We start from the raw sequence: 115343 nt of genomic DNA, 5'->3' as shown, positions 1-115343 counted from the left end.
GCTGATTATCAATATCCTCTTCCGATACTCCCGCCTCTTCTACTGCTTCAAACGCCAGCAGCAGCAGTTTCTCTGTCGTCACGCTTAAATTCTCGTTATTGTCTTCCGCATAGTGGCGAAGTCTTTCTTTTAGCGCGTCATCGATCTTAACGTTTAATACCGCTGTAGCCATGTTTGTCACTTCCCTTCGGAATAAGTACTTTATTTAATACACGAAGTTAACAATGTTATCCAGATATATATTTTTTTGAATTATGGTAGAAAATAGACATCCGAATATAAAATGGCAGTCTATTATTACAGGTTTATGACAGTAATATTTCAAAGCGATGAAATATATATTACACGATATAAGCTTAATCTTATTGTGGAATAACGCTAAAGGAAGGGTAAAAAACAGGGAAGAAGGTATGAGTCCAGAAATGGGTGGGGGCCCTGCCAGCTACATCCCGGCACACACGTCGTCTGCCCTGGCTGCTTCCTTCCGGACCTGACCTGGTGAACAGAGTAGCGTTGCGGGAGAACCAACAGAGCCCCCATTGAGAGCGTTGATAACCAACGCGCTGGCGCATTATCCCTATGCTAACGCCCAATTGCAAGCTGCCAGGAACCGGATGCTGGTTTCTTGCGCAAACAGGCGCAGCAATCATCACGATCTTCGTTTACCATGGCTCTCCAGAACATCCCCACAGGTGAAGGTATGGACGAGCACGACTCCTTTCCACAGCGCGTATGGCAAATCGTGGCTTCAATCCCTGAAGGCTATGTTACCACCTATGGTGAAGTCGCACGCCTGGCCGGTTCTCCGCGCGCGGCGCGACAGGTCGGCGGCGTTTTGAAACGGCTACCGGAAGGAAGCACGTTGCCCTGGCATCGGGTGGTGAATCGACATGGCGCCATCTCGCTCACCGGACCGGATCTCCAGCGTCAGCGTCAGGCGTTACTTTCAGAAGGGGTGCAGGTATCAGGGTCAGGGCAAATCGATTTGCAGAAGTACCGCTGGGTGTATTGATCCCCCTCTCCCGGAGGAGAGGGGGAACACAATCATTACATCTGAGTTGGTGGGGTTGGCAGGGACGGCTGATTGGTCTGCGGCGCGACCGGCACTTCGGTCTGCTGCACAGGCACAAGGTTCAGGTCGACTTTTGTTCCACCGTTGTTGATCGCTTCCTGGACCGTATCGGTGATAAACACCAGCTTACCGTTGATCGTTACCGCTGCACTCAGCAGGATACGGGCATTAGGCTGCACGTCCGATGGGTTATACGGTAATACGAAGCTAAACGGCGCCTGCTTACCTTCAGTACGGACGGCGCGCTGGGCCACAACCTTCGATGGCGCGTCGGCCAGGGAAGCATCAGACAGCGTCACCGTTAATACCGCATCCGGCGGTAACGCGACTTTCTGTTTAATCCAGATGGTACCGGAAACGTTAGGCTGCTGAATGGATTGCTGTGAAAGGGTATTAATCCCGTTCGGATCGGCTGCTGGTACAGGCACCTGGGCGCTCTTACCGGCACAGGCGGACAACGCCACCGCAATAGCTACACCACTTAGCATGGGCACGAGTTTCATTGAAGTCTCCTTATCATCAATGCACCAGCGGGATCGATCCCATCCGATGTCGTTTCAATCACATAACGTATACAAGTGTGGCACAAATCACTGATTAATGCCTGAAATCGTCCCGATATTCAGATTATTCTACCCATCGGACCACTTTCATTTCTGCGTTATACTCTGCCTATCTTTCGCTACGGCGTTTATTGAGGACAACTATGAGTCAGGCACTGAACAATCTGCTGACATTATTGAATCTGGAAAAAATTGAGGAAGGACTCTTTCGCGGACAGAGCGAAGATTTAGGCTTACGCCAGGTCTTCGGCGGGCAAGTCGTTGGACAAGCGCTGTACGCAGCAAAGGAGACTGTCCCGGCAGACCGTCTGGTGCACTCATTCCACAGCTACTTCTTACGCCCCGGCGACAGCGCAAAACCGATCGTCTATGACGTTGAAGTCCTGAGAGATGGCAACAGCTTCAGCGCGCGCCGCGTCGCGGCTATCCAGAACGGTAAGCCGATCTTTTACATGACGGCCTCTTTCCAGGCTCCAGAACCCGGCTACGAGCACCAGAAAGTGATGCCCCCGGCGCCGTCGCCAGACGAGCTCAAATCAGAGACCGATATCGCCCGTGCGCTGGCGCATCTGCTTCCGCCACAGGTCAAAGAGAAGTTTCTCTGCGATAAGCCGCTTGAGATCCGCCCCGTCGAGTTCCACAACCCGATGAAAGGCCACACCGCGGAACCGAAGCGCCAGGTCTGGATCCGGGCTAACGGTACGGTGTCTGAGGACTTCCACGTGCATCAGTATCTGCTGGGCTATGCGTCAGATTTCAACTTCCTGCCGGTGGCGCTGCAGCCGCACGGCGTCGGGTTTCTCGAAAAAGGGATGCAGGTCGCGACGATCGACCACTCCATGTGGTTCCACCGTCCGTTCAACATGAACGAGTGGCTACTCTACAGCGTGGAGAGTACGTCGGCATCAAGCGCTCGCGGCTTTGTGCGTGGAGAGTTTTATACGCAGGATGGCGTGCTGGTCGCCTCGACGGTGCAGGAAGGGGTGATGCGTAATAGAGGTTGATGTTGCCCTCACCCTGGCCCTCTCCCACGGGGAGAGGGTATACACACTAAAAACGGCAACCGAAGTTGCCGTTTTGCTTTTACCTTAGGCGTTATACGCATTCTCGCCGTGGCTGTTGACGTCCAGACCTTCGCGTTCCTGCTCTTCCGGTACGCGCAGCCCAACCGTCATGTCCGCCAGTTTGTAGCCAATGAAAGCGACAACGGCAGACCACACCACGGTGACAGCAATACTTTCCAGCTGCACCAGCACCTGATGGGCCATGGTGACGCCTTCTGCGTAGCCCACGCCACCCAGCGATTTCGCTGCGAAGATACCGGTCATGATACAGCCGACAATGCCGCACACGCCGTGCACGCCAAACACATCGCAAGGGTCATCAACGCGCAGAATACGCTTCAGCGCCGTCACGCCCCACAGCCCCGCCAGACCCGACACCAGGCCGACCAGCAGCGCGCCACCCACACCAACATAACCACACGCTGGAGTGATACCGACCAGACCGGCAATCGCCCCCGAACAGGCACCCAGCAGAGAAGGTTTACCGCGCACCGCCCACTCGCCAAAGACCCAGGAGAGGATTGCACCCGCCGTGGCCACAACGGTGTTCACGAAGGCCAGCGCGGCGATTTCGTTCGCGGCACTTGCTGAGCCGGCGTTGAAGCCAAACCAGCCAAAGTAGAGGATCGCGGTACCGGTAAAGACCATCGGCAGGTTGTGCGGTTTGAATGCTTCTTTACCAAAGCCCACGCGTTTGCCAATCAGGTATGCGCCAACCAGGCCCGCTACCGCGGCGTTAATGTGCACAACGGTACCGCCCGCGAAGTCCAGCGCGCCGTGTGTTGCCAGCAGACCGCCACCCCAGACCATGTGCGCAATCGGCACATAGGAGAGCGTCAGCCAGACCACCACGAAAATCAGGACCGCTGAGAAACGAATACGTTCGGCGAGCGCGCCCACAATCAGCCCGACGGTAATACAGGCGAACGAGCCCTGGAAAGCAACGTGAATATACTGGTAGAAGCTGCCCATCAGCGCGGTCAGCTCAATATTTTTCAGCATCACCCAGTCGAAGTTACCAAAGAACGCGTTGCCGGTACCGAAAGCCAGCGAGTAACCGTAAACCACCCACAGCACGCAGACCAGCGCGAACGTTACGGCAACCTGCGTCAGCATGGAGAGAACGTTTTTGCCACGGATCAGACCGCCGTAGAACAGCGCAATGCCCGGAATGGACATGAACAGCACCAGCGCGGTGCTGATCATCATAAAGGCGTTATCGGCTTTGTCTGCCACCGCAGGTGCAGCAGCCAGCGCCAGGCCCGGCAGCAGTGCCAGCGAACCCAGACCCGTTTTAAGTGTTGCTATCTTCATTTTCTCGATCCCTATCACTGTGTGCCAGGCGTTAATTACAGTGCCGCTTCGTCAGATTCGCCGGTACGGATGCGAATGACGCGCTGCAGTTCGGCAACGAAAATTTTGCCGTCGCCAATTTTGCCGGTGTAGGCCGCTTTGCTAATGACATCAATGACTTCATCAAGCTGATCGTCAGCAATCGCGACATCAATTTTTACTTTTGGCAGAAAGTTAACGCTGTATTCCGCCCCGCGATAAAGCTCGGCATGACCCTTCTGACGACCAAAGCCTTTCACTTCGGTGACAGTCAGTCCCTGAATACCCATTGAAGAGAGCGCTTCACGCACGTCTTCGAGTTTGAATGGTTTGATTACAACCGTAACCAGCTTCATAGATCCCCTCCAGTCAGAATTCGGTAATGGCCGCAGCTAACGTAGAAGGTATTGCAAGGGGTGTGCCAGAAATGAAAACCAGAGGGAATAGCGGTGCGATGAGCGTTACGCGCGCCTGCTAAACGCACCGGTGAAAAAAAACGCACCATGCCGGTGCAGGGTGCGTTTCAGTTTTGCACCAACAGGAATGACTGTTAGCGCGTCGCCTCATTTTAGTGCATCAGGCGCTAAGCGACTCTTCATCGCGCACGCTGGCCGCCAGCTCTTCGCCCGCCAGCTGCAGCTGATACATCTGCCAGTAGCGCCCTTTTGCTTCCAGCAGTTCGCGGTGCGTACCGCGCTCAACGGCCTGTCCGCGATGCAGCACCAGAATGGTGTCCGCGTCAACGATGGTCGAAAGTCGGTGAGCAATCACCACCAGCGTCGTATGGTCGCGGACGGCGGCCAGCGCCTGCTGGATGGCCTGCTCGGTGCCGGAGTCAATGCTGGCCGTGGCTTCATCCAGAATCAGTATCTGCGGCGTTTCAATGAGCACCCGCGCCAGCGCCAGGAGCTGCTTTTGTCCTACGGAGAGATTGTTCCCCTGCTCGCCGAGTTTCGTATTGATCCCGTCGCTAAACCCGCGCGCCAGGGCTGCCAGCTGCACTTTCTCCAGCACCTCCCAGACCTGCTCCTGAGAGTAGTCTCGCCCCAGGGTCACGTTGGCGTAGAAGGTATCGGCCAGCACGACCGGATCCTGCTGCACCATCGCAACGCCTTTGCGTAACACACCGTGACTGAGAGCCGCGAGCGGGCGTCCGTCGAGACGGATTTGCCCCCGGCTGACCGGGTAATACCCCATTAACAGGCTGGCGAGCGTGCTCTTACCGCTGCCGGTATGCCCCACCAGCGCCACGAACCCGCGTGAAGGAACATCAAGCGTGATGTCCTGCAGCACCAGCTGGTCGTCGCGATAGGCAAAGGAGACGTTATCAAAGGCAATGGCCCCGCTTTGCAAAGGACGCTCGTCGTCGCCGTAGGTCTGACGCGGCCTGTCCATCAGCTCGAACACGCGCTCCCCTGCCACCACGGCCTGTTGGAGCATCGACTGTTGTGTCGTCAGCTCAATCAGGGGTTCGTTAAGGCGGCCAAGGTAGCTGATAAAGGCGTATAAAACGCCAACCTCAATGGTTCCTCGTGTGGTCAGGCCAAAGAGCATCAGCAGCCCGCAAAGCACCAGCGCGGAGAAGAGGCTCAGCAGCGGGCGTAACAGGAACCCATCAAGCCGCAGGGTCTGCATGCGCGCCATGTAGTGCGAACGGCTGGCTTCGCCCATCCGCTCGCCAAAACGCGCCTGCTGGCGGAACTGCTGGATGACGCTCATGCCGTTGATCACTTCGTTGAAGCCATCATTGATGTCGGCCAGGTAGGTGCGCACCCGACGGACAATCGGCGTGCTGTAGCGTTGATAGATAACCATCACGATCAGCACCGCCGGGAAGATAGTGATTGCCACCAGCGCCATGCGCCAGTCGAGGCTGAACATCGCCACCAGCATCGCGCCAATCAGCGCTGCGCTGCGCAACACGGTTGCCACCACGGTGACGTACAGATCGCGGATCACCTCCGTATCGTTGGTCACCCGCGAAATCACCTGCCCGACCGGCTGAGTATCAAACTCGCTGAGCGGCTGGCGAAGCGCGGCGTCCATCACGTCCGTACGCAGCTGCTGTACAACGCCCACGGCTGCACGGTTGAACAGCAGAGACTGGGCATAGTGCAGCCCTGCCGCAGTCAGCTGTAACCCAACGTAGGCCACGCCTAAGCCCGCCACCAGCCCCAGCGGCAGGTAGCTTTTAGCGACCATATTGTCGATGAAGTAGCTGATGAGCAGCGGGCCGCTCACCTCGGCAATCGCCGCAATCCAGAGTAAAAGCACGGCCACGGAGAGCGGTTTACGCCACGGCGAGCCGTAGGCCAGCAGACGCTTAAGCGTCGGCCACATCGTTCCGAGCTTACGCATGGGTGGCCTCCTCTGCGTGTTCCGGCGCATCGTCCAGCGCCGCTTCAAGCTGCTGATAGCGATACATATCGCGATACCAACCCGGCTGCTCCGCAAGCGTTTCATGCTGCCCGCGCTGGGCAACGTGCCCGTGCTGCAATACCAGTATTTCGCTGGCTTCGGTAAGCGCTGACAAACGATGGGCGCTGATAATCACCGTGCGTCCGTCGCCCCACTGGCGCAGGTTATGCAGGATCTGGTGCTCGGTACGGCCATCCACGGCGGAAAGCGCATCGTCCAGGATCAGGATTTCCGCATTGAGCAATAGCGCGCGGGCAATGGAGATACGCTGTTTTTGCCCGCCGGACAGCATGACGCCCCGCTCCCCGACTTCCGTATCGTAGCCCTGCGGCAGACGCAAAATATCATCATGTACGCTGGCTAACCGCGCCACATGCTCTATCTCTTCCTGCGTTGCCGACGGACGTCCGAGGGCAATGTTGTTCGCCACGGTGTCCGAAAAGAGAAACGGCGTCTGGCTCACCACCGCCAGACGGCCTCGCCACTCATCCAGCACCAGCCGGGTCAGGGGAATATCATGGAAGCGAATATCACCCTGCGTGACGTCAAAGTGGCGCTGGAGCAAAGAGAGCACGGTACTTTTGCCGGCGCCCGTCGGGCCGCAGATGCCGAGCATCTGGCCTGGCTGAAGCGTAAAGCTAACGTTCTCCAGTACCGGATGTTCCGTTTGCGGATAGACAAACTGACGGACGTCGACTTTCATGACGCCGCGCCCTTCCGGTACCGCTTCGCTCCCGTCATTGACCACTGGCGCTTCGGCCAGCATGGCGCGAATGCGGCTATAGGCGGCGCTGCCGCGCTCCACGATGTTAAACATCCAGGCCAGCGCCAGCATCGGCCAGATCATGAGCCCCAGATACATCGCAAAGCTGGTCAGTTGCCCCAGGGTCAACGCGCCCTGCACCACCATCCAGCTTCCGCCGCCAATCGCCAGCAGGTTTGCCATGCCAATCGCGATATAAATCGTCGGGTCAAAACGGGCGTCAATACGCGCGACGCGCATGTTCTTCGCTCCCGTGTCCGCGGCATCGGCCGCAAACAGCGCGGATTGTCGGTCTTCCAGACCAAACGCTTTAATCATACGGATGCTGGTCATGCTCTCCTGCGTGCGGTCGTTCAGGGAAGAAAACGCCGCCTGGGCAAGCTTAAAGCGTTCGTGCAGCTGTTCGCCGTAGCGATTGATCGCCAGCGCCATCAGCGGCATCGGCAGCAGGGCAAGCAGGGTCAACTGCCAGCTGATCTGCGTGGACATGACGATCAGCACCGCGCAGCCCATCACCAGCGAGTCCACCAGCGTCAGCACCCCTTCCCCGGCGGCAAAGACCACGCGATCGACGTCGTTAGTGGCGCGCGCGATAAGATCACCGGTGCGATGGCGCAGATAAAATTCGGGATGCTGCCGGCTCAGCTGGCGGTAAAAATCCTCACGCAGCTCAACGGCCAACTGATAGGACGCGCCAAACAGCAGCACGCGCCAAACGTAGCGCAGCAGATAAACAATGACGGCCGTCAGCACCAGCGTGCCAACCCACATCAACACCCGTGCGGTGGTGTAATGCTGTTCGGTGACGCCATCCACGACGTATCCCACCACTTTCGGCGGGATCAGCTGCAAAATGGCAATGATAATAAGCAGGAATACGGCGCCGAGATAGCGTTGCCACTCCCGACGAAAGTACCAGCTTAATTGGGCAAATAATCGCACGCGGTTTGTTCCTGAAGGTATTTTACGAAGTTATTCAATAGGTAACGCTGTGGTGTATTTAATCTGTTCCATGGCGAAGCTTGAGGTTACGTCCGATAACCCCGGTACGCTGTTCACCAGTCGCTTGTAGAAATCATCATAGCGCTTCATGTCTGCGACCTGAACGCGCATCAGGTAGTCGTACTCGCCGGCCATACGCCAGAAGCCGAGCACCTCTGGCATTTCGGACACCTGCGTGACAAAGCGGCTATACCACTCGCTGCTGTGATGCTGAGTTTTTATCAGGACAAACGCCGTTAATCCAAGCCCCAGTTTTTCGGGATCCAATAACGCGACGCGTCCCAGCAGAATACCGTCATCCTCAAGCTTCTTGAGGCGCTTCCAGCACGGCGTGGTGGTCAGATTAACGGCATCTGCCAGCGCCTGCAAAGAGAGGGTACAGTCACTTTGCAGTAATGACAGGAGCTTGCGGTCAATTTTATCTAGCATAGCCACCTCACAGAGAAAATTTTTCTCCCTTCATTCTATTTTAAAGGCCAGATAGCAACAATTTTTTCTGTGCTTTTCGCTATCCTAGGCACAAAATGACAAACGGATAACTACGATGAATAGCACTTGGGTTAAACATGCGATCAGCGAAATCAATGCCGACTATCAGCGCTCGGCAGATACGCACCTGATTCGCCTTTCCCTGCCGGGATTTGACGGTATTCAGCTCTATCTGAAAGATGAAAGCACCCATCCTACCGGCAGCCTGAAGCATCGTCTGGCGCGCTCACTGTTTTTATACGGTTTATGTAACGGCTGGATTAAAGAAGGCACCACTATCATTGAATCCTCATCCGGTTCAACGGCGGTGTCCGAAGCCTATTTTGCTCGCCTGCTGGGCCTGCCGTTTATCGCGGTGATGCCTTCCTGCACTGCCAGACGCAAAATCGAACAGATCGAATTTTACGGCGGTCGCTGCCACTTTGTGGAAAGCGCATGCGAAATCTACGCCGCTTCCGAAATGCTGGCCCGCGAGCTCAACGGCCACTATATGGACCAGTTTACCTTCGCCGAGCGCGCGACGGACTGGCGCGGCAATAACAACATTGCCGACAGTATCTTCCGCCAGATGACCCACGAGCCGCACCCGGTTCCGTCGTACATTGTAATGAGCGCCGGGACGGGCGGCACGTCAGCCACTATTGGACGTTACATTCGCTGCCAGGGCTATGATACCCAGCTGATGGTGGTTGATCCGCAGAACTCCGTGTTCCTCGACTACTGGCAAAACCGCGATGCCGGTCTGCGCAGCCCGGTAGGCAGCAAAATTGAAGGGATTGGCCGCCCGCGCGTGGAACCATCGTTCATCCCGGACGTAGTGGATGAGATGATGCGCGTGCCGGATGCCGCAAGCGTGGCAACGGCGCACTGGCTGGAAACGCAGCTGGGCCGCAAAGTCGGCGCGTCGACGGGCACAAATATGTGGGGCGCACTGCAGCTTGCCGCACGCATGCGCGAAGAGGGCCGCACCGGCTCTATCGTCACCCTGCTGTGCGACAGCGGCGAGCGCTACCTGGAAACCTACTATAATGCGGAGTGGGTGCAGGCCAACATCGGCGATATCGCCCCGTGGAAAGCCCGGATTGCAGAGCTGCTGAAATAAAAAAAGCCAGACCGAGGTCTGGCTTGCTGGAAGGGTCTCACTATTCGGGGGAATATGGGAGGTTGTTGTTGTCCAGCCAATGCGTCAAAAAATGAGACACCGCTTCGTTACCGCAGTGCCCAATAACCGGCAGATGGGGAAGTTCTGCTTTTAGCTGCGCCATCGCATTCCCCATAATCAGACCGCGGCCGACGCTGCCCAGCATCTCCCGGTCGTTCATGGCATCGCCAAACGCCATACAGTCCTGCAGCGTTAAGCCCAGGTGGTCGCTCAGTACCGCCAGGGCAGAACCTTTGTTACAGCCCACAGGTAAAACCTCCAGACAATCCACCGCCGAGAAGGTCAGGTGCGCCCGATTACCCAGCGCCTCATTCAGTTGAATGCGTAAGCGGCAGAGATCGTCGTGATCGCCGCAGAAGCAGATCTTGGTCACCGCATGGGCGGGGATCCGACGCAGATCGACAAGCTGATATTTAAAACCGCTGTAGACATGCGCATGCAGCAGTTCCGGAATTTCACGCCCGGTAAACCAGCCCCGATCGTTAAAGACGTGGATGCTGGCCTGCGTGTCCCAGGTGCTGTGCAGCACGATATCCGCCACTTCCGGGTTGAGATCCTGACGGTGCAGCACATCGCCTTCTACAGAATGAATTCGCGTCCCGTTGCCCGTTATCAGAAAGGCGTCGAGGGAAAATGCGCCCAGCAGATGACGCATTTCCAGCACATGACGCCCGGTAGCAAACGTCAGGGTGACATCACGCTCGCGCAGACGCTTCAGCGTGTTCAGGGTTTTCTCCCCCAAACGGTGATCCGGCATTAACAGCGTACCGTCCATATCAAATGCAGCGAGCCGAGCCATGTTTACTCCCGAAATGTGATGCGATTAACTTGTGCATCAGTATCGTGTGAGATATACGGAAGTAATAGTGAATAGATGATAATTATTGTTCCGGGTTTCTCATGCGCCAGCTTAATCGACTTAATCAGTATCACCGCCTCTGGCAGCCGTCCGAGGGTACGACCCAGCAGGTCACCATCAGCGAGCTGGCGGCCCGCTGTTTTTGTAGCGAGCGGCATGTTCGAACGCTGCTGCGTCAGGCCCAGGAAGCGGGCTGGCTGAGCTGGCGAGCGCAGTCTGGTCGCGGTAAACGAGGTGAACTGACGTTCCATGTCACCCCGGAGTCGCTGCGCAATGCGATGATGGAAGAGGCGTTAAAGCGTGGACAGCAGCACAACGCGCTTGAGCTGGCCCAGCTTGCACCAGACGCGCTGCGGTCATTGCTGCATCCGTTTCTGGGCGGACAGTGGCAAAACGACACGCCGACGCTGCGCATCCCCTATTACCGCTCTCTGGACCCGCTTCATCCGGGTTTTCTGCCCGGTCGGGCGGAACAGCATCTGGCCGGACAGATTTTTTCCGGGCTGACGCGCTTTCACGGCAGCTCCAGTGAACCCACGGGCGATCTCGCCCATCACTGGGAGGTGTCGGAGGACGGCCTGCGCTGGCACTTTTATATTCGATCCACCCTGCACTGGCATAACGGCGATAAGGTCGAGACCGGACAGCTTCAGCAGAGCCTGACCGCGCTTTTTGCCCTGCCCGCCCTGCGCAAGCTGTTCCAGAGCGTCTTACGCGTTGACGTCACTCACCCTCAGTGTCTGACATTTACCTTGCACCAGCCGGATTACTGGCTGGCACACCGCCTGGCCACCTACTGCAGCCGTCTTGCCCATCCCGAACAGCCCATGACGGGCAGCGGGCCCTTCAGACTCAGCGTGTATGAACCCGACCTGGTTCGTCTGGAGAGCCATGAACAGTACCATCTCAGCCATCCGCTGCTTAAGGCTATCGAATACTGGATCACGCCGACGCTGTTTGACTCTGGGCTGGGTACCAGCTGTCGTCATCCGGTGCAGATTGCCATTGGCGAGCCGGATGAACTTGAGAGCCTGCGCCTGGTCACCAACAGCACCAGTCTGGGCTTTTGTTATCTCACCCTGAAGCAAAGCCCGCGCCTGAGTGAAATGCAGGCGCGGCGGCTCATCAATATCATTCATCTCTCATCGCTTCTGCATACGCTTGGGCTAAACGAAGGGCTGATTAACCCAACGGAGGAGCTACTGCCCGGCTGGGCGATCCCCCAGTGGCCGGATTTAACGCATGTCCCTCTGCCGAAGAAATTAACCCTGATTTACCATTTGCCGGTTGAGTTACACACGATGGCCCGACAGCTCAAACAGTACCTTGCACAACTGGGCTGCGCGCTTACGGTTATCTTTTACGATGCGAAAACCTGGGATGGATGCCAGCAACTGGCGGACGCGGACATGATGATGGGCGACAGGCTGATTGGCGAAGCCCCGGAATACACGCTTGAGCAGTGGCTGCGCTGTGATCCTCTCTGGCCACACCTGCTGAGCGCGCCTCAATACGCTCATCTGCAGGCCACCCTGGATGCGGTACAGACTCAGGCCGATGAACAGGATCGACATGCTGGCCTGAAAGCCATTTTTAGCCAGCTTATGGAAAACGCGGTCATTACACCGCTGTTTAACTACCAGTATCAAATCAGCGCCCCGCCGGGGGTCAACGGCATTCGCCTTAATACCCGCGGCTGGTTTGATTTTACCGAAGCCTGGCTGCCCGCCCCCAAATCGTGAAGAAGCTGGTCGCCGTCGTGGTCAGGCGGTAACATAACGTTTTTACGTAACTGTCGAGATGATTTATGAAACGTGCCGTCGTCGTGTTCAGCGGAGGACAAGACTCTACTACCTGCCTGGTCCAGGCCCTTCATCAGTATGATGAAGTTCACTGTGTCACTTTCGATTATGGTCAGCGTCATCGCGCTGAAATCGACGTCGCCCGTGAACTGGCCCTGAAACTGGGCGCACGCGCGCACAAGGTACTGGATGTTACGCTGTTAAATGAGCTGGCCGTGAGCAGCCTCACCCGCGACAGCATTCCCGTCCCGGACTACGAACCCGATGCTAGCGGCATTCCGAACACCTTCGTGCCGGGCCGTAATATCCTCTTCCTGACCCTGACGGCGATTTACGCCTACCAGGTAAAAGCCGAAGCGGTGATAACCGGCGTATGTGAGACAGACTTCTCCGGTTACCCGGACTGTCGCGACGAGTTTGTGAAAGCGTTAAACCACGCCGTCAATCTGGGGATGGCGAAAGAGACGCGCTTTGAAACCCCTCTAATGTGGCTGGATAAAGCAGAAACCTGGGCGCTGGCGGACTACTGGGGCAAGCTGGATTTGGTTCGCAGCGAAACCCTCACCTGCTATAACGGCATCAAAGGCGACGGCTGCGGCCAGTGCGCCGCCTGTAACCTGCGCGCTAACGGGCTGAATCATTATCTTGCCGATAAAGTCGGCGTGATTGCCGCGATGCAGAAAAAAACCGGGCTTAAGTAGGGCTATTTAACCGTGCTGTCGAACAGTTTTACGCCGGCAGCACGCGTGACTTTCATCAGCGTGGTCAGCGTTGGGTTGCCGTTGTCAGACAAGGTTCGGTATAGCTGCTGACGGGAAAGACCTGCTTTGGTAGAAATTTCTCCGATACCGCCTCGCGCTTCGATGACCTGACGGAGTGCAATGAGATAGGCAGGGATCCCCTGGTCTTCATAGATCTCTTCCAGGGCTGTTTGCAGATAACGCTGAGCGTTGGAAGGATTCTCTCGCAGCATTTTCACAACAGCATCATGGTGGCTAACAGAGCTCGAATATTTTCGTTCAGCGGCGCTCATTGGAATGTCCTTTTGTTTGATGATCTTTCCAGTAATCTATTGCCAGTTTGATATCTGCTTTTTGGCTCTTTTTGTCACCACCGATCAGTAACAATAAAACCTGCCGATTCTCTACTGAAAAATAGATTCTGTAGCCGGGGCCACTATCGACTCGCATCTCCCAAACACCTTCCCTGAGATACCTGTAATCGCCAAAATTACGTTTTATCGCACGGTTAATCCGCATAAGGATCCGGAAAACCATATCCGGATCCTTTCGATTCATTCTGGCTACCCACTCCTCAAACGGCACTTTTCCGTCACGGGTTCGGTAACGTTCAACAACGTAGTCCCTGTCCATTATTCTATCCCTGAAAAGTTCCTTTGTCTTTTATAAAAGACAAAATTTCTAAGCGATCATCAGCTCCAGCTTTTCCCGCAACTCCCCTTCCAGCGGCAGCGCCTTCTGGGTTTTCAGATCGATACAGACAAACGTAATCAGCGCATCAGCCACTACCTGTCCTTCCGGGTCGAGCGTCACCACCTGGCTTAACACTCCGCTTTTGCCACTGAGCTGCTGTACCTGACTGGTCACGGTGAGCACATCACCCAGTACGGCCGGACGGCGGTAGTTGATGTTGATATTGACGACCACGAACGCGATGTTGTGCGCGGTCAGCCACTGAAAGCTTTCGCTATTTTCGAGCCCGTCCCAGCGCGCTTCTTCAAGAAACTCAAGATAGCGGGCATTGTTCACGTGCTGGTAAACGTCGAGGTGAAAACCGCGTACTTTGATTTTTGTCTGCATAGCGCAATAGCCTTTACTGTTATTGTAGGATTAGAGGTCATAACTGGTATGACCTCTTTATCCTGGCAAATTATCGCTGCAGTGCAAGTAAATGTGGGATTACAACGTCAGGTGTGAGAGGTTGCGCTCAACCAGCGCGCTGCCCATACCCGGAACCTGTTTGAGATCGTCGACAGTTTTGAAAGGACCGTACTCTTCGCGGTAGCTGACGATAGCCTGCGCTTTTTTCAGGCCAACGCCATTCATCGCGCGGGCCAGGTCTTCTGCAGAGGCCGAATTGATACTCACCCGCGTACCGTCATCATCCGCGTTTTTACCGGCGTCAGTCGCTTTGGTTTGCCCCTGCACCGGCGCGGCTGCGTCGGTCTTGCTCTGTATCGTCTGTGGTTTGGCGGCAGGTGTCGCCGCCAGCGCGCCAGCGCTCATCCCGGTGGTGGCAATAGCCAGCGTAATTAACAGTGCTTTGATTCCACGTTTCATGCTGTTAGCTCCTTGTTTGTTGACAGCCACGTCACGATAGCCGTCGAAGAAAACAGGCACAAACAGCAGATTGCAGAAATGGAAAAGGCCGCGAAAGCGGCCTTTAGTTTTTGCAGAGCGTTACGAAATTCTGCGAGCAGATACGTAATTATTGCTGCTGAGTTATCACATCACCCAGCTTAATTTTGGCTTCTTTACGCAGGTTGCTCATCATGGCTTCGAAAGCAATCTGGGCATTGTTCTGGGTAATGCCCTGAACCATCGCTTTCTTCTGCGCTTCTGGCAGGGTGCCGGCTTTCACTTCATCCAGCGCCAGCAGAATGACGTTACCCTTCATATCGGTGGTGGTGCCGAAGCTTGGTTTATCTTTTGCCGGCAGGTTCAGACCAAACGCCGCCTGACTGACAGGATCCTGACCGGTACGGCTCAGCGTTTTCGCCTCACCGAAGCTCAGGCCCGCCGCTTTCAGCGCGTCCTCTTTGCCTGCTTTTAGATCAACCAGAATCTTCTCAGCATCCAGTTTCGCCTGCTGTTCCGCTTTGTTGTGCTTAACCTGAGCGACGACCAGATCCTTCACTTCCGCCAGCGATTTGACCGCTTCAGGCTTGTGCTCGCTGACGCGCAGAACGAACGCACGATCGCCGTCGACGGTAATGATGTCAGAGTTGCTGCCTGGCGTGCCGTTTTCGCCGACCAGACCACCGTTAAAGATGGCATCAGAAACCGGTTTGAAATTCAGCTCTTCCGGCAGGTTGTCACGACCAAACCAACCCGTCTCAACCGCTTTCACTCCAGCCGCCTGCTCTGCACCCGCCAGCGACTCATTGTCGTTGCTGGCTGCATCGCTCACTTTCTGCTGCAGCGCGTAGTAGGCATCCAGCGCTTTTTCCTGCTTCACTTTCGCCGCGATATCATCATGAACCTCAGCCAGCGGCTTGGTTTTTGCAGCGATGATGTCGTCCAGACGGACAACCAGGAAACCCACGGAGGATTTGATGGCGCCTGACAGCTGGCCTTTGTCTTTCAGACCGGCATTTTTCAGCTCATCCGGCGTGGTTGCCTCTTCCAGCCAGCCCATATCACCGCCGTTTTTCGCAGAGATAATGTCGGTGGATTTTGCTTTCGCGACGGTCGCGAAATCAGCGCCTTTGTTCAGCTCATCCAGTACCGCTTTGGCATCAGCCTCGGTTTTGGTCTGAATCACGCTGTAGCGGTTACGCTGCGGCTGAGTGAACTGATCCTGATGCTGGTCGTAGTAAGACTGGATTTCCGCGTCAGACGCGCTTTCCTGCAGCGCAGCCGCATCCAGCTTGATATAGCTCACGCGGAACTGTTCCGGAGAAACAAAAGTATTCTTGTTCTGCTCGTACCAGGCTTTAACGTCAGCGTCGCTTACCTGCTGTTTTGCCGCCAGGGCAATCACATCAATCGTGGCTTCACGTACAACGCGTTGCTGCGCCACCAGCGCGGCCAGTTCATCCGTTTCACCTTTGAGCATGAAATCAGTGCCCACAACGGCATTGATGAGCTGCTGGGTGGTCAGTTGATTACGCAGCGCCTGAGCGTATTGATCGGCAGTCATGCCCATCTGATTGACGATGCTGTTGTAGCGCGCGTTGTCGAATTTACCGTTAGACTGGAAGGCTTGCGTGGAGAAGATGGCTTTTTTCACCTGCTCATCGCTGATGCCAAGGCCCAGTTTTTTGGCATACTGATCCAGCAGCGCTTCGTCGATAAGACGGTTCAGGGTCTGTTGGCGCAGGGTCTTCATGTACCCTTCGTTCGCTGCCAGTTCAGAGAATTGGTCGCCCAGCTGTTGCTGCATACGGTTACGTTCACCGGCAAAAGCATTCTCGAACTGACCACGGCTGATTTCCTGGCCATTCACTTTTGCGGCATAGTTCGCGCCACCGCCAATAAGGTAACTGCTCACGCCGGTCAATATGAACGACACGATAATGATACCGAAAATAATCTTGAGCACGAGACTGTTAGCAGCCGTGCGTAAGCTGTCCATCATGGTGTAACAACACTCCGCTGTAGGTGACTGGTTACCTGACGCTGACGGAAAATCCTGCCCGTCGCGCGTAAGGTCGTATTGTGACAAGAAAACGGGGCGATTGTCAGCCCACAACTCGCATAAACTCGCACAAATCAGGTCTGGACAAACAAAAAAGGCACATCAGAAGATGCGCCCTTGTACTATACGGCTTCCCTGAGACGGGAAAGCAATCAGTTTACTGCGTCTTTCAGCGCTTTACCTGCACGGAAACCCGGCACTTTAGCGGCAGCAATGGTGATCTCTTTACCGGTCTGAGGGTTGCGGCCAGTACGGGCAGCACGCTCTTTAACAGCAAAAGTACCGAAGCCTACCAGTGCAACGTCGTCCCCAGCCTGCAGAGATTCAGTAACAGAAGCAATTAATGCATCTAACGCACGTCCAGCTGCAGCTTTAGAAATATCAGCACCAGCAGCAATTTTGTCAATCAGTTGAGATTTATTCACTGTTCTCTTCCTCTCTTTATAATTTATATCGCGCCTGAATCCTTCACAACGCGACCGCGCAGCAGTTATATCAGGCCTGCCATGACCTTACAACACCCGTTGTTGATGGCTGACCTAATCAGCAATCTAAATTAGCTATACAAAAAAAGGCTGGCAAGTGCGAAATGACTTACCAGCCTTGTTTTTATTGACGCTCTTTGCGCGAGGTCACTATTTTGCGGTTACAACCTGCATTCCGGACGGTTCATTCTGCAATGCGAGACTAAGAACTTCCTCAATTCGCTTCACAGGATGGATCTGCAGATCGGCAATCACGTTGTCCGGAATCTCTTCCAGATCGCGTTTGTTTTCGTAAGGGATCAATACAGTTTTGATCCCACCGCGATGTGCCGCCAGCAGTTTTTCTTTTAAGCCGCCAATCGGCAGAACCTGACCACGCAGCGTAATCTCGCCGGTCATCGCCACATCGGCGCGTACCGGGTTACCTGTCAGACAAGAAACCAGAGCGGTACACATGGCAATACCCGCGCTTGGGCCATCTTTCGGCGTCGCCCCTTCAGGTACGTGCACGTGGATGTCGCGTTTTTCGTAGAAATCCGGGTTAATCCCCAGTTTTTCCGCACGCGCGCGCACCACGGTCAGTGCCGCCTGAATGGATTCCTGCATCACTTCACCCAGAGAACCGGTGTAGGTCAGCTTGCCTTTACCCGGTACACAGGCGGTTTCGATGGTCAGCAGATCGCCGCCCACTTCCGTCCATGCCAGGCCGGTCACCTGACCAACGCGGTTTTCGTTGTCCGCGCGACCGTAGTCGAAACGCTGAACGCCGAGATAGGCATGCAGGTTGTCGCCGTTAATCACAATGTGCTTCAGGCTCTTATCCAGCAGCAGCTGTTTCACCGCTTTACGGCACAGTTTAGAGATTTCACGCTCAAGGCTACGCACGCCCGCTTCACGGGTGTAGTAGCGGATGATGCCAATAATCGCGCTGTCCTCTACGGTCAGCTCGTTGGCTTTCAGCGCGTTACGCTCAATCTGTTTCGGCAGCAGGTGCTGCTTAGCAATGTTCAGCTTCTCATCTTCGGTGTAACCGGAGAGACGGATCACTTCCATACGGTCCAGCAGCGGAGCCGGAATGTTCATGGAGTTCGACGTCGCCACAAACATGACGTCGCTCAGGTCGTAATCCACTTCCAGGTAGTGATCGCTGAACGCCACGTTCTGTTCTGGATCAAGCACTTCCAACAGCGCAGACGCAGGGTCGCCACGCATGTCCGACGACATTTTGTCGATCTCATCGAGCAGGAACAGCGGGTTTTTAACGCCCACTTTCGCCATCTTCTGGATCAGTTTACCCGGCATAGAACCGATGTAGGTACGGCGGTGACCGCGGATTTCCGCCTCATCGCGTACGCCACCCAGCGCCATACGGATATACTTACGTCCGGTCGCTTTGGCGATGGACTGACCCAGAGAGGTTTTACCCACCCCCGGCGGTCCAACCAGGCACAGAATTGGGCCCTTAATTTTGTTCACACGGCTTTGTACCGCGAGGTACTCAAGAATGCGGTCTTTCACGCGTTCCAGGCCGTAGTGGTCGGTATCGAGGATTTCCTGCGCCTGACGCAGGTCTTTTTTGACCTTGCTGCGGGCGTTCCACGGAACCTGCACCATCCACTCAATGTAGCCGCGGACAACGGTCGCTTCAGCCGACATCGGAGACATCATTTTCAGCTTCTGCAGTTCAGCTTCCGCTTTCTCTTTTGCCTCTTTCGGCATCTTCGCCGCGTCGATCTTGCGCTTCAGCGCTTCGTTTTCGTCCGGCGCGTCGTCCATCTCACCGAGTTCTTTCTGAATGGCTTTCATTTGCTCATTCAGATAGTACTCACGCTGAGATTTCTCCATCTGCTTTTTCACGCGGTTGCGAATACGCTTCTCAACCTGCAGCAGATCGATTTCAGACTCCATCATCGCCATCAGGTATTCCAGACGTTCGTTAACGTCGGACATTTCCAGCACGGACTGTTTGTCAGCCAGCTTCAGCGGCATATGGGCAGCGATGGTGTCCGCCAGACGTGCAGGATCGTCGATGCTGTTCAGCGACGTCAGCACTTCTGGTGGGATTTTCTTGTTCAGCTTGATATAGCCTTCAAACTGGCTAATCGCGGTGCGAACCAGCACTTCCTGTTCGCGCTCATCAAGTTCAGGCGAATCAAGGTACTCTGCCTTCGCAGAGAAGTGTTCGCCGTCGTCTGACAGAGTGGTAATACGCGCACGCTGCAGGCCTTCTACCAGCACCTTGACGGTGCCGTCAGGCAGCTTCAGCATCTGCAAAATAGAGGCCACGGTCCCGACGGTGAAAAGATCGTTTACACCCGGCTCATCCGTTGATGCTTCTTTCTGCGCCACCAGCATGATTTTTTTATCATGATCCATAGCGGCTTCGAGGCAACGGATAGATTTTTCCCGCCCTACAAATAAGGGTATGACCATGTGCGGATAAACCACCACATCGCGCAACGGCAATACGGGGATTTCAATGCGTTCAGAACGCTCAGGATTCATAGAGCTCTCTCTTAGTTAGTGTCCGCCAGGTAAGCTGGTCATGTCACTGTGCTTCACATAACCATTAACATGTATCCAGTATATGGGGATGTTTCCCACACATTCAACGCTATGAATAAGGAAAAAGTAAAGGGGAGATAAAATCCCCCCTTTTTGATTAACTGCTTGTATGATTTGGTGAATTATTCGCCAGATGCCTGCTGCGCTTCCGGTTTACCGTAAATCAGCAGCGGCTTGGTTTGACCGCTAATGACGGACTCGTCAATCACCACTTTCTCAACGTCTTCCATCGACGGCAGATCGTACATGGTGTCGAGCAGCGCCGCTTCAACGATAGAACGCAGGCCGCGCGCGCCGGTTTTGCGAATCATTGCTTTTTTGGCAATGGCATCCAGCGCTTCGTCACGGAATTCCAGGTCAACGCCTTCCAGATTGAACAGCGCCTGATACTGCTTGGTCAGCGCATTTTTCGGCTCTTTCAGGATCTGGATCAGCGCGTCTTCACTCAGTTCATTCAGCGTTGCCACAACCGGCAGACGGCCGATGAATTCAGGGATCAGACCAAATTTGATCAGATCTTCTGGTTCAACCTGTGACAGGAGCTCGCCTTCGTTCGGTTTTTCGGACGTTGATTTCACCGTTGCGCCAAAACCAATGCCGGAGCCGGTTTCAACACGGTGGGAGATGACTTTATCCAGACCGGCAAACGCACCACCACAGATGAACAGGATCTTGGAGGTATCAACCTGCAGGAACTCCTGCTGCGGATGCTTACGGCCTCCCTGCGGCGGAACGGCAGCAACCGTACCTTCGATCAGCTTCAGCAGTGCCTGCTGTACGCCTTCACCCGATACGTCGCGGGTGATGGACGGGTTGTCTGATTTACGCGAGATCTTGTCGATCTCATCGATGTAAACAATCCCACGCTGGGCTTTCTGCACGTCGTAATCGCATTTCTGCAGCAGTTTCTGGATGATGTTTTCGACGTCCTCACCCACATAACCGGCTTCGGTCAGGGTGGTGGCATCCGCCATGGTGAACGGAACATCCAGCAGGCGTGCCAGGGTTTCAGCCAGCAGCGTTTTACCGGAACCGGTTGGGCCGATAAGCAGAATGTTACTTTTACCCAGTTCTACGCCATTGCTGGTATCGCCGTTACGCAGACGTTTGTAGTGGTTATATACCGCTACTGCCAGCACTTTCTTGGCCTGTTCCTGACCGATGACATAGTCGTCAAGGTGATGACGAATCTCATGCGGCGTTGGCAGCGCACTACGTTCGCGGTGTGGCGCGACTTCTTTAATCTCTTCGCGAATGATGTCGTTACATAAATCGACACATTCGTCGCAGATATACACGGACGGCCCGGCAATCAGTTTACGCACTTCATGCTGGCTTTTGCCGCAAAAAGAGCAGTACAGCAGTTTGCCCGAACCATCTTTGCGTTTATCTGTCATGAGTCCAAACCTCTTTTTAAGTTCTTTGTGCCGCACATGACGACGCAAATGCCATTCTAAGACGCAAGCTGCTCTCAGGCAGAGTGCCGCCTTACCTTAGTATAGCGGCACACTCGCGTCGCGGGCATCAATTACGATGGGTCAACACGGAGTCGACTAAGCCGTACTCAACTGCCTCTGGAGCAGAGAGGAAGCGATCGCGCTCGGTATCGCGCTCGATCTGCTCGAGTGGTTGACCCGTATGCTGCGCCATAAGTTCATTCATGCGCGCTTTTACTTTCAGAATTTCGCGGGCGTGGATTTCAATATCCGTCGCCTGCCCCTGGTAACCGCCCAGCGGCTGGTGAATCATCACGCGGGAATTAGGCAAGCAGAAACGCTTACCTTTAGCCCCTGCTGTTAACAGGAACGCGCCCATAGATGCAGCCTGACCCATACAGATAGTGCTTACATCTGGCTTGATGAATTGCATGGTGTCATAAATGGACATACCTGCTGTAATCACGCCACCCGGGGAGTTAATGTACAGGTAAATGTCTTTTTCCGGGTTTTCCGCTTCCAGAAACAGCATCTGCGCCACGATCAGGTTAGCCATGTGGTCTTCCACCTGGCCTGTCAGAAAGATAACGCGTTCCTTGAGCAGACGGGAATAGATATCAAAAGACCGCTCACCACGTGAGGTCTGTTCAATAACCATTGGCACCAGAGCCATATGGGGTGCAAAGTTATCTCGTTCGCCACTGTATGACATTTCCGTCTCCTGGATCAAAATTGAAAACACCTGCTGTACTGATTGTAACCTTACGGACGGATTATCAGCCAGTCTCATTCATCGTGATTACGTACTTATGGGGTTCACAGTGCCCTATTTCAAGCATAACAACCTTTTGTTGTTACGCTAACACCGAAAGGGCGTTTTAGCACTCTTCCTGGGCTAAAGCTGCGATAAAAAAAACCCGCTGCCGCAAGGCAACGGGTTTTCTGTTCAAACTTTAAACCGTTGGGGCGAAATTACGCCTGCTGGTTCATCAGTTCGTTGAAAGAGGTCGCTTTTTCGGTCACTTTCGCTTTCGCCAGTACCGCTTCAACAGCCTGCTCTTCCAGGGCAACATTGCGCATGTTGTCCATCAGCTCTTTGTTCTTACCGTAGAACTCGATCACTTCTGATGGATCTTCGTATGCAGAAGCCATCTCTTCGATCAGGCCTTTCACACGCTCTTCGTCAGCTTTCAGCTCGTGGGTACGAATCACTTCGCCCAGCAGCAGGCCAACAACAACGCGGCGTTTAGCTTGCTCTTCGAACAGCTCGCGCGGCAGTTCCATCGCTTGCTGCTGGTTGCCACCGAAACGCTGTGCAGCCTGACGGCGCAGCACGTCGATTTCGCTGTCGATCAGGGCAGCTGGAACGTCGATTTCGTTGGCTTTAACCAGACCGTCGATCGCCTGAGATTTAACACGGTTACGCACAGCGCCGTTCAGCTCGCGCTCCATGTTTTTACGGACTTCGGTACGCAGGCCCGCAACAGAACCATCTTCCACGCCGAAACGCTTGATGAATTCTTCAGTCAGTTCTGGCAGTTCGCGCTCTTCAACTTTCTTCAGGTTGATGACGAACTTGGCTGCTTTCCCTTTCAGGTTTTCAGCGTGGTACTCTTCAGGGAAGGTCACGTCGATGGTGAACTCTTCGCCCGCTTTGTGGCCTTTGATACCGTCTTCGAAGCCTGGGATCATACGACCCTGGCCCATTGCCAGTACGAAGTCAGACGCTTTGCCGCCTTCGAACTCTTCGCCATCTACAGAACCGGTGAAGTCGATAGTTACACGGTCTTCCGCGTCAACAGCGCCTTCTTTCTCTTTCCAGTTCGCCTGCTGCTTGCGCAGGGTATCCAGCATGCCGTCAACGTCTTCGTCAGTCACGGAAACAACTGGTTTTTCAACTTCGATAGATTCCAGACCCTTCAGCTCAACTTCCGGGTACACTTCGAACTCGACGGAGTAGGTGAAGTCTTCGCCCAGCTTGTATTCGCCTGGAACGTAGTTCGGCGCGCCGGCCGGATTGATTTTTTCTTTGATGATCGCATCGATAAAGTTGCGGCTCATCAGTTCACCCAGCACATCCTGACGCACGGAAGCGCCATAACGCTGAGCAACAACATTCATTGGTACTTTGCCCTTACGGAAGCCGTCAATACGTACTTTTTTTGCTACGTTGACCAGCTCGCTTTTCACAGCAGTTTCGATGCTGTCAGCAGCGATAGTAATCGTTACACGGCGGCCAAGGCCTTGAGTGGTTTCAACTGAAACTTGCATCTTGTTACCTCAAAAAAATCACAGTGCTCGGTCAACTCTGAATCTGTCTGTTATACCGGGATGCTCTCTTAGTGCAGATTCACATTCCCTGTCGCCAGAATCATCCCGAAGACATTCAATAAGACGCGGCATTATAGCGGCATCACTTAGGTGAGTCGAGAACGGTTGGGGCATGTTGCTGCGGCTTTTTTCACACTTTAAGGCTATTTTTAGCCTTAAAATCGCTCCATCCGCTCAAAACTCAGACAAAACAAAACGGCCCGGAGGCCGTTTTGAGGAAATCTGTTAGCAACATACTGGAAAAGCTCCAGCCGTTGCAAATCCGATTTATCAGGCGATGGTGCCTGCACCGCGACAAGGCGGTGACGCAAAAACCGTATCCTGCAAACCTTCCCATTCCTTAATGGTGTAAGTGTGCAATGCCAGAGCATGTACGGTTGTGGAGAGTTCTTCCGTCAAGGTGCTGTAGATCAAGCGGTGTCGGTTCAGGAAACGTTCTCCCGTGAAGCGATCGCTAACCAGAACCACTTTGAAGTGGCTTTCAGAACCTGCCGGCACGTTATGACGATAGCTTTCGTCGACGACTTCGAGGAACACAGGGTTGAACGCTGCCCTTAATTTATCTTCTATCTGCTCACGTATCATCATGAAATTACTCCTCCGACAACGCCAGGATGTCACCCATCCCTTTAAATGTTAGCCGCTTTTACCGTTTCCATTACATCAAGACAACAAATATTTAGCTTTCATCTGATTTTCTCATTCAAAGGAATGAAGTTCACTGTGAGACTCATACCTTTTGTCATTCACCGGAGAAGAAAAAGGGTGCGCTGGTCAGTTTTCAGACAACACGATGAATTTACATGCGTTGACCACTTCCCCTGACCGTTGGCGATGTTATGATGGCGGCAATTTTTCTCTCTCTATGCTTACGATTCGTGAGAACCTTAAAATGTTAAAAAAACTCTTCTTCCCATTGGTAGCCCTTTTTATGCTGGCAGGCTGTGCTACCCCGCCTACCACCATTGATGTCTCACCAAAAATTACCCTGCCTCAGCAGGACCCAAGCCTGATGGGCGTCACCGTGAGCATTAACGGTGCCGATCAGCGTCAGGATCAGGCGCTGGCAAAAGTGACCCGCGATAACCAGCAGGTTACGCTCACCGCGTCCCGCGACCTGCGCTTCCTGCTTCAGGAAGTGCTGGAGAAACAGATGACGGCTCGCGGCTATATGATTGGCCCAAGCGGCGCGGTCGATCTGCAGATCATCGTGAACAACCTGTACGCTGACGTTTCCCAGGGGAACGTGCGCTACAACATCGCGACCAAAGCCGATATCGCCATTATTGCCACCGCGAAGAATGGCAACAAGATGACCAAAAACTACCGCGCCAGCTACTCCGTTGAAGGTGCTTTCCAGGCCTCTAACCAGAACATTGCTAACGCAGTGAACAGCGTGCTGACCGATACCATCGCCGATATGGCGCAGGACACCAGCATTCACGACTTCATCAAGCAAAACGCGCGTTAATCCTGCTAACTGACCCGGTATATCGCCGGGTCAGTTTTATAAAAACATGTCCAGTCACTACTTACGCATTTTCCAGCAACCGAAATCAGCCATTCTGCTGATCCTCGGCTTTGCCTCGGGTTTACCCCTCGCGCTCACTTCCGGCACGCTACAGGCGTGGATGACTGTTGAGAACATCGATCTTAAAACCATTGGCTTCTTCTCGCTTGTCGGTCAGGCCTATGTCTTTAAGTTCCTGTGGTCGCCGGTCATGGATCGCTACACCCCGCCTTTCCTGGGGCGGCGTCGCGGCTGGTTAGTGATGACCCAGATCCTGCTGCTGCTGGCCATTGCGGCGATGGGTTTTCTTGAGCCCACCACGCAGCTGCGCTGGATGGCCGCGCTCGCGGTGGTGATTGCCTTCTGTTCCGCTTCGCAGGATATCGTGTTTGACGCCTGGAAGACGGACGTGTTACCTGCGGAAGAGCGCGGTGCCGGTGCGGCAATCAGCGTGCTGGGCTATCGCCTCGGGATGCTGGTCTCAGGCGGACTGGCGCTGTGGCTGGCCGACCGTTACCTCGGCTGGCAGGGCATGTACTGGCTGATGGCGGCCCTGCTTATCCCCTGCATTATCGCTACCCTATTCGCACCCGAACCGAGTGATATCATCCCGGTCCCCCGCTCGCTGGAGCAAGCTGTCGCCGAACCGCTGCGCGACTTCTTTGGCCGCAACAACGCCTGGCTGATCCTGTTGCTTATCGTCCTTTATAAGCTGGGCGATGCCTTTGCGATGAGCCTGACCACCACCTTCCTGATCCGGGGCGTCGGTTTTGATGCCGGTGAAGTGGGCGTGGTGAATAAAACGCTGGGGCTGTTTGCGACCATCGTCGGCGCGCTCTACGGCGGCGTATTGATGCAGCGCCTGACGCTGTTCCGCGCGCTGCTGATCTTCGGCATTTTGCAAGGCGCCTCAAATGCAGGCTACTGGCTGCTGTCGGTTACCGATAAACATACGATCAGCATGGCCGCCGCGGTGTTCTTTGAAAATCTCTGTGGCGGTATGGGGACAGCGGCATTTGTCGCCCTGCTGATGACCCTGTGCAACAAGTCGTTTTCCGCCACGCAGTTTGCTCTGCTCTCGGCGCTCTCCGCCGTTGGCCGCGTCTACGTGGGTCCGATTGCCGGCTGGTTTGTTGAAGCTCACGGGTGGCCTACGTTTTATCTCTTCTCGGTCGTGGCTGCCGTGCCGGGGATTTTATTGCTGCTTGTCTGCCGCCAGACGCTGGAATATACCCAGCGGACAGAACACTTTATGCCGCGAACTGAATATCATCGCGCCTACCGTTTTGCCTTACGTCTGTTAATGGTGGGCTGCGCTGCGCTGGCGCTCTGGCTTGTGGTGCTCATTATTAATGCCAGCACGTCACTGGCGCTTCCTCTCGAAGCCCTTCTGCTGGACGCTGGCGCCCTGCTGGCCGTCGCTGGGATCCTGCTCGGGGGTCTGCTCGATTTCATGGCGTTGCGTAAAACGCAGATGACCTGAAGAGAAATGCGAAAGGTTATTTCCCGTTGTAATCACTAACCGAAATTATAACGGCGAAATAGCCGACAACTGGTAAAAAAAATATTTGTTGTTTTGTGCGGGATAGGATTTGGAAATTATTAGCTCCTTTTCCAAAACGCTATTTTTCATTAAACGATTCAGCAGAGGAGAGTTTGATTTTTCGTTTTTTAGATGTCTTTTTATTGATAATTAATTGTTAATTTTTTGTTTATTTTCAACAATGGTTATACCAATTGCCCCTTTTAAGGTATGCTTGGGGGTCCTTTCGTTATAAAGCCCACGCCATGCGGCTTCGGTCATAAAGACCGACATAATTTGCAACACTTGTGACACGTGCGGCAGAACCCGGTAACACCTTCCTGACACAGGCCTAATGATGTTTACAGTAATGTAACCTTCCCGTAAAATGCCCCCACACTTTAAACGCCACCAGACTCCGTGGAATTGAGGTCGTTAAATGAGACTCGGGAAATACAATAAAAGTTTGGGATGGTTGTCATTATTCGCGGGCACTGTATTACTCAGTGGCTGCGATTCTGCACTACTAGACCCCAAAGGACAGATTGGACTGGAACAACGTTCACTGATATTGACGGCTTTTGGCCTGATGTTGATTGTGGTTATTCCTGCCATTTTGATGGCTGTTGGTTTCGCCTGGAAGTATCGTGCGAGCAATAAAGATGCGAAGTATAGCCCCAACTGGTCACACTCCAATAAAGTGGAAGCTGTGGTCTGGACGGTACCTATTCTGATCATCCTGTTCCTTGCCGTACTGACCTGGAAAACCACTCACGCACTTGAGCCAAGCAAACCGCTGGTTCACGATGAGAAACCTATTACCATTGAAGTGGTCTCCATGGACTGGAAATGGTTCTTCATCTATCCAGAGCAGGGTATTGCTACCGTGAATGAAATCGCCTTCCCGGCGAACACTCCGGTTCAGTTCAAAGTGACCTCCAACTCCGTAATGAACTCCTTCTTCATCCCACGTCTGGGTAGCCAGATTTACGCGATGGCCGGTATGCAGACTAACCTGCACCTGATCGCGAATGAAGCAGGCACCTATGATGGTATCTCCGCCAGCTATAGCGGCCCGGGCTTCTCAGGTATGAAGTTCAAAGCTATTGCAACGCCAGACCGTGCCGCTTTCGACCAGTGGGTTGAAAAAGCGAAGCAGTCTCCAAACACCATGTCTGACATGGCGGCGTTCGAAAAAGTGGCTGCACCAAGCGAATATAACAAGGTGGAGTACTTCTCTAACGTGAAACCTGATTTGTTCAAAGACGTTATTGGCAAATTTATGGATCACGGCAAGAGCATGGACATGACCCAGCCTGAAGGCGAGCACAGCGCGCACGAAGGTATGGAAGGCATGGACATGAGCCACGCGGAAACCGCTCACTAAGGGGCCGAGGAAGAAAATGTTCGGAAAATTGACACTGGATGCAGTGCCCTACCATGAACCGATTATCGTGGTTACGGTGGCTGCAATTATCATTGGTGGCGCGGCCTTACTGGCCTTAATCACTTACTTCGGTAAGTGGAGCTACCTGTGGAACGAGTGGCTGACTTCGGTTGACCACAAAAAACTCGGTATCATGTACTGCATCGTCGGTATCGTCATGTTAATTCGTGGCTTTGCGGATGCGATCATGATGCGTAGCCAGCAGGCACTCGCTTCTGCGGGCGAAGCCGGCTTCCTGCCGCCGCACCACTACGATCAGATCTTTACCGCCCACGGCGTTATCATGATCTTCTTCGTGGCGATGCCGCTGGTTATCGGTCTGATGAACGTTGTCGTTCCGCTGCAAATCGGCGCGCGCGACGTTGCGTTCCCGTTCCTGAACAACCTGAGCTTCTGGTTCACGGTTGTCGGCGTAATCCTGGTTAACCTGTCACTGGGCGTGGGCGAATTCGCACAGACCGGCTGGCTGGCTTACCCACCGCTGTCAGGAATTGAGTACAGCCCGGGCGTTGGCGTCGACTACTGGATTTGGGCGCTTCAGCTCTCCGGTGTCGGTACTACCCTGACCGGTATCAACTTCTTTGTGACCATTATCAAGATGCGTGCCCCTGGCATGACCATGTTCAAGATGCCGGTATTTACCTGGGCATCTCTGTGCGCCAACATCCTGATTATTGCCTCCTTCCCAATTCTGACTGTCACCATCGCGCTGCTGACCCTGGACCGCTACCTGGGCACCCATTTCTTCACGAATGATATGGGCGGCAACATGATGATGTACATCAACCTGATTTGGGCCTGGGGTCACCCGGAAGTGTACATTCTGGTTCTGCCTGTTTTCGGCGTGTTCTCCGAAATCGCGGCAACCTTCTCGCGTAAACGTCTGTTTGGTTACACCTCTCTGGTGTGGGCAACCGTGTGTATTACCGTTCTGTCGTTCATCGTTTGGCTGCACCACTTCTTCACCATGGGTGCTGGCGCGAACGTAAACGCCTTCTTCGGTATTACCACCATGATTATCGCAATCCCTACCGGGGTTAAGATCTTCAACTGGCTGTTCACCATGTACCAGGGCCGTATCGTGTTCCACTCAGCAATGCTGTGGACCATCGGCTTCATCGTCACCTTCTCCGTAGGTGGGATGACCGGCGTACTGCTGGCTGTACCGGGTGCTGACTTCGTTCTGCACAACAGTCTGTTCCTGATTGCGCACTTCCATAACGTTATCATCGGTGGCGTGGTCTTCGGCTGCTTCGCTGGCGTAACCTACTGGTGGCCAAAAGCGTTCGGCTTCACGCTGAACGAAAAATGGGGTAAACGCGCGTTCTGGTTCTGGATCATCGGCTTCTTCGTGGCATTTATGCCGCTGTACGTGCTGGGCTTCATGGGTATGACCCGTCGTCTGAGCCAGCAGATCGATCCGCAGTTCCACCCAATGCTGATGGTTGCAGCGGGCGGCGCCGTGCTGATTGCCTGTGGTATCGCTTCTCAGCTGATTCAGTTCTACGTGTCTATTCGCGACCGCGACCAGAACCGTGACCTGACCGGTGACCCATGGGGTGGCCGTACGCTGGAGTGGGCGACCTCTTCTCCACCTCCTTTCTATAACTTTGCCATTGTGCCGCAGGTTCATGAGCGCGACGCATTCTGGGAAATGAAAGAAAAAGGTGAAGCATACAAGCAACCTGCTCATTACGAAGAGATCCACATGCCGAAAAACAGCGGTGCGGGCATTGTCATTGCCGCCTTCGCAACGGTATTTGGTTTCGCAATGATCTGGCACATCTGGTGGATGGCGATTGTTGGCTTCGCCGGCATCGTAATCAGCTGGATTGTGAAGAGCTTTGACGAGGACGTGGACTACTACGTACCAGTCCGTGAAGTTGAGAAGCTGGAAAATCAGCATTTCGACGAGATTTCTAAAGCGGGGCTGAAAAATGGCAACTGATACTCTGGCGCACTCGACTGCCCACGCGCATGAACATGCGCACCACGATACAGGACCGACCAAAGTCTTCGGTTTCTGGATCTACCTGATGAGCGACTGCATTCTGTTCTGCTGTCTGTTCGCGACCTATGCCGTTCTGGTGAACGGCACGGCGGGCGGCCCGGCTGGCAAGGATATCTTTGAACTGCCGTTCGTTCTGGTTGAAACCGCACTGCTGTTATTCAGCTCCATCACCTACGGCATGGCGGCTATCGCCATGTACAAAAACAACAAGAGCCAGGTAGTTTCCTGGCTGGCGTTGACCTGGTTGTTTGGTGCTGGGTTTATCGGGATGGAAATCTATGAATTCCATCACCTGATCATGGAAGGCTTCGGTCCGGATCGCAGTGGCTTCCTGTCCGCGTTCTTCGCGCTGGTAGGCACCCACGGTCTGCACGTAACCTCTGGTCTGATCTGGATGGCGGTACTGATGTTCCAGGTATCCCGTCGCGGCCTGACCAGCACTAACCGTACCCGTATCATGTGCCTGAGTCTGTTCTGGCACTTCCTGGACGTGGTGTGGATCTGTGTGTTCTCTGTTGTATATCTGATGGGGGCGATGTAATGAGTCATTCAAACGATCATGGCGCTTCCCACGGTAGCGTAAAAACCTACATGACAGGTTTCATCCTGTCGATCATCCTGACGGTGATCCCGTTCTGGATGGTGATGAGCGGCTCTGCGTCTAAACCGGTTATTCTGGGTGCAATCCTGGTGACCGCGGTGATTCAGATTCTGGTGCATCTGGTTTGCTTCCTGCACATGAACACCAAGTCCGATGAAGGCTGGAACATGACGGCCTTCATCTTTACCGTGATTATCATCGCTATCCTGGTAGTCGGTTCCATCTGGATTATGTGGAACCTCAACTACAACATGATGGTTCACTAAGAGCGGCGAGTATGTTTAAGCAATACCTGCAAGTAACGAAACCAGGCATCATCTTTGGCAACCTGATCTCCGTGATCGGAGGGTTCCTGCTGGCCTCCAAAGGCAGCATTGATTACACCCTCTTTATTTACACGCTGGTCGGTGTGTCACTGGTTGTTGCGTCCGGTTGTGTATTTAACAACTACATCGACATGGATATCGACAAGAAGATGGAAAGGACCAAAAATCGGGTGCTGGTGAAAGGCCTGATCGCCCCTTCCGTCTCGCTGGTGTACGCCACCTTGCTGGGTATTGCTGGCTTTATGCTGCTGTGGTTTGGTGCTAACCCGCTGGCCTGCTGGCTGGGGGTGATGGGGTTCGTGGTTTATGTGGGCGTTTACAGCCTGTATATGAAGCGTCACTCCGTCTACGGCACGCTGATTGGTTCTCTCTCCGGCGCTGCGCCGCCGGTGATTGGCTACTGCGCGGTCACGAACGAGTTCGACAGCGGTGCGCTGATTCTGCTGGCTATCTTTAGCCTGTGGCAGATGCCGCACTCTTATGCCATCGCGATTTTCCGCTTCAAGGATTATCAGGCAGCGAACATCCCGGTTCTGCCGGTCGTGAAAGGCATTTCCGTTGCTAAAAACCACATAACGCTCTACATCATCGCCTTTGCTGTTGCAACGCTGATGCTCTCTCTGGGCGGTTACGCTGGATACAAATATCTGGCGGTAGCGGCTGCGGTGAGCGTCTGGTGGCTCGGTATGGCGCTGCGCGGTTACAAAGTGGAAGATGACAAAGTCTGGGCGCGCAAACTGTTTGTGTTCTCGATTGTCGCCATCACCTCTCTGTCCGTTATGATGTCCGTGGACTTCATGGTGCCGGATTCACACAACCTGCTGACTTACGTCTGGTAAGCCACAACAGGTGAATAAAGGGTGCTTCGGCACCCTTTTTTATTCACCGAATCTATTAATAACGCATGTAATATTTGTTAAATAACCCTTTATTTACCCCGCCCCTTCCCCGCACTACACTATGGCCTGCTTTTGAACTGAGGTGGTAATGAACGATTATAAAATGACGCCAGGCGAGCTTCGCGCGACCTGGGGCTTAGGGACTGTCTTCTCGCTACGGATGCTTGGCATGTTTATGGTCCTGCCTGTTCTGACCACGTACGGTATGGCGCTGCAGGGAGCCAGCGAGGCGCTGATTGGCCTGGCCATTGGCATTTACGGTCTGGCGCAGGCGGTATTCCAGATCCCATTTGGCCTGCTCTCTGACCGGGTGGGTCGAAAGCCGCTGATCGTCGGCGGGCTGCTGGTCTTTGTCCTCGGTAGCGTCATTGCCGCCCTCTCCCACTCCATCTGGGGCATTATTCTCGGCCGCGCCCTGCAGGGCTCTGGCGCGATTGCCGCCGCGGTGATGGCGCTGCTCTCAGACTTAACCCGCGAGCAGAACCGTACTAAAGCGATGGCCTTCATCGGCGTGAGCTTTGGCGTCACCTTTGCGATTGCGATGGTGTTGGGCCCCATTATTACCCATGCGCTTGGCCTGCACGCCCTGTTCTGGATGATTGCCGTGCTGGCGACCCTCGGTATTGCCTTAACCCTGTGGGTGGTGCCGGACAGCAAAAACCACGTCCTCAACCGTGAATCGGGGATGGTAAAAGGCTGCTTCAGCAAAGTGATTGTTGAACCACGCCTGCTGAAGCTCAATTTTGGCATTATGTGTCTGCACATCCTGCTGATGTCGACCTTTGTCGCCCTGCCTGGCCAGCTTGCCGCTGCGGGCTTCCCGGCGGCAGAGCACTGGAAAATTTATCTGGTCACGATGCTGATTTCGTTTGTCTCCGTCGTGCCGTTTATCATCTACGCCGAAGTGAAGCGCAAAATGAAGCGCGTCTTCGTGGGCTGCGTGGCAGTCCTGCTGATTGCCGAGATCGTGCTCTGGGGTTCCGGCCCGCACTTCTGGGAACTGATTGCCGGCGTCCAGCTCTTCTTCCTGGCCTTTAACCTGATGGAAGCCCTGCTCCCGTCGCTGATTAGCAAAGAATCCCCCGCCGGTTACAAAGGCACGGCAATGGGCATTTACTCCACCAGCCAGTTTCTCGGCGTGGCGATCGGCGGCTCGCTTGGCGGCTGGGTGGACGGGCTGTTTGATTCGCAAACCGTGTTTCTTGCAGGCGCGCTGCTGGCGACAGTCTGGCTGCTGGTTGCCAGCACCATGAAAGAGCCGCGCTACGTGAGCAGCCTGCGGGTAGAAATCCCGGATGATGTGGAAATTAGCGATGCGCTGAAGCAGCGTCTGGAAGCAAAAGAGGGCGTGACCGAGGTGCTTATTGTTCCGGAAGAACGCAGCGCTTACGTCAAAATAGACAGTAAAATGACCAACCGCTTTGAGGTCGAACAGGCGCTCAAAGCCTGAAAAAAAGCCCGGTTAAACCGGGCTTTTTTATGTTAATCGCGGAAGTTTTTAAACTGGAATGGTTGTCCCAGATCGCCGCCGCGCACCAGCGCCATCACGGACTGCAGGTCATCGCGGGACTTGCCGGTGACGCGAATTTCTTCACCCTGGATCTGCGCCTGCACCTTCAGCTTGCTGTCTTTGATGAGCTTAACGATCTTCTTCTGCACCGCGCTCTCAATGCCCTGCTTCAGCTTGGCTTCAACAAACCAGTTTTTACCGCTGTGCACAAACTCTTCGGGAACATCCAGAGACGTCCCTTCAATGCCGCGTTTTAACAGCTTGGCGCGCAGAATGTCGAGCAGCTGATTCACCTGGAAATCAGACTCGCTCAGCACCTTAATAGTCTTATTTGCATCGTTCAGCTCAAACGACGCCTCAACGCCACGAAAATCGAAACGTGACTCAACTTCGCGGGTTGCGTTCTCTACGCCGTTGCGAACTTCCTGGATATCAACTTCGGAAACAATATCGAAAGATGGCATCTTTTCTTCTCCCTTCACTTTTGTTGCGTTGCATAATACCCGCTACGAGGCATAACTCAACAGAAGCTTAGCTGTATAATTAAGCTGTAACACCTGGCGCAGTTGCAGGTGAGGAGGAACAATGAAAATTACAGTGCTCGGATGCGGAGCGCTTGGCCAGTTGTGGCTGACCGCGCTGTGCAAGCACGGACATGAGGTTCAGGGCTGGCTGCGCGTGCCCCAGCCCTATTGCAGCGTGAATCTGATTGGTGAAGACGGAAGCATCTTTAACGAATCGCTTACCGCCAACGATCCAGATTTCCTGGCGCAAAGCGACCTTTTGCTGGTGACGCTCAAGGCGTGGCAGGTCTCAGACGCGGTGAAAACACTGGCCGCGCAGCTCCCCCCCACTTCCCCCATACTGCTGCTGCACAATGGCATGGGGACGCTCGATGAGCTGAAAAGCGTCCCGCAGCCCCTGCTGATGGCGACGACCACACACGCCGCCCGCCGCGACGGAAATATCATCGTGCATGTCGCCAGCGGCGTAACGCACATCGGCCCCGCCAGAACGCAGGATGGGGACTACAGTTATCTTGCCGATGTTCTGCAGAAGGTGTTGCCGGACGTGGCCTGGCATAACCATATTCGTCCTCAGCTCTGGCGCAAGCTGGCCGTAAACTGCGTGATTAATCCGCTGACGGCGCTGTGGGACTGTCCGAACGGGGAGCTAAAAAATCATCCGCAGGACGTTGCGACGCTGTGTGCGGAAGTCGCGGCGGTCGTTGAGCGGGAAGGCCTGCATACCTCAGCGGACGATTTACGCTGTTATGTTGAGCAGGTTATTGAGAGTACTGCAGAAAACATCTCCTCGATGTTGCAGGACGTTCGGGCATTACGCCACACGGAGATCGACTACATTACCGGCTATCTGCTAAAACGCGCCCGCGCGCACGGTATCGCCGTGCCGGAAAACGCCCGTCTGTATGACCTGGTTAAACGTAAGGAGAGTGAATATGAGCGCGTCGGCACTGATCTGCCTCGCCCCTGGTAGCGAAGAGACAGAAGCGGTCACCACCATTGATTTAATGGTGCGCGGCGGCATCACCGTGACAACCGCCAGCGTCGCCAGCGACGGTAATCTGGCCGTCACCTGCTCGCGCGGGGTGAAGCTCCTCGCGGATGCCCCGCTTGTGCAAGTGGCGGACGGGGATTACGACATCATCGTCCTGCCGGGTGGCCTGAAGGGTGCGGAGTATTTTCGCGACAGCCCGCTGCTGGTCGAGACCGTGCGTCAGTTCCACTTATCAGGTCGGATCGTCGCAGCCATCTGCGCCGCCGCCGGCACGGTTCTGGTTCCGCATGACATCTTCCCCATCGGCAACATGACCGGCTTCCCGGGGCTGAAAGAGACCATTCCGGAAGACCAGTGGGTGGATAAACGCGTGGTCTGGGATCCGCGCGTCAACCTGCTGACCAGCCAGGGGCCAGGTACCGCGATTGATTTTGGCTTAAAGATTATTGACCTGCTGGTCGGGCGTGAAAAAGCGTACGAAGTGGCGTCATCGCTGGTGATGCCGGCGGGAATTTATAATTATTACGAATAAAAAAGCCGGGTGGCGGCTACGCCTTACCCGGCCTACACGTGCTCATCTTTTCTCCCTCTCCCCGTGGGAGAGGGTCGGGGTGAGGGCATCACGCCACACTCCCCCGCAAGAAACTACGGGCGATACACCTTCACATTGGCAAAGCCCTGCTCGCGCAGATACAGCGCCTGCAGGCGGCTCATCACCCCACGCTCGCACCACAGCAGATATGTTTTGCTCTTGTCGAGATCGCCAAATTTCGTGCTCAGCTTGTAGAACGGCAGAGAAACCACCTCAACGCCTTCGACGTTCAGCGGGCTGGCGTCCTGTTCATCGATAGAACGAATATCCACAATCACATCGCTGGCACCAAAACCGCTCACGGTTTCAACTTCAACGACTTCCTGCTCGGTCTGCTGGGCAATCTCACGGATATCAATGTTGGAGGCTTCCTCCACCACTTTGTCCAGGATGGCAAAATCGAAGTTCTCTTCTTCCGCTTCGATCTTCGCCTTCACCGCTTTGACGGTCGGGCTTTTTGAGATCACGCCGCAGTATTCCGGCATGGTGCGGGCAAAATCTTCGGTGCCGATTTCGCGCGCCAGATCGATGATGTGCTCTTTGTCGTGGGAGATCAGCGGACGCAGGATCAGGGTATCAGACACGTTGTCGATCAGACGCAGGTTGGTCAGCGTCTGGCTGGAGACCTGGCCCAGCGCTTCGCCGGTGACCAGCGCCTGCACGCCGTAGCGCTCGGCCACTTTAGAGGCCGCGCGCACCATCATGCGCTTCAGGATGACGCCCATCTGGCCGTCGTCCACTTTCTCAAGGATTTCGCCAACCACAGGTTCGAAGTTGATCGCCACAAAACGCACGCGATGGGAGCTGCCGAAGCGGTTCCACAGGTAATGCGCCACCTGACGAACGCCGATTTCGTGCGCCGCGCCGCCCAGGTTGAAGAAGCAGTAATGCACGCGGCAGCCGCGACGCATCAGCATATAGCTGGAGACGCCGGAGTCGAAGCCGCCGGAGATCAGAGACAGAACATCTTCCTGAGTCCCGATCGGGAAGCCGCCGATACCTTCATAGCGCCCTTTCACCAGCAGCAGGCGATCGTTTTCGATCTCCAGATTGACGGTCACGTCCGGGTTGGTCAGACGTACGCGCGCAGACTCGACGTGCTGGTTCAGACCGCCGCCAACATAACGTTCCACTTCAATGGAGCTAAACTCGTGCTTACCGCGACGCTTCACGCGTACGCAAAAGGTTTTGCCTTCGATCTGGTCGCGGTACTGGACCAGCGCTTTCTCGAAGATGTCGTGCATATCGCTGAACGGGACGTCTTCCACTTCCAGAATATGGTGGATCCCCGGAATACGGGTCAGGGCGTCGCGAATATCCTGACGTTTGTTTTCGTCTTTCGCACGGACCTCAACGTGGTCCCAGTGGCGCACCACGGCGAGGGTCTCGTCGTAGTGCTTTAATACGTTACGAATGTTCCCGGTGAGAATTTTAATAAAGCGCAAACGCACAGATTGGCTTTTGATGGTGATTTCAGGGAACAATTTAATGATAAACTTCATGGCGGCAATGTTTCTTAGGCAAGCGTATTAAGGCTTGTAATGGAAAAGAGTACAGCAGCCCACACCCGTGGCTGCATCCAGGCGCGCAAGTATACCACCATCGCGCCGCTCCTGTGCACATTGCGCGTTATTTGATAATTGCCCTGAGTCCGTTACCATGTCGGGGCGAAGAATATAAGAGTCAATTCACTATGCCGAAGAAGAACGACGCACCGGCCAGTTTCGAAACTGCGCTGAGTGAACTGGAGCAAATTGTCACCCGCCTTGAGAGCGGCGATCTCCCGCTGGAAGAGGCGCTCAATGAATTCGAGCGCGGCGTGCAGCTGGCGCGTCAGGGGCAGCTCAAACTGCAGCAGGCCGAACAGCGCGTGCAGATCCTGCTTTCCGACAGCGAAGACGCGAAAACCACGCCATTCACACCGGACGCCGAGTAAATGGATTTTGCCAACGAGCTTCAGGCGCGCGTCGTGCGCGCCAACGACGCCCTGCGCCGTTTTATTGCGCCACAGCCTTTTCAGAACACTCCACTGGTTGAAGCCATGCACTATGGCGCACTCTTGGGTGGAAAGCGTCTGCGCCCGTTTCTGGTCTACGCCACAGGCAGTATGTTTGGCATTAGCGATAACACGCTGGACGCCCCAGCAGCCGCCGTTGAGTGTATCCACGCCTACTCGCTGATCCACGATGATTTACCGGCTATGGACGACGACGATTTGCGTCGGGGTCAACCGACCTGCCATATCAAGTTTGGCGAGGCGAACGCCATTCTGGCGGGTGATGCCCTGCAAACGCTGGCATTCTCGATTCTGAGCGACGCGCCGATGGCTGAAGTGGCTGACCGCGACCGCCTGGCGATGATCTCCGAACTGGCAATGGCCAGCGGCGTGGCCGGCATGTGCGGCGGCCAGGCCTTGGATCTGGACGCGGAAGGACGTCAGGTTAATCTGGAACAGCTGGAGCGTATTCATCGCCATAAAACCGGGGCGCTGATTCGTTCAGCCGTACGCCTGGGCGCGCTGAGCGCGGGTGAGCAAGGGCGCAAAGCCCTGCCGATTCTGGACAGATACGCAGAAAGTATCGGTCTGGCGTTCCAGGTTCAGGATGACATTCTGGATGTGGTGGGCGATACTGCAACATTGGGAAAACGTCAGGGTGCGGACCAGCAGCTTGGCAAAAGTACCTACCCCGCCCTGCTGGGCCTTGAGCAAGCCCAACGTAAAGCCCGGGATCTGATAGAGGATGCCCGCCAGTCTCTGAATCAGCTGGCCGCGCAATCGCTGGATACCTCGGCACTGGAAGCGCTAGCGGACTATATAATCCAGCGTGATAAATAAACACACTATCTCGATGAGCCTTTGATGAGTTTTGATATTGCCAAATACCCGACACTGGCGTTAGTTGACTCCACCCAGGAGTTACGTCTGTTGCCGAAAGAGAGCCTGCCGAAGCTGTGCGACGAACTGCGTCGCTACCTGCTCGACAGCGTTAGCCGCTCCAGCGGCCATTTCGCCTCCGGGCTTGGCACGGTTGAGCTGACCGTGGCGCTGCATTACGTCTATAACACGCCGTTCGATCAGCTGATTTGGGACGTAGGGCACCAGGCATATCCGCACAAAATTCTGACCGGACGTCGCGATAAAATTGGCACCATTCGACAGAAAGGCGGCCTGCATCCGTTCCCGTGGCGCGGTGAGAGCGAGTATGACGTGCTGAGCGTCGGTCACTCCTCCACCTCCATTTCTGCGGGTATCGGTATTGCCGTTGCCGCCGAAAAAGAGAACAAACAGCGCCGCACCGTCTGCGTGATTGGCGACGGTGCTATCACCGCAGGTATGGCCTTTGAGGCCATGAACCACGCGGGCGACATCAAGCCGGACATGCTGGTTATTCTTAACGATAACGAAATGTCGATTTCCGAAAATGTCGGCGCGCTGAACAACCATCTGGCTCAGCTGCTCTCCGGCAAGCTTTACTCCTCGCTGCGCGAAGGCGGCAAGAAAGTTTTCTCCGGCGTACCGCCGATTAAAGAGCTGCTCAAGCGTACCGAAGAGCACATAAAAGGCATGGTCGTGCCGGGCACCCTGTTTGAAGAGCTGGGCTTCAACTATATCGGCCCGGTTGACGGCCATGACGTGCTGGGTCTGGTGACCACGCTCAAGAACATGCGCGACCTGAAAGGCCCGCAGTTCCTGCACATCATGACCAAAAAAGGGCGTGGCTACGAACCGGCGGAAAAAGATCCGATTACCTTCCACGCTGTACCTAAATTTGACCCGTCCAGCGGCTGTCTGCCAAAAAGCAGCGGCGGCATGCCGAGCTATTCAAAAATCTTTGGCGACTGGCTGTGCGAAACCGCAGCGAAAGACAACAAGCTGATGGCGGTCACCCCGGCCATGCGCGAAGGCTCCGGCATGGTGGAGTTCTCTAAAAAATACCCGGACCAGTATTTTGACGTGGCCATTGCCGAGCAGCACGCGGTGACGTTTGCAGCGGGTCTGGCCATTGGCGGCTATAAGCCGGTTGTCGCTATCTATTCCACCTTCCTGCAGCGCGCCTACGATCAGGTGATCCATGACGTGGCCATTCAGAAGCTACCGGTACTGTTTGCTATCGATCGTGCGGGCATCGTCGGTGCCGACGGCCAGACTCACCAGGGCGCGTTTGACCTGTCGTTCCTGCGCTGTATTCCCGATATGGTTGTCATGACGCCAAGCGACGAAAACGAATGTCGTCAGATGCTGTTTACCGGCTACCACTATCAGGATGGTCCAAGTGCCGTTCGCTACCCGCGCGGTAATGCGGTGGGCGTTGAGCTGCAGCCGCTGGAAAAGCTGGCGATCGGTAAAGGTCTGGTAAAACGTCGCGGTGAGAAAGTGGCAATTCTGAACTTCGGTACGCTGATGCCGGAGGCCGCGAAAGTGGCTGAAACGCTGAATGCCACCCTGGTGGATATGCGCTTTGTGAAGCCGCTCGACGAGTCTCTGATCCTGAGCATGGCGCAGACGCATGACGTGCTGGTCACGCTGGAAGAAAACGCCATTATGGGCGGTGCGGGCAGCGGCGTGAACGAGGTGCTGATGGCAAACCGTAAAGCCGTTCCGGTGCTGAACCTCGGCCTGCCGGATCATTTCATTCCGCAAGGTACCCAGGACGAAGCCCGCGCGGCGATTGGCCTGGACGCCGCCGGTATCGAAGCCAAAATCCGCGCCTGGCTGGACTAATCCCTCCCCTTTTCCGCTCCTGCTATGCTTAAACCTGGTGTTTAAACAGCAGGAGCGGACCGTGCAATACACTACATTAGGAAAAACCGACCTCAAGGTTTCCCGACTTTGTCTGGGATGCATGACCTTCGGCGAGCCCGATCGGGGAAATCACGCCTGGACGCTGCCGGAAGAGAGCAGCCGTCCGATTATCAAACGCGCCATTGAGGGCGGCATTAACTTCTTTGACACCGCCAACAGCTACTCCGACGGCAGCAGCGAGGAGATTGTTGGTCGCGCCCTGCGCGATTTTGCTCGTCGTGATGAAATCGTCGTCGCCACCAAGGTGTACTACCCGGTGGGCGACCTGCCTCAGGGCCTTTCTCGCGCGCAGATCCTGCGTTCCATTGATGACAGCCTCAGACGCCTGAACATGGATTACGTCGATCTGCTGCAAATTCACCGCTGGGATTACAACACGCCGATCGAGGAGACGCTTGAAGCGCTCAACGACGTCGTAAAGGCCGGTAAAGCGCGCTACATCGGCGCGTCGTCTATGCACGCGTCGCAGTTTGCACAGGCGCTGGATCTCCAGGCGCAGCACGGCTGGGCGCGCTTTGTCACCATGCAGGATCACTACAATCTGATCTATCGTGAAGAAGAACGAGAGATGTTGCCGCTGTGCCATCAGGAGGGCGTCGCGGTGATCCCGTGGAGCCCGCTGGCACGCGGCCGGCTGACCCGCCCGTGGGGAGAAACCACGGCCCGCCTGGTATCGGATGAAGTGGGAAAAAACCTGTACGAAGGAACAGAGGCCAGCGATGCGCTAATCGCCGAACGCTTAGCCGGGATCGCCGACGATACCGGAGCAACCCGCGCCCAGGTGGCACTGGCGTGGCTGCTGGGTAAGCGCGGCGTTGCGGCACCGATTATCGGCACATCCCGGGAAGAGCAGCTGGATGAGCTGCTGAGTGCAGTGGATTTATCCCTGACACCGGAGCAGGTTGCCGAGCTGGAGACGCCGTATCAGCAGCATCCGGTGGTGGGGTTTAAGTAAATACTTGCCGGGTGGCGGCTTCGCCTTACCCGGCCTACGCTCTCACCCTATTTGTAGGCCGGGTAAGCGCAGCGCCACCCGGCAATACAGAACACACAAACTTACGCGAAGTGATCGTACCCTTTCCAGTCCAGCGTCACAGGCGTACCGTCTTTCACAAACTTCAGCCCTTCGCTTTCCGGCATGATCTGACCGATACAGGTAAACTTCGCGCCGAGATGCGCTAACGCGACATCCAGCGTCCCACGGTTCAGCTCCGGCACGGTGAAGCACAGCTCATAATCTTCGCCACCGGAGAGCGCCCAGCGCAGGGCCTGCTCAGGCTCCACATGGCGAAGCAGTTGCTCTGACAGCGGGAACAGGTCCAGGTCAACGCGCGCGCCGACGCCGCTGGCCTTCAGAATATGGCCGAGGTCTGAGATGAGACCGTCAGAGAGATCGATAGCCGAGCTTGCCCGCTCGCGCAGCGCCTGGCCGTGCAGAATACGCGGCGTCGGGCGCAGATGGCGTTTAACCAGATATGCCGCATCGTCAGCGTCTTTCACGGTTAAGCGATCCTGCAGAATAGCCAGCCCTGCCGCGCTGTCACCAGGCGTACCGGTCACGTAAATCCAGTCGCCGGGTTTTGCGCCTGAGCGCTTCAGCGCGCGACCGAGCGGGACATAGCCGTGGATCGCCAGCGTCATCGACAGCGGCCCGGCAGTGGTATCGCCGCCAATCAGCTGCATATCGTAGTAGTTGAGCTGCTCAAACAGCGCATCGCTGAAGGCTTCAAGCCAGGCTTCATCTACCTCAGGCAGCGTCAGAGCCAGCGTCAGCCACGCGGGATCGGCACCCATTGCCGCCAGATCGCTAACGTTAACCGCCAGCGCTTTATACGCCAGATCGGCAGGATCGATATCCGGTAAAAAATGACGTCCGCACACTAAGGTGTCGGTGCTGATTGCCAGCGTCTGTTTTTCGGGAATATTGAGAAGTGCACAGTCATCGCCAATGCCGGTTTCAACATCAAGACGAGAGGTTCTGACACGGTCGAAATAACGGGCAATCAGGGAGAATTCGCCGCATGCCATACGTTATGCCTCAGCAAATAAAAGAAAAAACCGGAGCCGCACTGCCCGTCAGGCAACGCAGGACTCCGGTTTGCGGATCACTTTTTGTGGGGACGGATCGCAGGTGCTGCTTTATCAAGTACGCCGTTTACAAACTTATGGCTGTCTTCAGCGCCGAAGGTTTTCGCCAGTTCGATCGCTTCGTTGATGGCCACTTTATACGGCACATCATCACGTTTGGACAGCTCAAACAGCGCGATACGCAACACTGCTTTTTCTACCTGACCCAGCTCTTCGAGCAGACGGGACAGGTAAGGTTTCATCAGACCATCGAGATACGCGCTATTAGTCGCCACTCCCGACAGCAGTTCACGGAAGTACAGAACGTCAACATCTTTCACGTCCTGTTCTGACAGGAACTGGTACTCAACATCAGCGATGTCGTTCTGGGACAACTGCCAGGAGTAAAGTGCCTGGACGGCACATTCACGGGCGCGGCGACGAGCAGCAGGTTTCACGGAATTCCCCTTACGAAAAAATCAGGCCTTGATGGCTTTCAATACATTAATCATTTCAAGCGCGGTCAGTGCAGCTTCTGCACCTTTGTTACCGGCTTTGGTGCCAGCACGTTCGATGGCTTGTTCAATACTTTCGGTGGTCAGCACGCCGAACGCGACAGGAATTTCAGCGTCCTGCGCAACGTGTGCCAGACCGTTGCTTGCACCGCCCGCAACGTATTCGAAGTGCGCAGTGCCGCCACGAATAACGGTACCCAGTGCAATCACCGCGTCATATTTACCGGTTTTCGCCAGCGCGCCCGCCGCCAGTGGCAGTTCGTAAGCGCCTGGAACCCAAACAACGGTAATGTTGTCATCTTTAACCTGGCCGATACGTTTCAGGGCGTCAATGGCACCTTCCAGCAGGCTGTCGTTGATGAAGTTGTTGAAACGCGCAATGGTGATGGCGACGCGAGCGTCCGGGGTAGCTACAGCAGCTTCAATAATGTTCATACTCTTCCTTTACGGGTTCATTTGGCCCCGCAGGGGGGCGGATTTTATCATAATACTTTGCGCACTGCTTCCCTATTTCGGGAGCAATTACGCTGTCGTTAAGTGGAGGCAGACATCCGGACCCACCGGACGAATCTCGCTAAATTTGAGTTGTGGTGCATCGGCCAGTTTTTCAAGGCCGGGCAGCACAAACAGGCCGCGCGCGTCGTGACCTAACAGTTTAGGCGCAACGTAAACAATCAGTTCATCCACCAGCCCGGCCTGTAAGAGCGCACCGGCCAGCGTCGGGCCCGCTTCGACCCAAATGCTGTTCACCTGTTGCTTGCCGAGCAGCATCATCAGCACCACGAGATCCAGATGACCGTTATGCTCCGGCACCATGATGCTGCGCACGCCTTCCGGCCATTCGCGCGTATCTTCCCTGGTGCGGGCAATCCAGGTTTCACCCGGCTGCTGGACAATACGGTGCTCCGGCGTCACGCGGTTCTGGCTATCAATAATAATACGCAGCGGCTGACGCAGGTTCTCCTGCGGATAGAGCGCCTGGGTATCGGCATTCAGCTCATCCCAGCGCACGGTCATGGCCGGATCGTCAGCGAGCACGGTTTCACTGCTGGTGAGGATAGCATGGCTTTGCGCACGCAGACGTTGCACATCGCGCCTTGCCTGCGGCGAAGTTACCCACTGGCTCTCGCCGCTTGCCATCGCCGTACGTCCATCCAGCGAGGCGCCCAGCTTGAGCTGGATATACGGGAACCCCGTGCGCATACGCTTCAGGAAGCCTTTATTGATTGCTTCCGCGTCCTGCATCATCAGACCATGGCTGACCTCAATGCCTTCCTGCTGCAGGCGATACAGACCGCGTCCGGCCACCTGCGGATTCGGGTCCTGCATCGAGGCGACCACGCGTGAAACACCGGCGGCAATCAGCGCTTCGCAGCACGGCGGCGTACGCCCGTGATGGCTGCAGGGCTCCAGCGTAACGTAGGCCGTGGCACCGCGCGCCTTCTCGCCAGCCATGCGCAGCGCATGAACCTCAGCATGCGGCTCGCCTGCACGATAGTGAAACCCCTCCCCCACAATCTCGCCGTCTTTGACGATCACGCACCCGACGTTTGGGTTGGGATGGGTAGTAAAACGACCGCGCTGCGCCAGCTTCATGGCGCGCGCCATGTACATCTCATCGTGCATGAGCTTAATCCTGTAAGCGGGCGATCTCTTCGCCGAACTCTTTGATATCTTCGAAACTGCGGTAGACAGAGGCGAAGCGGATATAGGCGACCTTATCAAGTTTTTTCAGCTGTTCCATCACCAGGTTGCCGATCATCTTGCTGGGCACTTCACGCTCGCCCAAACCGCGCAGGTAAGATTTTATGTGGTTTAACGCCATTTCGACGTCATCCGCGCTGACGGGCCGTTTTTCGAGGGCCTTTAGCATCCCGCTGCGCAGTTTCTCTTCGTTGAACGGCTCGCGCACGTCGTTACTTTTTACCACGCGCGGCATTACCAGCTCTGCAACCTCAAAGGTCGTGAAACGCTCGTTGCACACCAGACACTGCCGACGACGGCGTACGGATGACCCCTCGCCCACAAGACGAGAGTCGATGACTTTGGTATCCACAGCGGAGCAGAATGGGCAATGCATACGGTATCCCTGTTATCCGGTTAACTGATTTTCATTTTACCCTGATCTGGCCTGACAACAAAGGAAGAGCTTTTTGAGATAAAGGATCTATGTCTGACGCAATGATGCTGGCTATCATTAGAGCGATCCGTTATTTCAAGGAAATAAACGCAATGACAAGACGTTACCTGAAAATTTTGCTGGTGGGGAGCCTCTTCACCCTTAGCGCCTGTGCACAGCAAACCGAAGTCCGTCAGATGAAACAGAGCGTGAATACGCTCAATACGGCGTTGGACAAACTGAACAAAGAAACGGTGAAGATCACCCAGCAAAACGCGCTGAACGCCAAATCCAGCAGCGGAGTTTATCTGCTGCCGGGCGCGAATACGCCTGCGCGCCTGAACAGCCAGGTCGGCACGCTGAAAATGTCGCTGGTGAACGTGGCGGCGAATGCCGATGGTACGCGCGCAACATTACGCATCCAGGGCGAATCCAACGATCCGCTTCCAGCCTTCAGCGGTACCGTGGAGTGGGGACAAATCCAGGGCACCACGGAGAATTACCAGGAGGTGAACGTGAAGAATCAGCTGTTCACCGCCCCGGCCAGCGTTTTAGCGCCCAGCGATGTGGAAATACCGCTTCAGCTAAGCGGCCTTACGCCGGAACAGTTAGGCTTTATCCGCATTCACGACATTCAACCTGCCGCGCAGTAATTCCATCCTCTTAAGCGGAGTGAAATGTCACTCCGCTAACATTTACATTTCGTATGGATTGGCAACATAAATGATTGCCGCTACAATCCCGGCCGTTTAAAGTACGCAAACGTGAACGCAATCGATTACGCGTGTGAGAGATATGTGAAACAACACATATTTTTGTGAGCAGGGATTCCTATAATAGGCACCGCAGAAACACGAAATATTTAGAAACGCAATTCGCGCATTTTTCACTCCCGGAAGGGAATTTCAATCAGTGGCATGATTATGAAAAAAACATTACTCGCAGCTGGCGCCGTGCTGGCACTGTCCTCCTCTTTCACTGTTAACGCAGCGGAAAACGACAAACCGCAATACCTCTCCGACTGGTGGCACCAGAGCGTTAACGTGGTTGGCAGCTACCACACCCGCTTCGGACCTCAGATCCGTAACGATACCTACCTGGAATATGAAGCGTTCGCCAAGAAAGACTGGTTTGATTTCTATGGCTATATGGATGCACCGGTCTTCTTCGGTGGTAACACCGACGCGAAAGGTATCTGGAACCACGGTTCCCCACTGTTCATGGAAATTGAACCACGCTTCTCTATTGATAAGCTGACCGGTACCAGCCTGGCGTTTGGTCCGTTCAAAGAGTGGTACTTCGCGAACAACTACATCTACGACATGGGCCGCAACAAATCCGGTCGCCAGAGCACCTGGTACATGGGTCTGGGTACTGACATCGATACCGGTCTGCCAATGAGCCTGTCTCTGAACGTGTACGCTAAGTACCAGTGGCAGAACTACGGTGCCGCGAACGAAAACGAGTGGGATGGCTACCGTTTCAAAGTGAAATACTTTGTGCCAATTACCCAGCTGTGGGGCGGCAACCTGAGCTACATCGGCTTCACCAACTTTGACTGGGGTTCAGATCTGGGCGACAACGACTTCCGCGACCTGAACGGTAAGAAAGCGCGCACCAACGACTCCATCGCCTCCAGCCACATCCTGGCGCTGAACTACGATCACTGGCACTACTCTGTTGTTGCGCGTTACTGGCACAACGGTGGCCAGTGGAACGATGACGCGAGCCTGAACTTCGGCAACGGCGATTTCAGCGTCCGTTCTACCGGCTGGGGTGGTTACCTGGTTGTGGGTTATAACTTCTAACCTGACGGTTAGTGCCGGGTGGCGGCTACGCCTTACCCGGCCTACAAAACCTGTAGGCCCGTGCAAGCGCAGCGCCGCCGGGCAAAAAAGCCAGCTCAAGAGCTGGCTTTTTACTGCCTCACCTTGCGCAAAAAATCCGCCAATGACCTGTCCGCACTCTCGCTAAATCGCCTCTCCGTCGTCACAATATTGAGGCATCTGTCGAGCCGGAAACAGCGATAGTCATCGCGCCGTTCGCACCACGCCGCCAGCAGCCAGCGCTCACCCCAGAAGAACAGCCCCAGCGGCTGAACCTCACGCTTAGAGAGCTGTCCGGCTTCATCGCGGTAATGCAGCGCCAGCACGCGCTGGGCGGAAATCGCCTGATGAATCATGTCAAAATGGCTGCGGGAGTGACTTTGCATGCAAAAGTCCGGGGCGTAGATACGCGCCTGCTCCGCCTTTCGCCGACTCTCCTCCGGCAGGATAGCCAGCACCTTTTCCTGAGCCGACTCCAGCTCGCGCGACAGCGACTCACCTCCCCAGGTTTTGAGCAGGCGAATCGCGACGATCAGCGCCTCTGACTCCCTGTTTGTCAGCATCAGCGGCGGCAGGTCAAAACCCGACATCAGCCGGTATCCGCTTCCCGCCTCACCTTCCACCGGCACGCCGGAAAGTGACAGGTCGCGGATATCGCGGTAGACCGTGCGCTCGGACACGCCAAGCCGGTCCGCCAGATGCGCTGCCGTTGTCAGACGCCTGCCCCGCAGGATCTGCACAATCTGGAACAAGCGGTCAGCGCGTCGGGTCATATCCTAATTAGCTCTCAGGCAGGTTGATGGAGGCCGACGCGATTACCTTCGCTGTCGGTAAACAAAGCGATAGTGCCAATGCCATGCGGCAGTTCCAGCGGGCCAAACACGCACTCACCGCCCGCAGAGGCGATGCGATCGAGCGTGGCCGCCAGATTGTCAGTATGCAGATAAATAATAGCGCCCTGCTGCGACGGCGTAACGCCGTCAAATTTCGCCAGCGCGCCGCCGGTTGCCGGGTCTTCGTGCGGGAAAATCGCCAGCTCTGCAATATCCATTTGCTCGCGCTTCAGCGTAACCTGCATTACCGGTTCATAAAATTTGATGGCGCGATCCATATCGGCGACCGGAATTTCAAACCAGTTAATCACACTTTTCATACTTCCTCCTGCCTGTTGTTTGGGTTCGAAAAGAGTCTACGACAGGGCTCCTGACAGCATACTGTCAGGAGTGTTTGTCAGGAGCAGATAAAAAAAATCCCGGCCAACAGACCGGGATTTCGATAACACCTAAGACAATGTCTTACGGCAGAATGGACGGCTGATCCGCCCCTTCTTTCTCGACTTTCTGCTGGAGCAGGTGCTCGCGCTTCATGCCGAGTTTCAGTGCCAGAGCGGACGCGACGTAGATAGATGACGCCGTACCGATGGTGACACCAATCAGCATGGTCAGCGAGAAGCCTTCCAGCACCGGGCCACCGAAGAGATACAGCATCAGGATAACCATCAAGGTCGTTCCGGATGTGATCAAGGTACGGTGCAGCGTCTGGGTCAACGACACGTTAAAGATTTCGTACGGCGTACCGCGACGGATCTTACGGAAGTTTTCACGAATACGGTCAGATACCACGATACTGTCGTTCAGTGAGTAACCGATAACGGACATCAGGGATGCCACAATCGTCAGGTCAATCTCAATGTGGAACAGCGACAGTACGCCCATGGTGATCACCACGTCGTGCGCAAGAGCGATAACTACACCTGCCGCCAGGCGCCACTCGAAGCGGAAGCCAACGTAGATCAGGATGGAGATCAGCGCCACCATCAGCGCCATCGCACCGGTTTGCGCCAGATCCGCGCCCACGCTCGGGCCGACGAACTCAATACGCTTCACCGCCGCATTCTGGCTGGTCGATTCGTTGATGACCTTGAGAACCTTGCTACCCAGCTCCTGGCTGCCGTTGGCATCGTGTACCGGAGGCATACGCACCATGATGTCGCGGCTGCTGCCGAAGTTCTGCAGCAGCGGCTCTTCGAAGCCCGCTTTCTGCAGCGATTCGCGCATCTGGTCCATATCGATCGGTTTTTCCAGGGAGATTTCAATTACCGTACCGCCGGTAAAATCGAGGCCCCAGTTAAAGCCTTTCACGCCCATGATGGCGATGGACACAATCAGCAGAAAACCTGAAATGCCGAAGGCCCAGTAGTCCCAGCGCATAAAGTCCCAGACTTTACGGCCGTGGTTTAATTGTTCAACAGTATATTCCTGTGCCACAACGCACTCCTCAGATAGACAGCTTTTTGACGCGCTTGCCGCCGTACAGCAGGTTCACGATGGCACGGGTGCCGACAATAGCGGTAAACATCGACGTTGCAACACCGATACCGGTGGTAATCGCAAAGCCTTTGATAGCGCCAGTACCCACTGCATACAGGATAAGAACCTTAATCAGTGTTGTTACGTTCGCATCGAAGATGGAGCTGAACGCCCCTTTATAGCCTTCCTCAATCGCCTGTTGCACAGAGCGACCGTTGCTCAACTCTTCTTTGATACGTTCGTTTATCAGTACGTTGGCGTCGACCGCCACCGCAAGGGTCAGAACGATACCCGCAATACCTGGCATGGTCAGCGTCGCACCCGGCAGCAGGGACATGATGCCGATGATCAGCACCAGGTTAGCCAGCAGCGCGGACGTCGCGATCAGACCAAACTTCTTATAGAAGAAGATCATGAAGAGGATGGAGACCACCAGACCGGCCAGACACGCTTCCAGACCCTGCTGGATGTTTTGCATCCCCAGAGTAGGACCAATGGTACGTTCTTCAACAATCTGAATTGGCGCAATCAGCGCACCGGCACGTAGCAGCAGAGAGAGCTGACGCGCTTCGTTCGGGTTGTTAATACCGGTAATACGGAAGCTGTTACCCAGACGAGACTGGATGTTGGCGATGTTAATCACCTCTTCCTCTTTCACCAACACCGCACGACCGTTTGCGTCTTTCTTACCGCTGTCTTTGTACTCCACGAACAGGGTCGCCATCGGTTTGCCGATGTTGTCCTTCGTGAAGTTGGACATGATGTTACCACCCGCGCTATCGAGCGAGATGTTAACCTGCGGCTGGTTGTATTCATCCTGGCTGGAAGTGGAGTCAGTGATATGGTCACCGGTCAGGATCACGCGTTTGTACAGCACAACCGGCTGACCTTCGCGGGTCTGTTTCACTTCGGAGTCACCCGGAATACGGCCTGCGGCAGCGGCGGACTGATCGACATTGGTGTTAACCAGACGGAATTCCAGAGTCGCGGTTGCACCCAGAATCTCTTTCGCACGTGCGGTATCCTGGATACCCGGCAGTTCTACCACGATACGGTCAGCACCCTGACGCTGTACCAGCGGCTCAGCCACGCCAAGCTGGTTTACACGGTTACGCAGAATGTTGATGTTCTGCTGAACGGCGTATTCACGCGCTTCGCTCAGACGCGCATCCGTCATCACCGCACGCAGCTGGTTGCTGCCCTGAGAGGTAATCACCAGATCGCGGTGACGCTGAGACAGGTAAGTTACAGCCTGGTCGCGCGCCGCGCTGTCGCGGAACGTGATGCTCAAGCCGTAGTTATCTTCTTTACGCACGGTAGTGTACGCAATGCCTTTCTCACGCAGATCGCTGCGCAGGCTGTCGATGTTCTGTTCCTGCAGCTTGCCGAGCGCGGTATCCATATCCACTTCCATCAGGAAGTGAACGCCGCCACGCAGGTCAAGACCCAGTTTCATTGGCTCTGCGTTCAGAGCAGCCAGCCAACGCGGGGTTGCAGGAGCAAGGTTAAGCGCCACGACGTATTTATCACCCAGCACGCCCATCAGCGCTTCACGAGCGCGGAGCTGCGTGTCGGTGGTGTCGAAGCGAGCAAGAATAGCGCCCTCTTCCAGTGCCACAGACTTAGCGGTAATTTTTTCTTCTTGTAACGTTTTCTGGACCTGGATCAGCGTTTGCTCACTGGCGGCGACACCGCGCGCGCCAGTGATTTGAACGGCCGGATCCTCACCATACAGGTTGGGAAGTGCGTACAGCAGGCCGACGAGAATCACGACGACCAGCATGATGTACTTCCACAAAGGATAACGGTTTAACACGGCAGTTCCCTTTGGGAAAAGTTGGGATTACAGCGCCTTCATGGTGCCTTTCGGCAGAACGGCAGCTACGAAGTCACGTTTGATAACCACTTCAGTGGTGTCATTCAGGGCGATAGCAATGTAGCCGCTTTCCGCTACTTTGGTCACGCGACCCACCAGGCCACCGTTGGTCAGTACTTCATCGCCTTTCGCGATAGAGTTCATCAGGTTTTTGTGCTCTTTGGTGCGCTTCTGCTGTGGACGCAGGATCATGAAGTAGAAGATCAGACCGAACACAACCAGCATCAGAATCAGAGACATCGGGCTGCCCTGAGAAGGCGCGCCAGTTGCTGCTACCGCATCAGAAATAAAAAAGCTCATTCAAATTCCCTCATTATTAAAATTAATCAACGTTCAAAGGTGGGACATCCCGGCCCTGACGTTGGTAGAAATCGGTCACGAAGCTCTCTAATTTACCCTCTTCGATAGCCTTACGTAAACCAGCCATTAAGCGCTGATAATAACGAAGATTATGAGTGGTATTGAGACGCGCACCTAAAATCTCGTTGCAACGATCGAGATGATGCAGATACGCGCGAGAATAATTGCGACAGGTATAGCAATCGCACTCGGCGTCGAGCGGACTGGTGTCACTTTTATGCTTCGCGTTACGGATTTTCACCACGCCATCGGTAACAAACAGATGACCGTTACGCGCGTTGCGGGTTGGCATAACGCAGTCGAACATATCGATGCCGCGGCGTACGCCTTCAACCAGATCTTCTGGTTTACCCACGCCCATCAGGTAACGGGGTTTATCTGCCGGGATTTGCGGGCAAACATGTTCCAGAATACGGTGCATGTCTTCCTTCGGTTCACCCACAGCCAAACCGCCGACAGCGTAGCCATCAAAACCTATCTCTACCAGACCTTTAACAGAGATATCGCGTAAATCTTCGTAAACGCTGCCCTGAATAATGCCGAACAGGGCATTTTTGTTCTGCAGGGAGTCAAAACGATCGCGGCTACGCTTCGCCCAACGCAGTGACATCTCCATAGAGCGCTTCGCGTAGTCCCAGTCGGCCGGGTATGGCGTACATTCGTCGAAGATCATCACGATGTCAGAGCCGAGGTCGTACTGAATCTCCATCGATTTTTCTGGATCGAGGAAAATAGGATCGCCGTTGATCGGGTTACGGAAGTGCACGCCCTGCTCGGTGATCTTGCGGATATCCCCCAGGCTGAAGACCTGGAAACCGCCGGAATCGGTCAGGATGGGGCCTTTCCACTGCATAAAATCATGGAGATCGCCGTGAAGCTTCATGATCTCCTGACCCGGACGCAGCCACAGGTGGAAGGTGTTACCGAGGATGATCTGCGCGCCAGTGGCTTCAACTTCTTCCGGCGTCATCCCTTTGACGGTGCCGTAGGTACCCACAGGCATAAACGCGGGGGTTTCTACCACGCCGCGATCAAACACCAGGCGACCGCGACGCGCGCGGCCATCGGTGGTATCGAGTTCAAATTTCATTTTCTTTCCTCTGTGCCGGAAAAACAGTCCGACACATTATTCTGGTGCCGCGGACTTATTCCCCGACACGCTCATTCAAAGCCAGCGGATTGTACGTGATAAACATCGCGTCCCCGTAGCTAAAAAAGCGATATTTTTGTTCTACCGCAGACTTGTAGGCATTCATCGTATGCTGATAACCCGCAAACGCGGAGACCAGCATAATCAGCGTCGATTCAGGCAGATGGAAGTTGGTCACCAGCGCGTCAATCACTTTGTACTGGTAGCCCGGGTAGATAAAGATCTGCGTATCGCCAAAGAACGGCTCGATAAGATCATTTTTTGCCGCCTGCGCGGCACTCTCCAGCGAGCGCACCGACGTCGTGCCGACCGCAACGACGCGGCTACCGCGCGCTTTCGCGGCCAGCACCGCATCCACCACGTCCTGCGGCACTTCGGCATATTCGGAGTGCATGATGTGATCTTCGATGCTGTCCACGCGAACCGGCTGGAAGGTTCCCGCGCCGACGTGCAGCGTGACAAACGCCATCTCAATACCTTTCGCGCGCAGCTTTTCCAGCAGCGGTTCATCAAAGTGCAGGCCTGCCGTCGGCGCCGCGACCGCGCCAGGCTTCTGGCTGTAGACGGTCTGGTACAGCTCGCGGTCGGCCTCTTCGTCCGGACGCTCAATGTACGGCGGCAGCGGCATATGGCCGATGGCGTTCAGGATGTCGAGCACCGAACGCTCGTCATCGAACGCCACTTCAAACAGCGCGTCGTGACGCGCGGTCATGGTCGCTTTGATGCTCTCGTCATCGCCCAGCAGCAGCTCAGCGCCCGGCTTCGGCGCCTTAGACGCGCGAATATGTGCCAGAATACGTTTATCATCGAGCATACGTTCGACCAGCACTTCAATCTTGCCGCCGCTGGCTTTACGGCCAAACAGGCGCGCCGGGATCACGCGGGTATTGTTAAAGACCAGCAGATCGCCAGGGTTGAGCTTGTCGAGCAAATCGGTGAAAGTACCGTGCGTCAGCTCGCCCGTTGGCCCATCCAGTGACAGCAAACGACAGCTGCTGCGCTCAGGCATTGGGTAGTGAGCAATCAGGGATTCAGGTAGTTCAAAGGAGAAATCGGCGACGCGCATGACGTATACTCGTGACTTAAAAACAGGCGGCATAGTCTAGTGCTCACACCCTTTTGCTGCAACAACTAGCCGCCCCCGGACAAATAAAACGCATGAATTTTCTCGCTCACCTGCATCTCGCACACCTCGCTGACAGCTCCCTTTCCGGCAATTTGCTGGCCGATTTTGTACGCGGCAACCCCGCAGAAGCGTATTCCCCTGAGGTTGTCGACGGAATTTTTATGCACCGCCGCATCGACGTGCTGACTGATAACCTGCCGGAGGTGACGGAAGCCAAAGCGTGGTTTCGCCCTGAAACCCGCCGCGTTGCGCCGATCACGCTCGACGTAATGTGGGACCACTTCCTGTCGCGCCACTGGGAACAGCTGTCGCCGGAGATGCCATTGCCCGAATTTGTGCGCTATGCCCATCAGCAGGTGTCGATTATTTTGCCCGACTCACCGCCGCGCTTTGTGAATCTGAATAACTACCTGTGGTCGGAACGCTGGCTGGAGCGCTATCGCGAAATGGATTTCATCCAGAACGTGCTGAATGGGATGGCAAGCCGCCGCCCGCGGCTTGATGCGCTGCGCGACTCCTGGTATGACCTGGATGAGCATTACGAGGCGCTGGAAACGCGTTTCTGGCAGTTTTACCCGCGCATGATGACCCAGGCGAAAAACAAACAGCTGTAACAGAATTCACATTGATAGGTAAAAGCTGGCGGAACGATTGTCACCACCTCTTTGTCTTATCCATGAACACTCTCTATACTGGCTCGCGTTGCGTTCCAAATAACCTTAGTATCTACAGGAGAATCATATGGTTCTGGTAACTCGTCCGGCTCCGGATTTTACAGCTGCAGCAGTTCTGGGCAACGGTGAAATCGTTGAAAACTTCAACTTCAAACAGCACACCAACGGTAAAGCGACCGTTCTGTTCTTCTGGCCAATGGACTTCACTTTCGTTTGCCCGTCTGAGCTGATCGCATTCGACAAACGTTACGAAGAATTCCAGAAGCGTGGCGTGGAAGTTGTTGGCGTCTCCTTCGACTCTGAATTTGTACACAACGCATGGCGTAACACCCCTGTCGAAAATGGCGGCATCGGTGCGGTGAAATACGCAATGGTTGCGGACATCAAACGCGAAATCCAGCAGGCTTACGGTATCGAACATCCGGACGCTGGCGTTGCGCTGCGTGGTTCTTTCCTGATCGACGCAAACGGCATCGTTCGTCACCAGGTTGTGAACGATCTGCCGCTGGGTCGTAACATCGACGAAATGCTGCGCATGGTTGACGCGCTGCAGTTCCACGAAGAGCACGGTGAAGTGTGCCCGGCTCAGTGGGAAAAAGGTAAAGAAGGCATGAACGCGTCTCCAGACGGCGTTGCTAAATACCTGTCCGAGAACGTATCCAGCCTGTAATTGGCACGGTTTACGAAAAAGGCCCGCTTATGCTGGCCTTTTTTTATGCCTTACGCTGCGTCTCCCGCCAGATACGCCAGGCCATGCCCGCCAGCAGAACCACGCCCGCAATCAGCACGCCCCACACCAGCAGCGTGTTCATCCTGCTCTCCCGCTCGGCCGCGGAGGTGGCGGTCAGACGCCCTTCGCCGCCTAACGCGACATTATCCTGAATGTCAGCCTGCGGCAGATTTGCCACATCATAGGTTTTACGCAGGTCGGCAGGGATCAGCATGTCGGGCTCCACGCTGGCAGGCTTCGCCGCGCCGTTGCCCCAGGCGAGCACGTACGGTGCTTTCCCCTGCGCGTTGAACACCAGGTCATAGCGGTCGCGATGCCCCGTGACGCCCGGCAGGTATTTTGGCAAACGCGCATTCAGCGTCGTGATTTTCACCGCCTGCACAAGGCCCACGTTAAGCGAAACCGGTGGAGACGTTTTCCCCTCCAGACGGTAAAGAACCTCTTTTTTCAGAAGGTGCCATACGTCTTTTTCGGTACTCCGCCACGCTATCTCCACGGGAAGAACGCCGTCGCCATTCAGTGAAATGCTGACAGCGCTCAGGGGCTGCGGTCGCGCCCAGTGCCACTGCGCTTCACTTGCCGATAACGACTCCCCTTCGCCTTCCAGGTTAACCTCTTCCGGGGCCGCCTGCGCGGGTGCGCTAATTGCGCTTACGCCGGTCAAGTTTATCCCCTGGCTTTTTGTATTCAGCACCACCATGAGATAGCGATTCGCATCGGGAGATAAAACCGTATCAACATCGATCCGATCGAGCTTAAGGCGATCCTGGCCGCTGACAACGTCCAGCAGGGGCATATCCTCGCGCAGGGTATACCAGCGCTTAAGATCCTCGCTGTAATAAACCGACGCCGTTCCCTGCCACGACGTCTGAGGGGTATTCCAGAGCAGCTGCAGTTGGGACAGGCTTATCTCGCCCGTAGCCTGCTCCGGCAAGGTCAGCAGATAATGTTGCCCGGCTGCGGCGGCTTTTTGCCCCTCAAGCACAATCTCCACGCCGTTTCCGGAACGGAGCAGGATCTTATCGCTATCACCACCGTCTCGCGAAGACGCAAGCGGCGAGGCGTCCAGAGGAAAGAGGCGCAGTGCCGTGGATTGCACAGGCGCCTGCGGACGCGTCGCGGTGAGCAGGCTGAAGGGAACCGGCTCGCCCGACTGGTTAAAGACGCGTACATCGTGCAACTCTGGTGACGTGCTCTGCTCATAGACGGCGAGCGGGAGCGCGACCCGATACCACTGGGAAGGGACAGACGTGTCCAGGGAACGACCAAAGGCATAATCCCGCGGCGATTCCGTTTGTCCCTCGTCGCAGAGCGCCGGGCCGGAAAGCGCCAGCAGCGCGGTACACGCTACCGCTTTCATCCATTTCATTTTTCTTCTCCTGTTTTGGGCGGCAGCGGCGAGAAATACCCCACGATCAGAACCAGTATCGCCACGCCGATAAACGCCACCGCGCGCGACAATCCACCTCCGCCCGCGCTGTCTACCAGCATCAGTTTAACCATCACCACGCCCAGCAGCGCCGCGCCGCAGAGCCACTCCTGTCGGGAAGCCCGGCGGGTGGCATGGATCATGACCACCAGCGCGCTCAGCATCCAGAACAGGGCAAAACTGGTCTGGACAAGCCGCGAATCCCATAGCGATTCCATATTCCATGCCACGTCACCGTACCAGGCCAGCGCGCGCATTAGCGCACCGTTAAGCCACCAGAAGCCAAACGCCATGAGCGCGACGGCGGGCCACGGACGGGCTTGCGAAAGCAGCGCGGGGTAGTAGCGCTCCACCGCGCGATAAAAGATGACCAGCCCCAGCAGTGCGAACGCGGCACCTTCCTCAAGCGGGTTCACCAGCGGCAGCCATGTCTGGCGATAGACCACACCGTCCTGGAAATTGGTCACGACCAGCAACACCAGCAGCGCCGCGACGGCAGGGATCGGGGCCAGGCAGGCGTAAAGCGCGGGCCATTCCCGGAACGGCCACCCGCGACGCCGTACCGCGGCAGAGAGTGCCATAATCAAACCGCCACCTGCTGCCATCACCAGTCCACTTCCCCAGGCCGCCATCCCCCACGGAAGTGACCGGGCAAACCAGTAAAGCTCGGCGGCCAGCGCCAGCAAAATCATCCAGAACAGCGACAGATGCAGCCCCATCGCGAGGCGCGGCAGGAGCCTTTGGCCGTCGCGCCACAGCAGCATCAGCGCGGCAGGAAGCACAACGCACCAGGCCAGATTTGCCCAGCCGGCGGCAAAGACCTGCTGATGCGAGAGCTGATAACCCACCATCAGCAGCATAAGCGGCCACAGCAGCCATTTGCTGGCATCCAGCTCCCGCCATGCCAGACGAGCGGCAGCCTGACGCCAGCCCCAGACCGAGACGGCCGAGAGCGCCAGCACGCCTGCCAGAACAGCTAATTCCTGCTTCAGCATCAGCTGCGACGCCCCCAGCAGCGCCACTATCCAGAACAGCAGCCCGCCGGCCAGCAGCGCCCAGCTGACCGGCAGAGCGATTTTCCGCCACAGCCAGGCCGCAGCCAGCCAGCAAAGGCTGAGGACGCCGAAGATAAGCAGCAGGCTCAGCGACGTCACACCGTTCATTTGCGCCCACAGCGCGCTACCCAGCGCCAGCACCAGCAGCGCCGTCCCGCTATAGCTCATGCGCCGCTGCTGCTGCTGCACGCCCAGCCAGAGGATGCCCAGCCCCTCCAGCGCCCAGGCCATCGCCGTCCAGCGCGCCGACAGTGCCAGCGGAATGGCGAGCGTGGCAAACCCGCCGCCGATCGCCAGCGCCGCCATGACCAGCGGTCGTCCGATAGAGGGATAGCGCCGCAGCGCAAGGAACGCGAGAGTAAGATAAAATGCGCCGTATCCCAGCGAGCTCAGGGCCGGGCCATATTCCCAGTGCCGGGTCATGCCGTACTGCATTCCGAAACCGATCAGCGGCGGGGCAAACAGCAGCACGCCGTCAACGATCTGCTTCCCTTTCTCCTGCGCCCGCAGCGACAGCGCCACGCTCAGCACGCCGAATATCAGCGTATTGGCAATCAGGAACAGCTGGCAGACCCCATAGTCTTCAGGCCGGTAGTCGCTCAGCCCCCACAGACCGCCGACGCCGAACGTAAACAGCAGTCCGAGCAGATTCAGCTCGCGCCAGTGCTGCCAGATGCTGATCGCGAGAATGCCGATAGAAAGCAGGAGATAGAAAGAGAACAGCGCCACAAAGCTGCCGCCTCCGGTAGACAAGACCAGCGGCGCAAGATACCCGCCGAGGCTCGCCAGCATGGCAAGGCTCAGCGCCTTCTGCAGCACCGCCAGCCCGACGCTCGCCGCGCAAATGACCACCAGCAGCGCAAAGGCCAGCGTCATCGGCAACATCTGCCAGAGCCGGAAGGCGCCAAAGACGGTCAGATAGAGAATGCCTGTCGCCCCGCCCTGGAGAATCAGCGAATAGACGCGCTGTTTGTGCCGTAGCCGCCACCCGAGGACCAGCAGGACCATAGCAAACAGCGCCGTCGCGGCCAGGCGCAGCTCAAGCGGGAACAGGGAGTGTTCGACGGTATAGCGCAGCAGGAAAGAGAGACCGAGGAAAAGCAGCAGGATGCCCAGTTTCGCCAGCGGGTTACCCTGCATGAACCAGCGCACCAGCGACGTCAGCATGCCGCCAAAGGCAGAAGGCTGTTTTGCCGCGGGCGCAGGAGCGGGATTGGGTGCTGCCGCGGCAGCGGGAATATCCGGACGCCAGGGGTCGACAGGCGCGGGGACGTCCTCAGCCACCGGCTGGGCCACTGCCGGCGGCGCGGCGGCCTGTTCAGGCGCCGGCGCTTTCTCCGCGACGCCGCGCTGCTCGAGCGCTTCAATGCGCTGGCGCAGCCGGGCGATCTCCTGTTTCGCCGCCGTGCTTCGGTTAAAGCCGATAACCGCAAGCACCGGCGCAACGCCCAGCGCAAAAACCAGGAACAAACAGCCAAGGATGTAGAGCTCGTCCATGTTTCCACCTTCACCGTAAACGATCCGTTAAGATTGACACAAATAGTTGCATTTGCGCCATCTTAAAAGGTGAAAACCCTTCCGCCCGCGATTAACTGGCGAACCAGACCGCAGCGGAGATCGCCGGAAGCATGAGCACGCCATCCTGGAACGTTGCTTTACCCTCTTTGCTCTTCCACGTTTTTCCCGCCAGCAGCGGTGAATCTTCCAGCACCACCTCGCAGGCCTCGCCCCGGTTAATCGCCACCAGCACGCGCTGCTGATTATAGATACGGACAAAGACCACCACGTTATCGTGGGCGTACACCACCTGGCAGCCGCCGTAGCGCAGGGCGAGACTCTGCTTACGCAGCTTCGCCAGCCGCTGGTACAGGCTGAACAGAACCTTGTCCTGTTTTTCTGGCGCCCACGGGAAGGTTTTGCGGCAGAACGGATCGTTGTTGCCGTCCAGCCCCACCTCGTCTCCGTAGTAGATGCACGGTACGCCCGGCCAGGTGAAGAGCCAGGTGACCGCCAGCGGCAGACGCGCGACGTCCTTGCCGAGCAGAGACTTAAAGCGCGCGGTATCGTGGCTATCGAGCTGGTTAAACATCCGCAGCTGCTGCTGATGCGACAGGCCGGCGCGGTAGTTCTCCATCCACGCCATGCAAGTTTCCGCGTCAATATGGTTCGGATCGTAGGAGATATCGGTATTGGCGAGGAATCCCCACAGCGGGAAGGTAAAGCCGCGATAGTTCATCGCCGCATCTTCTGCATCGTTCTGCAGCCACTGGCGCGCGTCGCCAAAGTGCTCGCCAAAGACGAACGCCTCCGGCTGGGCCGCTTTCGCCGAGCGCGTAATCCCGGCGACGTGCTGAAGGTTATCCCGCGCCCCGCCCGCTTCGCCGAGCATATGCACCACGTCCAGACGCCAGCCGTCCATATTCCACGGCGCCTTCAGCCAGTGACGCACGATGCTGTCTTCCCCGCCGTAAATCTCGTTCACAAGCGTTGGCGACTGGAAATCCAGCTTCGGCAGGCTCGGGTAGCCCAGCCAGTCCAGGGCGCGGCCCTCCTCGTTAAAACTGTACCAGTCCCGCTGCGGAGAATCCGGGTTATGACATGCCCCGCCCATCGACTGATTATGACGGTCAAACCAGGCGTGCGAATCTCCGCTGTGGTTGAACACGCCGTCAAGAATGAGGCGCATGCCTTCGTTTTGGGTGTTCTTACGCAGGCGCAGCAGCGCCTCGTCACCGCCAAACCGGGCGTCAACGTGGCGATAATCTTCGGTATCGTATTTATGCACGCTTGGGGCTTTAAACACCGGGTTGAGGTACAGCGCCGTCACGCCCAGTTTTTTCAGATACGGGAGCTTCTCGCTAATGCCGTCCAGATCGCCGCCGTAGAAGGTCGAGCCGCCAGCCTGCGCGGTTAGCGGCTCATCCCACTCTTTCAAAATAATGTCGTGGCCCGCGGCGTGGTGGTAATAGACCTTATCCTGTTCGGCAGTCCGCTTCTGGCTGCGGGCAAAGCGGTCCGGGAAGATCTGGTAAAAGACCTGCTCGTTAACCCACTGCGGGCCGTTATCCGGGTAATCGACCGCAAACTGCTCCAGCCGTGCGGGCGGGAAACGGCTAAACCCCTGCGGGGTAAACCACAGCTGGCGGTTATTCCACAGCAGCTTAAAGCTGTAGCGGCGGCGAGGCTGTCCGCTACTCAGGTCGATGTTCGCCCGCCACGCCGTGATCCCCGGCTGCGGCTGGCTGCGCTGCTTGTGCATTTTCAGCGACGTTTCTTCGTTATCCACTTCGGCGCGGAGCGTCACGCGTTCAGGCTGGTTTTCCCCCGCCAGCCAGAGCGTAATCACAAGGTTGTCTTTGTTTTGCTTAACAAATGGGGCAACCGGAAGGTGCCAGGCGTTTAACATCACGAATCCCCTTTGATGAAATTGACGTCACCTTGCCACAGGGTGGTTAAGGATAGCTCATCACGACAGGGATTATTGGGGGAGGAGAACGGAGGAGGAGTCATCAGTGCGGCCTGATGCCCTCACCCCAACCCTCTCCCACAGGGAGAGGGAGAAAAAAGATTACTGCGCTTCCGCCAGCTGACGGTCGCGGCGGCATTTAAACATCCAGCCCACCAGCAGCAGCACGATCCACGCACAGCCCACGTACAGGGAAATGCGGGTATCCGGGTGATAGCCAATCAGGCCAATGATGAACACCAGGAAGATCAGCCCGACGACGGTCGTTGCGACGCCGCCCGGAACTTTGAACTTCAGCGCTTTCGCCTCTTCCGGCGACAGGCGACGGCGGAAGGCAATCTGCGACAGCAGGATCATGATCCACACCCAGACGGTTGCGAAGGTCGCGAGGGACGCAATCACGAGGAAGACGTTCTCCGGCATGATGTAGTTCAGGTAAACCGAGAACAGCAGCGCAACGGTCATGACCACGACGGTCACCCACGGCGTGCCGCGACGCGACGTTTTGGCAAACACCTTCGGCGCACTGCCCTGCTCCGCCATGCCGTGCAGCATGCGGCCCACGCCAAAGACGTCACTGTTGATTGCCGAGAGCGACGCGGTGAGCACCACAAAGTTCAGAATACTGGCCGCAAACGCAATGCCCATATGCTGGAAGGTCAGCACAAACGGGCTACCGTTGGTACCCACCTGGTTCCACGGGTAGATGGACATAATCACAAACAGCGTACCCACGTAGAACACCAGAATACGCATCGGCACGGAGTTGATGGCGCGCGGAATAGATTTCTCCGGGTCTTTCGCTTCACCGGCGGTAATACCGATAATTTCGATACCGCCATAAGCGAACATGACCATCTGTAGCGACATGACCATCCCGAGCCAGCCGTTGCTGAAGAAGCCCCCGTTGCTCCAGAGGTTATGGATACCGGTCGGCTGCCCGCCGTTGCCAATACCCCAGATGATGATGCCGAAACCGGCCACAATCATGATGATAATGGTGGCGACCTTGAAGAAGGAGAACCAGAACTCCAGCTCGCCGAACACCTTCACGCTCATCAGGTTAACGGCGCAAATGATCAGCACCACGCTCAGGACCCAAATCCAGTGCGGCACCGCCGGGAACCAGACGCCCATGTAGATGCCAAACGCCGTCACGTCGGCGATCGCCACAATCAGGATTTCAAAGCAGTAGGTCCAGCCGGTGATAAACCCGGCCAGCGGGCCAAGGTTTTCCTGCGCGTAGCGGGAAAACGAGCTGGCGGACGGGTTGTGAACAGACATTTCACCGAGGGCGCGCATGATGATATAAGCCGCCACGCCGCCGATGATGTAGGCCAGCAGCACACTGGGACCGGCCATTTTAATGGCATCTGCCGAGCCATAAAAAAGACCGGTACCGATAGCAGAGCCCAGCGCCATAAAGCGGATGTGGCGCGTGCTCAGTCCACGTTTAAGTTTGTTAGTGCTTTCCATTTAAATCTTGCCATTCAACACGAAAAAAACAAAAAACCACGGGGCCTTAAGCCCCGTGGTTAAACAGTTTGTTGCCGTTGATTAATGGGCGTTCGATGCGACCTGACGCCCTGCGGCACGGTCCCAGATAATCGCCAGAACCAGTGCAACAACGGTAGGCATCAGCCAGGCCAGACCCTGCTCGGACAGCGGCAGACGCTGTGTCCATGCAGGCAGTATTCCTGCGAATGCTGATGCTTTAATGCCGTCAAGGATACCAAAAATCAGGCTGATAAACATGGCTGGCGCAATAATTCGTGAGGAGTTGTTCCACCACGGGCGGGTGAAGCTCAGCACCACCAGCACGATACACGGCGGATAAATCGCCGTCAGCACCGGAATAGAGACCTGAATCAGGTGGCTCAACCCGAGGTTGGACACCGCCATAGAGAAGATACCGAGGATAAACACCAGGGTGCGGTAAGAGAGCGGCAGATACTGTGCAAAGAACTCTGCGCAGGCACAGGTCAGGCCAACCGCCGTCACCAGACACGCCAGGAAAATAAGCGCCGCCAGCAGCATGCTACCCGCACCACCGAAGGTGTGCTGAACGTAGGCGTGGAGGATAGCTGCACCGTTCGCGTTCTGATCGACCAGCATGGCGCTGTCGGAACCCAGGCGGAACAGTGCCAGATACAGCAGCGTCAGACCCACGCCGGCCATCAGGCCAGCCCAGATGGTATAGCGGGTCAGCAGGCGCGCTTCGGTCACACCGCGGGAACGCGCGGCGTTAACGATAACGATACCAAACACCATGGCGCCCAGCGTATCCATCGTCAGATAGCCGTTCACAAAGCCGTTAGAGAACGCGGCGTTTTTATAGGCGTCCATCGCGTCGCTAATCGGGCCGGCAGGCCAGACAATGGCAGCCACCGCCAGTACGATCAGCGCCACAATTTTCAGCGGAGCCAGGAAGTTGCCCACGGTATCCAGCAGCTTGCCCGGATAGAGGGAAACCAGAATCACGATCGCGAAATAAATCAGGCTGTAGATAAACAGCGGCATCGCACCGTCACCGGTCAGGGGAGCAATACCCACTTCGAAGGAAACGGTCGCCGTACGCGGAGTTGCGAACAGCGGGCCAACGGCCAGATAGCAGACGGTTGCCAGCAGCACACCCGCCACTTTGCCAATAGGGGTGCTGAGGCTATCCACGCCGCCACCGACTTTCGCCAGCGCGACGACGGTCAGTACCGGTAGGCCCACGGCAGTAATCAGGAAACCAAACGCGGCGGTCCAGACGTGTTCACCCGCCTGTAAGCCAACCATTGGAGGAAAAATGATGTTGCCTGCGCCAACGAACAGCGCAAATGTCATAAAGCCCAGCGCGATGATGTCACGCGATTTTAAGTGATGGGTCATAAAACCTTACTGCCTGTGGATGTGGTGTTGAAAACATTGAGATTTCCGGCTTCCCTGACGGGACGATACAGCCGAAAACTTGCTCAATTTCAGCGGGAAATGCTCCCGTCCTGGCGTGGAGAAGAATAGTTTTTCGATTTACCACGCAAATACAGTCGGTCTGACAGTATCTGGGGGGCAATTTAAACGCTTATAACGTTTAAAGGCAAGGAGGGATCGTAAAACCAGAACAATATGCCATCATGAAAATACGCACCAGCATAATACGCTATTTATAAGAAAAACCCATGGCTAATCATGCGAACAAAAAACAGACAGCCGTATAAAATTCATCCGCGTTTCGCTTGACTGCAAAGCAAACGGGCCAGCTGACGCTGACCCGTGGAAAGGTAAAATGACACACCTGCTGTCAGGCGATCTTTTTGGCAATTAATCGTTCCGGGATAACGAAGCTGAAGCGGGTTCCTTTGCCCAGCGTACTCTGGATTTCGAGACGGCTTTCATGGTGATTCACCGCGTGCTTAACAATCGCGAGCCCCAGGCCGCTTCCTCCCGTCTGCCGCGATCGCGCTTTATCCACGCGGTAGAAACGCTCGGTCAGACGCGGAATATGCTCCGGTGCGATACCCGGCCCGTTGTCCTCCACGCTAAATTCGGCTCCCGTTGGGCTGTGGTGCCAGCGCACCAGGATTTCCGTCCCTTCCGGCGTATGATTCACCGCGTTATACACCAGGTTGGAGATGGCGCTGCGCAGTTCATCTTCACTGCCCAGCACCTTCAGCGCGCTGTCGACCTCAAAGGTCAGGTGGTGCTTTTTGTGGCTTAACGTCTGCGCTTCACGCTCCACTACCCGCAGCATCATCGGCACGTCAATGGTGTCATTCAGCGCAAGTGTGGGTGCCGCTTCAATCTTCGAGAGCGTCAGCAGCTGCTTCACCAGGCCTTCCATTCGGTAAGTTTGCTCGCGCATCGTGTGCAGCGCTTTTTCACGCGGCGCCCCTTCAAGCGTTTGCTCCTGCATCATCTCCAGGTAGCCCTGAAGCACGGTCAACGGGGTTCGTAATTCGTGGCTAACGTTCGCGAAGAAGTTGCGGCGCGCCCCTTCCAGCTGGTGCATCTGGGTGACATCGCGCGCCACCATCAGCCACTGCTTATCGCTGTAGGGCATCACGCGGATTTCCAGATGGCGACCGTTATTGAGCTTCAGATTGTGCGGACGGGTAAAATCACGTTTTTTCAGATACAGCGTGAACTCGGGATAACGTAGAAGGTTGAGGATATTCTGGCCATTATCGTCCGGCCAGCGCAGGCCCAGCAGCTGTTGCGCCAGGCCGTTACACCAGAAGATGGTCCCTTCTTCGGTGGTCAAAATGACCGCATCCGGCAGCGATTCCGCACCGCTGCGAAAACGCTTAATCAGGCTTCCCAGCTCGCGGCGACGCTTCTTATTACGCATCTGCATCTGATGCAGACCGTACAGCAGCGGCTCCCAGCTGCCGCTTCCCGGCGGCGGCGTCATGCTTCGGTCAACCCACAGCCACCAGGAGAGGCGCAGCAGGTTCCAGAAGTGCCAGATCAGCAGCCCGGTGACCGACGCCAGCAGAAACCACGGCAGATGTCCAAGAAAGGCCCCCAGAATGAAGGCCGGAATACAGCATAAGATCAGTTCAAAGACGAGCCTTTTCCATGACAGACGTTCCAGCACGCGTCACACTCCTGTCATTGTTCAGAAACGGGTAGAAAAACGATAACCCGTGCCGCGGACCGTCTGCACCATGCGATCGTGGCCGCTCAGTTCCAGCGCTTTTCGCAGGCGGCGGATATGGACGTCAACCGTCCGGTCTTCGACATACACGTTAGTTCCCCAGACGTTATTCAGCAACTGCTCGCGGCTGTAAACGCGTTCCGGGTGCGTCATAAAGAAGTGCAGGAGCTTAAATTCCGTAGGCCCCATATCGAGGGGATTTTCACCGGTCATCACGCGGTGTGAGGTGGGGTCAAGGCTCAGCCCCTGCATCTCAATCACCTCTTCCACCGCCATCGGCGAAATACGGCGCATCACGGCTTTAATGCGGGCCACCAGCTCTTTTGGTGAAAACGGTTTGGTAATGTAATCGTCCGCGCCGGTCTCCAGACCGCGCACGCGATCCTCTTCTTCACCGCGCGCCGTGAGCATCACCACCGGTATATCGCGTGTTAGCGCTTCACGCTTCAGATGTTTGATAAACTGCAGTCCGGAGCCGCCGGGCAACATCCAGTCCAGCAGAATCAGATCGGGCCAGGGTTCATTTAGCTGGTTCACTGCGCTGTCATAATCTTCCGCTTCAACCGGCTGGAAGCCATTTTGCTCGAGCACGAAGCACACCATTTCACGAATTGGAGCTTCATCTTCTACGACCAGAATACGTCTCGCCATACTTTGCCCTGTCTTATCTTATTTAAGTTACAAGTTTGTAATTCGGCGCCATTATGCGTCAGATTTATGACAGATTTATGAAAAACAGTACCACGATAACGGGCAAACCGTTGTTTTATTACAGCGGTTATTTTCCCTTCTCTGAAGGTTTATAATCCGGCTTTCTCTTTTTTGCCACGGATCAGCTATGCGCATACTTCACACCTCGGACTGGCATCTGGGTCAAAATTTTTACAGCAAAAGCCGTGCGGCTGAACATGAAGCGTTCCTGGGCTGGCTGCTGGAAACGGCCCGGACGCACGAGGTGGACGCGATAATTGTGGCGGGTGACATCTTTGATACCGGTTCTCCCCCCAGCTATGCGCGTGAACTGTATAACCGCTTCGTGGTGAATCTCCAGCAAACCGGCTGTCATCTGGTGATTGTCGCCGGCAACCATGATTCCGTCGCGACGCTCAATGAATCCCGCGACATCCTGGCATTTCTCAATACCACCGTTGTCGCCAGCGCCGGGCACGCCCCGCAGATCCTGAAAAAACGCGACGGTACGCCGGGGGCGGTGCTGTGTCCGATACCGTTTTTACGTCCGCGGGACATCGTGCAAAGCCAGGCGGGGCTGTCGGGGGCGGAAAAACAGCAACATTTATTACAGGCCATCACCGACTATTATCACCAGCAGCACGCCGAAGCCTGCGCTCTGCGCGGCGAACAGCCGATTCCGGTGATTGCGACCGGGCACCTCACCACCGTCGGGGCCAGTAAAAGTGACGCCGTACGTGACATCTATATCGGCACGCTGGACGCCTTTCCGGCGCAAAACTTCCCGCCAGCCGACTACATCGCGCTCGGGCATATCCACCGCGCGCAGGTTATCGGCGGCTGCGAGCACATCCGCTACTGCGGATCGCCCCTTTCGCTCAGCTTTGATGAAACGGGCAAAGCCAAATCCGTGCATCTGGTGAGTTTTTCCGACGGAAAGCTTCACGCCGTCGAGACGCTGGAAGTCCCGGTCACCCAGCCGCTGGCGGTGCTGAAAGGCGATCTTGACGCCATTACCGCCCAGCTTGAGCAGTGGCGCGGCGCGGCGCTTAACCCTCCCGTCTGGCTGGATATCGAAATCACCACCGATGACTACCTGCACGATATGCAGCGAAAAATCCAGGCGCTGACCGAAGATTTGCCGGTTGAGGTGTTGCTGGTCCGCCGCAGCCGCGAACAGCGCGAGAAAATTCTGCTCAGCGCCCGGCGCGAAACCCTCAGCGAGCTGAGGGTAGAAGAGGTGTTTGAACGCAGGCTCTCGCAGGAGGAGATAGACGACGCGAAGCGTGAAAGGCTTAGCGAGCTGTTCACCCATGCCCTGCATGCGCTCGATGATGAGGACGAAAACGCATGAAAATTTTGAGCCTGCGCCTGAAAAACCTTAACTCTCTCAAGGGCGAGTGGAAAATTGACTTTACTGCTGAACCCTTTGCCAGCAACGGGCTGTTTGCTATAACCGGCGCGACCGGAGCAGGCAAAACCACCCTGCTCGACGCCATCTGCCTGGCGCTTTATCACGAAACCCCACGCCTGCAGAAGGTCTCTCAGGCACAAAACGACCTGATGACGCGCGACACCGCCGAGTGTCTGGCCGAAGTGGAGTTTGAGGTGAAAGGCACGGCCTATCGCGCCTTCTGGAGCCAGAACCGGGCGCGCAATCAGCCTGACGGCAACCTGCAGGCACCGCGCGTGGAGCTGGCGCGCTGCGAAGATGGCAAAATCCTGGCCGACAAAGTGACGGATAAGCTGGAGCAAACCGCCGCGCTCACCGGGCTGGACTACGGCCGCTTTACCCGCTCCATGCTGCTCTCTCAGGGGCAATTTGCCGCCTTCCTCAATGCCAAACCGAGCGATCGTGCAGAACTGCTGGAAGAGCTGACCGGCACCGAGATCTACGGCCAGATTTCCGCCATGGTATTTGAGAAACATAAAGCAGCCCGCAGCATGCTTGAAAAGTGCGAGGCGCAGGTTGCAGGCGTCGTGCTGCTGAGCGAAGAGCAACAGCAGCAGTTACAGCAAAGTTTGCAGGCACTTACTGACGAAGAGAAAAGCCTGCTGGTACAGCAGCAAAGCCAACAGAGAGATTTTCAGTGGCTTACGCGCCACGATGAGCTTGTACGCGAGCAACAGCGCGTCACCGCGATGCAGCAGCAGGCGCAGCAGGCACTGACGGACGCAGCGCCTGAGCTGGCAAAACTCCAGCTTGCCCAGCCCGCCGCCCAGCTTCGACCGCTTTGGGAGCATCAGCAGGAGCAAACCGCGCGCCTGACGCAAACGCAGCAGCGAATTGTCGAAGTAAATACTCGCTTACAAGCTAAAACCGTGCTGCGCGCACGGATCCGCACCACCGCCCTGCGTAACCACGAGCAGCTACAGACCGAACTGACGGCGCTGGCGCAGTGGCTGGCGGAGCACGAGCGTTATCGCCTGCTGGGCCAGGAGATTGCCGGCTGGCGCGCGCAGTTCTCGCAGCTTAACCGCGATAAAACGCAGTTAGCCTCGCTTGCTGCGCGGATGCGTGAATTACGCAACAAGCTGGCAGAGATGCCGGAAAATGCGCTGACGCTGACGGCGGACGAGGTCAGCGCGGCACTCGAGCAGCAGTCCCGGTCACGCACGCTGCGCCAGCGGCTAACGTCGCTTCATGCCCGCTATCAGCCGCTGCAAAAGCGCCTGCTTCAGAATTCGGAAAGTCTGCAAAAAGCGCAGGCGGAACAGGGTAAGCTCAATGAAACGCTGGCGCTGCGCCGCCAGCAGTACAAAGAGAAAAACCAGCACTATCTGGACCTGAAAGCGCTGTGCGAAACCGAAGCGACAATCAAAAAGCTGGAACATTATCGTTCGCAGCTTGAGGCGGGCAAACCCTGCCCACTGTGCGGCGCAAGCGAACATCCCGCCGTGGAGACATACCGGTCGCTTGAGCTGACGGAAAACCAGCGCCGCCGCGACGCCCTGGAAAAAGAGGTCGCCTCACTCAAAGAGGAAGGCCTGCTGGTGCTGGGACAGGTTAATGCCCTGACGCAGCAGATCCAGCGTGAGACAGACGAAGCGCAGACCCTGGCTCAGGAAGAGCAAGCGCTCACTAAAGAGTGGCAGGAAGTCTGCGCGTCCCTGAATATCGCATTGAATATTCAGGAAGATATCGCTCCATGGATGAACGAGCAGGAACGCTACGAGCACCAGCTTTATCAGCTCAGCCAGCGTCTGACCCTGCAAAACCAGCTGAACGAGCAGGAAGTGCAGGAACGACAGTATCAGCAGCAGCTGGCGGCCGCGCGCCAGGCGCTGGAACACACCCTGCTCTCGCTATCGCTTAACGTACCTGAAGAGGGTAATGAAGCCGCCTGGCTGCACGCCCGTGAAGCCGAGTTCGCGCAGTGGCAAGAGAAGCAAACGCAGCACGGCGTGCTTCTGGAACGTATGAACGCCCTGAAGCCGCTGCTCGACGCGCTTCCGGAAACGCACAGCGAAGAGGCCGAACCGGCTATTCCTGATGACTGGCGCGCCATCCACGACGAATGCGTGTCGCTGCAAAGCCAGCTCACCGCGCAGCAGCAGCAGGAAGCGCTGGAGCAGGAGCGCCTGCAGCAGTCGCAAACGCAATTCACCGCGGCGCTCTCAGCCAGCTGTTTTGCCGACCGGGACGCGTTTCTTGCCGCGCTGCTGGATGAACCGACGCTTCGTCATCTCGAACAGCTGAAACAGTCGCTGGAAAACCAGCTACAGCAGGCCGCGACGCTGTGCGGGCAAGCTCAACAACAGCTGCAGTCTCACCTGGCACTGCGACCGGAAGGGCTCGACGCCGACGCTCCCACTCTGCAAATCCAGCTGCAGCAGCTGGCGCAGCGGCTTCGTGAGAACACCACCCATCAGGGCGAGATCCGTCAGCAGCTTAAGCAGGACAGCGATAACCGGCAGCACCAGTTGGCGCTAATGCAGCAAATTGAAGAGGCCGCGCGTCTGGCAGACGACTGGGGGTATCTGAACGCGCTTATCGGCTCCAGCACCGGCGACAAATTCCGCAAGTTCGCTCAGGGATTGACGCTGGACAATCTTGTCTGGCTCGCCAACCAGCAGCTTACCCGCCTGCACGGGCGCTATCTGCTACAGCGTAAGGCCAGTGACGCGCTGGAGCTGGAAGTGGTCGATACCTGGCAAGCGGATGCGGTTCGCGATACCCGCACGCTCTCCGGCGGCGAGAGCTTCCTGGTCAGCCTGGCGCTGGCGCTGGCGCTTTCCGATCTGGTGAGTCACAAAACGCGGATCGATTCGCTGTTCCTGGATGAAGGGTTCGGCACGCTTGACAGCGAAACGCTGGATACCGCGCTGGATGCGCTCGACGCGCTGAACGCCACCGGGAAAACCATCGGCGTGATCAGCCACGTTGAGGCGATGAAGGAGCGCATTCCGGTGCAGATCAAAGTGAAAAAGATTAACGGGCTGGGGTACAGCAGGCTGGACAGGGAGTTTGCGGTGCCGTAAAGGCCCGCTCCCTTCTGTAGGCCGGGTAAGGCGCAGCCGCCACCCGGCTTTTTTATTACGGCTGCCTGAATTCGCCCGGTGGCGCTTCGCTTACCGGGCCTACAAATTTACCGGCCATAACCACGCCGCGCCGCGCACGCCGCTGGAGTCACCGTGGACGGCTTTACGGATTGGGGTTTCGCACTCGCCGCCAAACACCCACTGTTTCACCAGGTTCGGCACCGTGGCGTACAGCCGGTCAACGTTGCTCATGCCGCCGCCCAGCACAATTACGTCCGGATCGAGAATATTCACCACGTGCGCCAGGGATTTCGCCAGACGCATTTCGTAGCGGCTCAGGGCCAGCTCGGCCACCGGATCCTGCTCTTCGACCAGCCGCATGATCTCGTTGCCCTTGAGCGGCTGGCCGCTCAGACGGTGATAATCGGTCGCAAAACCGGTGCCGGAGATAAACGTCTCTATACAGCCTTGTTTACCGCAGTAGCACGGAACGTCGGTGCGGTATTTAAGTTCGTCTTCATCCATCCACGGCAGTGGGTTATGTCCCCACTCGCCCGCAGTGCCGTTACCGCCAATATGGGCGCGCCCGCCGAAGGCCAAGCCCGCGCCGCAGCCGGTGCCGATAATAACGGCAAACACGGTCTGGGCACCCGCTGCCGCGCCGTCGATGGCCTCAGAGACCGCCAGGCAGTTGGCGTCGTTAGCCAGACGGACTTCCCGGTTCAGGCGCGCGCTTAAATCTTTATCAAACGGCTGGCCGTTGAGCCAGGTCGAGTTGGCGTTTTTAACCACCCCGGTATACGGCGAGATCGACCCCGGGATCCCCATCCCGACGCTGCCGATTTGTCCTGTCGCCTGCTCTGCCATCTCGACCAGCCGGGCAATCGTCTCGATAGTCTGGTGATAATCATCGCGCGGCGTAGGCAGACGGTGGCGGAACAGCTGTTCCCCCTGCTCGCTCAGCGCGATGACTTCTGTTTTGGTGCCGCCCAAATCAATCCCAATACGCACACGACTCTCCTCATTATTTTGATTATCAACAGAGTAGAAGCACGCTTCCCGATTAGCAATGCAAGCGATGCGACAATTCGTTATCATGCCCGCTGATTTAACGACAAGGCCGTGGAAATTATCATGCTGTGGTTCAAAAATTTGATGGTTTACCGTCTCAGCCGCGACGTTTCGCTGCGTGCAGAAGAGATGGAAAAACAGTTAGCCGCTTATACCTTTTCCCCTTGCGGTAGCCAGGATATGGCAAAAACCGGTTGGGTTCCGCCAATGGGTTCTCAAAGCGATGCACTGACCCACGCCAGCAGCACGGGTCAAATCATCGTCTGCGCCCGTAAAGAAGAGAAAATACTGCCTACGCCGGTGGTTAAGCAGGCGCTTGAAGCGAAAATTTTCAAGCTGGAAGCCGAGCAGGGCCGCAAGCTGAAAAAAACCGAAAAAGATTCGCTGAAAGATGAGGTTCTGCATTCACTGCTGCCGCGCGCCTTCAGCCGCTTCAGCCAGACCATGATGTGGATCGATACCGTTAACGGGCTGATCATGGTGGACTGCGCCAGCGCGAAAAAAGCGGAAGATACGCTGGCCCTGCTGCGTAAAAGTATCGGCTCTTTACCGGTCGTTCCGCTGGCGCTGGAAACGCCAATTGAGCTAACGCTGACCGAATGGGTACGCAGCGGCGCTGCGGCGCAGGGTTTCCAGATCCTTGATGAAGCCGAACTGAAAGCGTTGCTGGAAGACGGCGGCGTGATCCGCGCGAAAAAACAGGATCTGGTGAGCGACGAGATCGCGGTACACATTGAAGCGGGTAAAGTGGTCACTAAACTGGCGCTCGACTGGCAGCAGCGCATTCAGTTCGTGATGTGCGACGACGGCTCCGTGAAGCGTCTGAAGTTCTGCGACGAGCTGCGCGATCAGAACGAGGATATCGACAGGGAAGATTACGCTCAGCGCTTTGACGCGGACTTCATCCTGATGACCGGCGAGCTGGCCGCGCTGATTCAGAACCTGGTGGAAGGTCTCGGCGGCGAAGCGCAGAGATAGTCTCCCCTCACCCTAACCCTCTCCCCAATGGGGAGAGGGAAAAAAATCATTTCAGATAGCGGCACAGATAAGAGGTCGGTTCAGCAACCTGCAAATGGAACTCGCTGTGGCCAGGGACGTTGAAAACTTGTCCGGCGGCGTAAACTTTCCATTCCGTTTCCCCCGGCAGCAACACGTTCAGCGCGCCGCTCACCACCGTCATTTCTTCGGCCTCCGCCGTGCCAAAGGTATATTCCCCTTCAGCCATTACGCCAACGCTGGCGCGGCCAGTGCTGCTGCTGGTAAAACCAATGGATTTCACTTTACCGGAAAAGTATTCGTTACTCTGAAGCATGAACTGGCCCTTATATTTTCAGATAAAAATTCACTATAGGGGCCATGCTCATCACCTGTCACGTAAAATCATTACATCAGAAGCTCCGAGGCCAGGCGCGCCATCAGAACGTTGGATAACAGTACGGGCACATCCAGCGCCTTTTGCAGCAAATCACGATGGTGCTGGTGGAAACCCAGACAGTCCAGGATCAACACATCAGCCCCTCTCTCCAGCAGCTCCTTCCCGGCGGCAATGAGTTTGGCCTCACTGTCCCAGAACGGATTTGCCAGCGCGTACAAGGGGACTTTTTCGAGCACCTGCCATTTCGCCTCCTGGTTGTCCATGAGCTCCTCGATAGGAACAATCACCCCAACCTGATGGCCATCGACGATGGAGGCCACCAGCGGCGGTATGATCCGCATCGGCTCCAGCAAAATCGCATTGCGCGCCATGAGTCCCTTAATGGGCGCGGTACTCATCAGCAAAATAACGTCATAACCTTGATTATCGAGCACTTCTATCACGCCCTGCAGCGAGCGCTCGATTTTCTGGCGTGATACATGCGCCAGTTTACCGTCGCTTAATAACGTCGCCAGGGGATCCTCCCCCGCCTCTACAGCGTAGTCTTCCATGACCTCTTCCCGACTCATCTTCCCCAGCAGGCTGAGGTGCGTTATCTGTTGTTCAGATACATGCTCGGTTAAGAGCGGTAACACTTCGCTTACAGGGACCACACCAATGGTGAGGATCGCCAACGTTGCCTTCATCTTTATCGCCTTCCATTACTCCAACATCGTGCACACAGGTACAGGCTCACTACGCTGCACAGTTCATTTTTTCAACAAAACAGCACCAAGCGTAGCAGGCGATCCCGACATAGAAATGTAAAGATCGCCTGCCGATACCGGAGTTACTTGTAATAACTAAATATTAACTCCGGCTTAACTTTCTCGGTGAGTAAAAAGTGTGATTCAGGCACGATATTGGAGCGTTTAGGAAAACTGTCAGGTTTTGTCGGGATCTTCGTAGCGCCGTTTCGCATCCAGCGCTTCCTGTTCAGTCTCGTGTTCACTGATCAGCGAGTCCGGTTTTGGATGATCGGCACGCAGTTGATACCAGGTCACGGTGTGACTCGTCTGGCCTTTTTCAACGGTAACAATACGCGCTTCACGCGGATAGGGAGGTCTGGTTGGCATAGCTCATCCTTTTTTTATGTCTGAGCTATAAGTATAGACGCCGGTTAGCTTGCACAAGCCAAACGCAGGGCGGTAATAATCTGAATCACAACGTCTTCGGGAGACGCCGATGCATCCACCACGTGGTGAGCCGCTTCGCGGTATAACGCATCGCGTTCGGCCAGCACTTCACTCACCTCTTCGCTGAGCGGCCTGGAGGTCAGCGCGGGGCGTTGCCCCTCTTCAGGAAACGCTTCCAGTCGCCCGACCAGCGCCGACACCGGCGCGCTGAGATAAATCACAATCCCCTTTTCGCGCATAAAGTGACGATTGCACTCCGCCAGAACGATGCCACCGCCGGTCGCAATTACGGCTGACGGCGTGGTGACCGCTTTCAGCGCGGCCGTTTCGCGTGCGCGAAAGCTCTCCCACCCTTCCTGCTCAACAATGTCGGCGATGGTTTTTCCGGCCTCGGTTTGCAGCCAGTGGTCGGTGTCAACAAACTGGCGATGACACACGCGTGCCAGCTCCAGGCCAACGGTGGTTTTCCCACAGCCGCGGGGGCCAACTAAAAAGATGGGTTGGGTCATAGCCAGGTGTTCCCCTTGATGCCGGATGGCTGAAGAGTGTAAAGAAATAATTGCAGAAGATGTTGCGATTACTTTACTGCAAAGCGGTACGGGATGACAACCCTGTGGAGGCCACACTGTACCACAAATTGACAATAATTATCATTACGCAGTGCGGCGCTTCACTTCCAGCAGCCATTTATCCAGTTCGGCAGCGAACTGCTGACGGTCGCGCTGGGACAGGCTGTCCGGTCCACCGGTCTGCACGCCGCTGGCCCGCATCGTATCCATAAAATCACGCATGGTGAGCTTCTCGCGAATGGTCGAAGGCGAGTAACGTTCACCGCGCGGGTTAAGCGCCGCCGCCCCTTTCTCCAGCACTTCAGCGGCCAGCGGAATATCCGCCGTGATCACCAGATCTTCCGCACTACACAGGCGCACAATTTCGTTATCCGCCACGTCGAACCCGGCCGGAACGCGCAAAGAACGGATGAACCGCGAAGGCGGTACGCGGATATTCTGGTTCGCCACCAGCGTCATCGGCATCTGGACGCGCTCGGCGGCGCGAAACAAAATCTCTTTAATCACATTCGGACACGCGTCCGCATCAACCCAAATCGCCATATTGTCTCCCCATAATGAGTCTGCCGACTATTGTCGCCTGCATTTCGTTGTTAAGCTATCAATCAGAGAAAACAACGCACAATGACGGAGAATCGTGATGGACAAGAAAATCGGGTTTATCGGCTGCGGTAACATGGGCAAAGCCATCCTGGGCGGTCTGATCGCCAGCGGGCAGGTGCTACCGGGTCAGATTTGGGTCTATACCCCGTCACCGGACAAGGTCGCCGCGCTGCGCGATCAATACGGGATCAACGCCGCCGAAAGCGCGCAGGAAGTGGCCCAGGTTGCCGATATCGTCTTTGGCGCCGTTAAGCCAAACATCATGATCAAAGTCCTGAGCGATATCACCTCCAGCCTGAACAAAGAGACGCTGGTCGTGTCGATTGCCGCTGGCGTCACGCTCGATCAGCTGGCCCGCGCGCTGGGTCACGACCGTAAAATCGTCCGCGCCATGCCTAATACCCCCTCGCTGGTCAACGCCGGCATGACCTCCGTGACGCCTAACGCGCTGGTGACCTCAGAAGAAGTGGCCGATGTGCTGAACATTTTCCGCTGCTTCGGTGAGGCGGAAGTGATTGCCGAATCGATGATTCATCCGGTGGTCGGCGTGAGTGGTTCTGCGCCTGCGTACGTCTTCATGTTTTTAGAAGCGATGGCCGACGCCGCCGTGCTTGGCGGTATGCCGCGCGCGCAGGCGTATAAGTTCGCCGCGCAGGCCGTCATGGGCTCCGCCAAAATGGTGCTGGAGACCGGCAAACACCCTGGTGAACTGAAAGATATGGTCTGCTCACCGGGCGGTACCACCATCGAAGCGGTGCGGGTGCTGGAAGAGCGCGGGTTCCGCTCGGCGGTCATTGAAGCGATGACAAAATGCATGGAAAAATCAGAGAAGCTGAGTAAATCCTGATCGTCTCAGCCGGGCGTTATGCGGCCACTTCGGTGCGGCTGCGCCCGGCATTTTTCGCCCTGTACAGCGCCACGTCAGCCGCCTTCAGCCACTCCCGATAATGCCCAAACTGCGGCCCCCAGGGGGCAACGCCCACGCTTATGCGCAGCGCTTCTTTTGGCGCGCACGGTAGCGACAGTTTCTCCAGCCGCTCGTGCACCCGTGACATCACGGCGATGGCGCTTTCAGCCGCGGTCTGCGACATAATCACCGCAAACTCATCCCCGCCAAACCGGCCGATAGCATCGCCTGAACGCACCGACATCTGGAGCTGGCGCGTAATGGCGATGATCGCCTCGTCGCCCACATCATGCCCCCAGGTATCGTTGATGTTTTTAAAGTGATCGATATCAATCAGCAGTATCGTGGCGGTGATGTGGCTTCGTCGGCACTGCTCAAATTCATTTCGCAGCAGCATTTCCCAGTGCCGGCGATTAAAGACCCCGGTCATTCCGTCGCGGGTGCTCATCATTTCCAGCCGCCGCTTATGCTCCGCAAGCCTGACGGCCGTTCGGTGGCTGAGCCAGGCAAAGAGCATGGGATAAAGTACGAGTACGGGAAGCGTGAAGCCCCACTCCACGGGGTCGGGGTTGAAGGCAGCCACCCTCCCGAAGAATGGCAACGTCACCAGCGCAGAGAGCAGGGTCAACATTATCCCCGGGATAAACAGGCGGCAGCCGCCGGAACCCATCATATTCATCCCCACCATCATCACCAGCGCTGCGGTAGGTAACGCATTCATCCCCATCACGCCGATCCAGAGCCCGGCAATAATGGCATCGATCTTAAGATTGAAGATTTCCTGCTGATGAGGCGACGTGGCGCGGTAGGATAATTGCCAGGCGAAATGAGGCCAGATGAACGACCACCCCACCAGTATAAGCCACCAACCGCCGGGTAAAAAATGGGTGACCAGCATCCCGGCGATGGGGAAAAACATTGCCGCCAGCCCGGCTGCGCGTGCCAGCCGAACTCGCCGGGCAAACTGAATGCCGGCGCGGTGAGGGTCATCCTGAGAAAGGGTTAAATTCCACTCTTCCCGAATGCGCTTTTTGTTGTAATAGGTTTCATCATTCATCATTTTTGGGAATATTCTGAAACATTTTCCCAAATTATAGAGAGGAGGTCTGCGGGGAAAGTATGAAATTTCGGGTGAGCCGCCGGAGCCGCTCACCCGATAGGACTACACTTTTTTCTTCAGGCAGGCACTCATGAACTTGCTGCGGTCATCCCCCTTCAGGGACTGCTCGGTTGCCTTCGCATTACACTCGCGCATTTTTTGCTGCTGCGGCGTCAGGCTTTTTTCAGCGGGTTTCGAGGCGCCATTTTTGAGGCAGTCGCTCATGTAGGTCTTACGGGCGTCCCCCTTCAGGCTCTGAGACGTCGCCTGTTGGTTACACGTAGTCATACGCTGCTGTTGAGGCGTTAACGTTTTCTCTTCCGCGTTCGCCGATGCGACCATGAACAGGCCAGAGAGCAGAGTAACCAGTAATGTTGTTTTCATTGCACCATCCTTTTGTGAACATTCCCTGTAAGTCTGGTTCGTGACGGGAAAAAAACCACCCGGCAGATGTGATTTCCGCCGGGGTTTTATCATTTAAGACCCAGCGCCGCCTTCATGGTGTAGAACAGATCCGTTTGATCGGTCAGGCCCACCACGTTTGCCGCATGCGGACCGTAGGCTGCAATGCGCAGCTGGGTGCCCGTGTGCTCCATGGACTCTTCTTCAGAGTTGCCATAGCTCATCACCATGACGGCGCCATCTTTGGTATTCAGCGCCTGCGTAAGCCCCGGTGCTTTGGTATCAGCCGGGATGATCTGGCTGGCGTGCGCATGATCCGCGGTGACGATCACCAGGGTGTTACCGTCTTTTTTCGCGAACGCCAGCGCCTTCTGCACCGCTTCGTCCAGATCGACCGTTTCGCCAATCTGGCCGCACGGGTTGGCAGCATGATCCTGTTTATCGATCGACGCGCCCTCCACCTGCAGGAAGAACCCTTTTTCGCTCTTGCTCAGCAGAGAGATCGCTTTATCGGTCATCGCCGCCAGCGTCGGTACGCTGTCGGTGCGTTTCGGGTTAGGCGTACAGGTTACGGCAGGCTTATCAATGTTGCCGTGATATGAGGCTTTTGGACCTTCCCAGCGCACGGGCATGTTGCCGTCGGAGAAAAGCCCCAGCAGCGGTTTGTCCTGGCTCGCCTCGGTTATCGCCGCCAGAGAACTGGCATCACTCACCAACTGATAGCCGCGAGCCTGCGCCTGCTCGCGCAGCGTTTTGCCCTGCCACTCGCCGGCCGTCGCGGTTTCCGCGAAGGTTTTCGCGCCGCCGCCCAGCGTCACGTCAGGGCGCGCGTTCAGCAGCTGTTCCGTAATCGATCCCTTGCCGCCTTTTTCCAGCGCGTTCGTTGGGCATTTTTCGCTGGTCACTGACGGGCCGTAGCATTTACGTGAGGTCACGTGCGCCACCAGCGCCGCAGGCGTTGCATCCTGAAGCTCAGCAGTAGAGACGTTGCCGGTCGCCAGACCCGCCGCTTTTGCCATCTCGAGAAGGGTTTGATGATCTTTTTCGTGAATATCCACGCCCAGCGCACCGTTATAGGTTTTCACGCCAGTGGACCACGCCGTGGCAGAGGCCGCTGAATCCGTTACGTAATCCGGTTTGCCGGTTTTTTTATCCAGCGCGTAATGGGTATATTGTCCGGTCAGCGGTAATGCGTCGATACCTTTAAAAAAGCCGCCCGCACCCTCAGCATAATTTCGCGCCGCCGTAATTTCGGAATCACCCATTCCATCGCCAATGAGCAGAATAATGTTTTTTGCCGGTTTCTCATTCAGCGAAGCGCGAATAGCGGCGGTTTGATCTTCCGACAATCTGCGGGCGCCGCCAGGCTCGGTGATATCACCTTTTGCAGCACGATTATCCAGCACGCTGGTTTGGACTGTGTCCGCATAAATGGCCGGGGTAATTAAAAGGGGAAGTAATGCGATGAAAAGTGCGCTCTGTTTCAATTTATTTTCTCCATGTACAAATACATAAAAATAAAAACAGAGCGACTATAGGCATCCTGCATGACAATTCTATGACACGTCGTTACGTCCGGTGACGGTTTAGCTGCGCGGATGCCTTAACAGCTTCTTTACGTACTGGTGGAGCATCTCCGCATCCTCAACCGGCACCTGCGATTCAGGCCTGACGCTGTCCAGCGCACCTTCCACGCTCTCAATCAACGCCTGTTGATCGGTTTTCGCCATCTGCCGCAGCAGCGCGGTAACCACAATTTCCAGCGCTTCGACCTGAGCGACCAGTTCTTTTGACTCTTCTTCCTTTTGTGCAAGCTTGACCAGCAATTCAGCAATCAGATTTTTCATCGTGCTATTTCCTTATCAGTTTTTTCTGAAGTTAGCATTCTGAATCCGTTATGCAAAGAGAAGAAATATATTATGGTATGCAAAAGTGATGCAGGAACGAAAATAAACGTCCCACGTCGTCAGCGAAACGTTTTTCTATAAAAAAACGCCGCATTTTGTTATATAAATATGCGGCTACCATAAGAATATATAATACATTAGCGAAACGGTTATCTCCCTGATTTCGCCACCTCCATTTGCCTGCGGCGACGCAGCGCAATAGCCAGCTGGATAATATTGATTAAAACGACAATCGCCGTAGCAGCAAATACCCAACGAAAACCGGCCATTGCGGAAACGGAAGCACCAATAAGCGGACCGGCAACATTCCCCAAATACATAAATGACTGGTTATATCCAAAAATACGCCCCGTCACCTGGTCGCTGGAATATTTAACCAGCAGGGTCTGCACCGCAGGCAACATTGCGCCATCGGCAAAGCCGAGCAGAAAACGCAGTACGCCAAGCTGAAGCGGAGAGGTGACAAACGACATGGCGAAAAAGAGCACCACGGCAAAGATCAGCGTCGCCATCAGAATGCGCGCCGTGCCGATCCTGTCACCCAGTTTTCCAAGACGCGGCGCGGAAATCAGCGCGGATACGCCCGGCACGGCGGCAATCATGCCGCTCAGAAACGCGATATTGTTACTCTCCGGCTCCATCGACTTAATAAACAGCGCCAGAATCGGACCAACCGAACCGTTACAAAGCTGGATAACCATGGTGGTCACGAACAGGCTGATCATCAGCCCCGGATAAGGCAGCGAGGCGAAAACGGCCCTGCCGCTGAGGCGTTCAGATTTACTGATAACCGGGCGGCCTCCCTCTTTGATAAGAAAGAGCGTCACCAGAAAACTGACCACCAGCAGGATCGCGGTGATGATAAATACCGCGCGCAGCCCGACGTGGTCCGCCAGAAAGCCCCCCAGCAGCGGGCCACCGATAACGCCGCTTATCTGCGCCGTGGAGAGCGTGCTTAGCGCCCAGCCGCTGCGCTCGCGCGGTACCTGAGAGGCGACCAGCGCCATAGCGTTGGGAATATACCCGGACGTCAGCCCCATCACCGCTCTCAGGAAAAAGAGCTGCCAGACGTTGGTGGCAAAGGCCTGCAGCAGAATGGCTATCGCCATCCCGAGCGAGGCGCGCAGCAGCATCAGCTTCCGGCCCTTCCGGTCGGCCAGGCTGCCCCACATCGGTGACACAATGGCGGACACCAGAAACGTGACGCTGAACGTCAGACCGGACCACATGGAAAGCGCTTCATGGGAGGTCACACCCAGCTGTGAAACGTATAGAGGCAGGAACGGCAAGATCTGGCTGATGGCAAGCCCGGTAAAGAAGCAGCCGAACCAGACCGAGATGAGATTTACTTTCCAGGATTCCATAAAGAAATAGTCTTCATTTTTAGGCGAATTCGCAGACAGATTAGCAAGTTACGCGTGTTGACGTCGCACCAGAGATGCGGCCTGAATGACTTTGGTGTTTTATCTTCCCAGTCATCATATTTGTGAAATAAGTCACAAATCATCCATTTTCTGGCGGAATATTATGCTTCAGCGGCAGAGCCCAAAACCGCGCATCCCCAGATGAAAGTGGTTGGCATGCGCCGCGTTATACTCAGGCCCCAGGCCGTTCCCGTAGTAGCCACAGCTTGCCGCCAGCATTGCCTTCAGCCATGGCTGCGTGTTGGCCGCCTTCCAGCCTTTTAGCACCGTGACGCGTTCACCGTTCGTCAGCCGAAAGGCGGCGATATCCAGTGCCTCTGCCGTGGCATGTTCACTGCGTCGCGCGTCAGGGCGGTGGTAAATATTGCGGCAGGCATAGCTGCCGAGGTGATCGATCCGCGCCAGGTCGCTGCCCATATAGCGTTTTGCCAGCGGCCGGGCCTGCTGGCTGATAAACAGCGCAGAGCTGAGCGCCAGCGGACAGCTGGCAAGAAAACTGCCGTTGAGGCTGACCGGGCCGAAGCTACGCACGCGAACGACATTGTTAAGCGGACACGCCCCGCCGCTGTCAGCCACCGGTTGGGTGCGGATAAGATCTCTTTGGTTAGCCTGGGATAACAGGCTGGCGCAAGCCTCGGGGGTTAAACGCCGAAGCTTATACTGGGTGATTCGGCCAGGCGGGTCGTCAAGCGTCAGCGGGATGAAAGGGTTGTAGTCAGGCGGCAACCAGCGGTAACCCACCGTTGCGACGGCCACAATAATCAAAATGGTCAGCAGCGTTTTTCCTTTCACACTCCCCCCTCAACATTCCCCAAAATAGTATGGCAGAAGGTCGCGAAACCCGCCGGGCATCGTGGTATGTTATTGGCTTTTCGTCAGACTGGAAGAGAGTGAGATGGCTAAGCAGCGCGTAGGTATTGTCTTTGGGGGAAAATCAGCGGAGCACGAAGTTTCATTGCAATCGGCCAAAAATATCGTTGATGCGATCGATAAAAGCCGTTTCGACGTGGTGCTGCTGGGCATTGATAAACAGGGGCAGTGGCACGTTAACGATGCCAGCCAGTATCTGCTTAACGCCTACGATCCGGCACATATCGCCCTTAATCCTTCGGAAATTAGCGTCGCGACCGTACCCGGCGTGGTGAAAGGGCAGCTCATCGACGCTGGCAATGCACAGGCTCTCGCCCAGATTGACGTTGTCTTCCCAATCGTACATGGCACCCTGGGCGAAGATGGTTCCCTGCAGGGAATGCTGCGCATGGCCAACCTGCCGTTCGTCGGTTCAGACGTCCTCGGCTCCGCCGCCTGCATGGACAAAGACGTCACCAAGCGCCTGCTGCGCGATGCCGGGCTGAATGTTGCGCCGTTCGTCACTCTGACCCGCGCCAACCGCGACAAGCACGGTTTCGCGCAGATTAGCGAACAGCTGGGACTGCCGCTGTTTGTGAAGCCTGCAAACCAGGGTTCTTCCGTGGGCGTCAGCAAAGTGACAGACGAAGCACAGTTCACCGAGGCCGTCCGCCTGGCGTTTGAGTTCGACCATAAGGTGGTGGTTGAGCAGGGTATTAAAGGCCGTGAAATTGAATGCGCCGTACTGGGTAACGATTTCCCACAGGCGAGCACCTGCGGCGAAGTGGTCTTAAACAGCGACTTCTACTCGTACGACACCAAATACATTGATGACAAAGGCGCTCAGGTTGTCGTTCCTGCGGATATCGATCCGGCAATCAACGATAAGATCCGGGCGATCGCCATTCGCGCTTATCAGACGCTCGGCTGCTGCGGCATGGCGCGGGTGGATGTGTTCCTGACGCCGGAAAACGACGTGGTGATCAATGAAATCAACACGCTGCCGGGGTTCACCAACATCAGCATGTATCCGAAACTGTGGCAGGCGAGCGGGCTGGGCTACTCGGAGCTGATCACCCGCCTGATTGAACTGGCACTGGAGCGTCACGCCGCCGACAGCGCGCTTAAAAGTTCCGTAAACGGTTAATCGGCTCGCTTCGCCGCTTCCGCCTCATCCGCTGTCGTCTCTTCAGGGCGACGGCGGATAATCAAACCCGCCAGCCAGAAACTGATTACCCAGGTCACCAGCCCGACGGCATACGTTTGCCACCCTTTGGCTTCAAACCCCAGCAGGCCCACGACGCCGTTCAGAATAAAGATAAGCCCAATGGCAAAGGCATAGTAGTGCCAGTCACGGCGTAGTTTGGACGTGAGCTTCATAACATCTCCGGCAGGAAAAAAAGACATCCTCTCACAGTTTTATGGCCAGGTCTGTGGTTGATACGGAAATTCTGAAACGCGACGCAATTTCACTTAAGTGATGAAATTGTGATGTGCTGCAGAATTCAACAATCCAGGAGGATTCCGGCGGGTAAATTACCACGATTCTGATATTGACAAATGCGATGACCTGTCAAACTCACCCTGTACGACGCGTATTGAAACAGAGTGATATTTCGGGAGGTCTTATGGCTGACTTTACATTGTCGAAACCGATTTTTGGCGGCAAACCAAAAACCTCCACGGCGGGTAATATCGCTTATGCCCTGTTTGTCCTGTTCTGCTTCTGGGCCGGCTCGCAGCTGCTCAATATGTTGGTCCATGCACCGGGCGTTTATGAACACCTGATGCAGGTCCAGGACAACGGACGCCCGCGGGTTGAGATTGGTTTTGGTGTCAGCACCCTGTTCGGCCTGATTCCCTTTCTCACGGGATGCATGATTCTTGGCGTTGTCGCGTTAGTTCTGCGCTTTCGCCGTCGCCGTTAAAGCCCCATACAGCGAGCCCGGCGATCGTCCACGCGTTTAGCAAACCAGGCTGTGGTCAGGTTACGCGTGATCTTCGGGCTTTCCAGCTGGATCCCCGGCAGGATAGCCCTCGGTAACGTTTTTCCGCTTTTCTGCTCTGCGAGCGCAAACACCTTCCTGTACAGATCCGTTTTCTCAAATGCCAGGCTGTCGCCTTTCTCAAGCTGACGGCGAATGTCGCTGTTGCTCAGGCCAAGCGTTGTCGATAATTTCCGTACTGCCTGCTCGGTGCTTCCCGCCTCGCTGCTGCCGTAGGCGATAAGATCGCCGTCCAGCGCCAGCTTAACCCCGCTTGCGCGGCTGACCGCACTCTGAAATGCCGCGTTACGGCTGGCATACCAGCCCGCGTTAAAGTCGGCAAAGCGGTAGAGCGGCTCATTGTAGTTCGCCGGATAGTTCAGCAGATGATACGTGCCGAACCACAGTCCGCCGCGCAGGGAGAAGACCTCCTGGCGCACCGTACCGTCGATTTTCCACGGGTAGCCGTCGGTATGTTTCTCCGCGAACGCGATGCTCACCTGCATCGGGCCACCGGTGTGTACCGGGTTAAGCGAGCCAAACAGCTTCTGCCCCATCGGGACCATGCTGATGAAATCATCAAAGATGGCGCTGAGCTGCTTTTCGGTTTTCACGGAATCCAGCCGCTCGCTGTAGCTTTTACCGTTTGGCGAGTTGATTTTTAGCGCGGTGTGCACGAGGAACACCGGGATGTGCATGGATTCCGCCCGGCGGTCGATCTCTTTCCAGGCAATTTTGTTCAGGCCCGGCACGGCCGGATCTGACTGGTACATCGACTCCTGCTGCGCCACCGCCAGCACCGAGCAGATGTTCTCCTCGGTCGGCGCGATCTTTTGGCTTTCAAAGGTTTTTGCCAGCGCATCTGCCCACGCATTGCGATCCTTCACGCTCGCGGGCATTTTCTGCCGCACAACGCTTGCCACATCAACGGGCTTCTCGCCCTTTTTGAGCGGAGCGGCCCCCTTTTCGGCACAGCCCGCCAGCACAAGAGCGGCCAGTAAGGACAACGGTAACGCGCGCGGTACGGCAAAAGTCATAGCAACTTCCTGTATTAGCTAAATGTATTGGTAACTTCCTGCAGGTCACGATCGTCCAGCTCGCGTTCAAAACTGCGCAGACGTTTGTAGATGGACATCAGTTCTACCAGCGTAGTCCATGAGCTGATCAGGTACTGGAAAGAGCCACGAACCTGACCGAAAACGTTGGTGATCTGCGTCATCAGACCGAGCGTAATCGTACCCGCAACAATCGACGGAAACAGCAGGAACAAACCGAAAACGTTGTCCACCTGCAGATACAAAATACGCGCGATGTTGAAATACATATAGTGGAAGTAGAGACGGAAATAGTTACGACGCACGGCGCCAAACAGCTCGCGGACGGTCGGCGGCGAGGCGCGGTTGGCATCATCTTCGCCGTAAACCAGCTCTTTACGGTATGCGGCTTCGACGCGTTGATTTTTAAACTCCAGGCCCGGCAGTTTGATCCCGACCACCGCCAGCAGGCCTGTTCCCATCAGCGACCAGACAATTGCGGCAATCACCAGACCATACGGCAGGTGACCCACAATCGGCAGATCCGGCACATGCGCGGAGAGCGTCACCAGTACGGGCAGGAAGGCAATCAGCGTCATAATGGCGTTGATAAAGCTGACGCCCATGTCTTCAAGGGTGGAGGCGAAACGCATGGTGTCTTCCTGCACACGCTGCGCGGCACCTTCGATATGGCGCAGGTGCTGCCAGTGCGCCATGTAATGTTCGTTCATTGCGGTACGCCAGCGGAAAACGTAGTGGCTGACGAAGAAGTTGTTCATCACGCCGATGATCACCGCAATAAGGGCGATACCGAGGAAGATCCCGACTTCATGGTAGAACTGGTTAATGGTCACTTTGTGCGGCGAACTCAGCGCAGTCTGGATCAGATCGTAGAACGGCGCATACCAGGCGTTAACCGCCACGCCCACCTCCACGAGGAACCAGGTCACAAAGATAATCAGGGATGTGCCGAGAATAGACCAGTACTGCCAGCGGTGCGGAGAATAAACAAACCAGAACAGCGCAAACAGCCCCACGCATACCGTGTAGTAAGCATAAAACAGCAGATAGCTCAGCGACCAGAAGCGCGCGGCGCTAATCGGTACATCGCCCGTTGCCCCCGTGATGCGCGTCAGCCATGCGCCGCCGCCCGCCTGCCAGAAAATGACAGCGATGAGTGCCCAAATAAATGCCGACAGGAAAAAAGGCCCCGGCTTTGGGAAAAAAGACTTAAACATAATGCTTCCTTCTTGTTGTTATGGCTGTTGCTGTGCACAACACATCACCACACGAAAATCTGCCTGAGCCAGCCTGGCGGCTCAGGCAAAAAGGTCAGACCCGAGGGTTGATTATTAGTTCGCTTTCCAGTTTTCGAGAATTGTTTCGGTGCGTTTCACCGCGAGAGGATTCGCGGGTGCGATGAAGTCGCGCCAGACGTCGTTGTAGTGGTTAATCAGAACCTGCGCATCAGCCGCCGGGCGATTGGCGGTGGTATGGGCATCTTCCGCCACGGTAATGTGGTAGCCCCGACTGACGCCGTTTTTAATGGTCGCGTCGACACAGTAATCGGTGGCGCAGCCGCAGATGACAAACTCGCGAATGCCCTGCTCACGCAGCAGCGCCTCAAGCGCGGTGTTATAGAAGGCATCACAGGCGGTTTTGGTCACGTAAAGTGCGTCAGCCGGCTGATTGAGCTCAGGCAGTAGCGCAAACCCTTCACTTCCCTCTTCCAGCCCCCCGGTCTCGGTATGCTGAATAAAAATCACCTTGTCGGCTGCCTGCGTAAGCTGGTTGATCAGAGAGACGCACTTTTCGCGCTGATGACGCGGGGTTTCAAATACCCCGTTCTGCATATCGACAACCATAACCACACGCTTTTCAGACATACCGTTCTCCGTAAGATTGAGTGACACTGGTGCCTATCATAAGCCCGATGTCACAAAATGGGAGATGGCTCGCAAGTAAATTGTTCATATTTACCCATGGTTACGTTTTTCTCGCTATCGTTATGCAATTCTGGGCATTGCGCGGTACCGATTAGTAGTATAAATACCCATTACTTTCCTAATTCACTTCATGGATGCTTTTCGTTGAAACGTTGTCTGCTCTCTTTTGCCGCGCTGTGTGCGGTGAGCTTTTCTACCGCCCAGGCAGCCCAACCGCTGACGGCGCCCGTTTTAGCTTCAGACATTGCCGATCGCTACGCGAACCTTATCTATTACGGTAGCGGCGCGACCGGGATGGCGATGGTTGTCATCGACGGCAACCAGCGCGTGTTCCGCAGCTTTGGCGAAACGCGCCCAGGAAATAACGTTCACCCGCAGCTGGATTCCGTTATCCGCATCGCGTCCTTAACCAAGCTGATGACCAGCGAAATGCTGGTAAAACTGCTCGACCAGGGCGTGGTGAAACTCGACGACCCGCTCAGCAAATACGCGCCGCCAGGTGCCCGGGTTCCGACATATCAGGGCACGCCGATCCGGCTTGTGAACCTTGCCACCCACACCAGCGCTCTGCCGCGCGAGCAGCCTGGCGGGGCAGCGCATCGTGACGTATTTGTCTGGCCAACGCGCGACCAGCGCTGGAGCTACCTGAGTACCGCCACGCTGAAGGCGGCCCCAGGTTCGCAAGCCTCTTATTCAAACCTGGCGTTTGACCTGCTGGCGGATGCCCTCTCGACGGCGGCTGGCAAACCCTACACGCAGCTGTTTGAAGAGCAGATAACCCGTCCACTGGGCATGAAAGACACCACCTTTACCCCGTCCCCGGATCAGTGCCGTCGCCTGATGGTGGCGGAGAAAGGCGCAAGCCCCTGTAATAACACGCTGGCTGCCGTAGGCAGTGGCGGAGTGTATTCCACCCCTGGCGACATGATGCGCTGGATGCAGCAGTTCCTCTCATCGGATTTCTACGCTCGCAGCAGCCAGGCCGATCGTATGCAGACCCTGATTTATCAGCGTACTCAGCTGCACCGCGTTATCGGGATGGACGTGCCGGGTAAAGCCGATGCGCTCGGCATGGGCTGGGTCTATATGGCGCCGAAAAATGGCCGTCCGGGTATTATTCAGAAAACTGGCGGCGGCGGCGGGTTCATTACCTATATGGCAATGATCCCACAGTCAAACGTGGGCGCGTTTGTGGTGGTCACCCGCTCCCCGCACACGCGCTTCGTTAATATGAGTGACGGTATTAATAATTTAGTGGCTGAACTGAGCGCCAACAAAGCACAGGTTCTCACGGCGTCTAACTAAATCTAATATTCCGTGGGCAAGCGGTTAATGCTGACCAGCTTGCCCCGGCTCATATTGATGTAATTTCCTTGCCGCAGGGCCGCGAGCACCTCTGCCACCACTGAACGTGAAATACGCGTGCTTTGTTGAATATGATTCATCACACCAATTTTTGAGCGCAACGTTTCATCCCACTCCGCCATATTCAACAGCATGGCGCGGATCTGGTGATAGGAATTATTTCCCACCAGCTGCATATCGCGTTTTTCAAGAATGTGATTTATCCAGGATAACCAACAGAATGCCTCTTTCCACAGAGCATGCTGTTGTATCAGTTGACGAGTGGTTTCAGTGGGCAAATAAAAACCCGTGCAGGGTGTTTTGGCTATCACTCTGTATTCCTGACAGTGGTTAATCATCAACGTGGAAAGTCCCAGAATAAAAGGGGCCCTCGCAATGCCCACCAGCAATTCATCTGAATGTCGATGGATTTCCATGACACCGGTTTGTAATACGATAGTGCGGGGTTCATCACGCTCGCCGGAAGTAATTAATTGTTGCGGTGCAGATTTAAAAGGCGTACTGGCTGCTATCAGACACTGTTCGAGCCGGCGTAATTCAGAAAGTGGTTTCGCATTAACGTTCATGCAGACCTCAAGGCATCCGTATTTGTCGGTTCACTATTATTTTTATCGAAAAAAAAGCGGGGGATATTCTCCCCCGCTTTTATGCATTACCAGGTATATTTCACACCGACATTGGCGCCCCAGTTCTGATCAACGTCGCCGCCGCCCAGATAAGTGGCATCAGTGTACGCACTGAAGTTTTTGGTGAAGCTGAACTGAGTACCCAGCCCTACACGTACGGCTGAACCTTTCACGCCGTTATCAATGCTGTCACCGTTAATGTCAGCACTGTTATCGGCATCGTCATAGACGTAGGCCAGTTTAAAGTAAGGCGTCAGAGCCTGATCGCCGCCGTAGTTGAAGGTGTAACCCGTATCAACACCGAGCTCATATCGCAGGCTATCGTAAGATTGCCCGTCCATGCGCATGTCATTACTCAGGCGATAATCATCACCAGACTGGAACAGGCCAGACACAGCTGCGTATGGCGTAACATAGCCAGAGAGGTTAGGTTTCCAGTCATAGCCCAGTTTCAGACCAAAACCAACAGCATCGCTGGTGGTATTGCCGTCAACATATTGGCCGTTGCTCATATTAGCGGAGAGATCGCTGTTGAAGCGGGTGTAGCTCAGTGAGCTGTCGAGGAACACATCGTTCGCAAACTTCGCCGACGCATAGAGCATCGCCGTCTGGCTATCCTGATCGACCTGACCGGTACGATCGCTGATATCACCCTTCGCAAACCCTGCCGCACCACCGACGATCCACTTCGCGTTATTACCGTCAATCTGGGTATCCAGACCCACCATAATACCGCTCACGTCCTGATCGTAGCTGATAACGCCATTGTCACCGTCGAAGTTGCCGCCGAAGTAGCTTACCCACGCCCCGCCGTTATCCGCCAGGCCGTGACGGCTGTTGGTCAGACGCGTGCCTACGGTATCCTGCTGCAGGTTCCAGATATTGGTATTGGCAGAAGGAATGCTCAGCGCCATGTTGGCGTAGTCAGTCAACTCTTTCTGCTGCAGAACAACGGTGTCACCCTGCTGCTTCGCCTGGTAGGTATAAGCACCTAAATCGGCTTTGTTTGCAGCAGTAAAGCTGGCATTGGTGTCCGCGTTATTGTCATAGACGCGGATAATCTCTTTATTTTTGTAATCAGCAACGGAACCGGCACCGGTCGCGTCGTCGATACGGACTTTGTAGTTGCCTGCGACATCACCGTTCACCGCCAGATGGCCGTCAGAGTTAATCGCCACAACGCCGTGGTCGTAATCAGCCTGGTGAATATCGTTGGTGATATAGCGTGCGTTGTTCAGATCGCTGTTCAGCACGTAATCACGGCTGGCAACGTTCAGCACACCACCATCGGTCAGAACCATATTGTGCGTATCAACCTGACCCAGCCCCAGCGCCAGCTCTGCACCGTTATCCACGGTGATGGTGTTAGCATACAGTTCGGCCGTTTCTTCCGTCAGTGCCGCACGGCTATAGCTGTCCAGATACAGATGGTCGGTCGCCACGCCGCCGCTGTCACCAATGTTCAATGATGAGGAATTGGTCAGGGTGATGGTATCCGCCAGCAGTCCAGAGTTTTCAACATTGACCTGAGAGCGGTTGTTTACCGTCAGCGCGTCGATGTTAGACAGCTTGCGGGTATCCCACTCAGAGCCGTTATCCAGCGCGATGTTAAACAGACCGCTCTGGTACACCGCTTCACCCGCAACGTGCCCGTTGCTGTCATAGGTGGAATCCGGCCAAATGCTGTTAGGGGACAGACTACTCCAGTCTACGTTGCTGTAGCCCAGGCCATACATCTGCGCCGTGCCGATAGCCTCGACGCTGGACTGAGCGGCACCCACCCACTTGCTGCCGTTGGTCAGGGTGACATCCAGCTTATCGGTGCCATCCCAGCCGTTGGTGGTTGGGTTATACACGCCGTCCTGAGTGGTATCGGTTGCCGGGTCACCGTTCGGGTAGAAGTTGTTATCGAAGGTGCTGGAGAAAAGAATATCGCCAGTCACGGTGGAGTGATCAAACGTTGCGGTCGTTTGCATCGCGTTATCAGACGCGCCAGCGGCCACGATCAGCGCCGCATCATCTGCCGCTGTTGCGTTGGTTTCACCGTAATCGCTCGGTTTCGCGGTTTGGCCGTAGAAGCCGCTGGTGCCTAAATCACTGTAGGCGCCAGAGGTCAATACAGAATCTTTCACCAACAGCGTGTCGGTAAAGACGTTGCTGCTATTGGCTACGCCTTCAACACCGTCGTACGGGGTATTATCCAGCTCCTGATAACCCTGCGTCAGGGTTATACCGGCGACGTGTGAATTATTCTGGATAACAATATCTGATTCCACATCCAGGGTAATCGCATTACCCAGACCATATGTGTCCAGATAGTGTTTTTCCGTGTTTTCCCCATTCACGTCATCATACGCATAATGCTCGTACGTATCGTTAATGGTGGAATTATCGACGGTCAGGCTAAAGCGATCGTACTGAGAATGATTGGTGCCGTCAGTATCCAGGCCGTCAGCACATGTTGTGGTCATGCACTCTGAGGTAATCATGCCATTAATGGTGCTATTGGAAATGCTCAATGCATTCGCCCGACCATTGATACCATCATCCAGATAATACGTTGAAATAACACCATTCACGGTGGATTTATTAATCACCGGGTAAATATCACCGTCATGACTGACACCGGAGTAATTCCAGTCAGCATAACCATAATACCAGGGCGTAGAAGCGGTATTATCATATCCAAAAGTATTATATGTCGTTCCAGAAATATCTTTCGCATTGGCCTGAGAAGCGATAGCCAGGGTGCAGGCTAATGCAAGTTGAGATACAACCAGTTTCTTTTTCCATGTTTGCATTGGGTCATCCCTCCTCAGGGACGTAAGCAAGTTTGTCCATCAAATCATTTGGCAATATTTAATTGCGGAGGGAATTATGCATTTTCATTTCGAAAAGGTTCAATGAATGTTTCCATTAAGTCCGTATCCAGACAAATAACACTCTGAAACCACGAAACGATAAACCACTACAAATAAACATTATCAAAACAGAAACTTAAAATACGAGAAAAGCCATGCAAAAAATATCACAAGAAATAATGGATCATTTTTAATTATATATTCACTCCAATATAGAAGCAGCGCGAATATCTCATCATTCTTTCAGAGTGATACTTCCCTGAATTATATATTGATGAGATAAAGCCTGACCTGCCGCATTTTGCAAAAACAAAAAGCCCACTTTCGTAAAACCACAGCCTCCACTTTGAGGTACACTAGCCTTCTTTGTTCCACAAACATCAGGCATACCATGACCGATTTAATTGCACGCCCCCGCCGCCTGCGCAAGTCACCTGCACTGCGCGCCATGTTTGAAGAGACAACCCTGACCTTAAACGATCTGGTGTTGCCGATTTTTGTCGAAGAAGAGATTGATGACTATAAGGCCATCGAAGCCATGCCGGGCGTAATGCGCATTCCGGAGAAACATCTGGCACGTGAGATCGAACGTATCGCCAACGCGGGGATCCGCTCGGTGATGACCTTCGGCATTTCTCACCATACCGACGCCACCGGCAGCGATGCGTGGAAAGAAGATGGCCTCGTCGCCCGCATGTCGCGTATCTGCAAAGAGACCGTGCCGGAAATGGTGGTGATGTCAGACACCTGCTTCTGTGAATATACCTCACACGGCCACTGCGGCGTGCTGTGCGATCATGGCGTGGATAACGATGCTACCCTGCTTAACCTTGGCAAGCAGGCTGTCGTTGCGGCTGCTGCCGGTGCGGATTTCATTGCGCCTTCTGCCGCGATGGACGGACAGGTTCAGGCGATTCGTCAGGCGCTGGATGCGGCGGGCTTTACCGATACCGCCATCATGTCCTACTCCACCAAATTCGCCTCCTCCTTCTACGGCCCGTTCCGCGAAGCTGCCGGTACGGCACTGAAGGGCGATCGTAAAACCTATCAGATGAACCCGCTGAACCGCCGGGAAGCGATCCGCGAATCCCTGCTCGATGAAGCCCAGGGCGCAGACTGCCTGATGGTGAAACCAGCGGGCGCGTATCTTGATATCCTGCGCGACATCCGCGAGCGCACCGAGCTGCCACTGGGGGCTTATCAGGTCAGCGGCGAGTACGCGATGATCAAATTCGCTGCTCTGGCCGGTGCGATTGACGAAGAGAAAGTGATCCTGGAAAGCCTGGGGGCGATCAAGCGCGCCGGCGCGGATCTGATCTTCAGCTACTTCGCACTGGATCTGGCAGAGAAGAAAATCCTCCGCTAATCTTCACCAAACTGCAATACAACCGACATCTCCTCCTTCTACTGTCTGGGCAAGACGGCAGGAGGAGTGACCATGTTTAGCCTCGATAGCGTTCTCGACGATCTTTGGCCTCAGGCGAGGCCTGCACCCTGGCAAAAAAGTCTGTTAAAAAGACTGTTTTACGAAGACGAGTTTCAGCAGTTTGCCGCAGCACACCGCCACCTGAAAGGACTGGATATGGTGGAGCAAGTTCTGGAACATCTTGATATTCTCTGCACCGTTTCCGCCCGCGATCTCGAACAAATCCCCGAACATGGCCCGCTGGTCATTATTGCCAACCACCCGACGGGTACGCTGGACGGGCTGGCGCTGATGTACGCCGTCTCCCGCGTACGGCGCGACGTTAAAGTCGTGACCAACCGGATGCTGACCCACCTTGAGCCCCTCAGCTCGCTGTTTATTCCGGTGGACAATATGGGCGGCAGGACGGCGAAATCGTCCCTGATCCAGATGGAACAGCATCTGCAAAACGCAGGCGTGCTGATCTTCTTCCCGGCGGGAGAAGTTTCCCGGCCGACGCGAAAAGGCGTCCGCGATAAAAAGTGGCACTCAGGCTTTATCAAACTCGCCGGCAAGCTGCGCGCCCCGCTGCTGCCGGTGCATATTCAGGCGCATAACAGCCTGCTCTTTTATGCCAGCACGCTGGTGTCGCCGACGCTGTCGATGCTGCTGTTGATGCAGCAAATGTTTCGCCGCCGCCACAGCCAGCTGCCGATTAAAATCGGCCAGCAGATTGCGTGGCATCACTGGCATAGCGCCACCCTTTCGTCGCGTGAGATGGCCGAGCAGTGTCGTCAGCACGTGATGCGTCTTGGCAAGGGAGTGCCTGGCGTCTTTAGAACCCAGTGCGCCATTGCCCGTCCTGAAGACCGGGCTATGCTGAGGCGTGAACTGGCGCAGGCCGAGTGCCTGGGGAAAACCAGCGACGGCAAAACCATCTACCTGTGGCAGCGCAACGGTCAGGAAGATGCCCCGCTGCTGCGCGAACTGGGCCGCCTGCGCGAGATTGCCTTTCGCGCCGTGGAGGAAGGGAGCGGCAAACGCCGGGACACGGACAGCTATGATGACGATTATCTGCACCTGATCCTCTGGGATGAAGAGGATCTGGAGATCGTCGGCGCATATCGCTTTATGCCGACCGCAAAACAGGTTGAACGTCGCGGTCTGGAAGGGTTGTACAGCTATAGCCTGTTCCACTACGACGACAAAATGCAGGACGTGCTGGAACACGGTATTGAACTGGGGCGCAGCTTCATTCAGCCGCGCTACTGGGGACGCCGCGGCCTGGATTATTTATGGTCCGGGATTGGGGCTTATCTGGCGCGTTATCCGCACTACCGCTACCTGTTTGGCCCGGTCTCCATCTCCGGTGGCTTACCGCCTGCCGCGCGGGATCTGCTGGTGGCATTTTACCGCCTGTGGTTCCCGGCAAGCCATCCGCTAGCCGCCTCACGTCAGCCGTATCCCGCATCGCTTCCGGACGTGCTCGCGCAGTTTGGCGGCGTGGATTACGTGGACGATCTGACGAAGCTGAAATCCCTGCTCGGCAATCTGGGCTGCGGCATTCCGCCGCTCTACAAGCAATATTCCGAGCTCTGCGAACCCGGCGGCGTGCAGTTTATTGATTTTGGCAGCGACCCGGCATTTAACGACTGCGTCGACGGGCTGGTGCTGGTGGATTTGTGTTACCTGAAGGCGAACCGCTATCAGCGGTATATTGAGGCGCACCTTTAAATGTGCGGTTTTTGTAGGCCGGGTAAGCGCAGCGCCACCCGGCAAGAACGGTGCACAATTGCCGGGTGGCGGCTACGCCTTACCCGGCCTACGGGTGCGACGGTTCAAGGACGGTAAAACGGCTTATCCCCCAAAATCGTCGCCCGCTGCATAATCCGGCGCTGCGGAAGATAGTCCGCATTGGCATAGTGCTGTGTTACCCGGTTATCCCAGATCGCCAGGTCGTTCTCCTGCCAGCGCCAGCGCACCTGAAACTCCGGCTTGGTGATATGCGCGAAGAGGAACCCCAGCAGCGCCTCACTCTCTTTCTCGGATACGTCCACGATGCGCGTTGTGAACCCTTCGTTCACAAACAGCGCCTGCTTGCCCGTGACCGGATGGGTACGCACCACCGGGTGCAGCAGCGGCGGGTGTTTTGCGACAGCCTCCTGCCAGCGCTGATGTTCCTCTTCCGTTTTACGGTACTTGTACTCCTGGAACGATTTTTTGAAGTCGTGCTCTGCGCGCAGCCCGCTCAGCAGCGTCCGGAACGGCGCGGAGAGCGCCTCAAAGGCCGCAATGCCGCTGGCCCACAGCGTATCGCCGCCCGTCTCCGGCAGCAGCTTCGCCGCCAGAATCGCCCCGGCCGGCGGCGTCTCGATAAAGGTCACGTCGGTGTGCCAGTTGTCGTTATCCGGCGGGTTATCGTTGTGGGTGTCCAGAACGATAATCTCCTCCACGCCTTCCGCATGCGGATAGACCGGGTGGATATGCAGGTCGCCAAAACGCAGCGCCAGCGCGCGCTGCTGCTGCGGGGTGATCGCCTGTTCGCGCAGGAACACCACCTGATGACGCAGTACCGCGTGGTACAGCTGCTCGAACTGGTTATCGCTCAGCGGACGGGTCACATCCAGGCCCGACACCTGCGCGCCAATGTACGGCCCCAGCGGGGTAATGGTCAGACGTTCACTCATTGTATTTCTCCATGCCAGGGCGTCAGGCGGCGCTGTAACGCGCGCAGCCCCAGTTCTAATCCAAAGGCGATCGCGGCGATCACCGCGATCCCTGCCAGTACCACGTCAGTCGCCAGGAACTCTCCCGCCGACTGCACCATAAACCCTAACCCTCGCGTGGCGGCAATCAGCTCTGCCGCCACCAGCGTTGACCAGCCCACGCCAAGGCCGATGCGCAGCCCGGTTAAAATTTCCGGCAGTGCGCCCGGTAAAATAACGAACAGCAGCACCTGCGTGCGGCTGGCTCCCAGCGACTGCGCCGCGCGGATCCGCACCTGCTGGGCGCTCTTCACGCCCGCCAGCGCCGACATGGCGACCGGGGCGAAAATCGCCAGGTAGATCAGCAGGATTTTTGACGTCTCGCCGATGCCGAACCAGATAACCATCAACGGCAGATACGCCAACGGCGGCACCGGGCGGTAAAGCTCAATCAGCGGGTCGAGGATACCGCGCACCGTCGGGCTCAGCCCCATCGCAATGCCCACAGGAATACCGATGATGACCGCCGCCAGCAGCGCCACCAGAATGCGCGTCAGACTTGCCCCAAGATGCTGCCAGAGCGTGGCATCCATAAAGCCCTGCGGCCCGGCGATGGTAATGAGTTTGGTCAGCACCTGTCCCGGCGGCGGCAGAAACAGCGGGCTGACCCACTGCTGGGCAGCAACCGCCCACCATACCGCCAGCAATACCAGCAGCGTGCCGACGCTGAGGGTTAACTGACGAGAGAAAGGCCAGCGCAGCGCCAGACGCGTGCGGCGCGTTTTTTCACTGAAGACGATGCTCATGAGAAAGCCTCCCGTTGTTCAAACACGCGGCTTAAGACGTATTCACGCTGTTCGATAAACAGCGGATCGGATTTGATGCTGCGCACGGGTTCTCCCGCGACGTAGCGGCGGGCGAAATCCAGCGGCAAACGCTCCAGCACGCGGCCCGGCCCCGGCGAGAGCAGCACCAGTTCGGTCGCCATAAACACCGCCTCTTCGATATCGTGGGTAATCAACAGCACCTGCTTGCCCGTCTCATGCCACAGGCGCAGCAGCAGGGTTTGCATCTGCTCGCGGGTGAAGGCATCCAGCGCCCCGAAAGGCTCGTCCAGCAGCAACAGCTGCGGGTTTGCGGCCAGCGCGCGGGCAATACCTACGCGCTGCCGCTGGCCGCCGGAAAGCTGCCAGATAAAGCGTTTTTCCGCCCCTTCCAGCCCCACTTTTTTCAGCATCGCCCGTGCCGTTTCCAGCCGCAGTTCACGATTAACACCCGCCAGCTGCAGACCAAACGCCACGTTTTCCTGCACGTTGCGCCAGGGGAGCAGCCCTTCATTCTGGAAGACCACGCCGCGCTCGGCGCCCGGGCCTTCAACCTTTTTGCCTTCCAGTTGAATGGTGCCATGCTGATAAGGGACAAACCCGGCGATCAGATTCAGCAGCGTGGTTTTTCCGCACCCGGACGGGCCCAGCACCACCAGCAGCTCACCGCTGTCCAGCGTCAGGTTGATGTCCTCCAGCGCGGGTTTACCACCGTAATCGGCATACAGGTTCGTAATATTCAGCATGGCGAACTCCTTATTTCACAAAACGATCGGTCACGTACTGGCTGTAATCCGCCGCCACCGCGGGCACTTTGCCCTGCTCTTTCAGGAAGGTGGCCGTATCCACAATCGCTTTGTTCACCGGCCCCGTCAGCTGCTGTACCTGCTGTGCGGGTGTCAGATAGGTATTGCCTTTCACCAGTCCCGGCACGTCCGCCTCCGGCACGCCGCTCAGGCGGGAGAGTTTTTCCAGGTTGGCGGGCTGCTTCAGCCATTCATCCGGATTGCTGATGTACGGCTGCTGGGCGTCAATCGCGCTTTTCGCAAAGGCTTTCACCACCTCAGGATGTTTCTCGGCAAAGTCTTTGCGCACGACCCACACGTCGAGGGTTGGCGCGCCCCACTGGCCCACTTTTTCAGAGTCAGTCAGCACGGTGCCGTCTTTTTCCAGCTCGTTCACCGCCGGCGCCCAGACGTAAGCCCCGTCAATATCGCCGCGCTGCCAGGCCGCGATAATCGCCGGCGGCTGGAGGTTGAGAATTTGTACCTGACCCGGCTTGATGCCCCAGTGTTTCAGCGCCGCTAGCAGGCTGTAGTGGGTAGTGGAAATAAACGGCACGGCGATACGTTTGCCGATCAGGTCTTCCGGTTTGGTGATGTTTTTCTTCACCACCAGCGCTTCAGAGTTACCGAGCTGCGAGGCAAGCAGGAACACCTCAATTGGCACCTGCTGGCTGGCCGCGACCGCCAGCGGGCTGGATCCGATATTGCCGATCTGCACGTCGCCGGAGGCTAACGCACGCACCACGGACGCCCCGCTGTCGAACTTACGCCAGTCGACTTTCGCCCCGCTCTCTTTCGCAAAGGTGTTATCCGCCTGCGCGACTTTCGCCGGTTCCGCAGAGGTTTGATACGCGACGGTGACGTCCACCGCCTGCGCCTGAAAAGCCCACAGCGCCAGTGCGCCGAGTAATGTGATTCGCGATGAAATTGCCATAGTGCCTGCTCCCCTTGTTGTTATGAGGGCAGTATTTCCGGCGCGGGAATTTTGATAAAGGAATAAAAAGGTATCGCTCATTCCGAATCGTTTTTAGAAAAAAACCGGCAAAGGATAGTTAAAAAGTGGACTGTGGCTTTATTGCAATTTTGTTACATCGGTTACATAACCGCAGCCGCAGGATTGCCAGCCCGCCGGCAACGGGCATCATAGGTCAACTAATGAGCAAAAGGTGTCGAGATGATTAAAGTGGTGCTGGTGGACGATCACGTGGTGGTGCGTTCCGGTTTCGCCCAGCTGTTAAATCTGGAAGAGGATGTGATCGTTGAGGGCCAGTTTAGCAGCGCGGCGGAGGCGTGGCCCGCCTTGTCGCGCAACGATATCGATGTGGCGGTGATGGACGTCGCAATGCCGGACGAAAACGGCCTTAGCCTGCTCAAGCGCCTGCGCCAACAGCGGCCGACGTTTCGCGCCATCATCCTGAGCATCTACGACACCCCGGCCTTTGTGCAAAGCGCCCTCGACGCGGGTGCAAACGGCTACCTGACCAAGCGCTGCGGTCCGGAGGAGCTGGTGCAGGCCGTGCGCACCGTCGGCATGGGCGGGCATTACCTGTGCGCCGATGCGGTAAAAGCGCTGCGCGGCGGCGAGCCGATGCCAAAAGCGCTTGAGGCACTCACCCCGCGCGAGCGCGAAGTGTTTGAGCTGCTGGTGAAAGGCGAAAGCGTGAAGGAGATTGCCTATACGCTTTCGCTGAGCCATAAAACCGTTCACGTCCATCGTGCCAACGTGCTGGGCAAGCTTCAGTGCAGCAGCACCATCGACCTGGTGCACTTCGCGCTTGATAACCAACTGCTCACGGGCCACTGATGCGGCGCGCTGTCCGGCATCTGATCCTGTCCCTGTTCATTATGCTGGCCTGGGGAACCGGCTGGCTGATGCTGTGGACGCTGAGCTTCTACCTTACCCACAACGGCCAGCAGGCGGTGCTGTTTCTGCCGCAGGGCGTGTGGCTGGCGCTGATGATTTTACTTTCACGTCGCTACTGGCCTGCATTAATTCTTCCCCCCCTTGCCGCCATTCTGTGGCTGCACGGTGAGCAGCTCCTCACGCGTTATCTAATGCTGGCCGTGCCGCTTATCGGCATCGTCAGCGCCTGGCTGGCACAGAGGTACTGGCACCGCTTCCCGCTCTACTGGCAGCGGCTGTCGACGCTGATTGCGGCGGTGACGGTGAATGCCCTGCTGCAAACCTTGCTCCTGTCGCCCTTTCTGGACAGCCCGGCCACGCTGCTTTTGCTCGGCTCCTTTACCGGTGGCGTACTGCTTACGCCGTTCGTCTATCTGGTCTTCGAATTTTTACGCCAGCAGCATCGTTACCATCTGCTGGGGCTGGACACCAGCAATCCGCCGCTGCGCACCTCGCTGATTATCTGGTGCAGCCTGTTTTTCATTATCGGCATCGGCACGCAGATGGTGCTCTCCCCCGCGCTGGAGCGGCTACTGCTGATTGTCGTGTTCCTGCCCAACGTGGTGATGGCGTGGAAATTCGGCTGGCAGGGCGGTGTCCTTTCCGGGCTGCTCGGCAGCATGATGATCACCATTGCCCGCCAGGTGGGCGTCGGGTTTAGCGACCTTCTCGAACTGGAAATTTTTCTCTCTACCCAGTCGCTGCTGGGGATTGGCCTGGGGATCGCCATCAGCCGCCAGCAGCATCTGGCGATGAACCTCGAACGCTATCGCCACCGGCTTGAGAGTGAACTTCAGGCCAGACGGGCGCTGGCGGAAAAGCTGATCCATTCCGAAGAGGACACCCGCAAGCAGCTGGCGCGCGAGCTTCACGATGAAATCGGCCAGAACATCACCGCTATCCAGATCCAGTCTCAGCTGGTGAAGCGGGCGAGCGATACGCCGCTCGCCATTGAGGCCGCCGGACAGATCAACGACCTCGCGCGGCGTATTCACCACTCCACGCGCCAGCTGCTGCGCCAGCTCCGCCCACCCGTGCTCGACGAGCTGTCGCTCCAGGAGGCTCTGCACCACCTGGTCAACGAGTTCGCCTTCGCTGAACGCGGGATCCGCTGCCGTTTTGACTACCGGCTTCCCACGCCGCCGGAAAGCGAAACGCTGGTCTTTACGCTGTATCGCCTGCTACAGGAGCTGCTCAACAACGTCTGCAAACACGCCAACGCCAGCGAAGTCACGATTCTGCTCTGCCAGCGTCACGCGCGGCTGTACCTCGAGGTGCACGATAACGGCAGCGGCATCAGCCCGCAGCAGCAGCCCGGCTTCGGCATTCAGGGCATGCGCGAACGCGTCTCGGCGCTCGGCGGCGAACTGACGCTGGAATCCCGTCTCGGGACGCGCGTAATTGTTAACCTGCCCACAAATTTGCAACAAACGCCGCGCTGACCAGGAAAAAGTCTTAGTCACTCCAGACTTTGTCTCATCCCATTTATGCCGCACTTCCCTACAGTCATCTCAAACGGAGAACGCCATGCACGCACTGTCTGCTGAAGAGGTTTCACAACGTTACCGGGCGCTGCGCCCCAGACTGCTCCTTTGTATGGTGATTGGCTACGCCGCGTTTTACCTGACGCGAAAAAGCCTGAACACCGTTTTACCCGCGCTGCAGCTGGATTTGGGGCTCAGCAAGGGCGATATCGGGCTTATCGGCTCGCTGTTTTATCTCAGCTACGGGCTGTCCAAATTTGCCGCCGGACTCTGGCACGACAGCCACGGACAGCGCGCGTTTATGGGCATCGGGCTGCTGGCAACGGGCGTGCTGAACGTGCTGTTCAGCTTTTGCGATGCGTTCCCGCTGCTGCTGTTTATCTGGACGCTGAACGGCTTCTTTCAGGGCTGGGGCTGGCCGCCCTGCGCCAGGCTGCTGACCCACTGGTATTCGCGCAACGAGCGCGGCTTCTGGTGGGGCTGCTGGAATACCTCTATCAATATAGGTGGCGCGATTATTCCGTTGATTTGCGCCGTTGCCGCCCACCGATGGGGCTGGCAGGCGGCGATGCTGACACCGGGGATCATCAGCATCGTGCTCGGTCTGTGGCTGACCACACAGCTGCGGGGCACACCGCAGGAAGAGGGTCTGCCCACGGTCGGGGAGTGGCGGAGCGATCCGCTGGAGCTGCGCCAGCAGCAGCAAAGCCCGCCGATGGGGCTATGGCAGATGTTGCGCACCACCATGCTGCAAAACCCGATGATCTGGCTGCTCGGGGCGTCGTATGTGCTGGTGTATCTCATCCGCATCGCCCTGAACGACTGGGGCAACATCTGGCTGGCAGAAAGCCACGGCGTGAATCTGCTCAGCGCCAACGCCACGGTGATGCTCTTCGAAGTGGGCGGCTTACTGGGCGCGCTGTTTGCCGGATGGGGATCAGACCTGCTGTTCAGCGGCCAGCGTGCACCGATGATTTTGCTGTTCACGCTGGGGCTGATGGTGTCTGTCGCCGCGCTGTGGCTGGCACCGGTTCACCACTACGCCCTGCTGGCGATGTGCTTTTTTACGGTCGGATTTTTCGTCTTCGGTCCGCAGATGCTCATTGGCCTTGCCGCCGTTGAGTGTGGACATAAACAGGCGGCAGGCTCGATTACCGGCTTTCTCGGCGTATTTGCCTATCTGGGCGCATCGCTGGCCGGGTGGCCGCTGTCACAGGTGATTGAACGCTACGGCTGGTCGGGGATGTTCAGTTTGCTCTCGATTGCGGCCGTCCTGATGGGTTTATTACTGATGCCCTTGCTGATGGCGGGCATCACCGCTTCTCGCAGTCACATAACGTCATAAAAAGGGCTGAATAATGAAAACAACGCTTCTCTCTACCCTCATTGCTTCCGGGATCGCGCTGGCTACCTTAACCGGTGCCGCACAGGCCAAAGGCCGTCTGGTGGTGTACTGCAGCGCCACCAACGAAATGTGCGAAGTCGAAACCAAAGCGTTCGGTGAAAAGTACGATGTTAAAACCTCGTTTATCCGCAACGGCTCCGGCAGCACGCTGGCGAAAGTGGATGCCGAGAAGAAAAACCCGCAGGCCGATGTATGGTACGGCGGCACGCTCGATCCGCAGTCCCAGGCCGGTGAAATGGGGCTACTCCAGCCCTATAAATCGAAAAACCTGGAACAGATCATGGAGAAATTCCGCGATCCGGCCAAGGTGAAGGGCAACCTCTCCTCAGCGGTTTACGTCGGGATCTTAGGTTTTGGCGTCAACACCCAGCGCCTGAAAGAGAAAAACCTGCCGGTCCCAAAATGCTGGAAGGATCTGACCAAACCGGAATACAAGGGTGAGATCCAGATCGCCGATCCGCAAAGCTCCGGCACCGCCTATACCGCGCTGGCAACCTTCGTCCAGCTGTGGGGGGAAGACCAGGCCTTCGACTACCTGAAACAGCTGAACGGCAACGTATCTCAGTACACCAAATCCGGTATTGCCCCGGCGCGTAACGCCGCGCGCGGTGAAACCGCCATCGGCATCGGCTTCCTGCACGACTACTCGCTGGAAAAAGAGCAGGGTGCGCCGCTGGAGCTGATCTCTCCGTGCGAAGGCACCGGGTATGAGATTGGCGGCGTGAGCATTCTGAAGGGCGCGCGCAACGAAGAGAACGCGAAGCTGTTCGTGGACTGGGTGCTCTCCAAAGAAGCGCAGGAGCTGGCGTGGAAGAAGGGCAAGTCCTACCAAATCCTGACCAACACCACGGCGGAAACTTCGCCGAACTCGCTCAAGCTCGATGACCTGAAGCTCATCAGCTATGACATGGACAAGTACGGCTCTACGGACGTGCGTAAAGCGCTGATCAATAAATGGGTCAGCGACGTGAAGATGGGTAAATAAGCCCGCGAACAGTGGTCATCGCCCGGCTGCATTCCTTTGCCGGGCATCCAACACCCGGAAAACTTATGTCACAAACACTTCCTCTTCATCCCGCGAAAAAACGGGATGCGGTATTCCTGTGGGTTTTACTCGGCTGGCTGGCCTTTGCCCTGCTGCCGAGCTGGAGCCTTGATTACGGCCTGCTGGAATCTACCGGGGATGAGATCCTCGACGCCTACGGCTGGTCCCATTTCAACGTCAGCTGGCTGTGGTACCTGCTGCCGAGCCTGCTGCTGGTGCGCCCGTTTAACGAAGCAAAGCGCGAGCAGCGCAGCCGCCACTACCTTGACGCGGGCTGGGCGCTGCTGTGCATGGCCTTTATAGTCATCAGCGCCACGGTGGAAGGACGCGGCTTAGGCTATGCCACCATCATGCTGTTTGTTGCCCTGGGCGCCATCATGACGCTGGCCCTCACCCGCCTGGAGTGGCTGGGCGGCGATCGCTTTGTCATCGGCTCGCTGATTACCATCGTGGCGCTGATCGGCATTTTTATCGTCTGGCCGAGCATCGCCATTTTCATTCCGATGTTCACCAACGACGCTGGCGAATTCGCCCCGCTGGCCTTTATGAACGTGCTGTCGCAGGCGCACATTATCCAGGTCATCATCAACTCGATTCTGCTGTCGATAGCCGTCGGGGTCGGCTGCACCTTCTTTGGCCTGGTGCTGGCGATTTACACCACGCGCATCGCTAAACGCAGCGCCATCATTGGACGTATCTTCTCGATTCTCCCCATCGTGACCCCGCCGTTTGTGGTGGGGTTGGGCGTTACGCTGATGATGGGGCGCTCTGGCTATATGACGGAGCTGATGGTGGACTGGTTTGGGTTAACCAATACCAACTGGCTGTACGGCTTCACCGGCATCTGGCTGGCGCAGGTGCTGGCCTTCACGCCGATGGCCTTTATGATCCTCGACGGCGCGATCAAAACCATCCACCCGTCGCTGGAAGAGGCCTCATACACCCTGCGCGCCAGCCGCTGGCAGACCTTTAACGGCGTCTTCGTGCCGCTGCTGAAGCCGGCGCTGGCGAATGCGTTCTTAATCGTGATTGTGCAGTCGCTGGCCGACTTCAGTAACCCGCTGGTGCTGGGCGGGAACTTCGACGTGCTGGCCACGCAGATCTACTTCTACATTACCGGCTCACAGCTGGATTATCAGGCAGCGAGTACCCTTGGGGCCTTCCTGCTGCTGTTCTCGCTGCTGGTGTTCTGCATTCAGTACATGTGGATCGGCAAGCGCTCCTACGTCACCGTGTCCGGTAAATCGTACCGCGGCGACGTGCAGCCGCTGCCGGTGACGCTGGTGTGGAGCGTGATCGCCCTGCTGGCGGTGTGGATCGCCTTTAACGCCCTGCTCTACGGCAGCATTTTCTACGGGAGCTTTACCGTCAACTGGGGCGTGGATTACACCCTGACGCTGGATAACTTTATCAAGCTGTTCGGCCAGGGGATGAGCGACGGTGCGTGGCCTTCACTGCTCGATACTCTGCTTTACGCCGGGATTGCCGCGCCGATCACCGCCGCCTTCGGACTGCTGATTGCCTGGGTTGTGGTGCGCCAGCAGTTCCGGGGTAAAAAGACCATCGAGTTCACCACCATGCTGTGCTTTGCCGTACCGGGTACCGTGGCGGGCGTGTCGTACATTCTGGCCTTTAACAGCGCGCCGGTGTACCTCACGGGCACCGCCGCCATCGTGATTATCTCCATGGTGATGCGTAACGTGCCGGTGGGCATTCGCGCCGGGATCGCGGGATTAGGGCAGATCGACAAGTCGCTGGACGAGGCCTCGCTGAGCCTGCGTGCCGGAAGCCTGCGCACCATCACCCACATCCTGCTGCCGCTGCTGCGTCCGGCCATTTTATCGGCGCTGATTTACAGCTTTGTGCGCGCCATCACCACCGTCAGCGCCATTGTGTTCCTCGTCACGCCGGACACCCGCGTGGCAACGGCCTACATTCTGAACCGCGTGGAAGACGGCGAATACGGCGTGGCGATTGCCTACGGCTCGATCCTGATTGTGGTCATGCTGGCGATCATTTTCCTCTTTGACTGGCTGATCGGCGAGGCGCGTATCTCCCGTTCAAAAGCCAAAAACCAGGCGTAACGCTATGACTGAGAAACATTTTGTTGAACTGCGCAACGTGACCAAACGCTTTGGCGCAAACACGGTAATTGAAAACATCAACCTGGCGATCCCGCAGGGACAAATGGTAACGCTGCTCGGCCCGTCCGGCTGCGGTAAAACCACCGTGCTGCGCCTGGTTGCCGGGCTGGAAAAACCGACCGAAGGGCAGATTTACATCGATGGTGAGGATGTGACCCACCGCTCCATTCAGCAGCGCGATATCTGTATGGTGTTCCAGTCCTACGCGCTTTTCCCGCATATGTCGCTGGGCGAGAACGTGGGCTACGGTCTGAAGATGCTGGGCGTTTCGCGCGCAGAGATAAAAACGCGGGTCAAAGAAGCCCTGGCGATGGTTGACCTGGAGGGGTTTGAAGATCGCTACGTGGATCAGATTTCCGGCGGCCAGCAGCAGCGCGTGGCGCTGGCCCGCGCTCTGATCCTCAAACCCAAAGTGTTGCTGTTCGATGAACCGCTGAGCAACCTCGATGCGAACCTCAGGCGCAGCATGCGGGACAAAATCCGCGAGCTGCAAAAGCAGTTCAACATCACCTCGCTGTACGTGACGCACGATCAAAGCGAGGCATTTGCGGTTTCCGACACCGTGCTGGTGATGAACAAGGGCAACATTATGCAGATTGGCTCGCCTCAGGATTTGTATCGGCAACCGGCGTCTCGCTTTATGGCGAGTTTTATGGGGGATGCCAACCTCTTCCCGGCCCGCTTCAGCGAGGATGTCGTGGAAATCCACGGCTATCGTCTGCCGCGTCCGCTGCACTTTACTACCCAGGGCGAAGGCACCGTCGGCGTGCGTCCGGAGGCGATTACGCTCAGCCAGCACGGCGAGGCGAGCCAGCGCTGCACTATCCGCCACGTCGCCTATATGGGTCCGCAGTATGAGGTGATTGTCGACTGGCACGGACAAGAGATTTTACTGCAGGTTAACGCCACGCGCCTGCAGCCGGACGTGGGCGATGCGTACTATCTTGAGATCCATCCGTACGGGATGTTTGTATTGGCGGAGGCGGCATGATGTGTGCCGGGTAAGGCGCAGCCGCTACCCGGCAAAAGACTCAGCGCTGCGCGTTCAGCTCAGCAATATCTTTTGGCGTGGTGCGGCAGCACCCGCCAATCAGCTTCGCTCCGGCTTCCAGCCACTGCGGCAGATACCCCGCCAGCGTCTCGCACGCTTCGCCGTGGTGGTGCCAGGTTTTGGTTACCGCGTCATAGTGCTCGCCCGAATTCGGATAGACCACCAGCGGCAGCGCGGTCAGGCCTTGCAGATGCTTCAGCGCCGCCGTGGTGTTTTCCAGAGCGATGCAGTTAATGCCCAGGGCAACAATGTGCGGAGAATTCGCCAGTACGCTGACCACCTCACGCAGCGGCGTGCCGTCGCTCAGGTGTTCACTGTCTCGCAGGGTAAACGAGAACCACGCCCGGGCGCGAGGATACTCGGCCAGAAGTGCCGCCAGCGCCTTGATTTCCGCAAAGGACGGCAGCGTTTCACACGCCAGCAGATCGGCACCCGCATCCAGCAGTGCCTCCACGCGCGGGCGGTGAAAAGCAGTGAACTCTTCAGCACTGCGCACATAGTCGCCGCGATATTCAGATCCATCCGCCAGATACGCGCCGTACGGCCCCACGGAGCCAGCAACCAGCAGCGTGCCCGCATGCGGGTTTTCGGCCAGATACGCTTCGCGCGCGTTACGCGCCAGCTCTACGCTTTTGCCGATCAGCGCGCGAGACTGCGCCTCGTCCAGACCGCGCGCGGAAAAGCCCGCAGGCGTGGCCTGATAGCTGGCGGTGATAGCCACCTGCGCACCAGCCCGGTAGTAATCAAGATGTACTTCGCGGATGAGATCCGGGTTTTCAACCAGCACTTTGGCAGACCAGAGGCTGTCTGCCAGGTTACAGCCGCGCGCTTCCAGCTCCGTTGCCATCGCGCCATCCAGCACTACGAACGGCTGTTTTTCGAGGATGGCGGTAAGCGGATTATTCTGCGACATGTTCAGGCTCCTGCGATGTCATATTTCGGGTCAGATAGTAGGCACCATAGCACAGGGCAACGAACGGAAGCCCGCAATAAAGGGCAATGCGCTGGCTCGGGTCAAACCACAGGCCGACACAGGCCACCACGCAGAGGATAAAGCCGAGCACCGGCACCAGCGGATACCACGGCGCTCGATACTGCAGCGCAGAGAGCGGCTGGCCGGACTGCAGATAACGACGACGGAACACGAAGTGCGACGCGCAGATGCTGATCCAGACCGCCACCACGGCAAAGCCAGAAATCGCCGAGAGCGCAACGAACACGGTGTCCGGAGCCACGACGCTTGAGAACAGCGCCAGCACGCCGCCGAGCATGGAAACCGAAAGCGCCGTAAGCGGCACGCCGTTTTTGTTGACGCGGGCAAAGCAGCGCGGCAGCGTTTTCTCATTCGAGAGCGACCACAGCATGCGTCCAGACGCGTACAGACCGGAGTTCGCCGCCGAGAGGATCGCCGTCAGGATCACAAAGTTAAAGATGTCCGCCGCATAAGGAATACCGACCTTTTCGAACACCAGCACGAACGGGCTTTTTTCCACACCCGCCTGCTGCATCGGGATCAGCGCCGCCAGTACAAACACGGTACCGATAAAGAAGATAATCAGCCGCGCAATGGTGGTACGGATAGCGACCGGAATCACCTTGTGGGGGTTTTGGGTTTCACCCGCCGCGATACCGATAAGCTCCGTCCCGGAGAAGGCAAAATTCACCGCTACCATGGTCATCAGGATCGGCAGGCCGCCGTGCGGGAACCAGCCTTCGGCCGTAATGTTGGTTAAGCCCGGCGCGGGCGTACCGTCCTTCATCGGGATAAAGCCAAAGACCGCCGCGCCGCCCAGGATAATAAAAGCGATAATGGTGATGACTTTCACCAGTGAGAACCAGAACTCACCTTCCGCAAAGAAGCGCGTCGAGATGACGTTGAGGCTAAAAATCACCGCGCAGAAGACCACACACCAGGCCCAGACGGGCACCTGCGGGAACCAGTACTGCATGCAGAACCCGGCGGCGGTAAAACTTGACCCGAGCGCCACCGTCCAGGTGAGCCAGTAGAGCCACGCCACGGTGTAGCCCGTGGCCGGGCCAAGATAGCGGGCGGCGTAGACGTGGAACGCGCCGGTTTCCGGCATCGCCACGGAGAGCTCGCCCAGACACTGCATCACCAGCCAGACCACCAGCGCGCCTATCAGATACGCCAGCAGCGTACCCGCCGCCCCGGTCGTCGCAATGATGTATCCGGTATTAAAGAATAACCCTGTCCCAATCACGCCGCCCAGCGAGAGCATAATCAGGTGGCGCGTTTTCATGGTGCGCTTAAGCTGTCCATTTTCTTGTTGTGTTTGCATATTACCTTCTATACGTATGGACATCTAAACATCCAAAGAAGGTGTGTTATACCGCGGTTGTTAATAAAAAGCTAGATGACCAGACGCAAACGGGCGCGCCGCGCGCTGAGTCTGGGGTGGGTTGTGAGGATCACATAGAGAATTGGACGCCAGGCCATAAGCACCTCCGCAAGCAGATACTTACAGCATGGTGCGGACGACGTCGATCCTGGGTCAGACAAAAGTCGTATCTTTTCCCTACCAGCTAAACCCTCTGCATGCCTCGCGCAGGCGAATTAAAAACTGGCGCGCGTTAGTGGTCATCGCCGATTTCTGCGACCACACCGCGCAGTACTGAGCCGACGGCAGCTGGGCGATGGGCAGCGCGACCAGCTTGTCATCAAGCTGCAGCGGCTGACACATTGCCCGAGCAACCACCGTCAGATAGTCCGCGTTGAGCACCATACTCAGGCCGGTGATAACAGAATCCGTACGCAGCGGCGTCACGTCGACCTGTCGGTAAAAATGGCTGAGCTCGTTTTGCAGCTGCTGGTAGTAACCCATTGATGACTCCGGCAGCAACCATTTAGCCTGACGCAGCGCCATCAGATCGCGTGCGTCAGCCAGCGGATGTCCTTTGCGCGCGACGATACAAAACGGCGAGGTGAACAGAGGTTCGATCATCACCCCTTCTGGCGGCGCCATCGGATCGACAGAACCGATGGCGATGTCAATTTCACCGTTGCGCACGCCGGGTAACAGCGAGGATAACTGCCCTTCTTTTACCGTCAGCAGCACCTGCGGCAGCGTCTCCTTAAACGCCTCGGCCACATCGGGAAACACCGTCAGCGCAATCAGTGACGAGAACCCCACGGTCAGCCGTCCGTGGGTGTAATGGTTAATCTGTTCCACTTCATCTGCCGCACGGCGCAACTCCTCCAGCACCCACTCCGCGCGGTGGGAAAAGGCCATTCCCGCCTCGGTCAGGGCGATGCCCTCTTTGCTGCGCAATAAAAGTTGCGTGCCTAAAGTTTGCTCAAGCTCACGCAATGTTCGGCTCAACCCGGGCTGAGAAACGCCCAGCTCGCGCGCGGCTGAACGAATACTGCCGCTGCGTGCCACCTGACGAAAGGCCTGAAGATGCCCAAGCTTTGGCAAATATCTCATCACTCACCCTATAACAAAAAAGCATCACCTATAGAAAAATTATATCTTCCCGGGTCTCAGGTAAACCCCTAGATTCGGAGTACACACAACACTCCTCATCACACTCTGACGTCAGGCGGAAAATAAAATGAAAAGCCAGTCACAGATGATTTTTTTGCTTTTTGTCGGCTATGTCGTGGTCTATATCGATAAAACCGTCATGGGGTTTGCCCTGCTGCCTATCGAAAAAGAGTTCGGCCTCACCAGCGCGGAACTGGGCTACATCACCGGCATTTTCTTCCTGGCCTATTCTCTCTTTCAGGTGCCCGCGGGCTGGCTGAACGACAGGCTCGGCTATAAAACCATGCTGATCCTCTCCCTGTGCGCGCTCGGGATCTTCGCCCTGTGCTTCGGTGCGCTGGGCATGAGCTTTGGCCTGCTGCTGCTGTTTCGCTTTCTCTCCGGAGTGGGGCATTCCGGCTACCCATGCTCTTGCGCGAAAGCGGTGGTCAGCAATTTCTCGCTGGAAAAACGCACCTTTGCGCAATCGGTTTTGCTTTCCTCCGCCGGGCTGGCAATGACCGTGGGGCCCATTGTGGCCGTCTCTGCGCTGGAGCATCTGGGCTGGCACGCGTCGTTTGTGGTGCTGGGGATCGTTGCTTGCGCCATCGCCGCGCTGATCGCCGTGCGCGTGCCCTATCAGAAACCTGCGCCGCGCCCGCAGTCAGGTGAGCAAAACGGCGCCCTGTGGCGTAACCCGACGGTGGTGCTACTCTTTGTCTCTGTGTTCTGCGTCAATATTCCCAGCTACGGCCTGATGGCCTGGCTGCCAAAATTCTTCGTCCAGAGCAGGGGGATGCCGCTGGAAATTTCCGGCTATATCGTCGCCGTCGGCGGCGCGGGGATTTGGCTCTCGTCCTTGTGCACCGGCTGGTTCGTCGGGAAATATTTCCACAACCGCGAGCCGCAGGTGATTTTGATCTGCGCGCTGATCGGTGCTGCCGCCATTTTCGGCATCTTCCATACCGCTACGGCGCTGACGGCCAGCGTCCTGCTGTTCGTGGGGGAGATCTTCCTGATGGCAACCTTTGTAACCGCCTTTACCCTGCCGATGAAACGCCTTCCGGAGAACATTATGGGATCGGCTATCGGCCTGATAAACACCGGCGGAACGCTGGGAGGCTTCGTTTCGCCTGTCGTAATTGGCTATCTTGTCGGGAAAAGCCACAGCTACGAAAGCGCGTTTATTTTCCTGTCACTGGCAATGGTCTGCGCGGGGGCGGCGATAGTACCGCTGATAAAAAAACCTGTGGCCACGCTGCCGGTGACTGACTGAAGGAGACCGTCATGAAAAGTACCACTGAAAACCTTATCCGCGACGTTAATGAAGAGGTGATCCGCTGGCGCAGGCATATTCACGCCAACCCGGACCTCTCGTTTCAGGAAAAGCCCACCGCTGATTTTATTGCCCGCGAGCTGGGGAATCTGCCGGAGCTGGCGATAAGCCGCCCGCTGGAGAACAGCGTAGTAGCCGTATTGCAGGGCGAAAAACCCGGCCCAACGTGGGCGCTGCGGGCCGATATCGACGCGCTACCGCTACAGGAAGAGAGTGGAGAATCATTTAGCTCCACTCGGCCCGGCGTGATGCACGCCTGCGGTCACGATGCCCACACCGCCATGTTGATGGGGGCAGCGAAAGTGCTCTGCCATCTGCGCAGCCAGCTTTGCGGCAGCATTAAGTTTATCTTCCAGCCTGCCGAAGAGGTGCCGCCGGGCGGCGCACGCGAGCTGGTGGAGAAAGGGGTCGTTGACGACGTCGAAAAGATTTTCGGCCTGCACGTATTCCCGAACAGCCCTACGGGAAAAATCACGCTGAAAGAGGGCGTTTACGTTGCCTCCAGCGATAACTTTGACATCACTATTTTTGGGCAGGGCGGCCACGGCTCAATGCCGCAGTTCTGTATCGATCCGGTGGTAATCGGCGCTGAAGTGGTTACCGCCCTGCAAAACGTGGTCGCACGTAATCTTGACCCGATCAACGCCCCGGTGCTGACCATTGCCACCTTCCAGGCCGGTGATAGCTATAACGTCATTCCGGACAGCGCCCGTCTGGCAGGAACGGTGCGAACCCATAATCAGCAGGTTCGTGAACAGGTTCCCCGGCTGATGCAGCGTATTGTTGAAGGCGTAGTGAGCGCCCACGGGGCGCGCTGTGAGATCCGCTGGCAGCAGGGTTATGCCGTCGGAAATAACCATGCCGACACCAACGCCATCGCCAAAAAAGCCATTGCGGAGCACTTTGGTGACGGGACGCTGCAGCTGGCCGATCGCGCGCTGTTCGGCAGCGAAGATTTCTCATCCTATCAGGAGAAAATTCCCGGTTCGTTCCTGTTTATCGGCTGCGGCAACGAGGAAAAGGGTGCGGTATGGAACGTCCATAACCCACACTTCCGCATTGATGAAGCCGCGCTCACCGTGGGCGTTAAGGCACATATTGCGCTGGTAAGCGCGTTATTTGAGGCGATTTAACGCCTCACCAACCATTGCACCTTACCCGGTGCAATGGTTGGTAATTCTCACAATCGGTTCTATAGTCGTCACAGTTTCTTAGTAACCAGGACTGACTGATGCGCTTTAACGGACTGACCAAAGGCTTCTTTATTTTCATTCTCGCCCTTGTGACCTGGGCCTTCTTCGACGTGCTCTCGCCCTACTTCTCCGCGATACTGTGGGCCGCGATTCTGACCGTCATTTTTAACCCGGTAAAAAACAAGCTGCGCACCGCGCTGGGGGAGCGCAACGGGCTTGCCTCGCTGTTGACCATCGGCATTATCTGCCTGATCGTCTTTATCCCGCTGATGGTGATCCTCTCCTCGCTCGCCATTGAGCTGAACGTGGTTTACACCAAACTGCAGGAGAACAACACCCAATTCCCTGAAGTGGTGGCGAGCATCTTCAACCACCTTCCAGGCTGGGCCAGCGGCTTCCTGGCGGATCACAACCTGACCAACGCGGCGCAGATCCAGAAAAAACTCTCCGATGTCGCCCTGCAGGGCGGGCAATATCTCGCCGGCAGCGCGTTTCTGATTGGCAAAGGGACGTTTGGCTTTGCGATTAGCTTCGGCATCATGCTTTATCTGCTGTTCTTCCTGCTGAAAGATGGCCCGTATCTGGTGCGCCAGATCCTCGACTCCCTGCCCCTGTCTGATTTCGCCAAGCAGCACCTGTTCGCTAAATTCGTCGGCGTGTCGCGCGCCACGGTAAAAGGAACGGCTGCGGTGGCCGTGGTTCAGGGCATACTCGGCGGAATTGCGTTTGCAATTGTGGGTATTGACGGCAGCGTGCTCTGGGGCGCGCTGATGGCGTTCCTCTCCCTGGTGCCCGCCATCGGCTCGGCGATTGTCTGGGTGCCCGCCGCTATTTTCCTGTTCGCCACGCATCAGATCTGGCAAGGGCTGTTTATTGTCGGCTTCTTCGTGATCGTCGTCGGGCTGGTGGACAACATCCTGCGCCCGCTGCTGGTGGGGAAAGACACCAAAATGCCGGACTACCTGATTCTGATCTCCACCCTCGGCGGTATGGAGCTGTACGGCATTAACGGCTTTGTCATTGGGCCGCTGATTGCCGCGCTGTTTATCGCCTGCTGGAACCTCTTCTCCGGGCGCGATCACGAAGGTAACGCCGAAGAGCTGGACGCGGATTTCATCGAAGAAGGAAAAAATCCTCCAGATTTGTAGGGATGTGACGATAAAGACCACACGAGGCGGCACTGTGCCGCCTTTTTTTTCACCTTAAATCAAACGTTTTCTATAATTTGAAGAACGCCATCCTACTCATGCCGTAAAAGGATCATCTGGTGCGAATCGCGACGATAACCAACTGGGCCTATGGTGCCACGGTCTGCCTGACCATCGCCTCCGGCATCATTATGCTGATGGCGTCCAATGCCGATACCATCGAGCGTCAGGCCGTTGAACAACGGCAGAAATTTGATCAGCTTACGGAAGATATCGAAACCGATGTCTGGGCGCAGTCTGATTTAGCACGGCTGTACGTCATTAAAAAAGATCCGCAGATTCTCAAGGAATATAACCAGGCAGAAAAGAGCCTGAAGAGCATCGAGCTTCGGCTGGAAAAGTTGCAGGATAATGGCGCATCGGATGAAGAACTGTCCCTGCTGCATGAAGGGGTAAAAATCGTCGATGAGCTGCAGGACGAACAGCAAACCGCACTCGCCAGCCTTGAGCAAGGCGAAGACGCTCAGGCCGTTGCCCTGCTCTATGGCGCCCCGTATGAGCAGGAGCTGGAGCGCGCGCAGAACCAGATCGATCACTTTCGCCAGATACTCGACAAACGCGTCATCGCCTCCGTTCAGGAAGCGACAAAAAAATCGAAAGCGCTGCGTACCGCCTCTGAGCTGACGGTCGGCCTGACCGCCCTGCTGTTCCTGTTTGTTCTTGGCTTTATATTAAAACGCCGCGTGCTGCGCCCCGTGGTGCGACTGAGCGACGTGGTGCACCGCCTGGCGTCACAGGATTACGCGGTTGAAACGCCCAATTTCAACCAGATTGATGAGATCGGCGATATGGCGCAGGCCATCAGCATCTTCCGTGAAAACGGCCTTGCGCGACAGCGTCTGGAAAGAGAGCGCGATGCCGACTGGGCCATCCGCGAGCTGCTGGCGCGCATGACCCAGCGGCTGCAGGGGTGTGAAAACTTTAACGATGTGATTAACGTGGCGGAGCTGTTTGCGCCCAACATTGCACCGGGGATAGCGGGCCGGCTCTACATTCTTGACCGTGAACCGTGGCAGATGCGCTGCGTCGCACACTGGCTTTCACCGGTGGGTGAAGAGACGACCTTCCACCCGGACGAGTGCTGGGCCGTACGTCGCGGGCAGAGCCATCCGCCGGTAAACGGTGAGCCGGATATCGCCTGCTACCATCTTCCCGCTTCACAGGCGGAAACCGCGCTGTGCGTGCCGCTTATC

The 115343-nt window shown here is 56.3% G+C and carries 107 protein-coding genes and 1 other RNA gene (2 of these 108 only partly in view); 42 read left to right on the top strand and 66 right to left on the bottom strand.

Features of this window, described 5'->3' with window-relative positions; translation table 11 throughout:
• Together AC3WOK_RS16500 and ffs are read right to left on the bottom strand one after the other, a co-directional pair.
• Window positions 1–172 carry the 5' portion of a hypothetical protein gene (locus AC3WOK_RS16500; protein WP_063144756.1) on the bottom strand. 80 nt of this gene lie to the left of the window's left edge, so only the first 172 of its 252 coding nucleotides appear in the window; the start codon lies at window positions 170–172; its stop codon lies beyond the left edge, outside the window.
• Window positions 173–433: 261 nt separating this feature from the next.
• Window positions 434–530: signal recognition particle sRNA small type (ffs, locus tag AC3WOK_RS16495), an RNA gene on the bottom strand.
• Between the two features lie 170 nt (window positions 531–700).
• On the opposite strand from ffs, the gene AC3WOK_RS16490 reads away from it, so the two are divergent.
• The gene (locus AC3WOK_RS16490; RefSeq protein ID WP_059311204.1) at window positions 701–1012 is read left to right on the top strand and encodes an MGMT family protein; all 312 of its coding nucleotides are present in this window, start codon (window positions 701–703) and stop codon (window positions 1010–1012) included.
• Between the two features lie 35 nt (window positions 1013–1047).
• On the opposite strand, the gene AC3WOK_RS16485 is transcribed toward AC3WOK_RS16490, so the two are convergent.
• Entirely contained in the window at window positions 1048–1575 is a 528-nt protein-coding gene (locus AC3WOK_RS16485; RefSeq protein ID WP_029741632.1) for a YbaY family lipoprotein, read from the bottom strand.
• Window positions 1576–1778: 203 nt separating this feature from the next.
• Between AC3WOK_RS16485 and tesB the strand changes: the two genes are divergently transcribed.
• Window positions 1779–2639 (top strand): acyl-CoA thioesterase II, encoded by an 861-nt coding sequence (gene tesB, locus AC3WOK_RS16480; RefSeq protein ID WP_047347265.1) that lies wholly within the window; start codon window positions 1779–1781, stop codon window positions 2637–2639.
• Between the two features lie 84 nt (window positions 2640–2723).
• Here tesB and amtB read toward each other — a convergent pair whose 3' ends face one another.
• From amtB to AC3WOK_RS16455, 5 genes are all read right to left on the bottom strand, one after another.
• Window positions 2724–4013, bottom strand: a complete 1290-nt coding sequence (amtB, locus tag AC3WOK_RS16475; RefSeq protein ID WP_047347266.1) for an ammonium transporter AmtB — start codon at window positions 4011–4013, stop codon at window positions 2724–2726.
• A 35-nt stretch (window positions 4014–4048) separates the two neighbouring features.
• On the bottom strand, window positions 4049–4387 hold the full coding sequence (glnK, locus tag AC3WOK_RS16470; protein ID WP_008503304.1) for a P-II family nitrogen regulator: 339 nt from the start codon (window positions 4385–4387) through the stop codon (window positions 4049–4051).
• Between the two features lie 220 nt (window positions 4388–4607).
• The gene (locus tag AC3WOK_RS16465; RefSeq protein WP_492354818.1) at window positions 4608–6389 is read right to left on the bottom strand and encodes a SmdB family multidrug efflux ABC transporter permease/ATP-binding protein; all 1782 of its coding nucleotides are present in this window, start codon (window positions 6387–6389) and stop codon (window positions 4608–4610) included.
• Window positions 6382–8154, bottom strand: a complete 1773-nt coding sequence (locus AC3WOK_RS16460; RefSeq protein ID WP_047347268.1) for a SmdA family multidrug ABC transporter permease/ATP-binding protein — start codon at window positions 8152–8154, stop codon at window positions 6382–6384. The genes AC3WOK_RS16465 and AC3WOK_RS16460 overlap by 8 nt, the downstream gene beginning before the upstream one ends.
• A gap of 30 nt (window positions 8155–8184) precedes the next feature.
• On the bottom strand, window positions 8185–8643 hold the full coding sequence (locus tag AC3WOK_RS16455; RefSeq protein ID WP_047347269.1) for an Lrp/AsnC family transcriptional regulator: 459 nt from the start codon (window positions 8641–8643) through the stop codon (window positions 8185–8187).
• A 115-nt stretch (window positions 8644–8758) separates the two neighbouring features.
• Here AC3WOK_RS16455 and AC3WOK_RS16450 point away from each other — a divergent pair, with 115 nt between their 5' ends.
• The gene (locus AC3WOK_RS16450; RefSeq protein ID WP_047347270.1) at window positions 8759–9805 is read left to right on the top strand and encodes a PLP-dependent cysteine synthase family protein; all 1047 of its coding nucleotides are present in this window, start codon (window positions 8759–8761) and stop codon (window positions 9803–9805) included.
• 40 nt (window positions 9806–9845) lie between these two features.
• Here the strand turns inward: AC3WOK_RS16450 and cof are convergent, their stop codons facing one another.
• Window positions 9846–10664 carry an HMP-PP phosphatase gene (gene cof / locus AC3WOK_RS16445; protein WP_492354817.1) on the bottom strand — a complete coding sequence of 273 codons (819 nt, stop codon included), beginning with the start codon at window positions 10662–10664 and terminating at the stop codon, window positions 9846–9848.
• A gap of 101 nt (window positions 10665–10765) precedes the next feature.
• On the opposite strand from cof, the gene AC3WOK_RS16440 reads away from it, so the two are divergent.
• Together AC3WOK_RS16440 and queC are read left to right on the top strand one after the other, a co-directional pair.
• Window positions 10766–12466: an SgrR family transcriptional regulator gene (locus AC3WOK_RS16440; protein ID WP_492354816.1), complete on the top strand. Its 1701-nt coding sequence runs from the start codon at window positions 10766–10768 to the stop codon at window positions 12464–12466.
• A 65-nt stretch (window positions 12467–12531) separates the two neighbouring features.
• Window positions 12532–13227, top strand: coding sequence for a 7-cyano-7-deazaguanine synthase QueC (gene queC, locus AC3WOK_RS16435; RefSeq protein WP_492354815.1), 696 nt, complete (start codon window positions 12532–12534; stop codon window positions 13225–13227).
• A 2-nt stretch (window positions 13228–13229) separates the two neighbouring features.
• Here queC and AC3WOK_RS16430 read toward each other — a convergent pair whose 3' ends face one another.
• From AC3WOK_RS16430 to bolA, 11 genes are all read right to left on the bottom strand, one after another.
• Complete coding sequence (locus AC3WOK_RS16430) at window positions 13230–13499, bottom strand: addiction module antidote protein (protein WP_492354899.1); 270 nt, start codon at window positions 13497–13499, stop codon at window positions 13230–13232.
• Window positions 13500–13545: 46 nt separating this feature from the next.
• Window positions 13546–13899 (bottom strand): type II toxin-antitoxin system RelE/ParE family toxin, encoded by a 354-nt coding sequence (locus tag AC3WOK_RS16425; RefSeq protein WP_063429258.1) that lies wholly within the window; start codon window positions 13897–13899, stop codon window positions 13546–13548.
• A 48-nt stretch (window positions 13900–13947) separates the two neighbouring features.
• On the bottom strand, window positions 13948–14346 hold the full coding sequence (locus AC3WOK_RS16420) for a YbgC/FadM family acyl-CoA thioesterase (protein ID WP_047347276.1): 399 nt from the start codon (window positions 14344–14346) through the stop codon (window positions 13948–13950).
• A gap of 99 nt (window positions 14347–14445) precedes the next feature.
• A complete protein-coding gene (locus AC3WOK_RS16415) occupies window positions 14446–14826 on the bottom strand; it encodes a helix-hairpin-helix domain-containing protein (protein WP_492354814.1) in 381 nt (126 codons plus the stop codon).
• A gap of 148 nt (window positions 14827–14974) precedes the next feature.
• Window positions 14975–16846 (bottom strand): peptidylprolyl isomerase, encoded by a 1872-nt coding sequence (gene ppiD, locus AC3WOK_RS16410; protein WP_492354813.1) that lies wholly within the window; start codon window positions 16844–16846, stop codon window positions 14975–14977.
• A 212-nt stretch (window positions 16847–17058) separates the two neighbouring features.
• Window positions 17059–17331 (bottom strand): nucleoid-associated protein HU-beta, encoded by a 273-nt coding sequence (gene hupB / locus AC3WOK_RS16405; protein ID WP_002444653.1) that lies wholly within the window; start codon window positions 17329–17331, stop codon window positions 17059–17061.
• 210 nt (window positions 17332–17541) lie between these two features.
• On the bottom strand, window positions 17542–19896 hold the full coding sequence (lon, locus tag AC3WOK_RS16400) for an endopeptidase La (RefSeq protein WP_023334706.1): 2355 nt from the start codon (window positions 19894–19896) through the stop codon (window positions 17542–17544).
• A 182-nt stretch (window positions 19897–20078) separates the two neighbouring features.
• Window positions 20079–21353, bottom strand: a complete 1275-nt coding sequence (gene clpX / locus AC3WOK_RS16395) for an ATP-dependent protease ATP-binding subunit ClpX (protein WP_024906819.1) — start codon at window positions 21351–21353, stop codon at window positions 20079–20081.
• 127 nt (window positions 21354–21480) lie between these two features.
• A complete protein-coding gene (clpP, locus tag AC3WOK_RS16390) occupies window positions 21481–22104 on the bottom strand; it encodes an ATP-dependent Clp endopeptidase proteolytic subunit ClpP (RefSeq protein WP_010428105.1) in 624 nt (207 codons plus the stop codon).
• Window positions 22105–22364: 260 nt separating this feature from the next.
• Window positions 22365–23663 carry a trigger factor gene (gene tig, locus AC3WOK_RS16385; RefSeq protein ID WP_429053687.1) on the bottom strand — a complete coding sequence of 433 codons (1299 nt, stop codon included), beginning with the start codon at window positions 23661–23663 and terminating at the stop codon, window positions 22365–22367.
• A 330-nt stretch (window positions 23664–23993) separates the two neighbouring features.
• Window positions 23994–24311 carry a transcriptional regulator BolA gene (gene bolA / locus AC3WOK_RS16380; protein WP_013095855.1) on the bottom strand — a complete coding sequence of 106 codons (318 nt, stop codon included), beginning with the start codon at window positions 24309–24311 and terminating at the stop codon, window positions 23994–23996.
• Window positions 24312–24615: 304 nt separating this feature from the next.
• On the opposite strand from bolA, the gene AC3WOK_RS16375 reads away from it, so the two are divergent.
• From AC3WOK_RS16375 to AC3WOK_RS16340, 8 genes are all read left to right on the top strand, one after another.
• On the top strand, window positions 24616–25194 hold the full coding sequence (locus AC3WOK_RS16375) for a lipoprotein (protein WP_023310568.1): 579 nt from the start codon (window positions 24616–24618) through the stop codon (window positions 25192–25194).
• Between the two features lie 46 nt (window positions 25195–25240).
• On the top strand, window positions 25241–26716 hold the full coding sequence (ampG, locus tag AC3WOK_RS16370; RefSeq protein ID WP_059311214.1) for a muropeptide MFS transporter AmpG: 1476 nt from the start codon (window positions 25241–25243) through the stop codon (window positions 26714–26716).
• Between the two features lie 478 nt (window positions 26717–27194).
• Entirely contained in the window at window positions 27195–28142 is a 948-nt protein-coding gene (cyoA, locus tag AC3WOK_RS16365) for a cytochrome o ubiquinol oxidase subunit II (RefSeq protein ID WP_014882770.1), read from the top strand.
• Between the two features lie 16 nt (window positions 28143–28158).
• Entirely contained in the window at window positions 28159–30150 is a 1992-nt protein-coding gene (cyoB, locus tag AC3WOK_RS16360; RefSeq protein ID WP_014168864.1) for a cytochrome o ubiquinol oxidase subunit I, read from the top strand.
• Window positions 30140–30754 (top strand): cytochrome o ubiquinol oxidase subunit III, encoded by a 615-nt coding sequence (locus tag AC3WOK_RS16355; RefSeq protein ID WP_047347281.1) that lies wholly within the window; start codon window positions 30140–30142, stop codon window positions 30752–30754. Before cyoB ends, AC3WOK_RS16355 begins: the two co-directional genes overlap by 11 nt.
• On the top strand, window positions 30754–31080 hold the full coding sequence (locus tag AC3WOK_RS16350) for a cytochrome o ubiquinol oxidase subunit IV (RefSeq protein WP_006176899.1): 327 nt from the start codon (window positions 30754–30756) through the stop codon (window positions 31078–31080). The genes AC3WOK_RS16355 and AC3WOK_RS16350 overlap by 1 nt, the downstream gene beginning before the upstream one ends.
• Before the next feature lie 11 nt (window positions 31081–31091).
• The gene (cyoE, locus tag AC3WOK_RS16345; protein ID WP_013095848.1) at window positions 31092–31979 is read left to right on the top strand and encodes a heme o synthase; all 888 of its coding nucleotides are present in this window, start codon (window positions 31092–31094) and stop codon (window positions 31977–31979) included.
• A 148-nt stretch (window positions 31980–32127) separates the two neighbouring features.
• Complete coding sequence (locus AC3WOK_RS16340; protein ID WP_492354812.1) at window positions 32128–33489, top strand: MFS transporter; 1362 nt, start codon at window positions 32128–32130, stop codon at window positions 33487–33489.
• Window positions 33490–33521: 32 nt separating this feature from the next.
• On the opposite strand, the gene AC3WOK_RS16335 is transcribed toward AC3WOK_RS16340, so the two are convergent.
• On the bottom strand, window positions 33522–34013 hold the full coding sequence (locus tag AC3WOK_RS16335; RefSeq protein WP_023334701.1) for a YajQ family cyclic di-GMP-binding protein: 492 nt from the start codon (window positions 34011–34013) through the stop codon (window positions 33522–33524).
• Between the two features lie 121 nt (window positions 34014–34134).
• Here AC3WOK_RS16335 and panE point away from each other — a divergent pair, with 121 nt between their 5' ends.
• A complete protein-coding gene (panE, locus tag AC3WOK_RS16330) occupies window positions 34135–35046 on the top strand; it encodes a 2-dehydropantoate 2-reductase (RefSeq protein ID WP_047347283.1) in 912 nt (303 codons plus the stop codon).
• A complete protein-coding gene (gene yajL / locus AC3WOK_RS16325) occupies window positions 35009–35599 on the top strand; it encodes a protein deglycase YajL (RefSeq protein ID WP_059310520.1) in 591 nt (196 codons plus the stop codon). The genes panE and yajL overlap by 38 nt, the downstream gene beginning before the upstream one ends.
• Before the next feature lie 113 nt (window positions 35600–35712).
• Here the strand turns inward: yajL and thiI are convergent, their stop codons facing one another.
• Window positions 35713–37161 (bottom strand): tRNA uracil 4-sulfurtransferase ThiI, encoded by a 1449-nt coding sequence (gene thiI / locus AC3WOK_RS16320; RefSeq protein WP_047347285.1) that lies wholly within the window; start codon window positions 37159–37161, stop codon window positions 35713–35715.
• A 191-nt stretch (window positions 37162–37352) separates the two neighbouring features.
• On the opposite strand from thiI, the gene xseB reads away from it, so the two are divergent.
• The 4 genes from xseB (at window position 37353) to AC3WOK_RS16300 (ending at window position 41418) form a co-directional block, all read left to right on the top strand.
• Window positions 37353–37595, top strand: coding sequence for an exodeoxyribonuclease VII small subunit (xseB, locus tag AC3WOK_RS16315; protein ID WP_492354811.1), 243 nt, complete (start codon window positions 37353–37355; stop codon window positions 37593–37595).
• A complete protein-coding gene (gene ispA, locus AC3WOK_RS16310; protein ID WP_047347286.1) occupies window positions 37596–38495 on the top strand; it encodes a (2E,6E)-farnesyl diphosphate synthase in 900 nt (299 codons plus the stop codon).
• A gap of 24 nt (window positions 38496–38519) precedes the next feature.
• Window positions 38520–40382 (top strand): 1-deoxy-D-xylulose-5-phosphate synthase, encoded by a 1863-nt coding sequence (gene dxs / locus AC3WOK_RS16305; RefSeq protein ID WP_059310518.1) that lies wholly within the window; start codon window positions 38520–38522, stop codon window positions 40380–40382.
• A gap of 61 nt (window positions 40383–40443) precedes the next feature.
• Window positions 40444–41418 carry an aldo/keto reductase gene (locus AC3WOK_RS16300; protein ID WP_059310517.1) on the top strand — a complete coding sequence of 325 codons (975 nt, stop codon included), beginning with the start codon at window positions 40444–40446 and terminating at the stop codon, window positions 41416–41418.
• A gap of 101 nt (window positions 41419–41519) precedes the next feature.
• Here the strand turns inward: AC3WOK_RS16300 and thiL are convergent, their stop codons facing one another.
• From thiL to nrdR, 5 genes are all read right to left on the bottom strand, one after another.
• Complete coding sequence (gene thiL, locus AC3WOK_RS16295; RefSeq protein ID WP_492354810.1) at window positions 41520–42491, bottom strand: thiamine-phosphate kinase; 972 nt, start codon at window positions 42489–42491, stop codon at window positions 41520–41522.
• A 77-nt stretch (window positions 42492–42568) separates the two neighbouring features.
• The gene (gene nusB, locus AC3WOK_RS16290; protein ID WP_006809908.1) at window positions 42569–42988 is read right to left on the bottom strand and encodes a transcription antitermination factor NusB; all 420 of its coding nucleotides are present in this window, start codon (window positions 42986–42988) and stop codon (window positions 42569–42571) included.
• A gap of 21 nt (window positions 42989–43009) precedes the next feature.
• Window positions 43010–43480, bottom strand: a complete 471-nt coding sequence (ribH, locus tag AC3WOK_RS16285) for a 6,7-dimethyl-8-ribityllumazine synthase (RefSeq protein WP_006176874.1) — start codon at window positions 43478–43480, stop codon at window positions 43010–43012.
• Window positions 43481–43567: 87 nt separating this feature from the next.
• A complete protein-coding gene (gene ribD, locus AC3WOK_RS16280) occupies window positions 43568–44671 on the bottom strand; it encodes a bifunctional diaminohydroxyphosphoribosylaminopyrimidine deaminase/5-amino-6-(5-phosphoribosylamino)uracil reductase RibD (RefSeq protein WP_492354809.1) in 1104 nt (367 codons plus the stop codon).
• A gap of 4 nt (window positions 44672–44675) precedes the next feature.
• A complete protein-coding gene (gene nrdR, locus AC3WOK_RS16275) occupies window positions 44676–45125 on the bottom strand; it encodes a transcriptional regulator NrdR (protein WP_008503337.1) in 450 nt (149 codons plus the stop codon).
• Window positions 45126–45277: 152 nt separating this feature from the next.
• Here nrdR and AC3WOK_RS16270 point away from each other — a divergent pair, with 152 nt between their 5' ends.
• The gene (locus AC3WOK_RS16270) at window positions 45278–45817 is read left to right on the top strand and encodes a SadB/YajI family lipoprotein (protein WP_047347393.1); all 540 of its coding nucleotides are present in this window, start codon (window positions 45278–45280) and stop codon (window positions 45815–45817) included.
• A gap of 270 nt (window positions 45818–46087) precedes the next feature.
• Window positions 46088–46972, top strand: a complete 885-nt coding sequence (locus AC3WOK_RS16265) for a nucleoside-specific channel-forming protein Tsx (RefSeq protein WP_025756198.1) — start codon at window positions 46088–46090, stop codon at window positions 46970–46972.
• 110 nt (window positions 46973–47082) lie between these two features.
• Here AC3WOK_RS16265 and AC3WOK_RS16260 read toward each other — a convergent pair whose 3' ends face one another.
• The 7 genes from AC3WOK_RS16260 to queA form a co-directional block, all read right to left on the bottom strand.
• On the bottom strand, window positions 47083–47763 hold the full coding sequence (locus AC3WOK_RS16260) for a helix-turn-helix transcriptional regulator (protein WP_059310514.1): 681 nt from the start codon (window positions 47761–47763) through the stop codon (window positions 47083–47085).
• A 14-nt stretch (window positions 47764–47777) separates the two neighbouring features.
• Window positions 47778–48143: a VOC family protein gene (locus AC3WOK_RS16255; protein WP_492354808.1), complete on the bottom strand. Its 366-nt coding sequence runs from the start codon at window positions 48141–48143 to the stop codon at window positions 47778–47780.
• Window positions 48144–48285: 142 nt separating this feature from the next.
• Window positions 48286–49257, bottom strand: coding sequence for a protein translocase subunit SecF (gene secF, locus AC3WOK_RS16250; RefSeq protein ID WP_059310512.1), 972 nt, complete (start codon window positions 49255–49257; stop codon window positions 48286–48288).
• Between the two features lie 10 nt (window positions 49258–49267).
• Window positions 49268–51115, bottom strand: coding sequence for a protein translocase subunit SecD (secD, locus tag AC3WOK_RS16245; protein ID WP_063429237.1), 1848 nt, complete (start codon window positions 51113–51115; stop codon window positions 49268–49270).
• 27 nt (window positions 51116–51142) lie between these two features.
• Window positions 51143–51475, bottom strand: a complete 333-nt coding sequence (gene yajC / locus AC3WOK_RS16240) for a preprotein translocase subunit YajC (protein WP_042320789.1) — start codon at window positions 51473–51475, stop codon at window positions 51143–51145.
• A gap of 22 nt (window positions 51476–51497) precedes the next feature.
• Window positions 51498–52625, bottom strand: a complete 1128-nt coding sequence (tgt, locus tag AC3WOK_RS16235) for a tRNA guanosine(34) transglycosylase Tgt (protein ID WP_492354807.1) — start codon at window positions 52623–52625, stop codon at window positions 51498–51500.
• A gap of 55 nt (window positions 52626–52680) precedes the next feature.
• On the bottom strand, window positions 52681–53751 hold the full coding sequence (queA, locus tag AC3WOK_RS16230; RefSeq protein ID WP_447855166.1) for a tRNA preQ1(34) S-adenosylmethionine ribosyltransferase-isomerase QueA: 1071 nt from the start codon (window positions 53749–53751) through the stop codon (window positions 52681–52683).
• 92 nt (window positions 53752–53843) lie between these two features.
• On the opposite strand from queA, the gene acpH reads away from it, so the two are divergent.
• Window positions 53844–54425: an ACP phosphodiesterase gene (gene acpH, locus AC3WOK_RS16225; protein ID WP_429053711.1), complete on the top strand. Its 582-nt coding sequence runs from the start codon at window positions 53844–53846 to the stop codon at window positions 54423–54425.
• 127 nt (window positions 54426–54552) lie between these two features.
• Window positions 54553–55155 carry a peroxiredoxin C gene (locus AC3WOK_RS16220; RefSeq protein ID WP_010428037.1) on the top strand — a complete coding sequence of 201 codons (603 nt, stop codon included), beginning with the start codon at window positions 54553–54555 and terminating at the stop codon, window positions 55153–55155.
• Window positions 55156–55198: 43 nt separating this feature from the next.
• On the opposite strand, the gene AC3WOK_RS16215 is transcribed toward AC3WOK_RS16220, so the two are convergent.
• The 7 genes from AC3WOK_RS16215 to phoB all read right to left on the bottom strand — a co-directional run bounded on the left by AC3WOK_RS16215 (window position 55199) and on the right by phoB (window position 66458).
• Window positions 55199–56584 carry a DUF3999 family protein gene (locus tag AC3WOK_RS16215; protein WP_492354806.1) on the bottom strand — a complete coding sequence of 462 codons (1386 nt, stop codon included), beginning with the start codon at window positions 56582–56584 and terminating at the stop codon, window positions 55199–55201.
• Entirely contained in the window at window positions 56581–59196 is a 2616-nt protein-coding gene (locus tag AC3WOK_RS16210) for a DUF2339 domain-containing protein (RefSeq protein ID WP_492354805.1), read from the bottom strand. The genes AC3WOK_RS16215 and AC3WOK_RS16210 overlap by 4 nt, the downstream gene beginning before the upstream one ends.
• Before the next feature lie 91 nt (window positions 59197–59287).
• Window positions 59288–61105, bottom strand: coding sequence for a maltodextrin glucosidase (gene malZ / locus AC3WOK_RS16205; RefSeq protein WP_447855165.1), 1818 nt, complete (start codon window positions 61103–61105; stop codon window positions 59288–59290).
• A 162-nt stretch (window positions 61106–61267) separates the two neighbouring features.
• Window positions 61268–62641, bottom strand: a complete 1374-nt coding sequence (gene proY / locus AC3WOK_RS16200) for a proline-specific permease ProY (protein WP_059310504.1) — start codon at window positions 62639–62641, stop codon at window positions 61268–61270.
• 81 nt (window positions 62642–62722) lie between these two features.
• Window positions 62723–64042 carry a branched-chain amino acid transporter carrier protein BrnQ gene (gene brnQ, locus AC3WOK_RS16195; RefSeq protein ID WP_047347302.1) on the bottom strand — a complete coding sequence of 440 codons (1320 nt, stop codon included), beginning with the start codon at window positions 64040–64042 and terminating at the stop codon, window positions 62723–62725.
• 409 nt (window positions 64043–64451) lie between these two features.
• A complete protein-coding gene (gene phoR, locus AC3WOK_RS16190; RefSeq protein ID WP_447855164.1) occupies window positions 64452–65747 on the bottom strand; it encodes a phosphate regulon sensor histidine kinase PhoR in 1296 nt (431 codons plus the stop codon).
• 21 nt (window positions 65748–65768) lie between these two features.
• Window positions 65769–66458, bottom strand: coding sequence for a phosphate response regulator transcription factor PhoB (gene phoB / locus AC3WOK_RS16185; RefSeq protein WP_008503265.1), 690 nt, complete (start codon window positions 66456–66458; stop codon window positions 65769–65771).
• A gap of 187 nt (window positions 66459–66645) precedes the next feature.
• On the opposite strand from phoB, the gene sbcD reads away from it, so the two are divergent.
• Together sbcD and sbcC are read left to right on the top strand one after the other, a co-directional pair.
• Entirely contained in the window at window positions 66646–67851 is a 1206-nt protein-coding gene (gene sbcD, locus AC3WOK_RS16180) for an exonuclease subunit SbcD (RefSeq protein ID WP_447855163.1), read from the top strand.
• Complete coding sequence (sbcC, locus tag AC3WOK_RS16175) at window positions 67848–70979, top strand: exonuclease subunit SbcC (RefSeq protein ID WP_447855162.1); 3132 nt, start codon at window positions 67848–67850, stop codon at window positions 70977–70979. Before sbcD ends, sbcC begins: the two co-directional genes overlap by 4 nt.
• 99 nt (window positions 70980–71078) lie before the next feature.
• On the opposite strand, the gene mak is transcribed toward sbcC, so the two are convergent.
• A complete protein-coding gene (gene mak / locus AC3WOK_RS16170) occupies window positions 71079–71990 on the bottom strand; it encodes a fructokinase (RefSeq protein ID WP_447855161.1) in 912 nt (303 codons plus the stop codon).
• Window positions 71991–72113: 123 nt separating this feature from the next.
• Here mak and rdgC point away from each other — a divergent pair, with 123 nt between their 5' ends.
• Complete coding sequence (gene rdgC / locus AC3WOK_RS16165) at window positions 72114–73028, top strand: recombination-associated protein RdgC (protein WP_023310540.1); 915 nt, start codon at window positions 72114–72116, stop codon at window positions 73026–73028.
• 46 nt (window positions 73029–73074) lie between these two features.
• Here the strand turns inward: rdgC and ppnP are convergent, their stop codons facing one another.
• From ppnP to AC3WOK_RS16140, 5 genes are all read right to left on the bottom strand, one after another.
• Complete coding sequence (ppnP, locus tag AC3WOK_RS16160; protein ID WP_008503270.1) at window positions 73075–73362, bottom strand: pyrimidine/purine nucleoside phosphorylase; 288 nt, start codon at window positions 73360–73362, stop codon at window positions 73075–73077.
• Between the two features lie 71 nt (window positions 73363–73433).
• Complete coding sequence (locus tag AC3WOK_RS16155; protein ID WP_047347307.1) at window positions 73434–74111, bottom strand: AroM family protein; 678 nt, start codon at window positions 74109–74111, stop codon at window positions 73434–73436.
• Between the two features lie 237 nt (window positions 74112–74348).
• Entirely contained in the window at window positions 74349–74540 is a 192-nt protein-coding gene (gene yaiA, locus AC3WOK_RS16150; protein WP_447855160.1) for a protein YaiA, read from the bottom strand.
• A gap of 44 nt (window positions 74541–74584) precedes the next feature.
• Window positions 74585–75109: a shikimate kinase AroL gene (gene aroL / locus AC3WOK_RS16145; protein ID WP_047347308.1), complete on the bottom strand. Its 525-nt coding sequence runs from the start codon at window positions 75107–75109 to the stop codon at window positions 74585–74587.
• A gap of 144 nt (window positions 75110–75253) precedes the next feature.
• Complete coding sequence (locus AC3WOK_RS16140) at window positions 75254–75712, bottom strand: YaiI/YqxD family protein (RefSeq protein ID WP_047347309.1); 459 nt, start codon at window positions 75710–75712, stop codon at window positions 75254–75256.
• Window positions 75713–75809: 97 nt separating this feature from the next.
• On the opposite strand from AC3WOK_RS16140, the gene proC reads away from it, so the two are divergent.
• A complete protein-coding gene (gene proC / locus AC3WOK_RS16135) occupies window positions 75810–76619 on the top strand; it encodes a pyrroline-5-carboxylate reductase (protein ID WP_047347310.1) in 810 nt (269 codons plus the stop codon).
• 16 nt (window positions 76620–76635) lie between these two features.
• On the opposite strand, the gene adrA is transcribed toward proC, so the two are convergent.
• The 6 genes from adrA to AC3WOK_RS16105 form a co-directional block, all read right to left on the bottom strand.
• Window positions 76636–77739 carry a diguanylate cyclase AdrA gene (gene adrA / locus AC3WOK_RS16130; RefSeq protein ID WP_063429216.1) on the bottom strand — a complete coding sequence of 368 codons (1104 nt, stop codon included), beginning with the start codon at window positions 77737–77739 and terminating at the stop codon, window positions 76636–76638.
• A gap of 102 nt (window positions 77740–77841) precedes the next feature.
• Window positions 77842–78162: a phosphate starvation-inducible protein PsiF gene (gene psiF / locus AC3WOK_RS16125; protein ID WP_047347312.1), complete on the bottom strand. Its 321-nt coding sequence runs from the start codon at window positions 78160–78162 to the stop codon at window positions 77842–77844.
• 89 nt (window positions 78163–78251) lie between these two features.
• Window positions 78252–79667: an alkaline phosphatase gene (gene phoA / locus AC3WOK_RS16120; RefSeq protein ID WP_492354804.1), complete on the bottom strand. Its 1416-nt coding sequence runs from the start codon at window positions 79665–79667 to the stop codon at window positions 78252–78254.
• Between the two features lie 99 nt (window positions 79668–79766).
• Window positions 79767–80027 carry an anti-adapter protein IraP gene (iraP, locus tag AC3WOK_RS16115; RefSeq protein WP_024906786.1) on the bottom strand — a complete coding sequence of 87 codons (261 nt, stop codon included), beginning with the start codon at window positions 80025–80027 and terminating at the stop codon, window positions 79767–79769.
• Window positions 80028–80236: 209 nt separating this feature from the next.
• The gene (locus AC3WOK_RS16110) at window positions 80237–81451 is read right to left on the bottom strand and encodes a multidrug efflux MFS transporter (protein ID WP_059310497.1); all 1215 of its coding nucleotides are present in this window, start codon (window positions 81449–81451) and stop codon (window positions 80237–80239) included.
• 168 nt (window positions 81452–81619) lie between these two features.
• Window positions 81620–82303 carry an extensin-like domain-containing protein gene (locus AC3WOK_RS16105; protein ID WP_059310496.1) on the bottom strand — a complete coding sequence of 228 codons (684 nt, stop codon included), beginning with the start codon at window positions 82301–82303 and terminating at the stop codon, window positions 81620–81622.
• Between the two features lie 103 nt (window positions 82304–82406).
• Here AC3WOK_RS16105 and ddlA point away from each other — a divergent pair, with 103 nt between their 5' ends.
• Window positions 82407–83507, top strand: coding sequence for a D-alanine--D-alanine ligase (gene ddlA / locus AC3WOK_RS16100; protein ID WP_447855156.1), 1101 nt, complete (start codon window positions 82407–82409; stop codon window positions 83505–83507).
• Here the strand turns inward: ddlA and AC3WOK_RS16095 are convergent.
• The gene (locus AC3WOK_RS16095; RefSeq protein ID WP_047347317.1) at window positions 83504–83740 is read right to left on the bottom strand and encodes a DUF2754 domain-containing protein; all 237 of its coding nucleotides are present in this window, start codon (window positions 83738–83740) and stop codon (window positions 83504–83506) included. The two genes, ddlA and AC3WOK_RS16095, sit on opposite strands and share 4 nt — an antisense overlap.
• A 248-nt stretch (window positions 83741–83988) precedes the next feature.
• On the opposite strand from AC3WOK_RS16095, the gene AC3WOK_RS16090 reads away from it, so the two are divergent.
• The gene (locus AC3WOK_RS16090; protein ID WP_047347318.1) at window positions 83989–84288 is read left to right on the top strand and encodes a DUF2755 family protein; all 300 of its coding nucleotides are present in this window, start codon (window positions 83989–83991) and stop codon (window positions 84286–84288) included.
• On the opposite strand, the gene AC3WOK_RS16085 is transcribed toward AC3WOK_RS16090, so the two are convergent.
• The 3 genes from AC3WOK_RS16085 to AC3WOK_RS16075 all read right to left on the bottom strand — a co-directional run bounded on the left by AC3WOK_RS16085 (window position 84285) and on the right by AC3WOK_RS16075 (window position 87265).
• Window positions 84285–85382, bottom strand: coding sequence for a DUF1615 domain-containing protein (locus AC3WOK_RS16085; protein ID WP_063955286.1), 1098 nt, complete (start codon window positions 85380–85382; stop codon window positions 84285–84287). The genes AC3WOK_RS16090 and AC3WOK_RS16085 overlap by 4 nt on opposite strands.
• A gap of 14 nt (window positions 85383–85396) precedes the next feature.
• On the bottom strand, window positions 85397–86617 hold the full coding sequence (sbmA, locus tag AC3WOK_RS16080; protein WP_063429208.1) for a peptide antibiotic transporter SbmA: 1221 nt from the start codon (window positions 86615–86617) through the stop codon (window positions 85397–85399).
• 114 nt (window positions 86618–86731) lie between these two features.
• Entirely contained in the window at window positions 86732–87265 is a 534-nt protein-coding gene (locus AC3WOK_RS16075) for an isochorismatase family protein (RefSeq protein WP_063955284.1), read from the bottom strand.
• Window positions 87266–87469: 204 nt separating this feature from the next.
• On the opposite strand from AC3WOK_RS16075, the gene ampH reads away from it, so the two are divergent.
• Window positions 87470–88630 (top strand): D-alanyl-D-alanine-carboxypeptidase/endopeptidase AmpH, encoded by a 1161-nt coding sequence (gene ampH, locus AC3WOK_RS16070; RefSeq protein ID WP_029739742.1) that lies wholly within the window; start codon window positions 87470–87472, stop codon window positions 88628–88630.
• Between the two features lie 2 nt (window positions 88631–88632).
• On the opposite strand, the gene AC3WOK_RS16065 is transcribed toward ampH, so the two are convergent.
• A complete protein-coding gene (locus AC3WOK_RS16065) occupies window positions 88633–89256 on the bottom strand; it encodes a helix-turn-helix domain-containing protein (RefSeq protein WP_047347322.1) in 624 nt (207 codons plus the stop codon).
• An 86-nt stretch (window positions 89257–89342) separates the two neighbouring features.
• Window positions 89343–92117 carry an autotransporter YaiT-related protein gene (locus tag AC3WOK_RS16060; RefSeq protein WP_492354803.1) on the bottom strand — a complete coding sequence of 925 codons (2775 nt, stop codon included), beginning with the start codon at window positions 92115–92117 and terminating at the stop codon, window positions 89343–89345.
• Between the two features lie 451 nt (window positions 92118–92568).
• Between AC3WOK_RS16060 and hemB the strand changes: the two genes are divergently transcribed.
• On the top strand, window positions 92569–93543 hold the full coding sequence (hemB, locus tag AC3WOK_RS16055) for a porphobilinogen synthase (RefSeq protein WP_025756233.1): 975 nt from the start codon (window positions 92569–92571) through the stop codon (window positions 93541–93543).
• A gap of 72 nt (window positions 93544–93615) precedes the next feature.
• Window positions 93616–95316 carry a bifunctional ornithine lipid synthase OlsF gene (olsF, locus tag AC3WOK_RS16050; RefSeq protein ID WP_447855154.1) on the top strand — a complete coding sequence of 567 codons (1701 nt, stop codon included), beginning with the start codon at window positions 93616–93618 and terminating at the stop codon, window positions 95314–95316.
• 104 nt (window positions 95317–95420) lie between these two features.
• Here the strand turns inward: olsF and tauD are convergent, their stop codons facing one another.
• Genes tauD through tauA form a run of 4 tightly spaced genes read right to left on the bottom strand, consistent with a single transcriptional unit; the run spans window position 95421 to window position 98830 of the window.
• Complete coding sequence (gene tauD / locus AC3WOK_RS16045; protein WP_010427974.1) at window positions 95421–96269, bottom strand: taurine dioxygenase; 849 nt, start codon at window positions 96267–96269, stop codon at window positions 95421–95423.
• A complete protein-coding gene (gene tauC, locus AC3WOK_RS16040) occupies window positions 96266–97093 on the bottom strand; it encodes a taurine ABC transporter permease TauC (RefSeq protein WP_059310487.1) in 828 nt (275 codons plus the stop codon). The genes tauD and tauC overlap by 4 nt, the downstream gene beginning before the upstream one ends.
• A complete protein-coding gene (gene tauB / locus AC3WOK_RS16035; protein ID WP_063429194.1) occupies window positions 97090–97857 on the bottom strand; it encodes a taurine ABC transporter ATP-binding subunit in 768 nt (255 codons plus the stop codon). The genes tauC and tauB overlap by 4 nt, the downstream gene beginning before the upstream one ends.
• Window positions 97858–97867: 10 nt before the next feature.
• On the bottom strand, window positions 97868–98830 hold the full coding sequence (gene tauA / locus AC3WOK_RS16030; RefSeq protein WP_042716721.1) for a taurine ABC transporter substrate-binding protein: 963 nt from the start codon (window positions 98828–98830) through the stop codon (window positions 97868–97870).
• A gap of 240 nt (window positions 98831–99070) precedes the next feature.
• Here tauA and AC3WOK_RS16025 point away from each other — a divergent pair, with 240 nt between their 5' ends.
• The 6 genes from AC3WOK_RS16025 (at window position 99071) to fbpC (ending at window position 106868) form a co-directional block, all read left to right on the top strand.
• Window positions 99071–99700, top strand: a complete 630-nt coding sequence (locus tag AC3WOK_RS16025) for a response regulator transcription factor (protein WP_059310485.1) — start codon at window positions 99071–99073, stop codon at window positions 99698–99700.
• The gene (locus AC3WOK_RS16020; protein ID WP_059310484.1) at window positions 99700–101241 is read left to right on the top strand and encodes an MASE1 domain-containing sensor histidine kinase; all 1542 of its coding nucleotides are present in this window, start codon (window positions 99700–99702) and stop codon (window positions 101239–101241) included. The genes AC3WOK_RS16025 and AC3WOK_RS16020 overlap by 1 nt, the downstream gene beginning before the upstream one ends.
• A gap of 85 nt (window positions 101242–101326) precedes the next feature.
• A complete protein-coding gene (gene uhpC, locus AC3WOK_RS16015; protein WP_063428262.1) occupies window positions 101327–102628 on the top strand; it encodes an MFS transporter family glucose-6-phosphate receptor UhpC in 1302 nt (433 codons plus the stop codon).
• 13 nt (window positions 102629–102641) lie between these two features.
• The gene (locus AC3WOK_RS16010; protein WP_033487712.1) at window positions 102642–103673 is read left to right on the top strand and encodes an ABC transporter substrate-binding protein; all 1032 of its coding nucleotides are present in this window, start codon (window positions 102642–102644) and stop codon (window positions 103671–103673) included.
• 65 nt (window positions 103674–103738) lie between these two features.
• Window positions 103739–105817, top strand: coding sequence for an ABC transporter permease (locus AC3WOK_RS16005; RefSeq protein ID WP_447855153.1), 2079 nt, complete (start codon window positions 103739–103741; stop codon window positions 105815–105817).
• 4 nt (window positions 105818–105821) lie between these two features.
• Complete coding sequence (gene fbpC, locus AC3WOK_RS16000) at window positions 105822–106868, top strand: ferric ABC transporter ATP-binding protein (protein WP_059310481.1); 1047 nt, start codon at window positions 105822–105824, stop codon at window positions 106866–106868.
• Between the two features lie 40 nt (window positions 106869–106908).
• On the opposite strand, the gene mmuM is transcribed toward fbpC, so the two are convergent.
• The 3 genes from mmuM to AC3WOK_RS15985 all read right to left on the bottom strand — a co-directional run bounded on the left by mmuM (window position 106909) and on the right by AC3WOK_RS15985 (window position 110374).
• Window positions 106909–107841: a homocysteine S-methyltransferase gene (mmuM, locus tag AC3WOK_RS15995; RefSeq protein WP_492354802.1), complete on the bottom strand. Its 933-nt coding sequence runs from the start codon at window positions 107839–107841 to the stop codon at window positions 106909–106911.
• The gene (gene mmuP / locus AC3WOK_RS15990; protein ID WP_447855151.1) at window positions 107828–109228 is read right to left on the bottom strand and encodes an S-methylmethionine permease; all 1401 of its coding nucleotides are present in this window, start codon (window positions 109226–109228) and stop codon (window positions 107828–107830) included. The genes mmuM and mmuP overlap by 14 nt, the downstream gene beginning before the upstream one ends.
• Window positions 109229–109465: 237 nt before the next feature.
• Entirely contained in the window at window positions 109466–110374 is a 909-nt protein-coding gene (locus AC3WOK_RS15985) for a LysR substrate-binding domain-containing protein (RefSeq protein WP_059310478.1), read from the bottom strand.
• 127 nt (window positions 110375–110501) lie between these two features.
• On the opposite strand from AC3WOK_RS15985, the gene AC3WOK_RS15980 reads away from it, so the two are divergent.
• The 4 genes from AC3WOK_RS15980 to AC3WOK_RS15965 all read left to right on the top strand — a co-directional run.
• On the top strand, window positions 110502–111689 hold the full coding sequence (locus AC3WOK_RS15980; protein WP_059310477.1) for an MFS transporter: 1188 nt from the start codon (window positions 110502–110504) through the stop codon (window positions 111687–111689).
• A gap of 11 nt (window positions 111690–111700) precedes the next feature.
• A complete protein-coding gene (locus tag AC3WOK_RS15975; protein WP_447855150.1) occupies window positions 111701–112882 on the top strand; it encodes an amidohydrolase in 1182 nt (393 codons plus the stop codon).
• Window positions 112883–112980: 98 nt separating this feature from the next.
• Window positions 112981–114090 carry an AI-2E family transporter gene (locus AC3WOK_RS15970; protein ID WP_059310475.1) on the top strand — a complete coding sequence of 370 codons (1110 nt, stop codon included), beginning with the start codon at window positions 112981–112983 and terminating at the stop codon, window positions 114088–114090.
• A gap of 119 nt (window positions 114091–114209) precedes the next feature.
• Window positions 114210–115343, top strand: partial view of a diguanylate cyclase gene (locus AC3WOK_RS15965; RefSeq protein WP_059310474.1) — the 5' portion only. The gene runs 651 nt beyond the window's last position; the window shows 1134 of its 1785 coding nt (coding positions 1–1134); it begins with the start codon at window positions 114210–114212; its stop codon lies beyond the right edge, outside the window.

This window comes from Enterobacter sp. FW301-JW81 (assembly GCF_058788735.1).
The sequence above is the reverse complement of the archived record's forward strand: the minus strand, read 5'-3'. Positions and strand labels throughout refer to the sequence as shown.

What these genes read in the sequence shown, in the direction of transcription:
- AC3WOK_RS16490 (WP_059311204.1), top strand. Translation starts at nt 701, where the DNA reads ATGGACGAGCACGACTCCTTTCCACAGCGCGTATGGCAAATCGTGGCT.
- AC3WOK_RS16485 (WP_029741632.1), bottom strand. Translation starts at nt 1,575, where the DNA reads ATGAAACTCGTGCCCATGCTAAGTGGTGTAGCTATTGCGGTGGCGTTG.
- tesB (WP_047347265.1), top strand. Translation starts at nt 1,779, where the DNA reads ATGAGTCAGGCACTGAACAATCTGCTGACATTATTGAATCTGGAAAAA.
- amtB (WP_047347266.1), bottom strand. Translation starts at nt 4,013, where the DNA reads ATGAAGATAGCAACACTTAAAACGGGTCTGGGTTCGCTGGCACTGCTG.
- glnK (WP_008503304.1), bottom strand. Translation starts at nt 4,387, where the DNA reads ATGAAGCTGGTTACGGTTGTAATCAAACCATTCAAACTCGAAGACGTG.
- AC3WOK_RS16465 (WP_492354818.1), bottom strand. Translation starts at nt 6,389, where the DNA reads ATGCGTAAGCTCGGAACGATGTGGCCGACGCTTAAGCGTCTGCTGGCC.
- AC3WOK_RS16455 (WP_047347269.1), bottom strand. Translation starts at nt 8,643, where the DNA reads ATGCTAGATAAAATTGACCGCAAGCTCCTGTCATTACTGCAAAGTGAC.
- AC3WOK_RS16450 (WP_047347270.1), top strand. Translation starts at nt 8,759, where the DNA reads ATGAATAGCACTTGGGTTAAACATGCGATCAGCGAAATCAATGCCGAC.
- cof (WP_492354817.1), bottom strand. Translation starts at nt 10,664, where the DNA reads ATGGCTCGGCTCGCTGCATTTGATATGGACGGTACGCTGTTAATGCCG.
- AC3WOK_RS16440 (WP_492354816.1), top strand. Translation starts at nt 10,766, where the DNA reads ATGCGCCAGCTTAATCGACTTAATCAGTATCACCGCCTCTGGCAGCCG.
- queC (WP_492354815.1), top strand. Translation starts at nt 12,532, where the DNA reads ATGAAACGTGCCGTCGTCGTGTTCAGCGGAGGACAAGACTCTACTACC.
- AC3WOK_RS16430 (WP_492354899.1), bottom strand. Translation starts at nt 13,499, where the DNA reads ATGCTGCGAGAGAATCCTTCCAACGCTCAGCGTTATCTGCAAACAGCC.
- AC3WOK_RS16425 (WP_063429258.1), bottom strand. Translation starts at nt 13,899, where the DNA reads ATGGACAGGGACTACGTTGTTGAACGTTACCGAACCCGTGACGGAAAA.
- AC3WOK_RS16420 (WP_047347276.1), bottom strand. Translation starts at nt 14,346, where the DNA reads ATGCAGACAAAAATCAAAGTACGCGGTTTTCACCTCGACGTTTACCAG.
- AC3WOK_RS16415 (WP_492354814.1), bottom strand. Translation starts at nt 14,826, where the DNA reads ATGAAACGTGGAATCAAAGCACTGTTAATTACGCTGGCTATTGCCACC.
- ppiD (WP_492354813.1), bottom strand. Translation starts at nt 16,846, where the DNA reads ATGATGGACAGCTTACGCACGGCTGCTAACAGTCTCGTGCTCAAGATT.
- lon (WP_023334706.1), bottom strand. Translation starts at nt 19,896, where the DNA reads ATGAATCCTGAGCGTTCTGAACGCATTGAAATCCCCGTATTGCCGTTG.
- clpX (WP_024906819.1), bottom strand. Translation starts at nt 21,353, where the DNA reads ATGACAGATAAACGCAAAGATGGTTCGGGCAAACTGCTGTACTGCTCT.
- clpP (WP_010428105.1), bottom strand. Translation starts at nt 22,104, where the DNA reads ATGTCATACAGTGGCGAACGAGATAACTTTGCACCCCATATGGCTCTG.
- tig (WP_429053687.1), bottom strand. Translation starts at nt 23,663, where the DNA reads ATGCAAGTTTCAGTTGAAACCACTCAAGGCCTTGGCCGCCGTGTAACG.
- bolA (WP_013095855.1), bottom strand. Translation starts at nt 24,311, where the DNA reads ATGATGATACGTGAGCAGATAGAAGATAAATTAAGGGCAGCGTTCAAC.
- AC3WOK_RS16375 (WP_023310568.1), top strand. Translation starts at nt 24,616, where the DNA reads ATGTTAAAAAAACTCTTCTTCCCATTGGTAGCCCTTTTTATGCTGGCA.
- ampG (WP_059311214.1), top strand. Translation starts at nt 25,241, where the DNA reads ATGTCCAGTCACTACTTACGCATTTTCCAGCAACCGAAATCAGCCATT.
- cyoA (WP_014882770.1), top strand. Translation starts at nt 27,195, where the DNA reads ATGAGACTCGGGAAATACAATAAAAGTTTGGGATGGTTGTCATTATTC.
- cyoB (WP_014168864.1), top strand. Translation starts at nt 28,159, where the DNA reads ATGTTCGGAAAATTGACACTGGATGCAGTGCCCTACCATGAACCGATT.
- AC3WOK_RS16355 (WP_047347281.1), top strand. Translation starts at nt 30,140, where the DNA reads ATGGCAACTGATACTCTGGCGCACTCGACTGCCCACGCGCATGAACAT.
- AC3WOK_RS16350 (WP_006176899.1), top strand. Translation starts at nt 30,754, where the DNA reads ATGAGTCATTCAAACGATCATGGCGCTTCCCACGGTAGCGTAAAAACC.
- cyoE (WP_013095848.1), top strand. Translation starts at nt 31,092, where the DNA reads ATGTTTAAGCAATACCTGCAAGTAACGAAACCAGGCATCATCTTTGGC.
- AC3WOK_RS16340 (WP_492354812.1), top strand. Translation starts at nt 32,128, where the DNA reads ATGAACGATTATAAAATGACGCCAGGCGAGCTTCGCGCGACCTGGGGC.
- AC3WOK_RS16335 (WP_023334701.1), bottom strand. Translation starts at nt 34,013, where the DNA reads ATGCCATCTTTCGATATTGTTTCCGAAGTTGATATCCAGGAAGTTCGC.
- panE (WP_047347283.1), top strand. Translation starts at nt 34,135, where the DNA reads ATGAAAATTACAGTGCTCGGATGCGGAGCGCTTGGCCAGTTGTGGCTG.
- yajL (WP_059310520.1), top strand. Translation starts at nt 35,009, where the DNA reads ATGAGCGCGTCGGCACTGATCTGCCTCGCCCCTGGTAGCGAAGAGACA.
- thiI (WP_047347285.1), bottom strand. Translation starts at nt 37,161, where the DNA reads ATGAAGTTTATCATTAAATTGTTCCCTGAAATCACCATCAAAAGCCAA.
- xseB (WP_492354811.1), top strand. Translation starts at nt 37,353, where the DNA reads ATGCCGAAGAAGAACGACGCACCGGCCAGTTTCGAAACTGCGCTGAGT.
- ispA (WP_047347286.1), top strand. Translation starts at nt 37,596, where the DNA reads ATGGATTTTGCCAACGAGCTTCAGGCGCGCGTCGTGCGCGCCAACGAC.
- dxs (WP_059310518.1), top strand. Translation starts at nt 38,520, where the DNA reads ATGAGTTTTGATATTGCCAAATACCCGACACTGGCGTTAGTTGACTCC.
- thiL (WP_492354810.1), bottom strand. Translation starts at nt 42,491, where the DNA reads ATGGCATGCGGCGAATTCTCCCTGATTGCCCGTTATTTCGACCGTGTC.
- ribH (WP_006176874.1), bottom strand. Translation starts at nt 43,480, where the DNA reads ATGAACATTATTGAAGCTGCTGTAGCTACCCCGGACGCTCGCGTCGCC.
- ribD (WP_492354809.1), bottom strand. Translation starts at nt 44,671, where the DNA reads ATGCACGATGAGATGTACATGGCGCGCGCCATGAAGCTGGCGCAGCGC.
- nrdR (WP_008503337.1), bottom strand. Translation starts at nt 45,125, where the DNA reads ATGCATTGCCCATTCTGCTCCGCTGTGGATACCAAAGTCATCGACTCT.
- AC3WOK_RS16270 (WP_047347393.1), top strand. Translation starts at nt 45,278, where the DNA reads ATGACAAGACGTTACCTGAAAATTTTGCTGGTGGGGAGCCTCTTCACC.
- AC3WOK_RS16265 (WP_025756198.1), top strand. Translation starts at nt 46,088, where the DNA reads ATGAAAAAAACATTACTCGCAGCTGGCGCCGTGCTGGCACTGTCCTCC.
- AC3WOK_RS16260 (WP_059310514.1), bottom strand. Translation starts at nt 47,763, where the DNA reads ATGACCCGACGCGCTGACCGCTTGTTCCAGATTGTGCAGATCCTGCGG.
- AC3WOK_RS16255 (WP_492354808.1), bottom strand. Translation starts at nt 48,143, where the DNA reads ATGAAAAGTGTGATTAACTGGTTTGAAATTCCGGTCGCCGATATGGAT.
- yajC (WP_042320789.1), bottom strand. Translation starts at nt 51,475, where the DNA reads ATGAGCTTTTTTATTTCTGATGCGGTAGCAGCAACTGGCGCGCCTTCT.
- tgt (WP_492354807.1), bottom strand. Translation starts at nt 52,625, where the DNA reads ATGAAATTTGAACTCGATACCACCGATGGCCGCGCGCGTCGCGGTCGC.
- queA (WP_447855166.1), bottom strand. Translation starts at nt 53,751, where the DNA reads ATGCGCGTCGCCGATTTCTCCTTTGAACTACCTGAATCCCTGATTGCT.
- acpH (WP_429053711.1), top strand. Translation starts at nt 53,844, where the DNA reads ATGAATTTTCTCGCTCACCTGCATCTCGCACACCTCGCTGACAGCTCC.
- AC3WOK_RS16220 (WP_010428037.1), top strand. Translation starts at nt 54,553, where the DNA reads ATGGTTCTGGTAACTCGTCCGGCTCCGGATTTTACAGCTGCAGCAGTT.
- AC3WOK_RS16215 (WP_492354806.1), bottom strand. Translation starts at nt 56,584, where the DNA reads ATGAAATGGATGAAAGCGGTAGCGTGTACCGCGCTGCTGGCGCTTTCC.
- AC3WOK_RS16210 (WP_492354805.1), bottom strand. Translation starts at nt 59,196, where the DNA reads ATGGACGAGCTCTACATCCTTGGCTGTTTGTTCCTGGTTTTTGCGCTG.
- malZ (WP_447855165.1), bottom strand. Translation starts at nt 61,105, where the DNA reads ATGTTAAACGCCTGGCACCTTCCGGTTGCCCCATTTGTTAAGCAAAAC.
- proY (WP_059310504.1), bottom strand. Translation starts at nt 62,641, where the DNA reads ATGGAAAGCACTAACAAACTTAAACGTGGACTGAGCACGCGCCACATC.
- brnQ (WP_047347302.1), bottom strand. Translation starts at nt 64,042, where the DNA reads ATGACCCATCACTTAAAATCGCGTGACATCATCGCGCTGGGCTTTATG.
- phoB (WP_008503265.1), bottom strand. Translation starts at nt 66,458, where the DNA reads ATGGCGAGACGTATTCTGGTCGTAGAAGATGAAGCTCCAATTCGTGAA.
- sbcD (WP_447855163.1), top strand. Translation starts at nt 66,646, where the DNA reads ATGCGCATACTTCACACCTCGGACTGGCATCTGGGTCAAAATTTTTAC.
- sbcC (WP_447855162.1), top strand. Translation starts at nt 67,848, where the DNA reads ATGAAAATTTTGAGCCTGCGCCTGAAAAACCTTAACTCTCTCAAGGGC.
- rdgC (WP_023310540.1), top strand. Translation starts at nt 72,114, where the DNA reads ATGCTGTGGTTCAAAAATTTGATGGTTTACCGTCTCAGCCGCGACGTT.
- ppnP (WP_008503270.1), bottom strand. Translation starts at nt 73,362, where the DNA reads ATGCTTCAGAGTAACGAATACTTTTCCGGTAAAGTGAAATCCATTGGT.
- AC3WOK_RS16155 (WP_047347307.1), bottom strand. Translation starts at nt 74,111, where the DNA reads ATGAAGGCAACGTTGGCGATCCTCACCATTGGTGTGGTCCCTGTAAGC.
- yaiA (WP_447855160.1), bottom strand. Translation starts at nt 74,540, where the DNA reads ATGCCAACCAGACCTCCCTATCCGCGTGAAGCGCGTATTGTTACCGTT.
- aroL (WP_047347308.1), bottom strand. Translation starts at nt 75,109, where the DNA reads ATGACCCAACCCATCTTTTTAGTTGGCCCCCGCGGCTGTGGGAAAACC.
- AC3WOK_RS16140 (WP_047347309.1), bottom strand. Translation starts at nt 75,712, where the DNA reads ATGGCGATTTGGGTTGATGCGGACGCGTGTCCGAATGTGATTAAAGAG.
- proC (WP_047347310.1), top strand. Translation starts at nt 75,810, where the DNA reads ATGGACAAGAAAATCGGGTTTATCGGCTGCGGTAACATGGGCAAAGCC.
- adrA (WP_063429216.1), bottom strand. Translation starts at nt 77,739, where the DNA reads ATGATGAATGATGAAACCTATTACAACAAAAAGCGCATTCGGGAAGAG.
- psiF (WP_047347312.1), bottom strand. Translation starts at nt 78,162, where the DNA reads ATGAAAACAACATTACTGGTTACTCTGCTCTCTGGCCTGTTCATGGTC.
- iraP (WP_024906786.1), bottom strand. Translation starts at nt 80,027, where the DNA reads ATGAAAAATCTGATTGCTGAATTGCTGGTCAAGCTTGCACAAAAGGAA.
- AC3WOK_RS16110 (WP_059310497.1), bottom strand. Translation starts at nt 81,451, where the DNA reads ATGGAATCCTGGAAAGTAAATCTCATCTCGGTCTGGTTCGGCTGCTTC.
- ddlA (WP_447855156.1), top strand. Translation starts at nt 82,407, where the DNA reads ATGGCTAAGCAGCGCGTAGGTATTGTCTTTGGGGGAAAATCAGCGGAG.
- AC3WOK_RS16095 (WP_047347317.1), bottom strand. Translation starts at nt 83,740, where the DNA reads ATGAAGCTCACGTCCAAACTACGCCGTGACTGGCACTACTATGCCTTT.
- AC3WOK_RS16090 (WP_047347318.1), top strand. Translation starts at nt 83,989, where the DNA reads ATGGCTGACTTTACATTGTCGAAACCGATTTTTGGCGGCAAACCAAAA.
- AC3WOK_RS16085 (WP_063955286.1), bottom strand. Translation starts at nt 85,382, where the DNA reads ATGACTTTTGCCGTACCGCGCGCGTTACCGTTGTCCTTACTGGCCGCT.
- sbmA (WP_063429208.1), bottom strand. Translation starts at nt 86,617, where the DNA reads ATGTTTAAGTCTTTTTTCCCAAAGCCGGGGCCTTTTTTCCTGTCGGCA.
- AC3WOK_RS16075 (WP_063955284.1), bottom strand. Translation starts at nt 87,265, where the DNA reads ATGTCTGAAAAGCGTGTGGTTATGGTTGTCGATATGCAGAACGGGGTA.
- AC3WOK_RS16065 (WP_047347322.1), bottom strand. Translation starts at nt 89,256, where the DNA reads ATGAACGTTAATGCGAAACCACTTTCTGAATTACGCCGGCTCGAACAG.
- AC3WOK_RS16060 (WP_492354803.1), bottom strand. Translation starts at nt 92,117, where the DNA reads ATGCAAACATGGAAAAAGAAACTGGTTGTATCTCAACTTGCATTAGCC.
- hemB (WP_025756233.1), top strand. Translation starts at nt 92,569, where the DNA reads ATGACCGATTTAATTGCACGCCCCCGCCGCCTGCGCAAGTCACCTGCA.
- olsF (WP_447855154.1), top strand. Translation starts at nt 93,616, where the DNA reads ATGTTTAGCCTCGATAGCGTTCTCGACGATCTTTGGCCTCAGGCGAGG.
- tauD (WP_010427974.1), bottom strand. Translation starts at nt 96,269, where the DNA reads ATGAGTGAACGTCTGACCATTACCCCGCTGGGGCCGTACATTGGCGCG.
- tauC (WP_059310487.1), bottom strand. Translation starts at nt 97,093, where the DNA reads ATGAGCATCGTCTTCAGTGAAAAAACGCGCCGCACGCGTCTGGCGCTG.
- tauB (WP_063429194.1), bottom strand. Translation starts at nt 97,857, where the DNA reads ATGCTGAATATTACGAACCTGTATGCCGATTACGGTGGTAAACCCGCG.
- tauA (WP_042716721.1), bottom strand. Translation starts at nt 98,830, where the DNA reads ATGGCAATTTCATCGCGAATCACATTACTCGGCGCACTGGCGCTGTGG.
- AC3WOK_RS16025 (WP_059310485.1), top strand. Translation starts at nt 99,071, where the DNA reads ATGATTAAAGTGGTGCTGGTGGACGATCACGTGGTGGTGCGTTCCGGT.
- AC3WOK_RS16020 (WP_059310484.1), top strand. Translation starts at nt 99,700, where the DNA reads ATGCGGCGCGCTGTCCGGCATCTGATCCTGTCCCTGTTCATTATGCTG.
- uhpC (WP_063428262.1), top strand. Translation starts at nt 101,327, where the DNA reads ATGCACGCACTGTCTGCTGAAGAGGTTTCACAACGTTACCGGGCGCTG.
- AC3WOK_RS16010 (WP_033487712.1), top strand. Translation starts at nt 102,642, where the DNA reads ATGAAAACAACGCTTCTCTCTACCCTCATTGCTTCCGGGATCGCGCTG.
- AC3WOK_RS16005 (WP_447855153.1), top strand. Translation starts at nt 103,739, where the DNA reads ATGTCACAAACACTTCCTCTTCATCCCGCGAAAAAACGGGATGCGGTA.
- fbpC (WP_059310481.1), top strand. Translation starts at nt 105,822, where the DNA reads ATGACTGAGAAACATTTTGTTGAACTGCGCAACGTGACCAAACGCTTT.
- mmuM (WP_492354802.1), bottom strand. Translation starts at nt 107,841, where the DNA reads ATGTCGCAGAATAATCCGCTTACCGCCATCCTCGAAAAACAGCCGTTC.
- mmuP (WP_447855151.1), bottom strand. Translation starts at nt 109,228, where the DNA reads ATGCAAACACAACAAGAAAATGGACAGCTTAAGCGCACCATGAAAACG.
- AC3WOK_RS15985 (WP_059310478.1), bottom strand. Translation starts at nt 110,374, where the DNA reads ATGAGATATTTGCCAAAGCTTGGGCATCTTCAGGCCTTTCGTCAGGTG.
- AC3WOK_RS15980 (WP_059310477.1), top strand. Translation starts at nt 110,502, where the DNA reads ATGAAAAGCCAGTCACAGATGATTTTTTTGCTTTTTGTCGGCTATGTC.
- AC3WOK_RS15975 (WP_447855150.1), top strand. Translation starts at nt 111,701, where the DNA reads ATGAAAAGTACCACTGAAAACCTTATCCGCGACGTTAATGAAGAGGTG.
- AC3WOK_RS15970 (WP_059310475.1), top strand. Translation starts at nt 112,981, where the DNA reads ATGCGCTTTAACGGACTGACCAAAGGCTTCTTTATTTTCATTCTCGCC.